The 115343-nt window shown below is 50.5% G+C and carries 114 protein-coding genes and 1 tRNA gene (2 of these 115 cut by a window edge); 66 read left to right on the top strand and 49 right to left on the bottom strand.

What is annotated here, in order from left to right; all coding sequences use genetic code 11:
- From GWC94_RS02340 to GWC94_RS02415, 16 genes are all read left to right on the top strand, one after another.
- Positions 1 to 115: the 3' portion of an ABC transporter ATP-binding protein gene (locus tag GWC94_RS02340; protein WP_161833385.1), read on the top strand. The gene continues 1700 nt to the left of window position 1, outside the view; only the last 115 of its 1815 coding nucleotides appear in the window; the start codon falls outside the window, past its left edge; the stop codon is at positions 113 to 115.
- Positions 116 to 117: 2 nt separating this feature from the next.
- Positions 118 to 312 (top strand): hypothetical protein, encoded by a 195-nt coding sequence (locus tag GWC94_RS02345; RefSeq protein ID WP_161833386.1) that lies wholly within the window; start codon positions 118 to 120, stop codon positions 310 to 312.
- 569 nt (positions 313 to 881) lie between these two features.
- Entirely contained in the window at positions 882 to 2021 is a 1140-nt protein-coding gene (gene atpB / locus GWC94_RS02350; protein WP_161833387.1) for a F0F1 ATP synthase subunit A, read from the top strand.
- A gap of 33 nt (positions 2022 to 2054) precedes the next feature.
- The gene (gene atpE / locus GWC94_RS02355) at positions 2055 to 2267 is read left to right on the top strand and encodes an ATP synthase F0 subunit C (protein WP_026768996.1); all 213 of its coding nucleotides are present in this window, start codon (positions 2055 to 2057) and stop codon (positions 2265 to 2267) included.
- A 109-nt stretch (positions 2268 to 2376) separates the two neighbouring features.
- Positions 2377 to 2886, top strand: coding sequence for a F0F1 ATP synthase subunit B (gene atpF, locus GWC94_RS02360; RefSeq protein WP_161833388.1), 510 nt, complete (start codon positions 2377 to 2379; stop codon positions 2884 to 2886).
- 93 nt (positions 2887 to 2979) lie between these two features.
- The gene (atpH, locus tag GWC94_RS02365) at positions 2980 to 3543 is read left to right on the top strand and encodes an ATP synthase F1 subunit delta (RefSeq protein ID WP_161833389.1); all 564 of its coding nucleotides are present in this window, start codon (positions 2980 to 2982) and stop codon (positions 3541 to 3543) included.
- A 36-nt stretch (positions 3544 to 3579) separates the two neighbouring features.
- Positions 3580 to 5157, top strand: a complete 1578-nt coding sequence (gene atpA, locus GWC94_RS02370; protein WP_161833390.1) for a F0F1 ATP synthase subunit alpha — start codon at positions 3580 to 3582, stop codon at positions 5155 to 5157.
- A gap of 165 nt (positions 5158 to 5322) precedes the next feature.
- Positions 5323 to 7554 (top strand): TonB-dependent receptor, encoded by a 2232-nt coding sequence (locus GWC94_RS02375; RefSeq protein ID WP_235918427.1) that lies wholly within the window; start codon positions 5323 to 5325, stop codon positions 7552 to 7554.
- 223 nt (positions 7555 to 7777) lie between these two features.
- On the top strand, positions 7778 to 8077 hold the full coding sequence (locus tag GWC94_RS02380) for a 2TM domain-containing protein (protein WP_202628607.1): 300 nt from the start codon (positions 7778 to 7780) through the stop codon (positions 8075 to 8077).
- 68 nt (positions 8078 to 8145) lie between these two features.
- Entirely contained in the window at positions 8146 to 8775 is a 630-nt protein-coding gene (locus GWC94_RS02385) for a tetratricopeptide repeat protein (RefSeq protein WP_161833391.1), read from the top strand.
- A gap of 67 nt (positions 8776 to 8842) precedes the next feature.
- On the top strand, positions 8843 to 9448 hold the full coding sequence (locus GWC94_RS02390) for a hypothetical protein (protein WP_161833392.1): 606 nt from the start codon (positions 8843 to 8845) through the stop codon (positions 9446 to 9448).
- The gene (locus GWC94_RS02395) at positions 9441 to 10118 is read left to right on the top strand and encodes a hypothetical protein (protein WP_161833393.1); all 678 of its coding nucleotides are present in this window, start codon (positions 9441 to 9443) and stop codon (positions 10116 to 10118) included. Before GWC94_RS02390 ends, GWC94_RS02395 begins: the two co-directional genes overlap by 8 nt.
- Positions 10118 to 10417, top strand: a complete 300-nt coding sequence (locus GWC94_RS02400) for a winged helix-turn-helix domain-containing protein (protein ID WP_161833394.1) — start codon at positions 10118 to 10120, stop codon at positions 10415 to 10417. The genes GWC94_RS02395 and GWC94_RS02400 overlap by 1 nt, the downstream gene beginning before the upstream one ends.
- Positions 10418 to 10505: 88 nt before the next feature.
- Positions 10506 to 11435 (top strand): ABC transporter ATP-binding protein, encoded by a 930-nt coding sequence (locus tag GWC94_RS02405; protein WP_161833395.1) that lies wholly within the window; start codon positions 10506 to 10508, stop codon positions 11433 to 11435.
- On the top strand, positions 11413 to 12291 hold the full coding sequence (locus GWC94_RS02410) for an ABC transporter permease (protein ID WP_161833396.1): 879 nt from the start codon (positions 11413 to 11415) through the stop codon (positions 12289 to 12291). Before GWC94_RS02405 ends, GWC94_RS02410 begins: the two co-directional genes overlap by 23 nt.
- Positions 12292 to 12305: 14 nt before the next feature.
- Positions 12306 to 12992: a LolA family protein gene (locus GWC94_RS02415; RefSeq protein ID WP_161833397.1), complete on the top strand. Its 687-nt coding sequence runs from the start codon at positions 12306 to 12308 to the stop codon at positions 12990 to 12992.
- 80 nt (positions 12993 to 13072) lie between these two features.
- On the opposite strand, the gene pdxA is transcribed toward GWC94_RS02415, so the two are convergent.
- Positions 13073 to 14167 (bottom strand): 4-hydroxythreonine-4-phosphate dehydrogenase PdxA, encoded by a 1095-nt coding sequence (pdxA, locus tag GWC94_RS02420; RefSeq protein WP_161833398.1) that lies wholly within the window; start codon positions 14165 to 14167, stop codon positions 13073 to 13075.
- 144 nt (positions 14168 to 14311) lie between these two features.
- Between pdxA and rsmA the strand changes: the two genes are divergently transcribed.
- From rsmA to GWC94_RS02440, 4 genes are all read left to right on the top strand, one after another.
- Positions 14312 to 15067, top strand: a complete 756-nt coding sequence (gene rsmA / locus GWC94_RS02425; RefSeq protein WP_161833399.1) for a 16S rRNA (adenine(1518)-N(6)/adenine(1519)-N(6))-dimethyltransferase RsmA — start codon at positions 14312 to 14314, stop codon at positions 15065 to 15067.
- A 4-nt stretch (positions 15068 to 15071) separates the two neighbouring features.
- Entirely contained in the window at positions 15072 to 15998 is a 927-nt protein-coding gene (locus GWC94_RS02430; RefSeq protein ID WP_161833400.1) for an NAD(P)-dependent oxidoreductase, read from the top strand.
- A gap of 247 nt (positions 15999 to 16245) precedes the next feature.
- Complete coding sequence (greA, locus tag GWC94_RS02435) at positions 16246 to 16722, top strand: transcription elongation factor GreA (RefSeq protein ID WP_202628609.1); 477 nt, start codon at positions 16246 to 16248, stop codon at positions 16720 to 16722.
- Positions 16723 to 16749: 27 nt separating this feature from the next.
- Positions 16750 to 17154 carry an HIT family protein gene (locus GWC94_RS02440; protein ID WP_161833401.1) on the top strand — a complete coding sequence of 135 codons (405 nt, stop codon included), beginning with the start codon at positions 16750 to 16752 and terminating at the stop codon, positions 17152 to 17154.
- Positions 17155 to 17279: 125 nt separating this feature from the next.
- On the opposite strand, the gene ruvC is transcribed toward GWC94_RS02440, so the two are convergent.
- Positions 17280 to 17840: a crossover junction endodeoxyribonuclease RuvC gene (gene ruvC, locus GWC94_RS02445; protein WP_161833402.1), complete on the bottom strand. Its 561-nt coding sequence runs from the start codon at positions 17838 to 17840 to the stop codon at positions 17280 to 17282.
- A 160-nt stretch (positions 17841 to 18000) separates the two neighbouring features.
- On the opposite strand from ruvC, the gene GWC94_RS02450 reads away from it, so the two are divergent.
- Complete coding sequence (locus GWC94_RS02450) at positions 18001 to 19011, top strand: lysylphosphatidylglycerol synthase domain-containing protein (protein ID WP_161833403.1); 1011 nt, start codon at positions 18001 to 18003, stop codon at positions 19009 to 19011.
- Complete coding sequence (locus tag GWC94_RS02455) at positions 19008 to 19814, top strand: DUF3108 domain-containing protein (RefSeq protein WP_317163412.1); 807 nt, start codon at positions 19008 to 19010, stop codon at positions 19812 to 19814. The genes GWC94_RS02450 and GWC94_RS02455 overlap by 4 nt, the downstream gene beginning before the upstream one ends.
- Before the next feature lie 13 nt (positions 19815 to 19827).
- On the opposite strand, the gene GWC94_RS02460 is transcribed toward GWC94_RS02455, so the two are convergent.
- The 6 genes from GWC94_RS02460 to GWC94_RS02485 all read right to left on the bottom strand — a co-directional run bounded on the left by GWC94_RS02460 (position 19828) and on the right by GWC94_RS02485 (position 24989).
- Entirely contained in the window at positions 19828 to 20256 is a 429-nt protein-coding gene (locus GWC94_RS02460; protein ID WP_161833404.1) for a hypothetical protein, read from the bottom strand.
- A 147-nt stretch (positions 20257 to 20403) separates the two neighbouring features.
- A complete protein-coding gene (locus GWC94_RS02465; RefSeq protein WP_161833405.1) occupies positions 20404 to 21267 on the bottom strand; it encodes an MBL fold metallo-hydrolase in 864 nt (287 codons plus the stop codon).
- Between the two features lie 34 nt (positions 21268 to 21301).
- Positions 21302 to 22627 carry an MFS transporter gene (locus GWC94_RS02470; protein ID WP_161833406.1) on the bottom strand — a complete coding sequence of 442 codons (1326 nt, stop codon included), beginning with the start codon at positions 22625 to 22627 and terminating at the stop codon, positions 21302 to 21304.
- 173 nt (positions 22628 to 22800) lie between these two features.
- Positions 22801 to 23598 (bottom strand): undecaprenyl-diphosphate phosphatase, encoded by a 798-nt coding sequence (locus GWC94_RS02475; protein ID WP_161833407.1) that lies wholly within the window; start codon positions 23596 to 23598, stop codon positions 22801 to 22803.
- A 143-nt stretch (positions 23599 to 23741) separates the two neighbouring features.
- A complete protein-coding gene (locus GWC94_RS02480; protein ID WP_161833408.1) occupies positions 23742 to 23990 on the bottom strand; it encodes a DUF3098 domain-containing protein in 249 nt (82 codons plus the stop codon).
- A gap of 123 nt (positions 23991 to 24113) precedes the next feature.
- A complete protein-coding gene (locus tag GWC94_RS02485; protein WP_161833409.1) occupies positions 24114 to 24989 on the bottom strand; it encodes a cell division protein FtsX in 876 nt (291 codons plus the stop codon).
- Between the two features lie 349 nt (positions 24990 to 25338).
- On the opposite strand from GWC94_RS02485, the gene leuS reads away from it, so the two are divergent.
- The 6 genes from leuS (at position 25339) to GWC94_RS02510 (ending at position 33222) form a co-directional block, all read left to right on the top strand.
- Positions 25339 to 28152 (top strand): leucine--tRNA ligase, encoded by a 2814-nt coding sequence (leuS, locus tag GWC94_RS02490; RefSeq protein WP_161833410.1) that lies wholly within the window; start codon positions 25339 to 25341, stop codon positions 28150 to 28152.
- Between the two features lie 144 nt (positions 28153 to 28296).
- Complete coding sequence (locus tag GWC94_RS02495; RefSeq protein WP_161833411.1) at positions 28297 to 28578, top strand: hypothetical protein; 282 nt, start codon at positions 28297 to 28299, stop codon at positions 28576 to 28578.
- 173 nt (positions 28579 to 28751) lie between these two features.
- A complete protein-coding gene (locus GWC94_RS16650) occupies positions 28752 to 29150 on the top strand; it encodes a PD40 domain-containing protein (protein WP_202628626.1) in 399 nt (132 codons plus the stop codon).
- 105 nt (positions 29151 to 29255) lie between these two features.
- Positions 29256 to 31925: a S41 family peptidase gene (locus GWC94_RS16985; protein WP_202628610.1), complete on the top strand. Its 2670-nt coding sequence runs from the start codon at positions 29256 to 29258 to the stop codon at positions 31923 to 31925.
- Positions 31926 to 32047: 122 nt separating this feature from the next.
- Positions 32048 to 32530, top strand: a complete 483-nt coding sequence (locus tag GWC94_RS02505) for a hypothetical protein (RefSeq protein WP_161833412.1) — start codon at positions 32048 to 32050, stop codon at positions 32528 to 32530.
- Entirely contained in the window at positions 32527 to 33222 is a 696-nt protein-coding gene (locus GWC94_RS02510; RefSeq protein ID WP_161833413.1) for a peptidoglycan DD-metalloendopeptidase family protein, read from the top strand. The genes GWC94_RS02505 and GWC94_RS02510 overlap by 4 nt, the downstream gene beginning before the upstream one ends.
- Positions 33223 to 33271: 49 nt before the next feature.
- On the opposite strand, the gene GWC94_RS02515 is transcribed toward GWC94_RS02510, so the two are convergent.
- The 3 genes from GWC94_RS02515 to GWC94_RS02525 form a co-directional block, all read right to left on the bottom strand.
- Complete coding sequence (locus tag GWC94_RS02515; RefSeq protein WP_161833414.1) at positions 33272 to 33553, bottom strand: hypothetical protein; 282 nt, start codon at positions 33551 to 33553, stop codon at positions 33272 to 33274.
- Positions 33554 to 33622: 69 nt separating this feature from the next.
- Positions 33623 to 34360 (bottom strand): SDR family oxidoreductase, encoded by a 738-nt coding sequence (locus tag GWC94_RS02520; RefSeq protein ID WP_161833415.1) that lies wholly within the window; start codon positions 34358 to 34360, stop codon positions 33623 to 33625.
- 55 nt (positions 34361 to 34415) lie between these two features.
- The gene (locus tag GWC94_RS02525; protein ID WP_161833416.1) at positions 34416 to 34838 is read right to left on the bottom strand and encodes a MarR family winged helix-turn-helix transcriptional regulator; all 423 of its coding nucleotides are present in this window, start codon (positions 34836 to 34838) and stop codon (positions 34416 to 34418) included.
- Between the two features lie 181 nt (positions 34839 to 35019).
- Here GWC94_RS02525 and ruvB point away from each other — a divergent pair, with 181 nt between their 5' ends.
- A complete protein-coding gene (ruvB, locus tag GWC94_RS02530) occupies positions 35020 to 36051 on the top strand; it encodes a Holliday junction branch migration DNA helicase RuvB (protein WP_161833417.1) in 1032 nt (343 codons plus the stop codon).
- Positions 36052 to 36166: 115 nt separating this feature from the next.
- Here ruvB and GWC94_RS02535 read toward each other — a convergent pair whose 3' ends face one another.
- The 4 genes from GWC94_RS02535 to GWC94_RS02550 form a co-directional block, all read right to left on the bottom strand.
- Positions 36167 to 36862, bottom strand: coding sequence for a response regulator transcription factor (locus GWC94_RS02535; protein WP_161833418.1), 696 nt, complete (start codon positions 36860 to 36862; stop codon positions 36167 to 36169).
- Between the two features lie 373 nt (positions 36863 to 37235).
- Positions 37236 to 39134, bottom strand: a complete 1899-nt coding sequence (locus GWC94_RS02540; protein ID WP_161833419.1) for a RecQ family ATP-dependent DNA helicase — start codon at positions 39132 to 39134, stop codon at positions 37236 to 37238.
- 21 nt (positions 39135 to 39155) lie between these two features.
- Positions 39156 to 39512, bottom strand: coding sequence for a four helix bundle protein (locus GWC94_RS02545; RefSeq protein WP_161833420.1), 357 nt, complete (start codon positions 39510 to 39512; stop codon positions 39156 to 39158).
- 82 nt (positions 39513 to 39594) lie between these two features.
- Positions 39595 to 41799, bottom strand: coding sequence for a heavy metal translocating P-type ATPase (locus GWC94_RS02550; protein ID WP_161833421.1), 2205 nt, complete (start codon positions 41797 to 41799; stop codon positions 39595 to 39597).
- Positions 41800 to 41969: 170 nt separating this feature from the next.
- On the opposite strand from GWC94_RS02550, the gene tsaE reads away from it, so the two are divergent.
- Positions 41970 to 42395, top strand: a complete 426-nt coding sequence (gene tsaE / locus GWC94_RS02555) for a tRNA (adenosine(37)-N6)-threonylcarbamoyltransferase complex ATPase subunit type 1 TsaE (RefSeq protein ID WP_161833422.1) — start codon at positions 41970 to 41972, stop codon at positions 42393 to 42395.
- Positions 42396 to 42468: 73 nt separating this feature from the next.
- Entirely contained in the window at positions 42469 to 43680 is a 1212-nt protein-coding gene (locus GWC94_RS02560) for an alanine dehydrogenase (RefSeq protein ID WP_161833423.1), read from the top strand.
- A 146-nt stretch (positions 43681 to 43826) separates the two neighbouring features.
- Here the strand turns inward: GWC94_RS02560 and GWC94_RS02565 are convergent, their stop codons facing one another.
- The 11 genes from GWC94_RS02565 to GWC94_RS02615 form a co-directional block, all read right to left on the bottom strand.
- Complete coding sequence (locus tag GWC94_RS02565; RefSeq protein ID WP_161833424.1) at positions 43827 to 44324, bottom strand: DinB family protein; 498 nt, start codon at positions 44322 to 44324, stop codon at positions 43827 to 43829.
- Positions 44325 to 44552: 228 nt separating this feature from the next.
- On the bottom strand, positions 44553 to 45500 hold the full coding sequence (locus tag GWC94_RS02570) for a helix-turn-helix transcriptional regulator (protein ID WP_161833425.1): 948 nt from the start codon (positions 45498 to 45500) through the stop codon (positions 44553 to 44555).
- On the bottom strand, positions 45497 to 45835 hold the full coding sequence (locus tag GWC94_RS02575; protein ID WP_161833426.1) for an MmcQ/YjbR family DNA-binding protein: 339 nt from the start codon (positions 45833 to 45835) through the stop codon (positions 45497 to 45499). The genes GWC94_RS02570 and GWC94_RS02575 overlap by 4 nt, the downstream gene beginning before the upstream one ends.
- Entirely contained in the window at positions 45822 to 46229 is a 408-nt protein-coding gene (locus tag GWC94_RS02580; RefSeq protein WP_161833427.1) for a ribosomal maturation YjgA family protein, read from the bottom strand. Before GWC94_RS02580 ends, GWC94_RS02575 begins: the two co-directional genes overlap by 14 nt.
- A 13-nt stretch (positions 46230 to 46242) precedes the next feature.
- Entirely contained in the window at positions 46243 to 46587 is a 345-nt protein-coding gene (locus GWC94_RS02585; RefSeq protein ID WP_161833428.1) for a TfoX/Sxy family protein, read from the bottom strand.
- A complete protein-coding gene (locus tag GWC94_RS02590) occupies positions 46584 to 47594 on the bottom strand; it encodes a 2-hydroxyacid dehydrogenase (RefSeq protein ID WP_161833429.1) in 1011 nt (336 codons plus the stop codon). The genes GWC94_RS02585 and GWC94_RS02590 overlap by 4 nt, the downstream gene beginning before the upstream one ends.
- A gap of 95 nt (positions 47595 to 47689) precedes the next feature.
- Complete coding sequence (locus tag GWC94_RS02595) at positions 47690 to 48370, bottom strand: ABC transporter ATP-binding protein (RefSeq protein WP_235918428.1); 681 nt, start codon at positions 48368 to 48370, stop codon at positions 47690 to 47692.
- Positions 48371 to 48388: 18 nt separating this feature from the next.
- Positions 48389 to 49186: an acyl-ACP--UDP-N-acetylglucosamine O-acyltransferase gene (gene lpxA / locus GWC94_RS02600; RefSeq protein WP_161833430.1), complete on the bottom strand. Its 798-nt coding sequence runs from the start codon at positions 49184 to 49186 to the stop codon at positions 48389 to 48391.
- 40 nt (positions 49187 to 49226) lie between these two features.
- Positions 49227 to 50642 carry a bifunctional UDP-3-O-[3-hydroxymyristoyl] N-acetylglucosamine deacetylase/3-hydroxyacyl-ACP dehydratase gene (locus tag GWC94_RS02605; RefSeq protein WP_161833431.1) on the bottom strand — a complete coding sequence of 472 codons (1416 nt, stop codon included), beginning with the start codon at positions 50640 to 50642 and terminating at the stop codon, positions 49227 to 49229.
- Positions 50643 to 50805: 163 nt separating this feature from the next.
- Positions 50806 to 51858: a UDP-3-O-(3-hydroxymyristoyl)glucosamine N-acyltransferase gene (lpxD, locus tag GWC94_RS02610; RefSeq protein ID WP_161833432.1), complete on the bottom strand. Its 1053-nt coding sequence runs from the start codon at positions 51856 to 51858 to the stop codon at positions 50806 to 50808.
- Between the two features lie 55 nt (positions 51859 to 51913).
- A complete protein-coding gene (locus tag GWC94_RS02615; RefSeq protein ID WP_161833433.1) occupies positions 51914 to 53128 on the bottom strand; it encodes an HD domain-containing protein in 1215 nt (404 codons plus the stop codon).
- A 231-nt stretch (positions 53129 to 53359) separates the two neighbouring features.
- Between GWC94_RS02615 and porX the strand changes: the two genes are divergently transcribed.
- The 6 genes from porX to GWC94_RS02645 all read left to right on the top strand — a co-directional run bounded on the left by porX (position 53360) and on the right by GWC94_RS02645 (position 60437).
- Positions 53360 to 54919 carry a T9SS response regulator signal transducer PorX gene (gene porX / locus GWC94_RS02620; RefSeq protein ID WP_161833434.1) on the top strand — a complete coding sequence of 520 codons (1560 nt, stop codon included), beginning with the start codon at positions 53360 to 53362 and terminating at the stop codon, positions 54917 to 54919.
- A gap of 179 nt (positions 54920 to 55098) precedes the next feature.
- Positions 55099 to 55371, top strand: coding sequence for a hypothetical protein (locus tag GWC94_RS02625; RefSeq protein WP_161833435.1), 273 nt, complete (start codon positions 55099 to 55101; stop codon positions 55369 to 55371).
- Positions 55372 to 55426: 55 nt separating this feature from the next.
- Complete coding sequence (locus tag GWC94_RS02630) at positions 55427 to 56203, top strand: MBL fold metallo-hydrolase (protein WP_317163415.1); 777 nt, start codon at positions 55427 to 55429, stop codon at positions 56201 to 56203.
- A 33-nt stretch (positions 56204 to 56236) separates the two neighbouring features.
- Positions 56237 to 57127 carry a ComEA family DNA-binding protein gene (locus tag GWC94_RS02635; protein WP_161833436.1) on the top strand — a complete coding sequence of 297 codons (891 nt, stop codon included), beginning with the start codon at positions 56237 to 56239 and terminating at the stop codon, positions 57125 to 57127.
- A 143-nt stretch (positions 57128 to 57270) separates the two neighbouring features.
- On the top strand, positions 57271 to 58413 hold the full coding sequence (locus tag GWC94_RS02640; protein ID WP_161833437.1) for an acyl-CoA dehydrogenase family protein: 1143 nt from the start codon (positions 57271 to 57273) through the stop codon (positions 58411 to 58413).
- 101 nt (positions 58414 to 58514) lie between these two features.
- Positions 58515 to 60437 (top strand): tetratricopeptide repeat-containing sensor histidine kinase, encoded by a 1923-nt coding sequence (locus GWC94_RS02645; RefSeq protein WP_161833438.1) that lies wholly within the window; start codon positions 58515 to 58517, stop codon positions 60435 to 60437.
- 26 nt (positions 60438 to 60463) lie between these two features.
- On the opposite strand, the gene GWC94_RS02650 is transcribed toward GWC94_RS02645, so the two are convergent.
- From GWC94_RS02650 to GWC94_RS02660, 3 genes are all read right to left on the bottom strand, one after another.
- A complete protein-coding gene (locus tag GWC94_RS02650; protein WP_202628611.1) occupies positions 60464 to 61660 on the bottom strand; it encodes a sugar transferase in 1197 nt (398 codons plus the stop codon).
- Positions 61657 to 62064 carry a response regulator gene (locus GWC94_RS02655; RefSeq protein WP_202628612.1) on the bottom strand — a complete coding sequence of 136 codons (408 nt, stop codon included), beginning with the start codon at positions 62062 to 62064 and terminating at the stop codon, positions 61657 to 61659. Before GWC94_RS02655 ends, GWC94_RS02650 begins: the two co-directional genes overlap by 4 nt.
- Before the next feature lie 80 nt (positions 62065 to 62144).
- A complete protein-coding gene (locus GWC94_RS02660) occupies positions 62145 to 62945 on the bottom strand; it encodes a glycosyltransferase family 2 protein (RefSeq protein ID WP_161833439.1) in 801 nt (266 codons plus the stop codon).
- Positions 62946 to 63037: 92 nt separating this feature from the next.
- Here GWC94_RS02660 and GWC94_RS02665 point away from each other — a divergent pair.
- Positions 63038 to 63119 (top strand) — tRNA-Leu (locus GWC94_RS02665).
- Between the two features lie 69 nt (positions 63120 to 63188).
- Here GWC94_RS02665 and GWC94_RS02670 read toward each other — a convergent pair.
- From GWC94_RS02670 to GWC94_RS16655, 3 genes are all read right to left on the bottom strand, one after another.
- Complete coding sequence (locus tag GWC94_RS02670; RefSeq protein ID WP_161833440.1) at positions 63189 to 63542, bottom strand: 4-fold beta flower protein; 354 nt, start codon at positions 63540 to 63542, stop codon at positions 63189 to 63191.
- 76 nt (positions 63543 to 63618) lie between these two features.
- Positions 63619 to 64101, bottom strand: a complete 483-nt coding sequence (locus GWC94_RS02675) for a hypothetical protein (protein ID WP_161833441.1) — start codon at positions 64099 to 64101, stop codon at positions 63619 to 63621.
- Between the two features lie 23 nt (positions 64102 to 64124).
- Positions 64125 to 64304 carry a hypothetical protein gene (locus tag GWC94_RS16655; protein ID WP_202628613.1) on the bottom strand — a complete coding sequence of 60 codons (180 nt, stop codon included), beginning with the start codon at positions 64302 to 64304 and terminating at the stop codon, positions 64125 to 64127.
- 255 nt (positions 64305 to 64559) lie between these two features.
- On the opposite strand from GWC94_RS16655, the gene GWC94_RS02680 reads away from it, so the two are divergent.
- The 7 genes from GWC94_RS02680 to GWC94_RS02710 all read left to right on the top strand — a co-directional run bounded on the left by GWC94_RS02680 (position 64560) and on the right by GWC94_RS02710 (position 71035).
- Entirely contained in the window at positions 64560 to 64928 is a 369-nt protein-coding gene (locus GWC94_RS02680; RefSeq protein WP_161833442.1) for a response regulator, read from the top strand.
- A gap of 136 nt (positions 64929 to 65064) precedes the next feature.
- On the top strand, positions 65065 to 66273 hold the full coding sequence (locus GWC94_RS02685; protein ID WP_161833443.1) for a sensor histidine kinase: 1209 nt from the start codon (positions 65065 to 65067) through the stop codon (positions 66271 to 66273).
- 130 nt (positions 66274 to 66403) lie between these two features.
- Entirely contained in the window at positions 66404 to 67768 is a 1365-nt protein-coding gene (gene tig / locus GWC94_RS02690; protein WP_161833444.1) for a trigger factor, read from the top strand.
- 252 nt (positions 67769 to 68020) lie between these two features.
- Positions 68021 to 68710, top strand: a complete 690-nt coding sequence (locus tag GWC94_RS02695; RefSeq protein ID WP_161833445.1) for a ClpP family protease — start codon at positions 68021 to 68023, stop codon at positions 68708 to 68710.
- 55 nt (positions 68711 to 68765) lie between these two features.
- Positions 68766 to 69404: a ClpP family protease gene (locus tag GWC94_RS02700; protein ID WP_161833446.1), complete on the top strand. Its 639-nt coding sequence runs from the start codon at positions 68766 to 68768 to the stop codon at positions 69402 to 69404.
- A 126-nt stretch (positions 69405 to 69530) separates the two neighbouring features.
- Positions 69531 to 70775 carry an ATP-dependent Clp protease ATP-binding subunit ClpX gene (clpX, locus tag GWC94_RS02705; RefSeq protein WP_161833447.1) on the top strand — a complete coding sequence of 415 codons (1245 nt, stop codon included), beginning with the start codon at positions 69531 to 69533 and terminating at the stop codon, positions 70773 to 70775.
- A gap of 101 nt (positions 70776 to 70876) precedes the next feature.
- The gene (locus GWC94_RS02710) at positions 70877 to 71035 is read left to right on the top strand and encodes an HU family DNA-binding protein (protein ID WP_161833448.1); all 159 of its coding nucleotides are present in this window, start codon (positions 70877 to 70879) and stop codon (positions 71033 to 71035) included.
- A 52-nt stretch (positions 71036 to 71087) separates the two neighbouring features.
- Here the strand turns inward: GWC94_RS02710 and GWC94_RS02715 are convergent, their stop codons facing one another.
- Complete coding sequence (locus GWC94_RS02715; RefSeq protein WP_161833449.1) at positions 71088 to 71702, bottom strand: acyltransferase; 615 nt, start codon at positions 71700 to 71702, stop codon at positions 71088 to 71090.
- A gap of 179 nt (positions 71703 to 71881) precedes the next feature.
- Between GWC94_RS02715 and GWC94_RS02720 the strand changes: the two genes are divergently transcribed.
- The 7 genes from GWC94_RS02720 to GWC94_RS02745 are packed head-to-tail and all read left to right on the top strand — an operon-like array spanning position 71882 to position 79520.
- Positions 71882 to 72574, top strand: a complete 693-nt coding sequence (locus tag GWC94_RS02720; RefSeq protein WP_161833450.1) for a TolC family protein — start codon at positions 71882 to 71884, stop codon at positions 72572 to 72574.
- On the top strand, positions 72571 to 74742 hold the full coding sequence (locus GWC94_RS02725; RefSeq protein WP_161833451.1) for a GumC family protein: 2172 nt from the start codon (positions 72571 to 72573) through the stop codon (positions 74740 to 74742). Before GWC94_RS02720 ends, GWC94_RS02725 begins: the two co-directional genes overlap by 4 nt.
- 15 nt (positions 74743 to 74757) lie before the next feature.
- Positions 74758 to 75948 carry a glycosyltransferase gene (locus tag GWC94_RS02730; RefSeq protein ID WP_161833452.1) on the top strand — a complete coding sequence of 397 codons (1191 nt, stop codon included), beginning with the start codon at positions 74758 to 74760 and terminating at the stop codon, positions 75946 to 75948.
- Positions 75949 to 75959: 11 nt separating this feature from the next.
- Positions 75960 to 76694: an FkbM family methyltransferase gene (locus GWC94_RS02735; protein ID WP_161833453.1), complete on the top strand. Its 735-nt coding sequence runs from the start codon at positions 75960 to 75962 to the stop codon at positions 76692 to 76694.
- The gene (locus tag GWC94_RS16920; protein ID WP_262886239.1) at positions 76691 to 76816 is read left to right on the top strand and encodes a hypothetical protein; all 126 of its coding nucleotides are present in this window, start codon (positions 76691 to 76693) and stop codon (positions 76814 to 76816) included. The genes GWC94_RS02735 and GWC94_RS16920 overlap by 4 nt, the downstream gene beginning before the upstream one ends.
- Complete coding sequence (locus tag GWC94_RS02740; RefSeq protein ID WP_202628614.1) at positions 76816 to 78315, top strand: O-antigen ligase family protein; 1500 nt, start codon at positions 76816 to 76818, stop codon at positions 78313 to 78315. Before GWC94_RS16920 ends, GWC94_RS02740 begins: the two co-directional genes overlap by 1 nt.
- The gene (locus GWC94_RS02745; protein ID WP_161833454.1) at positions 78312 to 79520 is read left to right on the top strand and encodes a glycosyltransferase; all 1209 of its coding nucleotides are present in this window, start codon (positions 78312 to 78314) and stop codon (positions 79518 to 79520) included. Before GWC94_RS02740 ends, GWC94_RS02745 begins: the two co-directional genes overlap by 4 nt.
- Here GWC94_RS02745 and GWC94_RS02750 read toward each other — a convergent pair.
- The gene (locus tag GWC94_RS02750) at positions 79489 to 80268 is read right to left on the bottom strand and encodes a glycosyltransferase (protein ID WP_161833455.1); all 780 of its coding nucleotides are present in this window, start codon (positions 80266 to 80268) and stop codon (positions 79489 to 79491) included. The two genes, GWC94_RS02745 and GWC94_RS02750, sit on opposite strands and share 32 nt — an antisense overlap.
- Positions 80265 to 81059 (bottom strand): glycosyltransferase, encoded by a 795-nt coding sequence (locus tag GWC94_RS02755; protein WP_161833456.1) that lies wholly within the window; start codon positions 81057 to 81059, stop codon positions 80265 to 80267. Before GWC94_RS02755 ends, GWC94_RS02750 begins: the two co-directional genes overlap by 4 nt.
- A 75-nt stretch (positions 81060 to 81134) precedes the next feature.
- Between GWC94_RS02755 and GWC94_RS02760 the strand changes: the two genes are divergently transcribed.
- A complete protein-coding gene (locus GWC94_RS02760; RefSeq protein ID WP_161833457.1) occupies positions 81135 to 82478 on the top strand; it encodes a lipopolysaccharide biosynthesis protein in 1344 nt (447 codons plus the stop codon).
- Here the strand turns inward: GWC94_RS02760 and GWC94_RS02765 are convergent.
- Positions 82472 to 82972: a hypothetical protein gene (locus GWC94_RS02765; protein ID WP_161833458.1), complete on the bottom strand. Its 501-nt coding sequence runs from the start codon at positions 82970 to 82972 to the stop codon at positions 82472 to 82474. The two genes, GWC94_RS02760 and GWC94_RS02765, sit on opposite strands and share 7 nt — an antisense overlap.
- A 39-nt stretch (positions 82973 to 83011) precedes the next feature.
- On the opposite strand from GWC94_RS02765, the gene GWC94_RS02770 reads away from it, so the two are divergent.
- Positions 83012 to 83938 carry a glycosyltransferase family 2 protein gene (locus tag GWC94_RS02770; protein ID WP_161833459.1) on the top strand — a complete coding sequence of 309 codons (927 nt, stop codon included), beginning with the start codon at positions 83012 to 83014 and terminating at the stop codon, positions 83936 to 83938.
- Positions 83939 to 83948: 10 nt separating this feature from the next.
- A complete protein-coding gene (locus GWC94_RS02775; RefSeq protein WP_161833460.1) occupies positions 83949 to 85109 on the top strand; it encodes a glycosyltransferase family 2 protein in 1161 nt (386 codons plus the stop codon).
- A gap of 84 nt (positions 85110 to 85193) precedes the next feature.
- On the opposite strand, the gene GWC94_RS02780 is transcribed toward GWC94_RS02775, so the two are convergent.
- From GWC94_RS02780 to arfB, 7 genes are all read right to left on the bottom strand, one after another.
- Complete coding sequence (locus GWC94_RS02780; RefSeq protein ID WP_161833461.1) at positions 85194 to 86414, bottom strand: serine hydrolase domain-containing protein; 1221 nt, start codon at positions 86412 to 86414, stop codon at positions 85194 to 85196.
- A gap of 99 nt (positions 86415 to 86513) precedes the next feature.
- Positions 86514 to 87764 (bottom strand): DEAD/DEAH box helicase, encoded by a 1251-nt coding sequence (locus GWC94_RS02785; RefSeq protein WP_235918429.1) that lies wholly within the window; start codon positions 87762 to 87764, stop codon positions 86514 to 86516.
- A gap of 266 nt (positions 87765 to 88030) precedes the next feature.
- Positions 88031 to 88504, bottom strand: coding sequence for a GAF domain-containing protein (locus GWC94_RS02790; protein WP_161833463.1), 474 nt, complete (start codon positions 88502 to 88504; stop codon positions 88031 to 88033).
- A gap of 20 nt (positions 88505 to 88524) precedes the next feature.
- Positions 88525 to 90021 carry an oligosaccharide flippase family protein gene (locus GWC94_RS02795; RefSeq protein ID WP_161833464.1) on the bottom strand — a complete coding sequence of 499 codons (1497 nt, stop codon included), beginning with the start codon at positions 90019 to 90021 and terminating at the stop codon, positions 88525 to 88527.
- A gap of 117 nt (positions 90022 to 90138) precedes the next feature.
- Entirely contained in the window at positions 90139 to 91209 is a 1071-nt protein-coding gene (locus GWC94_RS02800) for a cytochrome-c peroxidase (RefSeq protein ID WP_161833465.1), read from the bottom strand.
- Entirely contained in the window at positions 91206 to 91928 is a 723-nt protein-coding gene (locus GWC94_RS02805; RefSeq protein WP_161833466.1) for an MbnP family protein, read from the bottom strand. The genes GWC94_RS02800 and GWC94_RS02805 overlap by 4 nt, the downstream gene beginning before the upstream one ends.
- Positions 91928 to 92335: an alternative ribosome rescue aminoacyl-tRNA hydrolase ArfB gene (arfB, locus tag GWC94_RS02810; RefSeq protein ID WP_161833467.1), complete on the bottom strand. Its 408-nt coding sequence runs from the start codon at positions 92333 to 92335 to the stop codon at positions 91928 to 91930. Before arfB ends, GWC94_RS02805 begins: the two co-directional genes overlap by 1 nt.
- Before the next feature lie 34 nt (positions 92336 to 92369).
- Between arfB and dtd the strand changes: the two genes are divergently transcribed.
- The 4 genes from dtd to GWC94_RS02830 are packed head-to-tail and all read left to right on the top strand — an operon-like array spanning position 92370 to position 94595.
- On the top strand, positions 92370 to 92822 hold the full coding sequence (gene dtd, locus GWC94_RS02815; protein WP_161833468.1) for a D-aminoacyl-tRNA deacylase: 453 nt from the start codon (positions 92370 to 92372) through the stop codon (positions 92820 to 92822).
- Entirely contained in the window at positions 92819 to 93226 is a 408-nt protein-coding gene (locus tag GWC94_RS02820) for a group III truncated hemoglobin (protein WP_161833469.1), read from the top strand. Before dtd ends, GWC94_RS02820 begins: the two co-directional genes overlap by 4 nt.
- Before the next feature lie 31 nt (positions 93227 to 93257).
- Positions 93258 to 93584 carry a nucleotide pyrophosphohydrolase gene (locus GWC94_RS02825; protein WP_161833470.1) on the top strand — a complete coding sequence of 109 codons (327 nt, stop codon included), beginning with the start codon at positions 93258 to 93260 and terminating at the stop codon, positions 93582 to 93584.
- A gap of 24 nt (positions 93585 to 93608) precedes the next feature.
- Entirely contained in the window at positions 93609 to 94595 is a 987-nt protein-coding gene (locus GWC94_RS02830) for a YihY/virulence factor BrkB family protein (RefSeq protein WP_161833471.1), read from the top strand.
- Between the two features lie 59 nt (positions 94596 to 94654).
- Here GWC94_RS02830 and GWC94_RS02835 read toward each other — a convergent pair whose 3' ends face one another.
- Positions 94655 to 96040 carry an aminopeptidase P family protein gene (locus GWC94_RS02835; protein WP_161833472.1) on the bottom strand — a complete coding sequence of 462 codons (1386 nt, stop codon included), beginning with the start codon at positions 96038 to 96040 and terminating at the stop codon, positions 94655 to 94657.
- 136 nt (positions 96041 to 96176) lie between these two features.
- Here GWC94_RS02835 and GWC94_RS02840 point away from each other — a divergent pair, with 136 nt between their 5' ends.
- Entirely contained in the window at positions 96177 to 97622 is a 1446-nt protein-coding gene (locus tag GWC94_RS02840) for a glycine--tRNA ligase (RefSeq protein ID WP_161833473.1), read from the top strand.
- A gap of 14 nt (positions 97623 to 97636) precedes the next feature.
- Entirely contained in the window at positions 97637 to 98293 is a 657-nt protein-coding gene (locus tag GWC94_RS02845; protein ID WP_161833474.1) for a class I SAM-dependent methyltransferase, read from the top strand.
- A gap of 19 nt (positions 98294 to 98312) precedes the next feature.
- On the opposite strand, the gene GWC94_RS02850 is transcribed toward GWC94_RS02845, so the two are convergent.
- A complete protein-coding gene (locus GWC94_RS02850) occupies positions 98313 to 99041 on the bottom strand; it encodes a ferredoxin--NADP reductase (RefSeq protein ID WP_161833475.1) in 729 nt (242 codons plus the stop codon).
- A 100-nt stretch (positions 99042 to 99141) separates the two neighbouring features.
- Complete coding sequence (locus GWC94_RS02855) at positions 99142 to 102987, bottom strand: S8 family serine peptidase (RefSeq protein ID WP_161833476.1); 3846 nt, start codon at positions 102985 to 102987, stop codon at positions 99142 to 99144.
- 90 nt (positions 102988 to 103077) lie between these two features.
- On the opposite strand from GWC94_RS02855, the gene GWC94_RS02860 reads away from it, so the two are divergent.
- Together GWC94_RS02860 and mfd are read left to right on the top strand one after the other, a co-directional pair.
- Complete coding sequence (locus GWC94_RS02860; protein WP_161833477.1) at positions 103078 to 103542, top strand: hypothetical protein; 465 nt, start codon at positions 103078 to 103080, stop codon at positions 103540 to 103542.
- A 54-nt stretch (positions 103543 to 103596) separates the two neighbouring features.
- Positions 103597 to 106995, top strand: a complete 3399-nt coding sequence (mfd, locus tag GWC94_RS02865; protein ID WP_161833478.1) for a transcription-repair coupling factor — start codon at positions 103597 to 103599, stop codon at positions 106993 to 106995.
- Between the two features lie 124 nt (positions 106996 to 107119).
- Here the strand turns inward: mfd and GWC94_RS02870 are convergent, their stop codons facing one another.
- From GWC94_RS02870 to GWC94_RS02880, 3 genes are all read right to left on the bottom strand, one after another.
- Positions 107120 to 107326: a hypothetical protein gene (locus GWC94_RS02870; RefSeq protein WP_161833479.1), complete on the bottom strand. Its 207-nt coding sequence runs from the start codon at positions 107324 to 107326 to the stop codon at positions 107120 to 107122.
- Between the two features lie 215 nt (positions 107327 to 107541).
- Positions 107542 to 109506, bottom strand: a complete 1965-nt coding sequence (gyrB, locus tag GWC94_RS02875; RefSeq protein ID WP_235918430.1) for a DNA topoisomerase (ATP-hydrolyzing) subunit B — start codon at positions 109504 to 109506, stop codon at positions 107542 to 107544.
- A gap of 171 nt (positions 109507 to 109677) precedes the next feature.
- Positions 109678 to 110412 carry an MORN repeat-containing protein gene (locus GWC94_RS02880; RefSeq protein ID WP_161833481.1) on the bottom strand — a complete coding sequence of 245 codons (735 nt, stop codon included), beginning with the start codon at positions 110410 to 110412 and terminating at the stop codon, positions 109678 to 109680.
- Between the two features lie 152 nt (positions 110413 to 110564).
- Here GWC94_RS02880 and GWC94_RS02885 point away from each other — a divergent pair, with 152 nt between their 5' ends.
- The 3 genes from GWC94_RS02885 to GWC94_RS02895 form a co-directional block, all read left to right on the top strand.
- A complete protein-coding gene (locus GWC94_RS02885) occupies positions 110565 to 111488 on the top strand; it encodes a helix-turn-helix domain-containing protein (protein WP_161833482.1) in 924 nt (307 codons plus the stop codon).
- A 107-nt stretch (positions 111489 to 111595) separates the two neighbouring features.
- Positions 111596 to 113221: an amidohydrolase gene (locus GWC94_RS02890; RefSeq protein WP_161833483.1), complete on the top strand. Its 1626-nt coding sequence runs from the start codon at positions 111596 to 111598 to the stop codon at positions 113219 to 113221.
- Between the two features lie 66 nt (positions 113222 to 113287).
- Positions 113288 to 115343, top strand: the 5' portion of a protein-coding gene (locus tag GWC94_RS02895; protein WP_235918431.1) for a DUF1553 domain-containing protein. 704 nt of this gene lie beyond the right edge of the window; the window shows 2056 of its 2760 coding nt (coding positions 1–2056); it begins with the start codon at positions 113288 to 113290; its stop codon lies beyond the right edge, outside the window.

The following is a 115343-nucleotide window of genomic DNA, read 5'->3' on the forward strand; positions in this document are numbered from 1 at the left end:
GGATAAGGGCGAGATCAGGGAAATGGGCAGCCACCAGGAGCTGTTGGAACTCGGCGGATTTTACAGTAAATTACATGAGATGCAGTTTGCGCAGAAGAAGACTGCGATCGTATAAAAATGAATTCTCCAAAACAAAAAGACATATCGGTTGTAGAGGAGCCCGGCATCGCTTACGGGTTTGCGCATCTTTCGGAAGAAGAAAAACTGAAAAAGGATATTTTTCGCTCCGACATGGAAAAATTCCAGCTGTTTATGCAAATGCTTCGCAGGAATGCCTTGTTGAAAAAGGCAGTTATCAGCCACAATAAATAAGTATTGATACGCAGGATGAGGAATTATTGCGTTTCTGGCGTGTATTGAACAAACATGGTGTACGATATATGATGGTGGGAGGGTTCGCTACCCGGTTTCATGGATATAATCGGGCTACGGATGACCTTGACCTATGGCTGGAAGATACATTGACTAACCGACAGCTCCTTAGAAAGGCGTTTTCCGACCTGGGTTATGGCGATTTTGCATCAATCGAAACCATGCAATTTGTTCCGGGTGGGACCTCATTTTATGCCGGAGGGATTGAGTTGGGTATCATGACCGAAATGAAGGGTTGGATGACTCTTTCGATGAATGTTATGAAATGGCCCCTGTCTTAAGCCTTCAGGATGTGCGTATTCCGTTTTTGCATATTAATCACCTGATAGCCAATAAGAAAGCGGTCAATCGAATCAAGGACCGGCTGGATGCAGTCATGCCGGAAAAGATCCGGGAGATAAAGGAAACGGACAGGGATGCGGGGCGCTGATTTTTTCTGCCGAATTCCAGTTTACAAATAGGCTATTCACCCCCATACCCCTATCTTTGCGCCAAATTTCGGAACAGGTATGACCCGTATGAGCGTGAAATCTTTGCTGGCAGCGACTTTCAGCCTTTGCATACTATTTTTTTCTAATGCGCTACATGCGCAGCATGATACCACTGTACATGATACAGCGGCTGCTCAGGAAGCGCCTGCCCATGCCAGGGCAGAGGGCGGTTTTAATGTTACCGAAACCATCCTGGAGCATATCAAAGACGATCATAGCTGGCACCTGTGGGGGCACACTTCCCTGCCTTTGCCGGTAATATTGTATACCGATAAAGGACTGGAACTGTTCTCTTCAGCCAAGCTGGTCGATGAACACCATGAGCCGGTTGTTTATGCGGGCAACTACACGTACAAAACCGTGGAAGGCAAGGTTCGTGTGGTGAATGCAGATGGAACCGTGAACGAGGAAGCCTCGAAGAAAGTATGGGATTTCTCCATCACCAAGAATGTGACCTCGCTGTTCATCACCGTGGCGCTGCTGCTGATCGTATTCCTGAGCGTTGCAAAAGCATACCGGAAAACCGGTGTGAAATCGGCGCCCAAAGGTCTGCAGTCACTGATGGAGCCCATCATCCTGTTCATAAGGGATGAGGTGGCCAAACCCAATATCGGTCACAGGTATGCCAGGTATACACCGTTCCTGCTCACCATTTTCTTCCTGATACTGGTGAACAATTTCCTTGGCCTGATCCCCTTTTTCCCGGGCGGCGCCAATGTGAGCGGTAATATCGCCTTTACCATGACGCTGGCGGTTTGCGTATTCATACTGGTGAACCTGAACGGCAACAAGAGTTACTGGGAACATATTTTCTGGATGCCGGGCATGCACTGGAGCATGAAGCTGTTCCTGGCGCCTATTGAACTGATCGGTGTATTCACCAAGCCCATATCACTGATGATCCGGTTGTTCGCAAACATCACTGCCGGGCATATCCTGGTATTGAGCCTGATCTGCCTGATCTTTATTTTCAAAACGGTAGTTGCATCGGCCATCGCGGTTCCGTTCGCAGTGTTCATCAGCCTGATTGAACTGCTGGTGGCGTTTCTGCAGGCATACATCTTTACCATGCTGAGTGCCATGTATATCGGTATGGCAACGGAAGAGCACCATCACCATGGTGATCATGAACCGCATTACCACGAAACAGAAGACTAATTTTTTTTCAATAACAATTAAAAACTAAACAAAATGGTAGTAGGAAGTGTTGCTGCAATCGGTGCAGGCTTAGCTGCAATCGGAGCAGGTATCGGTATCGGCCAGATCGGTAAAGGTGCTGTAGAAGGTATTGCCCGTCAGCCGGAAGCTGCTAACGACATTCGTGCAAACATGATCGTAGCTGCGGCCTTCGTGGAAGCGGTTGCCCTGTTTGCGGTGGTGGTTGCCCTGTTGGGTAATGGTTAATTCATCAACCACACCAACCTTATTATACAGACCTGATGCACAGGGCGGAGGGTCTGTATGATTTTCAACATTGGTTTTTAAACACCAGATCGTATATAAACATAGTCGTATGTTATTAGAAATAAATCCGCTTGTATTGCCTGATATCGGGCTTGTATTCTGGGCAACTGTTGCCTTTCTGATCCTGTTGATCGTTCTTGGAAAATTTGCCTGGAAGCCGATCATGAATGCGATCAGGGAAAGAGAGCAGGGCATTGAAGATGCGCTGGCCCGGGCCGATAAAATGAAAGCCGAAATGGCCGCCATGCAGAACGAGAACGAGCAGCTGATGGCACAGGCACGCGAAGAACGCGCCACCATGATCAAGGAAGCCAAAGAACAGACTTTAAAAATGATCAGCGACGCAAAAGACAAAGCCAAGGCTGAATACGACCGCATTGTTACAGAAGCTCAGGCTACCATTGCGCAGCAAACCAACGCAGCCCTTACCGAGGTGAAGAACCAGGTGGGTGGTCTGGTGATCGAGGTAAGCGAAAAAATCCTCCGCCGCGAACTCGCCAATAAGGCCGAGCAGGAGAAATACATTAATGAATTAGCCGAAGGCGTGAAGCTTAATTAATTTGAAAAATGGAAGATTTGAAAATGTGTGAGTGCATTTTCCGATCTTCTTCCATTTTCAAATTGTCAAATCACCACATTTTCAAATTAAACTATGCCCAATCCACGTTTAGCCAACCGCTACGCAAAGAGCCTGATCGACATTGCTGTTGAGAGAGCACAGCTTGAAGCGGCGTACGCTGATATGAAATACCTGGAAAATGTGTGCAGGGCCAGCCGCGATTTCAGGAACCTGCTGAAAAGCCCTGTGATCAAGGCCGATCAGAAAGGCAAGATCATCGACGCTGTTATCAATGGCAATGTGAGCGCGCTCACAACGGCATTTATTTCGCTGCTGGTGAAAAAAGGCCGCGAATCAGAACTCCTGGAAATAGCCAATGCTTTTGTTGACCAGTACAATGTGCTGAAAGGCATTCATAAAGTAAAGCTGACCACCGCCGCGCCCATGAGCGAGGAGCTGAAAAAGAATATTGAAACCAAGATCCGTTCTGAACGCGGTCTGGATAAGATTGAACTGGAAACTGCGGTTGATGAAAAACTCATCGGAGGTTTTGTTCTTGAATTTGATGATAACCTGGTTGATGCAAGCATCCAGCGCGATCTCAAAGACATCAGGAAGCAGTTCTCACAAAACCTGTATGTGCACAGCATACATTAATCAAATACGTTAACAACAATTAAAAGCATATAGATCATGGCAGACATTAAACCCGATGAAATATCAGCGATACTGAGGCAGCAACTCAGCAACTTCAATGTATCGGCCGATTTGGAAGAAGTGGGCACAGTACTGCAGGTGGGTGATGGCATCGCCCGCGTGTACGGTCTGAACGGTGTATTGAGCGGTGAGCTGGTAGAATTTGCAAACGGCGTAAAAGCGATCGCGTTGAACCTGGAAGAAGACAACGTGGGTGTGGTACTGATGGGTGAGAGCGAGGAGATCAAAGAAGGTGATAGAGTAAAAAGGACCGGCCAGATCGCTTCCATCAAAGTGGGCGAAGGTGTTGTGGGCCGTGTGATCAATACACTGGGTCATCCTATCGACGGCAAAGGTCCGTTGACCGGCGAGCTGTATGAAATGCCGCTGGAGCGTAAAGCGCCCGGTGTTATCTACCGCGAACCCGTAAAAGAACCGCTGCAAACCGGTATTAAGGCCATCGATGCCATGATCCCTATCGGCCGCGGCCAGCGTGAGCTGGTGATCGGTGACCGCCAGACCGGTAAAACCGCTATCTGTATCGACACCATCATCAACCAGAAAGAATTTTACGATGCAGGCAAGCCGGTGTATTGTATCTATGTTGCCGTAGGTCAGAAAGCATCCACAGTTGCCGGTGTGATGAAGACGCTGGCAGATAACGGCGCCATGGCTTATACCACCATCGTAAGCGCATCTGCTTCTGATCCTGCTCCGCTTCAGTTCTACGCGCCTTTTGCGGGTGCTGCCATCGGTGAATATTTCCGCGATACCGGACGCCCTGCACTGATCATCTACGATGACCTGTCAAAACAGGCGGTGGCCTACCGTGAGGTTTCCCTGCTGCTGAGAAGACCTCCCGGTCGTGAAGCGTATCCCGGCGACGTATTCTACCTGCACAGCCGTTTGCTCGAAAGGGCGGCGAAAGTCATCAGCAACGATGAGGTGGCTAAAAACATGAACGATCTTCCCGCTTCCATCAAACACCTGGTAAAAGGCGGTGGTTCGCTGACGGCGCTGCCGATCATCGAAACTCAGGCGGGTGATGTTTCGGCCTATATCCCTACCAACGTGATCTCGATCACCGATGGACAGATCTTCCTCGAAGGTAACCTGTTCAACGCCGGTATCCGTCCTGCGATCAACGTGGGTATCTCGGTAAGCCGTGTGGGTGGTAACGCACAGATCAAGTCGATGAAGAAAGTGGCCGGTACGCTGAAACTCGACCAGGCGCTTTACCGCGAGCTGGAAGCGTTCTCTAAATTCGGTGGCGACCTCGATGCCGCAACGAAGAACGTGATCGATAAAGGCGCGCGTAACGTGGAGATCCTGAAACAACCCCAGTTCTCACCATTCTCTGTGGAAAAACAGGTGGCGATCATCTACCTCGGTACACAGGGTCTGCTGAAAGAAGTGGCTGTGAAAAAAGTGAAGGAATTTGAAGGCCATTTCTTAACCGAGATGGAGAACAAACTGCCCGATGTACTCGCCGAGTTCAAAAAAGGCCAGTTAAACGACGAAAGCCTGAACAAGATGGTAACCCTGGCAAAAAGTCTGGTGCCACAGTACAAATAAGTCGACCGCAACCAATGATAGAACCCCCGGGAATCCCCCGGGGTTTTTTAGTGCCCATATCATCCGGTAGTTTATAAAATATTGATAATTAGTAACTTGAGGGGTGTGATGTAATACCCGAAAAATGTTTTAAATAATAATTTGATTTATAAAATAAACTATTCTATGTTTGTTCTGTCAATCAAAACAACCATGAAAGAGTTCACCATCCTGCTGCTCGCCGTTTTATCAACCATACTGGGAAATGCCCAGGTGCGTATTACCGGAACGGTAAAAGACACCAGGGGACATATCATCATTGGCGCAAGTGTTTCCGTAAAAGATTCCTACGATGGCGGTGTATCGGATTCCACCGGGCGGTTCTCTTTTAAGACCACCGAAAAAGGACAACAGGTAATCGTTGCAGCCAATGTGGGGTATAAAACCGTGGAAATACCCGTAACCATCGGTGCCGATTCGGTTTCTGTGGCTTTTTCCCTCAAAGAAGAGATCAGCGAGCTGAAAGCGGTTACCGTTACCGCGGGCAGTTTTGAAGCGGGCGATCGTAAAAAAGCGGCCACCGTTCTCTCTTCGCTTGATGTGTATACCACGGGCGGGGCTAACGCCGATATCACGGCCGTTGTAAAAACATTGCCCGGCGCACAGCAGGTAGGTGAGCAGGAAGGACTGTTTGTTCGCGGCGGCGCGGGGTATGAAGCCAAGCAGTTCATAGACGGCACACTGGTAAACAACCCGTTCTCTGCCAGCGTTCCGGATATCGCTTCGCGCGGAAGGTTTGCGCCTTCGCTTTTCAAAGGAACCATTTTCAGCACGGGCGGTTACTCTGCCCTGTATGGCCAGGCGCTTTCTTCCGCCCTGATTATGGAAAGCATCGACCTGCCTGAGCGGTCGGAAATCACTGCATCCATTTCTTCGGTGTTCCTGGGCCTGGGTATGCAACAGCTGTCAAAAGATAAAAAAGCTTCCTGGGGAGGCAACTACGGATATACCAACCTGCTGCCTTATTTCTCTATCGTAAAACAGAAACCCGATTATTTCGCCATGCCGCAGTTCCACAGCGCCGACGCGAATTTCAGGATCAAAACAAAAAGCGGTATCGTGAAATATTATACCACTTTCTCCAATATGGATCTGGGCCTGCGCAGACCGAATATCGATGACCCCACCCTGAAAAACGCATTCGGCCTGAACAACAGCAACTGGTATAACAACCTCAGCTGGCGCGAGAGCCTTGGCAGGGGATGGAAAATGAATATGGGTATCGGTTTCAGCACCGACCGCAACGGCATTACGCAGCAGATACAGGATGCTTCCGACAAAACCGTGGTTACGGGACTGAACTGGATCGACAGCGCCAATTTCAGACTGTATACCCAATCCGATCTTTCACAGGTGAAACTGGTGCTCGACAAACGCATCAGCGGTATCAGCGTAATTCGTTTTGGCGGCGAGTACCAGTATTTCTACAGCAAAAGCCGCTACAACGGTTACCAGACGCTGCTGGTGGATCATTTCAAATCATTGTTTGCCGAGGCCGATCTGTATATCACCAATGACCTGGCAGCCAAGGCCGGTGTGCGTTTCGAGCACTCCTCGCTGATCAATAAAATGAATATGGCACCGAGGATTTCGCTGGCCTATAAGACGGGCAACGGCGGACAGATGAGCATCGCTTACGGCGGGTTTTACCAGAAACCCGAGAACAGTTACCTCTACGCAACCAGGAATTTTGGGTATACAAAAGCGACCCATTATATCGTTAACTATATTAAGAATACAGCGCTGCAGACTTTCCGGGCAGAAGTGTTCTATAAAAAATACAACAACCTGGTAAAGACCTATCCTGCGTACAACAACGATGGCAGCGGCGATGCAAAAGGATTCGAACTTTTCTGGAGAGACAAGAAGACCATCAAAGGACTTGATTACTGGCTAAGCTATTCCTGGCTCGATACCAGACGAAATTTCCTTAACTACCCGCAGTCATTGCAGCCGACTTTTGCCGCCAACCATACGGCATCGCTGGTAGTGAAAAAGTTTTACCCTAAGATCAATACCGGTTTCAATTTCACCTATTCTTTTGCAACCGGCAGACCTTACTACAACATGCGTCTGAACGCGGGTAAATACGAGATCGCAGACCAGGGAAAGACCATCAATTACAATAACCTCGGATTCAGCTTTAACTATCTCACCTCGCTTGGTAAAGCCTATGCGGTGCTGGTGGGATCGGTAACCAATGTGTTTAACAGCAAACAGGTTTTCGGGTATAACTATTCGCACGACGGCACCCGCAAAGACGCCATCACACCACCTGCGCCGCAGTTCTTCTTTCTCGGCGTATTCCTCAGCTGGGGCGTAGACAGAAGACAGGACGCGATTAATAACAATCTGTAGAACAGAAGAACAAGGAACGGAAGAACAAGGAGCAAGGAACAGGGGAACAAGGAACAGGGGAGCAAGGAATAAAGAACAGAGGAACAAGGAACAGACGAATAACGAATGAGGGAGAAGAGGCAGGGGCGGATATAGGGGGAAGGATGCGGGTAAATAGTCATCCGCAAATCCATAATCCACAAATCCGGAATCCACACATTCATAACCAACCAAACATCCTTTTATGAACAACAACCAACACCGCGACGAAGAACTCTGGCAGATGGCCAGGGCGCGCGTCGGATTCAGATGGAGTCTTGCCTGTTATGTGATCGTTAACGCCATGCTGGTGGTCATCTGGTTTTTCAGTTCGGGCGCCGGAAGCTATTTCTGGCCTGTGTGGCCGATGATGGGCTGGGGCCTGGGACTGGCCTTCCAGTATTTTCATGCCTACCATGGAACCAAATTCAGCAGCGCGGTAAGCGAGTACGAAAAACTCAGGGAGCGGGAATACAGAAAGAACCCCGAGCAGACAAACAAATAAATAATAGCGGATCGCCGATCCTGGTTTACGAACCTCCGCAAGCAATTAAACCAACAAACGCATAAAACATGAAACACTTATTCGTTATCCTCAGCATCCTGTTTACCGGTATGGCTGCAGCACAGTCGAAATATGAAGCCGGTATACAGAAAGGATTTGAACAAATGAAAACGGCAAAGACCGCCGAAGACATGACCGCTGCATCTGCCCTGTTTGAAAGAATCGGCGACGCGGAAAAAGACAAATGGCTTCCTTACTATTATGCCTCTTATGCCAATTATATTTCGGGTTGGATGAATCCCAAGGCAGACAAAGACAAGGTTGCCGAAAAAAGCAAGGACCTGCTCGGTAAGGCCGAAGCCCTCGAAACCAATAATTCGGAATTGCATTGCCTGCGGCAGATGATCGCCATACAGCAGCTGACGGTGGATCCAATGAGCAGGTACCAGACCTATGGTGCGGAAGCGGAAAAAGCATTACAGAACGCCGCCAAGGCCGATCCGAACAATCCCAGGATCTATTACCTGCGCGGCCAGACCCTGATGAATACGCCTGAGGCGTTCGGGGGAGGCAAAGCCGCTGCCAAAAAACAGTTCGAGAAGTCGCTGGAACTGTTTAAAACTTTTCAGCCTGCATCGGCACTGCATCCCAACTGGGGTAAGGAAGATGCCGAGAAATCGCTGACTGCCTGTCAGTAATATGTGCATCCAACAGAGCAGTGGTTACCCGGCCACTGCTATTTTTGTTTTACTTAACTTTCCTCTCATGCACACAGAAGAAAAGGAGTTCTCGCCTCAGCAGAGCCTCGATCTGATCAGGTCGATGATCTCCCATACCAGGGGGGCGGTGGTGAACAACAGTTTCTATTTCCTGTTATGGGGCTGGCTGGTATTCGGATGTTCGGTGGGGCAGTACCTGCTGAAGACCTATACGGCGTATCCGTTCCATTATATGGTATGGTGGCTGATGCCTGTTGGCGGCCTGATCTCGGCGGTTTACGGATCACGGCAATCCAAAAAAACAAGGGTCCGTTCCTTTGTAGGCGATGCGATCTCCTATCTCTGGATAGCGATCGCATTGGCATTTATTGTGTTGCTGCTGGTAAACATCATGCGCGAAAAAGGCTGGCAGGTGGCTTTCACCTACTATATCCTGATGTATGCGATCGGCACATTTGTTACGGGCAAACTGATCGAATTCAAACCGCTGGTGATCGGCGGACTCATCAATTTTGTACTTGCGGTGGTTTCCGTGAAATTTGCCTACGACGAACAGCTGCTGATAGGCGCCGTTGCCATACTGGTCAGCTATATCATTCCCGGCTACCTGCTGCGCAGCAAAGCCAGGAGACAAAACCAAACGCATGGCTGAAGAAAAACAAATGACCGAGCAGGAAAGCCTGCAACTGATCACGGAAATGATCAATAAAGCCAAGGGGCATTACCAGGAAAGCGGTACCGGGCCTATTTTATGGGGAACGGTAGTGGGTATTGCCGGGCTGGTGAGCTTTGCCGAGCATTACTGGCATTTCAGTATCGGGTTTGATATCTGGTGGATCGTATTCCTTGCGTTTATTCCGCAGATCGTTATCTCGGTGCGCGAGGGCAAACAGAAAAAAACAGTGGCTTACCAGGAGGCCTACCTGAATACCATCTGGCTTGTTTTTGGTATCAGCATCTTCATGCTTACTTTTTACTTCAACGTTATTCCCGGCGCCAGCGAAAGACTGATGGCAGGCGATAACCAGCAGGTATGGATCAAAAACACGGCAACAGGCGAGCTAAAACAATCCAGACCTTTTATACTTAGCGCACAGTCCCTGCTGCTGTTGCTGTACGCCATGCCCACACTGGCCACCGGTATTGCACAACGCTTCAAACCCATGGTCATCGCGGGTATTGTATGCTACGGCATGTTCATCCTCTCCTGTTTCCTGAGTTCCACCTGGGACCTGCTGTTAAACGGTGTTGCCGGCATCCTTAACTGGCTGATACCGGGATTGATCCTTCGTGCCCGGTATTTAAAAGGAAAGAGCTGCTGATGTTCACAGAACTGGATCCCATATTGCATTCACAGCTGCGCCTTGCGGTGATGAGCCTGCTGATCTCTGTGAAAGAGGCGGAGTTCACCTTTATCAAAGAAAAGACCAATGCAACCGCGGGCAACCTCAGCGTGCAGGTACAAAAGCTCCGGGAAGCGGGTTATATAGAAGTGACCAAACAATTCAAAGACAACTATCCCCAGACCACCTGTAAGGTAACCCCCAAAGGCGTGGAAGCGTTTGAAAACTATGTCAGGGCACTGCAGCAGTACCTGCAGGTGGGCGGAAACGGTAAATAAAAAGCGGCACAGCGGCTTTTAGCGTTTGTGTAACGATGTTTTTCAGACCCGCAGCCGGCAGCCCGATCCCAGGAGCTATCTTTGCAGCGTGATCGTCAAAGTATCCCATCTCAGTAAACAATTCAACGAATTCAGGGCTGTCCGGGACCTTTCTTTTTCAGTGGAGGAAGGCGATGTATACGGGTTCCTCGGACAGAACGGCGCCGGTAAAAGCACCACGATCCGGATGCTGACCACATTGATCACTCCCACAGACGGTGAGATTGAAATATTCGGCCTGAGCCTGGCTTCGCACCGCAATGAAATACTCCGGCAGGTGGGCAGTGTGATAGAGAAACCCGATGTTTATAAATACCTTTCTGCTTACGAGAACCTTGCCCTGTTTGCCAGGCTGAGCGGTTCCGGAAGAACACGCGCATTGCTGATGGAACAGCTTGAGATGGTAGGACTGGCAGAAAGGGCAAACGATAAGGTAAAAACGTTTTCGCAGGGTATGAAACAGCGCCTGGGCATAGCGATCGCGCTGGTACACGATCCTCGCCTGATCATACTCGACGAACCAACCAACGGTCTCGATCCCCAGGGGATTGCCGATGTCCGTAACCTGATTTTACACCTCAGCCGCGAGCGGAAGAAAACAGTGATCGTTTCCTCGCACCTGCTGGGCGAGATAGAGCAGGTTGCCACACGTGTATTGATCATCGATAAGGGCAGCAAGGTTACGGAAGGAACGGCTTCGGCCCTGTTCGATCCCGCGCAAACCATCGTGGCATTGCAGACATTCGATAACGACTATGCCTGGCGGCAACTGCAGCTAAGCGTTTGGTCGGGCCATCTGCAGCAGCAGAGAGGTGATGCGATCCTGCTGAAAATGGACAGGAACGCCATCGCACAGTTCAACCGCGACCTGGTGGACCTGGATATCCAGTTATTGTCGTTACAGCCCCGTCATTCGCTCGAAGATTATTTTTTACAGGTAACATCCGGTAACCAGCATGTGGACACTTATACAAATTGAACTGTTTAAAATATTCCGCAGGCCGCGCACCTATATTGCTTTTGCGGCCGTTGCGGCATTGATCGGCGTGATCCAGTTCGGTCTGAAACTGGATGGTGACGCGTATATCGCTTTTATGATGCGCGATATCAATTCTTCTATCTCTGTCGAGGGAAAAATACTCAACGGCTACCAGGTATGCTATATCGTACTCCAGGCCCTGCTGGTGCATGTGCCCCTGCTGATCTCGCTGGTAGCGGCAGATATGGTATCGGGCGAAGCGAATATGGGTACGCTGCGGCTGATGCTGACCAGACCGGTTGGCCGCACTAAGTTCCTGCTGGCCAAGTTTATCGCGGCAACCGTTTACACGGTGCTGCTGCTGGTGTGGCTGGCGATACTGGCGCTGTTCCTGAACATGCTGATATTCGGCGTGGACGATCTTTTTCTGCTGAAATCGCAATACGTGGTGCTGCTGCGCAAGGATGATATCTTCTGGCGCTATATAGGCGCTTTCGGGTTTGCGGCACTGGCCATGACCACGGTGGCGGCGCTGGGCTTTTTGCTTTCGCTGTTTGCAGAGAATTCCATCGGTCCCATTATCGCTACCATGAGTGTGATCGTATTCCTGACCATACTCAGCACACTCAGCAGCATACCGCTGTTCAATACCATCAAGCCCTATCTTTTTACAACGCATATGATCAGCTGGAAAGAGTTTTTTGATATCAAAGTCAATGATGCCAACGAAGCCATTATCGGCAGTATCCAGAACCCGGGCCGCATCATCCGCTCCTCACTTATACTGCTGGCGCATATTGCCGGGTTCCTGGGAATCGGGATATGGGTGTTCAGAAAAAAAGATATCCTGAGTTAGACAAAAATCAGCGTATGAAACAAAGCATTGTTTTTTTACTGGTGGCACTGCTTGGCGGCAACCTGTACAGCCAGGATATGACGCCGCTTGTGCGGAAACTCAAAGCCAAACTGGACCAGGTCAACGATTACGAGGCCGAGGGAAAGATGAAAACCGATGTGGCCTTCATCAAAGCGCCGATTGGCAGGGTGAAAGTGTTTTACAAGAAACCCAATAAATTCCGCCTGAAAAAAGACGGCGGTATCTCGCTGCTGCCAAAGGGCGGGGTTTCGGTGAATATGAACTCTATATTCACGATCTCTGATTTTGCCGCGATCGATGCCGGCGAAGCCCTGGTGAATGGCACCCATACCAGGATCGTAAAAATATTGCCCAGCGATGAGAACAGCGATATCGTGCTTACCACCATGTACATTGACGAAGCCAGTCTGCTGGTGCGAAAATCCACAGTTACCACCAGGGAAAACGGCACCTATACCATTGAAATGAACTATGGAAAATTTGCGCAATACGGTCTGCCGGACAAAGTGATCTTCAGCTTCAATACCAAAAATTATTCGCTTCCCAAGGGCATCACGCTTGAGTTCGACGACGACAAACCGGCGGAAACTGAAAAACTGAAAAACCGCAAAGGCAGGGTAGAGATCACTTATTCAAACTATACCATCAACAAGGGCATCGGCGACGAGGTGTTCAGGTAGGGGAAAATAAAAGGTGAAAACAGAACAGAACAGTTCATGCTCAATCCGTTTTCACCCTCGCTTTTTTAGTAAGTATTATTTTATCCCTCCGCTTCCTCAATCCTTTCGTCTACGGCATTGGCGATCATGCGGGCGCTCATTTTCTTGAGGGGATTCTGGCGCATTTCGGCATAACCAAAACGCTTGCGGATGATCTCGATGCACTCGAATGTGGCGGAAAGGAACGAGCTGTGATCAGCCCTGCCTTTGCCCGCGATATCGAATGCAGTGCCATGATCGGGGCTGGTGCGGATCACAGGAAGTCCTGCTGAATAATTTACGCCTTCACCGATCGCCAGCGATTTAAAGGGTATCAGGCCCTGGTCGTGGTACATGGCCAGCACGGCATCGAATCTTTCAAAATGGCCATGCGCAAAAAATGCATCGGCGCTGTACGGGCCGAATACCATCATCGAATGCTTGGCATCCTTGATGGCGGGTTTGATGATGGTTTCTTCTTCGTTGCCGATCAGACCTTCGTCGCCCGCATGCGGGTTCAACCCCAGCACGGCAATACGCGGCTTATCGATGCCGAAATCTTTTTGCAGCGAACTGTGTATCACTTTCAGCTTGCTGGTGATGTTTTCCCGGGTAATGTATTTGGTAACATCCTGCAGGGGCACATGTTCCGTAACAACCCCCACGCGCAGGTTTTCTGCAACCATCAGCATCACTACTTCGGGAACATTGAAATAGGCCTTGAAATAAGGCGTATGTCCGCTGTACTGGAAATCGGCAGACTGGATATTCTTTTTATGGATAGGTGCCGTTACCAGTCCCTGTATCTGTCCTTCTTTTAAGGCCAGCGTAGCCTGCTGCAGGGAGATCAGGGCATATTTGCCGCCGGCTTCAGTAAGCTGCCCCGGCGTGATCGCCACTTCCTCTTCCCAGCAGTTTACCACATTCACCTGTTTGGGGTTGAGGCGGGTAAGATCCTTGGTGTTGTTATAATTGAAATTTGCATCGGGCAGGCTTTTGCGGTAAAAGTTCAGGCATTTGTTGTTGGCAAATACAACAGGTATGCAAACATCCAGCAAACGGTGGTCGGTCAGCGTTTTTAATATCAGTTCCAGGCCGATGCCGTTCAGATCGCCGGAGGTAAACCCGATAACCGGTTTGCCATGCTCATTGCTCATGATAACGATTTAGCTGTAAAAATACGGAAATAGTAGTTAGCCGGTGAGCCATTACCGTTGGGAGGATAAGTCCGATAGTGGTACATGGCCTATCGACCCATGGACTATGGGTCTTAGCCATCGACTAATCCTTACTTTTGCAGAATGCAGTACACGCTGAAGAAATCACTGGGGCAGCATTTTCTGAAAGATGAGGCAATCTGCCGTAACATCGTGGCCGCATTGCAGGAAGACCCGTTCACCCAACTGCTCGAAGTGGGGCCTGGCGGCGGCGCGCTTACCAAGTACCTGCTGCAGCTGGATGGCGTGGATTTCAAAGCCGTGGAACTTGATGAGGAAAAAGTGACCTATCTGCAGCATACCTACCCCGCCATAAAGGGAAAGATCATTCACCGGAGTATACTGGATATGAATGCGCCGTTTGAAGGGCTGTTTACCCTGGTAGGTAATTTTCCCTACAACATTTCTTCGCAGATTTTGTTTAAGGTGCTGGACTGGAAGCAGCAGGTGCCTGTGATGGTGGGTATGTTTCAGAAAGAAGTGGCGCAGCGCGTGGTATCGCAGCCGGGCAACAAAGTGTACGGCATACTAAGCGTATTGGTGCAGGCATTCTACGACGTGGAATACCTGTTTGATGTGGCACCCGCAAGTTTTGACCCGCCGCCCAAGGTAGTGAGCGGCGTGATCAGGCTGAAAAGAAAAGACAATCCCGTCACCGTCAAATCCGAGAGGGCTTTTTTTACGTTGGTAAAGGCAGCTTTTAACCAAAGACGAAAAATGCTGCGTAACCCGTTGAAAGGTTTCTTCGAAGAATCCATTTTGCAGGACGAATTATTTACCAAAAGGGCAGAACAGTTAACCATAGAGCAGTTTGCCCGGCTTACCTTTCAAATGAAATGATGCCGTGAAACCCAAAGTGATCATAACATCCAAAGTACATCCTCTTCTCCTGCAGACACTCGACGAAAAAGGATATGAAGTGCTGCATATGCCCAGCATCGGCTATGACCAGTTGTCTGCGCTGATCGGTGATGTCACCGGGTTGTTTGTGACAACACGGTTACCGATCGACAGGGCCATACTGGTGAGGGCCGGAAAACTGCAGTGGATCGGCCGCCTTGGCAGCGGCATGGAACTGATCGATGTTGCCTATGCAGAATCGAAGGGAATACGTTGCGTGAGCAGTCCCGAAGGCAACCGCAACGCTGTTGCGGAACATGAGCTGGCACTGCTGTTAAACCTTATGAACAGGATCAGCAGCAGCCAGCAGGAAGTGCGGAACGGACAATGGATACGGGATGCCAACCGCGGCATCGAACTTACGGGTAAAACAGTGGGCATTATCGGCTTTGGTAACACCGGCAGCTCGTTTGCCAAGCTGCTGGCGTCTTTCGAGGTAACCGTTCTGGCAAACGATATTGAAAAATCCGGTTTTGCAAACGGGTATATACGTGAAGCCGCGGTTGACCAGATTGCGCGCTATGCCGATGTTATCAGTCTGCATCTGCCGCTTACCGCCGATACCCGGCATTTTGCCAATGACGCTTTTTTCCGGTCGCTGCAAAAGCAACCGTTTTTCCTCAATACCTCACGCGGCAAAATAACAGATACCAAAGCGCTGATACGCGCCCTGGAAAACGGAAAGATCAGGGCTGCCGGTATCGATGTGCTGGAGAACGAAAAACTGGACAGCTATACACCCGCGGAGCAACATGAGCTCGACTGGTTGTTGGCCCAACCCAATGTGATCGTAACGCCCCATATAGCGGGCTACAGTGAAGAGGCGTTTTACAAAATGTCGAAAGTGCTGGTAGAGAAATTGAAACTGTAAGAGGTTTCTGAAGCAATTGGTTAATGGCCCCTAAAAATATATAGTTAGCTGATTGATAATTAGTTATACAACTATCTGGCGAAATTTTTTTATGCCGAATTAGCACGACAGCGATGCCCCCGATGGCAAAACTAAATAGGGGGCAAATATTTCCGAATGATCGTAAGTTTTCTTATTTTTGGAATCATGCAACGCTGCAATCACATGCGGCGTTGTATTTTTTTTGACTCTACTAAAAGGAAAGATCATGAGCGAGGCTACAATGTATGTTACAAAGGAGACATTTGAAAAGATGCGCGAAGAACTCCAGCGCATGAAAGGTGTGGACCGTCCCGCTGCTTCCAAAGCCATTGCGGAAGCGCGTGAGAAAGGCGACCTGAAGGAAAACGCGGAATACGATGCGGCCAAAGAGGCGCAGGGCATGCTGGAAGCCAAGATCAAACAGCTGGAAGGAGCCATTGCGAATGCCAAGATCGTTGACACCAGCGCTATCGATACAAGTAAAGTAACCATTCTTACAAAGGTTACCATTACCAATGTGGCCACCAAGAAAACGGTTACCTACCAGATCGTTGGCGAAAAAGAAGCCGATCTGAAACTGAATAAGATATCGGCCGGTTCTCCTATCGGCAAAGGCCTGATGGGTAAAGCCAAGGGCGAGGTGGCCGAAGTGCAGGCGCCGAACGGTATCCTGAAATTCAGGATAGAGGATATTACGGTATAATTACCCGGCACCGATAAACGTTCACCCATGAGCATATTTTCAAGGATCATAGCGGGGGAGATACCTTCTTTCAGGATAGCAGAGAACGATAAATTCTTTGCTTTCCTGGATATTTTTCCCCTGGTGAAAGGACATGTGCTGGTGGTACCCAAACCCGAAATTGATAAACTCTTTGACCTGCCCGATGATTATTTATCGGAGCTGCTGCTTTTTGCCCGGCCCATAGCACAGGCCATCGAGAAAAGTTTTGACTGCGACCGCTGCGGCATATCCGTGGTGGGTCTTGAAGTGCCGCATGCCCATCTTCACCTGATACCCATCAACAGCGCCGATGACCTCAACTTTACCCGCGGCAAACTGCAGCTCTCACACGAAGAGTTGAAAGAAGTGCAGGAGGTGATATTGAACGCTATGGGTAATTTGACAATTTGATGATTTGAAAATTTGAAAATGAATTGTTTCATGGTTACATTGTTTTAAAACAATAAACTAACCCGCTTCCATTTTCAAATTTTCAAATCATCAAATTTTCAAATAAAAACCACCTCATCCTCAGATCACTTCGTCCTCACCCTTCCCGGGTTCTTTGCAATAAAATCTTCCCATCCTTTGGCTGATTTGCCGGTTTTTACCAGCGGCGAAGAGGTTTGGTAATGATGGCAGAGCGCCACTGCCAGTGCATCGGTGGCATCGAAGTACCGGGGTTTTTCTTCGATCGACAGAATACGCTGCAGCATTTTCCAGACCTGGTCCTTATCAGCATTGCCATTGCCCGTGATAGACTGTTTTACTTTTTTAGGGGAGTATTCGGTCACCGTCATCCTGGCCTGCATGGCCGCAGCAATGGCCACTCCCTGGGCCCTGCCCAGTTTGAGCATGCTCTGCACATTCTTCCCGAAAAAAGGCGCCTCGATTGCAAAGGTTGAGGGACGGTACAGTTTGATCAGCTCGCATACCTTGGAATGGATCAGGTCAAGCCTGGCGTAGATGTCTTTCTCCTTTGTCAGTTTCAACACATCCATCAATAACACCTGCGGCTGCTGTTTCTCTATGCGCAGCAAGGCAAAACCCATCAGCTGTGTGCCCGGGTCGATCCCCAGTATGATCTCTCCTTTCATTCGGCAGTGAAAATACGCCCTCTTATGGATTTGACGGCGGGAAGTTAGCGGGTTGCGCAACGGTACTGGAACGATTTTTTTACCCGTCTGGCTTTGTTATAAGCCTATGCAGTACTTTTCTATTTCGGCGCGAACACCGTTCTTTGTATCGGCCAAATCCATGCTTCTGAGTAAACGGTTCAAAATATTTCTCAACTATGTTCTTGGTCCGGCCATTTTTATATGGCTATCCTGGTCAATCTACCACCAGATACAGAAGCAGGCCAATGTGCACCAGTCCTGGTACATCATCAAAAGCGCATTAACGGGGCCGCAGTCCTGGAAGCTGGGTCTGGTGATAGCACTCATGATCGTTCAGTGGGGTTTTGAGGCACGCAAATGGCAGATACTGATCGGGCATATCCAGAAAGTGTCGTCGAAAGCGGCTTTTCGCGCCATCCTTTCGGGGCAGGCGCTCGGATTCAGCACCCCCAACCGGGTTGGCGAATTGCTGGGGCGGGCAGTATTCCTTGACGAGGGTAACCGCCTGCGCGGTATCGTGCTGTCGCTGGTGGGCGGGCTCAGCCAGACCATCGTTACGCTGCTGGGCGGACTGCTTGCGCTGGTTTGGCTGCGCACCGATATTCTTCCGGCAACAAACAGGGTAGCGGGCGTATCCATTGTATGGTACGCGGGATTTGTGATTGCCACGGCCATCGGCGTGTTGGCATTTGTATTGCTGTTCTTTCGCATCGCCTGGGTGATCAGGATGCTTGAGCGGATACGTTTTGTTAACAGGTACCGTTTCCTGATAGAGGAACTGGAGAACCTGAGAAGGAAAGAATTAACAAGAATTTTGTTGCTTTCTTTATGCCGGTACGCCGTGTTTATCGTCCAGTATATATTACTATTGCAGGTGTTCGCCGTAGAGGTTACGCTGGTAAACGCGGTTTGTATGGTGAGCGTGATGTTGCTGATTCTTACGATCGTACCCACCATTGCGCTTGCGGAACTGGGGTTCAGGGGCCAGGTGAGCCTGCAATTGTTCGGGTTGTTAAGCAGTAATACCATCGGCATTATTGCTACAACGGCGGGAATATGGATCATCAACCTGATCATACCTGCCGCAGCCGGCAGCCTGTTTCTTATCGGTATCAGGATATTCAGGAACAAAAAGGAAAAAGCAACGTGAAAAAATTACTGGCCATTTTGTTGATCATGATGGGACTCAGCTGGCAGCCCGCACCGGTAACCGCACCTGCAGGGGAGTTTTGCGGTATCCGCAACCTCTCTTTCGAGCAGGGAGAAAATCTCACTTTCAACGTGTTCTATTCGGTGGTCGGACTGTATGTAAATGCCGGCACCGCCAATTTTACGGTTACGCTGGACCAGGTGAACAACCGGCCCACGTACCATGTGGTGGGGCATGGTACATCTAACAGCAGTTACGACTGGATATTCAAGGTAAGAGACCGTTACGAGTCCTTTATCGATACCGCCAGCATGCAGCCGCTGAAATTTATCCGGGATATCAACGAAGGCGGTTTTAAGAAATACGAGAATGTAACTTTCATCAGCCATAACAACAGCGCCATCACCGCCAACGGCGTGTTCAAGGTGCCCAATTGCGTACAGGATGTACTGAGCGCGATTTACTATGCGCGTAACATTGATTTCAACAAATACAAACCCGAAGACAAGATACCGTTTACCATGTTTCTCGATAACGAGGTATACAACCTGTACATCAAATACATGGGTAAGGAAACCGTAAAGACCAAGTATGGTAAGTTCCGCGCCATTAAATTCAAACCCCTGCTGGTGAAAGGAACGATGTTCGAAGGCGGTGAGAAAATGACGGTATGGGTAAGCGACGACATGAACCACCTGCCGCTCCGCGTGGAAAGCCCTATTGTAGTGGGCAGTATCAAAGTGGATATGATGCAGTACCGCAACCTGCGTTACCCGTTGAGTTCCATGATCAGTTTCCGGTGAAGAAGCGGCAGCGCTAATTGGCGGTGGCCGTGCCGGTAGACGCGATCCAGTCGAGGGATTCTTTCACCAGTGAGCTTTCTTTTTTCCGCGGTGCCTCGCTCCATAAACGGTATTCCGTATGCAGCCGGCTGAGTTTGGAATGCGTATACACATACCAGCAGATAAAGACGATGATCAGTGTGGCAATGGCCGTACCCACCAGCATACCGCCGATCAGCGACTGGTAATCCCTGTAACCAAGGTAGGAGCAAACAACGATGGAAGCCGCGGAGAGACAGCCTGAAACGCCGGCAATAACCGCATTGGCGTTCCTGTTGGCAATTTCCATACGGGTCTTGCATTTATCACAATGCGTAGCGGAAAGGTTGTTGAGCACCACAAATTTCCTGAAGGATATCGGCTCGGTGCATTCCGGGCAGCAGGCGTTTTGGGGTTTAAGCATAGGATATTGGATATTAACGGATACCAAGATAAGCTGGTAAAAAACATATTCCTATATCCTAAAATGTGAGTTTTTTGTAGTGATTATACGAAAATGAGTAGAAATTATGCCAGTGGCAGGGGATTTGACACCTGCCGGCAGCCGGCCTCAGAGATCAGAAAGGGCGAACCTGTCTTTCTCCCGGACCCCTTTTTCGGTCTGCTGCAGACTGCAGCATTCGTGGGCGGGATCGTGTTCGAAATACAGGATATAATCGTTGGCTGCCGCTTCCTGCAGGAAATTCGTTTTTTCCCTGAGCGAAGTGAGCGGGAACATATCGTAGGCCATAATATACGGCAGGGGCAGATGAGCTATCGATGGCAGCAGGTCGGCCATGTAAACAATCGTTCTGCCTTTGTAGGCGATCTGTGGCAGCATCATTTTATCAGTATGCCCGTTCACAAAACGGATGCTGATGTTTTCCGTAAAAGAAACCGAAGACAGCTGTCCTTCAGGAGTGCCGGAGGGAACTTCCACGAACTTCAAACGCCCGCTTTCCTGCATCGGCAGGATGTTCTCCTTTAAAAACGAGGCTTTCTCCCTTGCATTCGGAACGGTGGCCCATTGCCAGTGGTCGGCATTGCTCCAGTAAACGGCGTTCGGGAATGCCGGCACCAGTTGGTCCCCCTGTCTTTCAATGCATCCCCCGCAATGGTCAAAATGCAGATGCGTCAGGAACACATCGGTGATATCCTTTCGGCTGAAACCGCAGTTGTCCAGCGATTTGTCCAGCGTATCATCGCCGTGCAGGTAATAATGACCAAAGAACCTGGCGTCCTGTTTGTTGCCCATGCCGGTATCTACCAGTATCAGCCGTTCGCCTTCCTGTATCAGCAAACAACGCAGTGCCCAGGAGCACATATTGTTGTCGTCGGCCGGGTTGAGTTTGTTCCAGATACTTTTCGGCACCACGCCGAACATGGCGCCGCCATCGAGTTTGAAATAACCGGTGTTGATGGTGAATAGATTCATAGATAGGGTGAATTCAACATTCAAAAAGCAAAATTCAAAAAAAAGAACCGGTTTTCAATTTTGAATATTGTGTTCGCATCGCATAAGCGAGCAATAACAGGCCGATCGCAAAAAACACCACCAGCGTCAGCACCGAATTCCGCTGCGAGCCGCTGAGCTCATTGATAAAACCAAAACTGGACATACCGATTACGATCGCGATCTTTTCCGTGACATCGTAGAAACTGAAAAAAGAAGTGGTATCCCGTGTTTCGGGCATCAGTTTCGCATAGGTGCTGCGGCTCAGGGACTGGATGCCGCCCATAACAAAACCCACCAGCGTGGCAAGGGCATAGAATTCATAGATACCGTCTCTCGGCAAAAGATAACCGATCACGCAAAGCACGATCCATAAAGCCACCACGATCATCAGCGCCCTGAAATTGCCCAGTTTGGATGACAGCCTGGCGATGGCATAGGCGCCGGGTATGGCCACCAGCTGTATGATCAGTATGGATATGATCAGGTTTTCCGTGGGTATATTCAGCTCGCTTTTGCCATACAGTGTTGCTGCCAGCATAACAGTTTGCACCCCCATATTGTAAAAGAAAAAAGCACCCAGGTATCTTTTCAGTACAGGCATCTGTTTTACCTGCAGCCATACCTTATTCAGTTCTTTGTACCCATGGGTCAGCAGGCTGCCGCGGTCGCCGCTTTTTTCGATCGGGGTATTTTTGGGCAGGCGGCTGAGCGAGAACTGGCCGAAGCCCCACCACCAGATACCCACCAGCAGGAACGAGAGCTGCGAAGCTTTTCCTTCATTAATGCCAAACAGATCGGGTTTAAGCACAAAAACAAAACAGATGATCTGCAGGATCACACTGCCGATATACCCCATGGCAAACCCTTTTGCGCTTACCCTGTCCTGGTCCTGCGGCGCAGCAATCTCGGGAAGAAAGGAATTGTAGAACACAAGACTGGCCCAGTAGCCGATACAGGCAATCACCAGGCAGGCAATGCCATACCCCAGGTTGTTGCTGTCGTAAAAATAAAGCGCACTGCAGGCCAGGCTGCCGATGGTGCAGAAAAAGAACAGGAATTTTTTCTTATTGCCTTTGTAATCGGCGATCGATGACAGGATAGGCGAGATGATGGCAACAATAAGAAAGGCAAAACTCAGCGCGTACGTGTACAGCGAGGTATTGACAAACTCCCTTCCAAAAAACCGCACCGTGTCAACCGGGGTATTGGGGTCATGATCACCCGTTACCGCTTCAAAATACGCGGGAAAAATAGTGGAGGTGATCACCAGGTTGTACACACTGTTGGCCCAGTCATACATTGCCCAGCCATTGATGACTTTCTTGGAAGCGGTTTGCATGCGGTTGGTTTTGGTTGCTTAAATATATTATGGATTGGTGGATTAGTGGATTAGCGGATTCTGGATTTTTTTGGCTGTATCGTCCCGCGAAATACTTCCTGCCTTTCCCAGGCACCACCATTCACTAATCCATAATCCGCGAATCCGGAATCCACTAATCCGCTAATCGATAGTTATTTGATATAGCCCGAGAGCACCAGCGCCAGCAACACCACGCCGCCGATTACCCGGTACCAGCCAAACAGTTTAAAACCGGCACGCTGCAGGTACTGGATAAAGAACCTGATGGCCAGCATGGCCACCACAAAAGCCACCAGGTTGCCTACGGCAAGCGCCACCAGGTTATCGGTGTTCCTGAGCATCCCGGGATTGTCTTTGAATGCTTTCAGTAATTTATAGCCTGTGGCCGCCGCCATGGTTGGCACGGCAAGAAAAAAAGAAAACTCTGCCGCCAGGCTCCTGGTCAGTTTCTGCTGCATACCGCCGATGATGCTGGCGGCGCTGCGGCTGGTTCCGGGGATCATGGCAAGACATTGCCAGATACCGATGATGAATGCCTCGCCGAAACTGATCTTTTCATCGGTTTCGATAGTTGGATTTTTGAAGAGCGCATCGATAAACAACAATACGATACCGCCTGCCAGCATGGTAACTGCCACGGTAAGCGGACTTTCAAGCAGTGCATCGATCTTGTCTGAAAAGATCGCCCCCAGCGCCAGCGCGGGTATTACCGCAACGATCAGTTTGGCGTAGAATGTCCAGGGGTTGCGGACAAAGAATTTCTTCCAGTACAACACCACCACCGATAATATTGCGCCCAGCTGTATGGCCACTTCGAACAGCTTGGTAAAATCGTCTTTGCCAATACCCAGCAGGGAACTGGTGATGATCATATGTCCTGTGGACGAAATCGGCAGAAACTCAGTAACGCCTTCAACAATGGCAATGATGACAGCTTCAAAAAGAGACATGGGTTGGGAATTAAGAAGTAAAAATTAATAATTAAAAATGAATAATGGGAGCACGGCCGGTATGTAGCCTTCGGTTCGCTTGCACAATATACCGGGTATAAAAAAAGCGGCTGAAGCCGCTGTGATTTTTTTGATCGAATACCTTATGCTGTTTTCGGTTTTTTGAAGATGGCAAAGATCTCTATACCCAGTCCCAGCAGGATCAGTATCGGTGCCACGGTGAGTCTTACAGTACTGTATACCTCGTTTGTATCGAACACATTCGGGTCTGCACTTTTACCGCCCGACAGCAGGAACATACCCAGGGCCACTACAGCGGCTCCGATCAGCATCCATAAATAATTGTCCTTTGTAAACAGGGTGGTGTTCAATGTTGGTTTCTGGTCTGCCATGGTAGCACGTTTAACGGATGCAATATAGGTAAGGTTGGGCATTTTGGAATTGGGGATGGGGAAATTTTGAAACGGGGCCTGGCCTGAAAATCCCAGGATTTGGCCGTCCTCCATTCCAATAGGTCAATACAGGTCGTCGAGTTTCATTTTCAGGTATTTGAGTACACTGCGGTGGGTGCTGTATACGGAAATGCCCACGCCCAGTATCACCAGGCCGAAGAAAAGGATCAGCGTCAGTTTGGTATCGCGTATCACCCTTAACTGCGGAAACTGGCTTTCGGCCCAGCCGATCAGCGTGAACAGCAGTAAAATGGCGATCGCGGAGCTGATCAGTCCGTTTACCAGCGCACGTACATTCAGTGGTTTGGCAATAAAGCCCCGGGTTGCGCCCACCATCTGCATGGTCTTGATCAGGAAGCGGTTGCTGAACATGGCCAGCCGTATGGTATTGTCAATACTCACGATAACGATCACGCACAATACCACCGCTATCACCAGGAATATCAGCCCGATCTTGGAGGCGCGTTCGTTCAGGTTGGTCACCAGGCTCTGCGGGTATTGCAGGTCGGTGATCTGGTTACCGTAGGCGCCCATCAGTTCGTCCGAGATCTTTTTAAGGCTGTCTGCATTCACATAACTCGCCTTTGCATAAAAATCGATGCTTTCCGGAAGCGGGTTTACATCCAATATCTTGGCCCAGTCCTCGTTGTTTTCCCTGTTCCAGATCTGCTTGGCGGTATTCTTGTCTACATAGGTTACGTTCTTGGCGTAAGGCCTCCCGGCAATGAACTGTTGTATCTGCCCGATCGTATCCTTGTTGAGGGTGCGCAGATAGGCGCTCAGACGGATATCTTCCTTGAACGCATTACCCACCGATTTGATGTTCAGGAAAAACCAGCCCATGATACCCAGTATCAGCAATACCAGGGCTACGCCCACGATGCTGTAGATATAATTGGGCTTGCTGCGTTTAAGAGACGCTTTCGCGCTGTTTGCCATGCTCTTGGTTTTAATTCCGGTTAGGATTCAGGTCTTACAAATGTACGGTTTTGATGCCTAAACCCTACATTTGCAGCACTCTGACGATGGGTTTTGCTATTGGAAAATAGCGTATTCCCGGCCGGGGGCGGGTTAAAGAACTGTTAGTATTCTGTAGCCGGCACCGGGTCCTTTGTTCGGCTTCGTTGCGTTCGCCTGCGCGAAGCTTTGGCGAAGCAAGGTAGCACACCTGTACTCCGGCATGCAAAGGGTCTGTCGTCCACAAGCTTCCAGCAAACCCCGTACCCGATAAACCGATACGCAAACAAACCGGCAGATCAATAAACGAACAGACCAACAGACAATCATCATGGAATACAATTTCAGGGGTATCGAAAAGAAATGGCAGGAGCAGTGGAAGGCGTCCGGCGCCTATCAGGTGGGCAACGAAAGCAGTAAACCGAAGTTTTATGTACTCGATATGTTCCCTTATCCAAGTGGGGCCGGTCTGCATGTGGGCCATCCGCTGGGATATATCGCATCCGATATCTACAGCCGTTTTAAAAGACTGAAAGGTTTCAATGTGCTTCACCCGATGGGATACGATGCCTTTGGCCTGCCCGCCGAACAGTATGCACTGGAACACGGCATACACCCCGCAACCAGCACCGAGCAGAATATCCGGAATTTCCGCGAGCAGCTCGATAATATCGGCTTCTGCTTCGACTGGAGCAGGGAGGTGCGTACTTCGGATCCGAAATTTTACAAATGGACGCAGTGGATATTCCTGCAGCTGTTCGATAGTTTTTATAACCGCACCACGCGTAAGGCAGAACGTATACAAACACTGGTTACTGTCTTCGAAAAAAACGGTAACCGTGAACACGAGTGTCCCGGCGATGCGTCCATCCGTTTCAGCGCGCAGCAATGGAATGCGTACACCGAAAAAGAAAAGCAGGACATTCTGATGCATTACCGCATTTCCTACTGCGGCTACGGCGAAGTGAACTGGTGCGAGGCATTGGGCACCGTACTGGCCAATGACGAAGTGGTGAACGGCGTCAGCGAACGCGGCGGCTATCCTGTTGTCAAAAAGAAACTCCGCCAGTGGTATCTGCGCATCACCGAATACGCCGACCGTCTTCTCGAAGGACTGCAGACCATCGAATTCAGTGAGGCCATGACCGAAATGCAGACAAACTGGATCGGCAAATCCTTCGGCGCCGAGATAAGTTTTGAGATACCGGGCCCCGAAACCTCAGACGATGCACGGAAAAACACTTCCCCCGCTACTCACGATTCACGACTCACGGTTTACACCACCCGTCCAGATACCATTTTCGGCGTTGATTTTATGGTGGTGGCGCCCGAGCACGAACTGATCGCCCATATCACCACCGATGAGCAGCGGCAGGTGGTTGAAGCGTATATCGCTTATGTAAAAAGCCGCAGCGACCGTGAGCGGCAGGCCGAGAAAAAGATCAGCGGCTGTTTTACCGGTGCTTATGCGGTGAACCCTTTTAACGGAAAGCGTATACCCATCTGGATATCGGAGTATGTGCTTGCCGGGTACGGTACCGGCGCCATCATGGCCGTACCCTGCGGTGATGAGCGTGATTTTAAATTTGCCAGTCATTTCGGCATACCAATCACCAATATCATCGGCGAACACTATACCGGCGAAGAAGCCAATCCCACCAAAGATGCGGTACTTGGCAACAGCGATTTTCTGGATGGTATGGTGATGCGCGATGCCATCGGTGTGGTTATCACCCGGCTCGAAGAGAGGGGCATTGGCAAACGCAAGGTCAATTATAAAATGCGCGATGCCGCTTTCAGCCGCCAGCGCTACTGGGGCGAACCGTTTCCTGTGCAGTGGAAGAACGGTGTAGCCGTTGCACTGCCCGAAACCGAACTGCCCTTGCTGTTGCCGGAAGTGGACAGCTACAGCTCAGGGCCGGAAGGCGAGGGGCCGCTGGCCAATATCCCCGAATGGGTGGCAAAGGAACTGGAAACGAATACCATGCCCGGTTATGCCGGCAGCAGCTGGTATTTTCTCCGGTATATGGACCCGCACAACGATGCGGCATTCTGCGACCGCAAAGCCAGCGATTACTGGAACCAGGTAGACCTCTATATCGGCGGAACCGAACATGCGGTGGGCCATTTGCTGTACAGCCGTATGTGGACAAAAGTGCTGTTCGATCTCGGCTATATCGGTTTTGACGAACCTTACCGGAAACTGCTGAACCAGGGCATGATACAGGGCAGCAGCCGCTTTGTATACCGCGTTCGCGGCACGGGCAAATTTGTTTCGCATAGCCTTATCGATGGCGAAGCATTCAAAATGGAAGCGCTTGATCCGATACGGGTGGATGTGAATTTTGTAGACGGTGTTGAACTGGATATCGATGCATTCAAACTCTGGCGCAACGGGGAATATGCAGATGCGGAAATGATACTGGATGAAGAAAAATACATCTGCGGTTCGGAAGTGGAGAAGATGTCGAAATCGAAATTCAATACGGTAAACCCGAACGAACTGGTACAGAAATTCGGCGCCGACACCTTCCGCATGTACGAAATGTTCCTCGGTCCTGTTGAACAAAGCAAACCATGGGATACCAAAGGCATCGAAGGCGTACACCGTTTTCTTAAAAAATTATGGAGGCTGTTCTTTGATGAACAGAAAGGAAAGATCTGGAATGCCGATGCACCCGCTGCAGAAGAATGGAAAGTGTTGCACCGCACGATCAGAAAAATAGAAGACGATACGGAACGCTACAGTTTTAACACAGCCGTGAGCACGTTCATGATCTGCATTAACGAACTCAGCGACCTGAAGTGTCATAAAAAAACCATACTGGAACAGGTATTGATCCTGCTCACGCCCTATGCGCCGCATATTGCTGAAGAACTATGGCAGGCATTGGGCAATACCGATTCCATCCTTAACGCGCCGTTCCCGGTTTTTGAAGAGAAATATGTTGTTGAATCATCGAAAGAATACCCGGTAAGTATTAATGGTAAAGTCAGGACCACCATCAATATTTCGCTGGCGGCCGGACAGAACGAAGTAGAGAAAATCGTATTGGACAGTGAGATCATCCGGAAATGGCTGGAAGGTAAACAACCCAAGAAAATCATCTTTGTAAAAGGAAAAATGATCAATATTGTGATCTGATTTTCGGTTCGGGCACAAATAACTATCTGTGCTAATCTGTCTGTCGACAGACAGGTCTGTGAAATCAGCGGCAATATCTGCCGGTGATTAACAAAAATTTCACCTCTCTCAAACTACCTTCGCAGTATCAAAAAATGCCAAGTTATGAAGAGAGGTTTACGCATGATGACACTTGCAGCCGGTATTTTGTTTGCCACCGGCAGTTTTGCCAACGAGCCCGACACCATCCAGGCTTTGAAAGAAAGAATGGCAAAAATGGAGAAGCAGGTACAGCAGTTACAGGCCGAGTTAAAAATGCTGAAGTCGAGCGACAGCAGTCTTGCAGCCGAACTGAAAGAAGTTAAAAAAACAACCCCGGCCATTGCCGACAAATCACGCAAGCTGGTGATCGACAGAAGAGGAAGCAAGCAGGCGTATCTGCAGTAAAGCAGCAAGAAGATAACAGACTGAAACGTTGATAGGTTGGGGTACGCTGTTGTAGCGGCCCCCACTTATCAGCGTTTTTTCTTTTCAGCCTTCCGGCAAATAACCCTTCAGCCATTTTCTTCTTCTATAATCCGCAGAATTTCTATCTTACCCGTTCAATCAAACTATCTGCAATGAGGAAGTTATTCTCCATTTTTGTGATGGGCATGGGCGCCTTTGCGGCAAATGCGCAGGCGTCCGACGCATTCTTTCTGTCCCATCCCACCTTATCACCCGACGGGCAGACGGTTGTTTTCAGTTTTGAAGGCGACCTGTGGAAAGCGAATGTAAAAGACGGCCAGGCATCGCGTATCACCGCCATGCAGGGATATGAGACCAATGCCAGGATCTCGCCCGATGGTAAATGGATCGCGTTTACCGGCAGGCAATATGGCAACGCCGATGTATTCGTCATCCCCTTCAGCGGCGGAGAAGTGAAACAGCTTACCTACCACAGCGGCACCGACGAAGTGAACAGCTGGAGCTGGGACAGCAAAACCATTTATTTCACATCTAACCGGATGGGGCAATAGTCGGGCTTTACGGTAGGCATTGCCGGTGGTACGCCACAGCGGCTGTTCGGGGATCATTTTTTTCTTTTTGATCATAACCTGTTTGAACATCCTGTAACAGGAGAAGTGTTTTTTAACGACACATGGGAAAGCAGCAACCAGGCAGCGCGTAAACGTTATAAAGGGCCTTTTAATCCGGATATACAGTCGTACAATATCAAAACAAAACAGTATAAAAAATATACCACCTGGGAAGGAAAGGATTTCGGCGCCACCATTGACAGGAGTGGTAATGTGTATTTTATTTCGGACGAAGCTAACGGTGAATATAACCTGTATGCACTGGATAAGTCGGACAAGAAGACCGGGCTTACCAGGTTCACCACATCCATCAAAACACCTTCTGTAAATGCCAATGGCGGAAAGATCGTATTTGAGAGGGATTACCAGTTGTGGTTGTATGACGTGGCCTCAGGCAAAACCGGGAAACTTGAGCTGACCCTGCTGCGAAACAGTGTACTTCCGGCGGTAAAGGATTACGAGGTCCGTAATAACATCACCAACTTCGATGTATCGCCCGATGGTAAGAAGATCGCTTTCACCTCGCGCGGAGAATTGTTTGTAAGTGATGCGGAAGGAAAATTCATACAGCGTATCAACAAGGGAAACACCGAAAGGGCGAGGGAAGTAAAATGGATGAGCGACAGCAAAACGCTGCTGTTCAACGAAACCCGGAACGGGTACCTCAACCTGTATACGGCGGCAGCCGATGGCAACGGTACCGTAAAACAGCTGACCGGCGATCTGAAGGATAACCGTGCCATCGCCCTCAATAAAGCTCGCACCAAAGCTGTTTACCTCAGCGGAAGGGATGAGGTAAAGCTGCTTGACCTGAAAACATGGGAGAACAAAACCATCGTGAAGGACGAGATCTGGGCTTTCCAGAATTCGGATCCCGGGTTCTCGCCCAATGATGAATACGTGATCTTTACCGCGGTGCGAAATTTTGAACAGGATATTTTTATCCATCATCTTCGCGATAATAAGACTACCAATCTTACGAATACCGGCATTACCGAGTCATCGCCTGTTTGGGGGCCGGATGGAAAATATATCTATTTTATTTCCTCCCGTACCAGGCCTTCTTATCCTTTCGGTATGCAGAATCCCCGCCTTTATCGCCTGCCCCTTGAAAAGATCGACGAGCCTTATCGCAGTGATAAATACAATGATCTTTTTAAGACCGAAAAAAAGGAGGAGCCTAAGAAGGATTCGGCAGCCGCAAAAAAAGATTCAACAAAAAAAGAATCCACTCCTTCGCATATTGCTGTAAATGCGGAGAGCATGATGGATCGCATCGAGCAGGTTGGTCCTTCCTTTGGTTCGCAATACCTGCTGACAGTATCGCAGAAAGGCGAGAAGACATTTGTATTGTATGTGAGCGATCATGCGGAAGGCCGTCCTGCCTTATGGAAGACCACACTGGAACCGTTTGAGAACCCCAAAACAGAAAGGATAACCGGTGCAGACGCAGGAAGCATTGATTATGCAGAGGGGGGAGATAAGACCATGATCGTTATGAACGGCAATCTCTTCAGGCTGAATATGGATGGCAATCGTGTCGATCCGGTGTTGATCAGCCAGACCTTCCGCAGGAACCTGGCCGCGGAATTCGCACAGATATTCGAAGAAGCATGGGCGCAGGTGGAGGAAAATTATTATGATGAAAATTTCCACGGGCTCGACTGGCAGGCTACCAAGAAAAGATATGCGGCCTTTATACCACATCTCAATAACCGTAACGACCTGCGGATATTATTGGGCGATATGCTGGGTGAGCTCAATTCCTCACACCAGGGGTTCAGCACTTCCGGCGATGATGAGAGCGTGCAGCTGACAAACCGAACGATGGAAACAGGTATCATGTTTGACAACACGGATCCGTACACGGTTACATATCTTATAAAGAACAGTAATGCCGACAAACATTCGATCGATATCCGTCCGGGTGATGTATTGGTGAAAGTAAATGATGAAACGGTTGACAAAAATGCGGACCGTAATTTCTATTTCAGCCGTCCGTCTATCGACAGGGAGATGAAACTGGATTTTCTGCGTAACGGATTGCCGGTGCAGGTAAAGATTCACCCGCAGACTGGTATCGGTAATAATCTGTATGATGAATGGATCGACAATAACCAGCAGCGCGTTGACCGGAAAAGCAATAACCGCATCGCCTACCATTGTATGAAGAATATGGGCGGACCGGAACTGGAGAAATTCCTGATCGATATGACACAGGATTTTTATAAAAAAGATGCCCTGATACTCGATCTGCGTTACAATACCGGCGGCAATGTACACGATGAAGTATTGAAATTCCTGAGCCAGCGTGCCTACCTGTCATGGAAGTACCGTGAGGGAAAGCTGTCGCCGCAGTCCAATTTTGCACCGGCCGATAAACCCATTGTACTGCTTACCAACGAGCAGTCGCTGAGCGATGCGGAAATGACCTCGCAGGGTTTCAAAGCGCTGAGGTTGGGTAAGATCATCGGAACGGGCACCTATCGCTGGATCATTTTTACGAGTGGCGCCGGTCTGGTGGACGGCTCTTTTGTTAGACTTCCGGGCTGGGGCTGTTATTCGCTCGAAGGAAAAGACCTTGAGAAGACAGGCGTGGAGCCGGATATTTACGTGCCGATGGGCTTTGAAGACCGTATCAATAAACGTGATCCGCAGCTGGACAGGGCCATCGAAGAGATCAGGAAGCAGCTGAAACAGGGTGACAGCAAATAAATAAACCAATCAAAAGAGGGGATAGACGGATCTATCCCCCTCTTTTTGGCCCGGAAAATCCCGGCGGCCCTGCATAAGCAGGCGTTTTTTTGTATTAATTTCAGAGCGGGAAATATGTCATAATGAAAATGAAGACCGTGTTTATCGTCGCTCTGTCTGCGTTCCTGGCTGCGTCGGCCGCTGCGCAACCCGTGTCGGTAAAGGAACTGAAGCCGGCCGAAGGAAACTGGAAAGGCACTTATTCCTTCGAAATGGAAGGGGGCAAAAAAACCGTCAAACCTGTGTCGGTGCGGATCAGCAGTATGGGGCGCAACCGCATCCTGGTCAGTTACCTGTTTAGCGATCCGGCGCAACCCGCTTATACAGATACCCTGCTGATCACCCATAACGGTTATGTATTTGCAGAACGAACCATTACACAGAAATCCGTAACGGAAGACGGGGCGTTGCTGCTGGTGACCGAGAGCCAAGCGCATACAGGCAACCAACCCCTGTGGGTAAGGCATAGCTACCTGTTTGGTAAAAACCGGGTGCAACTGGCAAGGCATACAGGCGATGGTAACGGAGCATGGCATGTAGTGAACGAATACCTGCTTTCGAGATGAAAAAGCCATACTGGCTCGAACGATTGCCTTCGCTAAGCGCCGCTGTGGTCGATTTCGACCGCAACAGGGATACGCTGCTGGCAATGGATTTTACCGATGCCAACCAGGATCTGACAGACAGTGTCGTTACCGATACCGACGCATTTTCCGAATACATAACGAACCAACTGCAGGCAGCGAATGCACGCTATGGCATTGGCGGTTACGACGAACTGAGAACGGTGTACAGCCGCAGTTCTGTTTTTGACGGTGGTGCGTCTGCCGGGGAACCAAGAAGACTTCATCTGGGCATCGATATATGGGGCGCGGCGGGATCGCCTGTTTACGCTCCGCTGGCCGGGACGATACACAGTTTTGCCTTCAACGATCATTACGGCGATTATGGCGCAACCATCATTCTTGCGCACCGGGTTGACGAGCAGGTGTTCCATAGCCTGTACGGCCATCTTTCCCTGTCGGACCTGGATGAATTATACGAGGGAAAACAGGTGGAACAGGGAAGCCGGATCGCTGGTTTTGGGCAGCCATCGGAGAACGGGCACTGGCCGCCACACCTGCATTTTCAGCTGATCATCGATATGGAGGGAAAAAAAGGAGATTACCCCGGTGTATGTAAATTAAGCGAACGCGACCTGTACCTGGCCAACTGCCCCAACCCTGATGGAATATTACAGCTGATGCAATATGCATAAACACCTGCCGGATACTTTTCAAGAAACGGTGCCGAAAAGCGCAGCGCAGTTACGGCAGCGCTTTTACGATCTCCTGCCATTCTTCTTGCAGCGAAAGATCGGGAAAGGGTTTTGCGGCACGATGGTACCAGTACCGCGCATTTCCGGTATCGCCTTCCTTCCTGTGAAGATAGGCGTGTACCCATGCTGCCGTTCCGCCGTTGAGATCATTGATCAGGTCATGGGCTTTTTCCCAGTCGCCCTTCCCGTCATACCATAAAGCCGTCAGGTAAACGGAAAAACGGGGCGGATCGTTTGCAGTAAGGGTTTGTTCGAATGCTTCAAAAGACATACGGCAAGGTACAAAACAAACAAACCGCCGAAGCGGTCTGTCTGTTTTATAGAACCGGCCTGTCTTCGATTACCAGGGAAGTTCTTCGCCGAGATGAATGAATTTGCCGTTGGGGCCGTTTTCATCAAGCAGTGCCAGTGCAACGGATGTTTTGGCGCCATCGTTGATGTTCATGGGCGCAGCTTCCGTACCCATATCTGTTTTTACCCAACCCGGGTGCGCGGAGTTCACTTTCACCGTTGTATTCGCCAGCGACTGTGCCAGGTGAACGGTGTACGAGTTCAATGCCGTTTTGGAGGTATCGTATGCAAACAGTTTCGACTGGTAGATCGGCGAGTCCTGGCTGGCATGCAGTCCGAGTGAACCAAGTATGCTGCTAAGGTTCACAATCCTGCCTGCCGCACTTTTTTTGATCAGGGGTAACAGCGTGTTGGTGAGTTTTACCAGGTTGAAAAAATTGGTATCGAGGGTAGAGCGCAGCACGGTATCGTCGATAGATTCGGTGGTGTTGGTTGTCCATTCCCTGCTTTCTATCTGTACACCCGCGTTGTTGATCAGTATATCCAGTTTGCCGTACCGGTTCAGAATATAATCGTGTGTATTCCTGATGTCCTGGTTATTGTCTACATCCAGTTGCAGAAATTCAACGTCCAGCCCCTGGGCCTGCAATGCTTCCACGGATTTCAGTCCTTTCTCGGGGTTGCGCGAGCCGGCTATCACTTTGATGCCTTCTTTTGCCAGTTGTTTTACGGTTTCGAGTCCCAAGCCTTTATTAGCGCCCGTTACCAGTGCGATTTTTTTTGACATAATAGTTGTTTTTGACGGTTAATATTTGTATATACAAATGTTTTTTGAAAAAAAATCAGATCCTGTCTGCGATCCTTGTCATGTACTGGATAAACTGTTTGCTGTCGCTCTTGCCCAGCAGTTCCGTATATTTTTCATGAAAGTCTTCCGAACATTTTTTCAGCAGCGGTTTCATTTCCCTGGCTTTCTGTGTGGGGAAGACATTGGTCTGTTTGCCTTCCGAAACGCGTGTCACCAGTTTTCTTTCCTCCAGTTTTTCCACCAGCCGGGTAATGGTGCTGGGGGTTAACTGTAAATGCTGCGCGATGATCCCCGCCTGTATACCCGGCTCCTCGAGGGTAAGCAGCAGAAGATAGGCATGGCTTGGCGCCAGACCGGTTTCCTTCCAGCTTTCGGCGGCCATTTTCTCGATTTTACGGGCCACCGTACCGGCGAGAAAATTAGGACAGGTACAATATCTGCACTCGGAAGTTTTCATTGGTCTGACAAAGATAAATAAGATATTTGTATGTACAAATATTAATTTCAGCCACTTTACACCGTTCTGTGTATTCTGTGTTGATTTTTTCCGAAACGCAGGAATCGCAGTTCAACACAGAATACGGTTAGCTTTTTAACCTCTTTAACCTCACCAATCGTCCGATTTTGTAATTTCGTTTATGCCCAATGATAACCTGAACAGTGATGCCTCGAGGCTGAATCCGGCCGACAGGGAATTTGAGAACACCATCCGTCCGCAGGAGATCGATGATTTTTCGGGGCAGCCGCAGCTGATAGAGAACCTCCGCATTTTTATCAAGGCGGCGAAGATCAGGGGAGAGGCGCTGGACCATATTCTTTTTCATGGCCCCCCGGGTCTGGGCAAGACCACACTGAGCCGGATAGTGGCCAATGAACTTGGCGTGAGCATCAGGGAAACTTCAGGACCTGTGATCGAAAAACCGGGAGACCTGGCCGGCCTGTTAACAGGTCTGCAGCCCAACGATGTGCTGTTTATTGACGAGATACACCGTTTGAGCACGGTGGTGGAAGAATACCTGTATGCCGCCATGGAAGATTTCCGTATCGATATTCTGATCGACAGCGGACCGAGTGCGCGCAGCGTGCAGATCAACCTCAATCCTTTTACGCTGGTGGGCGCCACCACCCGCAGCGGTTTGCTGACGGCGCCGTTGCTGTCGCGTTTCGGCATCAAATCAAGACTGGAATATTACCATGCCGAAACACTTAAAAAGATCATTGAGCGAAGCGCTGCCATTCTCGATGTGCGTATCAGTTCGGATGCAGCGACGGAGATAGCCGGCCGTAGCCGTGGTACGCCGCGTATCGCCAACGGACTGCTTCGCAGGGTACGCGATTTTGCGCAGGTGCTCAACGATGGCATAGTGGATATCGGCATCACCCAGCATGCCCTGCGTTCGCTGAATGTGGATGCACACGGGCTGGATGAGATGGATAACCGCATTCTCCTGACCATCATTGATAAATTCAAGGGCGGCCCGGTTGGCATCACCACCATTGCCACCGCCGTTGGGGAAGAACCCGGCACACTCGAGGAAGTGTATGAGCCGTTCCTGATACAGGAAGGATTTCTTCAGCGCACACCCCGTGGCCGCGAGGTTACCGCCAAAGCCTATGAACATACCGGCCGCAATCCCCGCTCCGGCAACCACCCCGATCTGTTCTCCTGACTCTCCGCGAACCTCCGGTCCCTGTGTTGATTTTCTAAAAATTCAGAACGTTACCCAAAAAGAAAAATGCCCCGAAACAACTCCGGGGCATTTTTGATTCTTTATTTTTTAGCTTCTAAGGCGCTACCAGCCTGAATCCGTTTCCATGGATGTTAACGATCTCGATATTGGAATCGTCTTTCAGGTATTTGCGCAGTTTGGCGATGTATACGTCCATGCTTCGGCCGTTGAAATAGGTATCGCTGCCCCAGATCTTTTTCAGGGCCCTTTCGCGCGGCAGCAGGTCGTTCTTGTGCTCCGCCAGCATTTTCAGCAGTTCATTTTCTTTTGGAGAAAGTGTTTGGGTAATATCATCGTGTTTCAGTTCCCGCAGTTTGGGGTTGAAATGGTACCTGCCCAGGTCAAACTCCACATTGTCGTTTACCTTGTTTTCTTCCTCGTTGCGTTTAAGGATGGCGCGGATCTTCAGCAGCAGCACTTCGCTGTCGAAGGGTTTGGTAATATAATCATCGGCACCCAGTTTATAGCCCTGGATGATATCATCCTTCATGGTCTTGGCGCTGAGAAAGAACAGGGGTATATCCGGGTCTACATCGCGGATCTCCTCTGCAAGGGTAAAACCGTCCATATTGGGCATCATTACATCCAGAAGACAGATATCAAATTTCTCGCGCTGGAATGCGGCAAGGCCCAGGCGGCCATCCCTTTCCAGGGTAACATCAAAATCGTTCAGCTCCAGATAGTTCTTCAGTACCATGCCAAGATTGGTATCATCTTCACATAAAAGGATCTTACTTTTTTTGTCTTCCATGATTATTTGTTTAACGTGAAATAAAGATAAAACGAAGCCAATTCACGGATCGTTACAGCAATCTTTTGTTAAAGATGACCTTATTATTAACCGGTTGAAAAGTTGATAAGCGGTGGTGTGCCATGCGACCCGGCAACCTTTCCACTATCCTTCATTCCATCTAAATTAATCAATTCTTTCCTCCCCTGAATCCGGGTACCGAATTTTTCTCCTCCAATACGAGGGCAAAATTATCATGCCAGCTATCGTTGAAACAAGCCTTGTTGCATGAGTAAAATTGGGTTGCTTCAACATTTTCCCCGGCTGTATCGGCCTGTCAAATTTTGTTTCGGCTCTTTTCTTATCAACTGATCGGTACCGAACATGAAACCGATTATTTTCTTATAACCCCCTGATCATCAATATGGATCAGTTTTTCATCCTGCAGGTGCCCGATAACGGTCCAGATTTTTTCGCGACTGTATTGCCTGAGCTGCGGTAAGAGTGTGTCGATGCTGCTGCTGGTTCCCGCCGATGCTTCTATGATCTTCCTGATGGCATCGAATTCTTCTTTGCCGATCTCCTTTCTTTTGGCGGCAAGACAATGATCGCAGATACCACAGTCTTTTGTTCCGGTATCGCCGAAATAGTCAGCAATGAAGCGGCTCCTGCATCCTTCCGTACTGTCGATATACCGGACCACCTTTTCAAGTCTTGCTGCATACATTTTTTTGCGCTGCAGGTATTTGTCCTGGTCGATATGCAGGTATTGTGCCGGCGCACGGTTCAGCAGGTAGTGCACCTGGGGTGTATTTTTTTGCGGCAGGTATTGAATGATGCCATACGCCTGCAGCTGCTGCAGCCCCTTTGTTACCTCTTCAACAGACAACCTGCATAGTTTCGCCATCTGTCTTTCAAACACCGATAGGCGGTTGTCAAGAATGCCTTCATAGGTCCGCAGCAGGCATTTTATTAATGGTTCGAGTGCCTGATGAACTGTTTGAAAAGTATCCATGGTTTCCCGGTCGGCCGTAAATACCACCTGTGAAGGAAGGAAGATATTTTCCGAAAAGCCGATATGCCCTTCCTGCTCCAGCACCTTCAGTGTATTGACGACCTGCAAGGTATCGAGCTGAAAATTTTTTACAAAGACCGGGAGATCGAAATCATAATACAATCCCTCGCCGTTGCCCACCGGTATATGCAGGTAATCGGCCAAAGCCTGGTAAACCTTTCTGATCACCGCAATGGGCGGAAACTTTTTATCCGGCAGCGCCAGCAGGGTCTGGCTGTCTTCGGGGCCGTAAAGCAGTGCGGCAAACGATTTCTTACCGTCTCTGCCTGCCCTGCCTGCTTCCTGGTAATAGTTTTCCAGGCAATCGGGTACATCGTAATGGATCACGCTTCGTACATCGGGTTTGTCGATGCCCATGCCAAAGGCGTTGGTGCATACCATTACCCTGATATGCCCGCTGATCCATGCCTGCTGTTTTGCCGTGCGTTCCTCTGCGGTTAACCCGGCATGGTAGTCGTCTGCCGCAATTTTGTGCAGGTTCAGTGTGCGCGCCAGCTGTTTTGTCTGGCGCCTGCTGCCGCAGTAAACAATGCTGCTGCCCGGTACATTGCTGAGCACATCGATCGTTTTATGGATCTTGCTGTCAACCCGCAGCACGCTGTAAGAGAGATTGGGCCGCTCAAAGGATTGCCGGAATATACTCGCCTCTTTTAGCCGCAGCTGTTGTACAATATCGTCCTGTACCTGCGGTGTGGCCGATGCGGTAAGGGCGATGATGCCCGCATCCGGCAGTTCTGCCCGTAAAGAAAGTATGCGCAGGTAGGCGGGACGAAAATCGTAACCCCACTGCGAAATGCAATGCGCTTCATCCACCGCTATCAACCCGATATCCATGGCCGGAAGCCATTCCCTGAACACCGTCGATTCGATACGTTCAGGAGACACATACAGGAATTTGTAAACACCGCCGGCCGTTTCGGCGAGGGTGTTCTTAACTTCCCATACCGTCATGCCGCTGTGCAGTGCCGCAGCGCTGATGTTTCTTTTTTTCAGATTCTCCACCTGGTCCTGCATCAGTGCAATCAGCGGACTGATCACCAGGCAAACACCGTCCATCAGCAGCGCCGGCACCTGGAAGCAGATTGATTTACCCCCGCCCGTCGGCAGCAAAGCCAATGTATCCCTTCCCGCCAATACAGACCCGATGATCTCCTCCTGCATCGGCCGGAAGGCCTTGTGCTGCCAGTGGGTTTGGAGGATGTATAGAGGAGAGGGCATGAGTTGGCGTGAGTTGATGGGTTATGTTTGGGTGATCATTCGGGTGAGCATGAGAAAGCAGCGTGAGATATATTCTCCGGTTTTTTCGTTTGATAAGGGTTCGTAATAGCCCAGTTCCGCAGCAATATCCAAGGCTGTATCGACTTCGATAAGAGAGCTTCTCGCAATTTCAAAAAAGCATCTTCTGTCATTGGGATAACTTCTTGAGCAATCTTCTGCAATATTAAGATGAATTGACAATGCGGCCCGGCGAATTTGCTGAACCAGGTTATACCGCTCTTCCGGAGGAGAATTTCTGCTTACTCTGTAAATAGTCAGCAATAATTGTTTCGACAATTGATAAACATCCAGTTTGGTATGTGCTAAAGTGAGGTGCATGCTGCCATTCTAAATTACCACCCCCCATAAAACCCCAATAGCGTATTTATACCTAATCAACCCATTCCACATCACCCCCTGCTCACGCCAACTCACGCCTCAGGTCTGACGTCTCACGCCCCCTCACCACTTTCTTAAAATTCAGCCTCACCGAATTCACCGCCAGCACTACATCGCTCAGTCCCATTACCAGTGCGCCGAACGTGGGACTGAGGAATCCGAGGGCGGCTACGGGTATGGCGACGATATTGTAGGCAAAGGCCCAGAACAGGTTTTGGCGAATGGTGATATAGGTGTGCTTGCCGAGGCCGAGAGACAGGGGCAGGTTCTTCAGTCCATGGTTCATCAATACCACCTGTGCGCTTTGCATGGCAATATGCGAGGCATCGCTTAATGATACGCCCACGGTTGCCCGGGCCAGTGCGGGTGCATCGTTGATGCCGTCGCCTACCATGGCAACGGGTGCGTTTTTATTGAGTGCGGCAATCTTTTCCAGCTTCTGCTGCGGTGTTTGTTCCGCAATCACCTCTTCTATGCCGAGCGCGGCGGCTACCTGTTCGCATTTCTGTTTCTGGTCACCGCTGAGCAGGATGGTTTTGATACCTGCTGATTTCAGCATGGCGATTACCTGTTTTGCCTCCGGTCTTATTTCATCGGCCACATCCACCCATCCGAGCAGCCGGTTATTTTTGAGGATATAAACATTGTGCGAGCGGTCATCCGTCAAACGCGCCGCCGCGGCATAAGAGGTGGCAAGGTATTCGTTGCCTTCTTTATCGAGGGCTTTCATACCCAGTCCCTTTACTTCTTCGATCTTCGCCCAGCGGATATCATCCTTTGTCTTCCAGCTCCGGGCGATGGCTTTGCCGATAGGATGGCTGGAATATTTTTCGAGGGAAAAAACGATGCGTTGGAATGCATAGGCAGTTACTCCGGTAACATTGGTGCCGTATGCATGCGGATCATTCCCCTGCCACAGACCAAAATCGGTGATCGTGAACAGGCCGGTGGTCAGCGTACCGGTCTTGTCGAACACCACCTGCCTGATATTGCGGAATACTTCCAGGCTCCTGGCGTTTTTAAAAAGAACGCCATTTCTGGCGGCGCGCCCAAGACCCACCGCAATGGCTGCGGGTGTTGCCAGTCCCATGGCGCAGGGACAGGCGATCACCAGCACCGCAATGCTTCTCAGCAGGCTTTCGGTAAAATTATGTCCGGCTGCAAAATAATTGAGGAGCAGGGTAAGCAGCGCGATACTGATGACAACAGGAACGAAAACGGCGCTGATCTTATCCGCGAGCTGCTGTATGGGCGGTTTTTCTGCCTGTGCATCGCTCACCATTTTCAGGATATTGGCCAGCACGGTATCTTCTCCTACGGCGGTAACATATGTTTTTATGGTACCCTCCACCACGGTGCTGCCGCCGATCAGCCTGTCGTGCATCTTTCTTTCCACCGGAATACTTTCGCCGCTTACGATCGCCTCGCTTACGCTGGCCTGTCCCCAGAGTATCTTACAATCCATCGGTACCACTTCTCCTGTTTTGATCAACAGCAGATCGCCCACTTTCAGGCTGCTGCTTTCAACAGGAAAAATATGCTCCTGGTGCTGTTCGTCGTACGCGATCATATTGGCCATTACCTTCTGGCTTACGGCCAGTTTGCGCAAGGCGGACTGGGTGGTTTCGACAGACTTATCCTCCAGCCAGTTACCGAGGAACACCAGGGTGAGGATGGTGGCGGTGGTTTCATAGAACATGAACTGTTCGGCCTGGCCAGTGAGTGTGCCGTATAAACTGTACCCGAAAGCGGCAACGGCGCCGAGCGCAATGAGTACGTTCATGTTGGGAATTCCTTTTGTCAGGCTCTTCCATGCGCTGCGGCCGAAAAAATCCATACCCACGATAAACACCGGCACGGTAAGCGCCAGCTGTACATAGGGGTTCATCAACAGGTGGCTATGCAGGCCGGGTACCATATGCAGCATCAGCGGCAGGGTAAAAACGGCGCAGAAAAGAAAACGCTGGAAATGGTTTTTGAAAAGTTTTTGTCCAGAACCGTGCTCATGTCCATGCCCGTGCGAATGCCCCACCACCTGATAGCCCAGGCTTTCAATTCCCTCGGCAATTTCATGCGCGGCATGATCCGCGGGCAGGTCAAAACTTACATTGCCGCCGATAAAATTCACTTTTACATCCTGCATACCTTTTTGCTGCAGGTATTTGTCTATCGTAAGTGCACAATTGGTGCAGCTCATTCCCTGTATTTTCCAATTCACTTTTTCCATGGTGGGTTCGTTGGGCGGTGTGCCGGTTCAGGCGCCGTCATTTGTTATACCGGTTCCGGTTAACCAGCGGACAAAATTACCCCGATTCCCCGGCCTGTACTTTTCGAATTGCGGTTAATAAATACAGCATGGTTTCAAAAGGGTTGGATCGGGCCGGTTATCTTTGCCACATGGATGCAATCTTTGGACTGGAACAGATCCGGTACGTGGTAAAAGCCCTGTGGAAGGAGGGAAAGAAACACAGGATATGGGCTTTTCATGCCGGTATGGGAACGGGGAAAACAACATTTATCCATGCGCTGTGCCAGGAACTTGGCGTAACCACCGCCATCAGCAGTCCTACATTTGCCATCATCAACGAATACAGCAGCGCCGAAGCGGGTACGATTTTTCATATGGACTGGTATCGGCTGAAAGACGAAGAAGAAGCGGTTAATGCAGGCGTGGAGGACTGCCTGCTGAGTGGCAACCGCTGCCTGGTTGAATGGCCCGATAAAGCGGCGGCACTTTTGCCCGACGATACCTTCCATATCCGCATGGAATCGCTGGATGAGCATACGAGAAGGATTGTGACAGGGGAGGAGGAAGCGGAGTGAAATGCAAATATGGGATATGAAGCCGTAGACGATAACGCATCAACCTATCAACTATTCAATTAATTTTACCCTCATGGCTGCAAAACCGTCCATAAGTCCCTCGATCACCTACGAAACCCTGGAAGAAACCCTGGATGTAAAACCGCAGGGAACTAAACTGCATATCGGTATTCCCAAGGAGATCGCGTTCCAGGAGAACAGGATAGCGCTTACGCCGGATGCGGTGGGGGTGCTGGTGGCCAATGGCAACAGGGTAACGGTGGAGCACCATGCGGGGGATGCCAGTCATTTTTCCGATAAGGACTACGCAGAAGCCGGGGCTTCCATTGTTTACGACCGCGCCGAAATATTCAAATGCCCGATACTGGTTAAAAGTGCGCCACCGGTTGAAGAAGACATGCCTTTACTGCAGCTGAACCAGACCATCATTTCGCCCATTCATCTTTCCGCGCTGAAAAAAGAGTACATAGAGCGGATGATGGAAAAAAGGATCACCGCGTTGAGCTTTGAGAATTTCAAAGACGACAGCGGCAGCTATCCCATCGTGCGCAGCATGAGCGAGATAGCGGGCAGCGCGGTGATGCTGATAGCCGGTCAGTACCTGAGCAGTTTTAACAAGGGCAAAGGCGTACTGCTGGGGGGTATCAGCGGAATACCTCCCACAAAAGTCGTTATCATCGGCGCGGGTATTGTTGGCGAATTCGCCACAAGAAACGCGCTTGCACTGGGTGCATCGGTAAAGGTTTTTGATAACAATGTGTACCGGCTGAAACAGTTGCAGAATAACCTTGGCCAGCGTATCTGGACAAGCGTTCTCGAGCCCCGTATACTGGCCAAGCAGTTAAAGACCTGCGAAGTGGCGGTGGGTGCATTGAGCAACGAATATGGCCGCGCGCCCGTAGTGGTTACGGAAGAGATGGTGGCGGCCATGCGCCCCGGAAGCATCATCATCGATGTCGCCATCGACCGCGGCGGATGTTTTGAAACCAGCGAACTCACCAGTCACGAAGATCCCACTTTTCTCAAACACGAAGTGATCCATTACTGCGTACCCAATATACCCAGCGGTTTTGCACGTACCGCAAGCCAGTCCATCAGCAATGTACTGATGCCGCTGCTCCTCGAGATCAGCGATGAGGGCGGTCTCGAAGAAATGGTCTGGCACAATGTAAACCTGCGCGAAGGCGTATACATGTTCAGGGGCGCGCTGACCGATTTTTACATCAGCCAGCGCTTCGACCTGAAATACACCGATCTGAATCTGTTGATTGCGAGCAGGAGGTAGGTTAATTTGAAAATTTGAGGATTTGACAATTTGAAAATGGAAGAGCCATTGTTGTATGGCTTACTGGCGTTATTGTTTACAGCAATGTAACAATGCAGCCATACAGCCATTTATTTTCAAATTGTCAAATTCCCGAATTTTCAAATTTAGAAACTCATCTCATCCGCACTCGGCCCATAGCTTCCGGGTATGGGAACGTCCAGGAGGCGGAGAAAAACACCTAACTGGGCCCGGTGGTGGGTGATCTGGTTAAGGGTCATTCTGATCACATCGGATTTGGGTTCTTTGCTGTATACCTCATCTCCATTGCGCAGGGTCCATAGTTCGGCCAGGCTGGCCTCACTGCCGTTCTGCAGCGCTTCGCGGCCTGTCTGCAGACTTTTTTCAAAATAGGCCACCAGTTCTTTGGTATTGTTTACCGGGGCCGGGGTGTAGGGATTGGCCGCAAAATCCAGCTCGCCGGTGGTCAGTACCATATCGATCCACAACGGAAGTTCAGCGATATGCACCGCCAGCCGGCGGATTGTCATACTTTTTGGGTGCGGCTGCCAGTCGAACTTGTCATTGGGCACGATCGACAGCATTTTACGGCTGACGGCAGACTCTTTTTCGAGCTCTTTCAGGAATTGTTTCATCTGTGACATAACGGTATTTTTTTGGTTTAGAACCCAAAGAAACCACCGGGTAGTGACAGCGTTATGTCAGCAGGGGGAAAAAAATTTTTTCGTGAGTTATCGTGAGACGTCAGACGTGAGTCGCAGGGTTTTGAGTGTGTTGGGGGAGTTGGCTGTAAACCAGCGATTGCCCCACAAAAAAAACAACTCACGCCAACTCGCGATAACGCACGTATGACCTCTGCCGTCTCACGGCCATCACTTCAGCCTCCCCGCAAGGTTTTCGATGTTTTTCCTGACCAGGTTGTTCAGTTCATAGGGTTCGATGATCTCGGCCATTTCGCCGTAGAGCATGAACCAGCGGGCGAAGCCGGAAAGGGAGGCGGAGAGAAACCTGAGCTCCACCTGCTTGCCCCTGTCTTTCTGGGACAGAAACCCGTGGTAGAATTTTTGTTCGCCGAGCCATTTCATGACCTCTTTTTCCACGAGGATGGTGATGGCATGCAGTTCCTGTTCCTCGCAGACTTTTTTCAGGAAGGACTGTAATGCCGGGTGCGGGGTATCATAAGGGATGCTGGTAACAGAGAGGTAACGGATATTGTCGATCTTGAAGGTGCGGTAGTCTTTCCGCAGGTGGCAGTAGGCAATCAGGTACCAGTACCGCCCCATCAGGTAAATGCCAACGGGTTCTGCGTTGCGGTTGGTGATTTCCTGGTTATGCTCTGCAAAATAATCGATGTTGAGCACCAGTTTTCCTGCAATCGCTTTGAGGATTTGCTGTATGTAGGCATTCTCTGTTTTTGTTTTGGAATAAGCGGGAACTTCCACCACTTCAATATGCCGGTCCATGTTTTCGAGGTGGTCTTTTTCCGTCATACGCAGCACCGATTTGATCTTGAACATGGCAGCCTGGTATACTTCCCGCGTTGCGGTGTCTGTAAGCTTACCCACCAGTTTTTCCGCTGTCAGCAGCGCCGTTGCTTCTTCTTTGGTAAACATAACGGGCGGAAGCCGGTATCCTTCCATGATGGAATAACCTGTTCCCGCTTCGCCGATAATGGGTACGCCCGATTCATCAAGCGCCCTGATATCGCGGTAAACGGTTCGCAGGCTCACCGAAAACCTGTCGGCGATTTCCTGTGCCTTTACCACGCGTTTGGATTGCAATTGTATCAGTATGGCCGCCATCCTGTCGATACGGTTCATGGTCTTTTCTTTTTAGGTGGGTATTTGGCCGCCGTATGTGCATAGGCCGCTGCCAGCGCCTCGGCGGCAACTGCTGCCGGCACTTTCTTCAGGTTTACGAAAGTGCTGCCTTTTTTACCCCAGGTACCGGGCACGGGATAAAATATACCGGGTGCAAAATCGCAGTAAACAGATTGCTCCGCGGGGGATAACAATAACATGGCAATATGGTCTGCGCTGCTGATTGTGGCAAATATTCTTTGCCTCACCCTGAATGCCTGTCGCTGAAAATGCGGGTGCTCGTCCGTGTCGGGGAAGGCCAGTGCCATTTTCCGGAAGCGGTCAATCGATACCATATGGATTGTTTTTAACGTAGCGGTCTTTTTTTCTTACTATTCTTTCCGTTACCAGCACAAGGATGGTTCCGGCCATATAGGCGGCCATATCCATCCATGCAAACGAGTTGCCGATAACGATGTTCGCTATCCTTGAACCGGCGAGTCCCAGCCGCTCTACGATCCGCAGGTACTGCAGTGTTTCGATCAGGAAGGCAAACAGTAAACTGCCTGTTGCCGTAGCAACAATGCCAAAACTGGTAAAACAGCGCACAAAACAATAGATCAGTATCACCACCAGCACGTCTCCTACGTAAGGACGGATAATGGCATCGTGTATGTATGTCGCTATCAGCACTTCCACAACGAACAATACCAATGCCAGGAGGCCATATGTTTTATGAAAACGAAGCATGATGGCAGGGTGGTTATTTGTGTTTCTTTGAAGCTTTGGCAAACCGGTTATAGGCCAGCGCAAGGGCTATCCAGTAAGCCAGTTGTTTAGCGGTGTTCAGTACACGGGCATCTACGAAGGCATACCCTTTCATGGTTCTGCCGCCCAAATCCATTTCGGTCACGCCTTCTTTTTCGAGCAGTTCATCATGTAAAACGGGGTCGAAGCGTACCATCAGTCTTTCCGGTCTTACGCCCACGCACATTTTATCGTTCACCATAAAGCAGATGCCGCCAAACATTTTTTTCTCTTCCACATTTTTATGTGTCTGGGAGATGAGTTCTCTTACCCTGTCGGCAAGTTGCGGGTGGTTGGTCATAGGGAAGGGTTTGGCTGATAAGGCACTTCGTTGCCGCAGTCGGCTCCTTTTTCCACGGTGCTTATGTTCTGCAAGGTAATGGTTGCGATCTGTTCAAAAGCTTCGTTGGTAAAGAATCCCTGGTGGGCAGTAACGAGTACATTCGGAAAACTCATCAGCCGGGCGATGATGTCGTCTTCGATAATGCTTTCCGAAAGGTCCCGGAAAAAAAGATTTTCTTCCTGTTCATATACATCCATCCCCAGGTAACCCAGCTGTCCTGTTTTCAATGCGTCTATGGCATCTTTGGTATCGATTACCGCGCCGCGGCTGGTATTGATCAGCATCACGCCTTTTTTCATCCGCGAAAACGATTCTTTGTTGATCAGGTGCCTGGTGTCGGGTGTCAGCGGGCAGTGCAGTGATAGGATATCCGATCTTTGGAAGAGCGTATCGAGTGACGTGTATTCAACGCCCCTGTCGGCCAGTTTCGGCGATGGAAAGCTGTCGTACGCAATTACCCTGCAGCCGAACCCGAGCATGATGGCGCAGAATGCAGCGCCGATCTGTCCCGTGCCGATTACACCCACGGTTTTCTGCCAGAGGTCAAAGCCGATCAGTTTCTCGAGCGAGAAATTGTTTTCACGCACCCGGTTATAGGCCTTATGGGTTTTCCGGTTCAGGGTAAGGGCCAGGGCTACGGCATGCTCGGCTATGGCATGTGGCGAATAGGCCGGAACACGCACCACTCGTATGCCTGTTTCCCGCGCGGCAGCCAGGTCAATATTGTTGAATCCCGCGCAACGCAGGGCAACGAGCCGTACGCCTTTCCGGGAGAGAATGGAAAGCGTTGCCCTGGTCAGCTGGTCGTTCACGAACACACAAACCGCATCGAAACCCTCGGCAAGCGGCGCCGTATCGGGGTTCAGCTGTGCTTCGTAAAAACAGAGTGTATGGTTGAACGAAGCGTTGTAACGTTCAAAAAAATATCTGTCGTAGCTCTTGGTGCTGAAAAATGCAATTTTCATGGTATAGTGGTTGCCTCACTAAAAATACACATAATGGCAGTGGATGGGAAAGGGCAGGGACGGCCGGCAACCCGAACCGGTGAATATAGCCGGTGTTATTTGTAATCGAGGATCGATATCCGCTGTTCGCAGAATTCCATTTCCGCGGTATCGTTGCTGCTGACCACGATCAGTTTGTGCCGGCAATAGGTTTTTATCAGCCTGTGGTAAAGCGCGTAGCCTGCGGCGTCGAGGTTGGTACAGGGCTCGTCGAGCAGCAATACGGGTGTATCCGAGAAAACGGCCTGCGCCAGTTTTACCCGCTGTTTCATGCCGCTGCTGTAATAGCGTATCTGTTTGTCGGCGGCTTTGCCCAGTTCAACCAGATCGAGCATTTCATCAACCGATAAGGAAGCCACCAGCGGCTTGAAATGATGGTGGAAGCGGAGCAGTTCTCTTGCCGTCATTTCTTCAATCAGTTCCAGGTAAGGTGCCGCAAGTGCCATGCTGAGGTATACCTGCTCGCTGTCTATGCCGGTTGAAACACCGCGCTGCTGCTGTGCATAGCTGATGCTTCCTTCGTTCAGCAGCAGGCTGCCTGCAATGGCCTGCAGCAGGGTGCTTTTGCCGCTTCCGTTCGGACCGGTGATGGCGTAGGAGGTACCGGGTATAAAACGGTAATCCACCCGGCGGAATATCCAGTCGCGGTTGAACCGCTTGCCGGCATCTGCCAGGGTAATCGTCAGTTCTTTTTCGTTTGTCGGGGCAGGAATGGTATGAAGATCGGGTGCGCTCATGAAGGTCTTGGCTGGTGATTAATCCTCTTCCATGGCGCCTTTTACGTATTTTTTGATGATGCCCCTGCCGCTTTCGCGTATAAAGGTCACGATCTCATCACGTTCGTCGCTTGCGGTCACTTCTTCTTCAATAAATTCAAGTGCCTGCGTTGTATTCAGTCCTTTGTTAAAGATCACTCGGTAGATATCGAGGATATGGTTGATCTTTTCGAGTTCAAATCCCCTTCTTTTCAGACCGATGCTGTTAACACCGCCATAGCTGAGCGGGTTGCGGACCGCTTTGATAAAAGGCGGTACATCCTTACTCACCAGGCTGCCTCCGGCAATATAGGCATGCTGGCCTATGTTCACGAACTGGTGCACGGCGCTTACGCCGGCTATCCAGGCCCAGTCGCCCATGGTTACATGACCGGCCAGCTGTACGCTGTTGCTCAGTACGCAGTTGTCGCCGATGATACAGTCGTGAGCGATATGGCTGTAGGCCATGATCATGCAGTTGCTGCCCACTTTTGTTTTGAGCCTGTCGCTGGTGCCGCGGTTGATGGTCACGAACTCGCGGATGGTGGTGTTGTCGCCGATCTCCACCGTTGTTTTTTCCCCATTGAATTTCAGGTCCTGCGGAATGGCGCCAAGCACGGCTCCGGGAAACACGCGGCTGTTCTTGCCAATGCGTGTGCCGTCCATGATCGTTACATTGCTGCTGATCCAGGTTCCTTCGCCTATCTGAACATCGCCGTGTATCACGGTAAACGGATCGATCTTGACATTGGGTGCAATGCGCGCATTGGGATCGATATAGGTGTATGGATGGGTCATGAAAATCGAAAATTAGTTATCAAAGGTCAATGGATCGTTGTTATTTGGCGGTCTGTCTTTTCACTATCTGCGCCACCAGGTCGGCTTCGGTGGCCACTTTACCGCCTACATATACCGTGCCCCTCATTTCGCAGATGCCGCGGCGGATCGGCCCGGTAAACTCCATTTTCAGCACCATGGTATCGCCGGGCTTTACCATCTGTTTGAATTTACAGTTGTCGATCTTGAGAAAATAGGTGTCGTACTGTCCTTCGGGCATCGAATTGATGCAGAGAATGCCGCCGGTCTGCGCCAGCGCTTCTATCTGCAATACACCGGGCATTACCGGATTGCCGGGAAAATGCCCGGGGAAGAACCATTCATTATAGGTTACGTTCTTGATGCCCACGATATAGGAATCCGTGAGTTCAATGATCTTGTCAACCAGCAGAAAAGGATGGCGGTGCGGTAATGTTTTCTCTATTTTCTCGAGCGAGTATACCGGCGGCATGGAAGGATCATAAATGGGCACATCCTTTACATGGCGGTTTTTTTTGATATACTGTTTGATTTTTTTCGCAAATTCCACATTGGTGCTGTGACCCGGGCGGTTGGCAATGATGCGTGCTTTGATGGGATACCCGATCAGCGCCAGGTCGCCAACCACATCCAGCAGTTTGTGGCGGGCGGGCTCATTGGGGAAACGGAGCTCCAGGTTGTTGAGGTACCCCTCGCTTTTGACTTCGATCCTGTCGCGTTTGAATACTTTGGCAAGACGCGACATTTCCGAATCGGTGACCGCTTTGTCAACCACCACGATCGCGTTGTTGATATCACCGCCTTTGATCAGGTCGTTGTCGAGCAGCATCTCCAGCTCATGCAGAAAACAGAAGGTGCGGCAGGGCGCGATCTCTGTTTTAAAATCCTTGATGGTTTTCAGACCGGCATGCTGGGTTCCCAGTACCGGGCTGTTGAAATCGATAAGGGTGGTGATCTGGTAGTCGATAGAAGGCAGCGCCACCATTTCCACCCGTTTCACTTCATCGTAATGATAGATGTTCTCATCAATGCTGTACCAGGCTTTTGCCGCATCCTGTTCCACTACGCCGGATTCTTCTATCAGGCTGATAAAAGGTGCGGAGCTGCCGTCCATGATGGGTATTTCCGGGCCGTTCAGTTCTATCAGCACATTGTCTACGCCCATTCCCACCAGTGCCGCCAGCACATGTTCCACCGTGCTTACCTTGGCATCGCCCAGCTGCAGCGTGGTACCGCGGCTGGTATCGGTTACCAGGTCGCAATCGGCCTTGATAACGGGCTGATTGGGCAGATCCACGCGCTGGAACTGGATGCCAAACCCCGGATTGGCCGGGCGAAGGGTCATATCAACCAGTATACCTGTGTGTAAACCTGTACCGCTGATGCTGATGGGACTGTTAAGCGTATGTTGTTTGTCGGGATTGAAATTCGTGTCCATTCTCTGAATTTAATGAGCATGCCTGCTGTCGTCCGGCGATTCTATCCGGCAAAAATAAGATTTCGTGCAGTTATATAGCGTTTTATTGCCATTGAAACGGCCGTATGCAGCCATTACTGCCTTACCGGCTGCCGCCGGTAACTAAAATACAGTCGATTGGTTATCAGGATGATAACCGGCTATTGAGTAATTCTGCCAGTTGTTTTTCCAGTTCCTGCACCCTTTTTTCCAGTTCGGGAAGATTGCGGGCAATGGCCTGTGTACGCAGGGAAACAGTGGCTTCCTGCGCGGGAGAACCGGCAAAGGATTTATGGGTTTCGCGGATGGTTTTGGATATCCCGCTTTTTGCGGCAACCCGGGTACCGTCGGCAATATGAATATGACCTACAATGCCTACCTGTCCGCCCACCATCACCTGTTTCCCGATCTTGGTGCTGCCGCTGATGCCGGTCTGGGCAGCGATCACGGTATCGCAACCGATCTCCACGTTATGGGCGATCTGGATCAGGTTATCCAGTTTTACACCGGCGCGTATCACCGTTGAGCCCATCGTGGCCCGGTCAATGGTGGTATTGGCCCCTATCTCCACGCCGTCTTCTATCACCACATTGCCTATCTGCGGTACTTTCTGGTAACTGCCGTCGGCTTTTGGTGCAAAGCCAAAACCGTCACTGCCAATTACTGCGCCGGCATGTATGGTCACCTGTTTGCCGATCACACAGTCCTGGTACACTTTTACCCCGGCATGCAACAGGGTATTGTCGGCAACGGTTACATTATTGCCGATGACAACGCCGGGAAAAATCTTTACATTATTGCCGATCCGCGTCTGTTCGCCCACATAGGCAAATGCGCCGATAAACACATTCTCCCCGATGGTGGCGGTGGAAGCGACATAACTCGGCTGCTGTATGCCGCTCAGCTGCTGGGTCTGCAGCTCCTGGTACCGGGTTAACAGGGTGGCAAAGGCAGTATAGGCATCCGCCACGCGGATAAGGGTTGCTTTGACAGCCTGCTTCAAAACCAGGTTTTCGTTGATGATGATAACCGATGCGCCGCTTGTATACAGGTATTCTTCGTATTTGGGATTGGCCAGAAAGGAGATCTGCCCCGGTTGCGCCTCTTCTATCTTGCCAAAACTGGCAACTGCGCCGGTTGGGTCGCCTTCGATCTTCCCGTTGATCATCATCGCTATTTGTGCGGCGGTAAACTGCATTGGCTGGATGGTTTGTATTTGGGAATCTGTTTGTGTTTGCCCGTACCGGGCCAGGTCATGTCAGCAGACAAATGTAGAATTTTTTAACCTGTGCCGAAAGATTTTGATCGATGAGCGCGTTCTCGATACCGGCTATGTCTTTTACGCTGCCGTCGCGGAACAGTATGTTTATGCTTTCGTCCTTTGTTTTATAAAGTGTATTGGTGGCCTCACCGGTAAAACAGAAATAATGCACCTCTTTTGCGCTGACGCCGAATTTTTCCATCGCTTCTTTTCTATACTTCTCCAAAGCGGCATCGGGAAAGGGTTCCGACTGCAGCCTTGCTTTATACAGGCGCCGCTGCAGAAAACGGTTGCATAGCAGCGACAATATCTTGTCCGGGTGCCGGGTCCAGTGCTTTACGGCGTGCATCACATCATGATCGTCTATCGAACAGAATTTCTCCAGTACCGCTTCGTTCATATGGCCGTCAAAATCGCCGAGGAAAAAATCGAGCCCGGTAAGGGTAACCAGGTGTTTATCCTGTGCGCTGTGGATTTCACGCACCCTTTCGAGTATTTTCACCAGCATGCGTTCGGCAGCGAGCACGGTTTTGTGGAGGTACACCTGCCAGTACATCTGTCTTCGCGCCACAAGGAATTTCTCAACGCTGTAAATGCCTTTTTCTTCCACCATCAGCTCGCCGTTGTGCACCACCAGCATTTTCAGGATACGGTCGTAACCGATTACCCCTTCCGATACGCCGGAAAAAAAACTGTCGCGGCTCAGGTAGTCCATCCTGTCCACATCCAGCTGCCCGCTGATCAGCTGGTGAAGAAAGGGTTTGTGGTACTCGTTGGTGAAGATCCGTATGGCCAGGTCGAGCTGGCCGTTGAGGTCGTTGTTCAGTTTACGCATCAGCTGCAGCGATAACTGCTCGTGGTGAACGCCTTCCACCAATACTTCTTCCAGCGCATGCGAAAAAGGACCGTGGCCGATATCGTGCAGCAGTATGCCGGCTTTTACGGCGGTTTCTTCCTCCTGGGTGATCTCAACACCTTTTCCCCTCAGTTCAGCGATCGCGCAGCCCATCAGGTGGTAGGCACCCAGCGAATGCAGCAGCCTGGTATGAACGGCGCCGGGATACACCAGCTGCGCCATCGCCATCTGCTGGATGCGGCGCAGCCGCTGGTAATACGGGTGTTCGATGATGGAAAAAATGACCGGGTGGCTGACGGTGATAAAACCGTGTACCGGGTCGTTGATGATTTTTCTTTTATTCGGTGCCATGCTGTTGTTGAGATGTTAAATTGATCCTGTACGGCAAGCGGTTGGCTTTTGGCCATTAGCTTTGGTATCCTGCAGGGTCTGGTATGTGCGGCAAAAATAGAAAACAAACCAACCAGGATTTATCTTCGTAACCCAAAAGCCGGCAACGGCTGTTAAATTACCGCCTATCGCAGCCAAAGCTACACAGTTCATCTTATTGAATGCCGAACCGGAAAAACTAAACCAGCACCAATGGCCGTAGCTAAGATTTTATGGGTTGACGATGAAATTGAAAGCCTGCAATCGCAGAAGCTGTTTCTCGAACACAAGGGTTATGCAGTGGAAACGCTTACCAATGGCTTTGATGCCATCGAGTATGTAAAGGATAACCTGGTTGACGTGATGCTGATCGATGAAAGCATGCCGGGAATTACCGGGCTGGAAACGCTGGCGCGCATCAAGGAACAGTACAGCCAGCTGCCGGTGATCCTGGTTACCAAGAACGAAACGGAAAACCTGATGGATGAAGCCATCGGCAGCCAGATAGCCGATTACCTGATCAAGCCGGTAAACCCCAACCAGGTACTGCTGAGCCTGAAAAAGATCATCGATAACAAGCGCCTGGTGGCGGAAAAAACCACATCGGCCTACCAGCAGCAGTTCCGGGAACTGTTTATGGCGCTGAACAGCAATCCCGATCACAACGAATGGATGGAGCTGTACAAAAAACTCGTGTACTGGGAACTGGAGATGGAGAAAAGCGACAGCCCCGAAATGCGGGAGGTTTTCCAGACGCAGAAGCAGGAGGCCAACACCGAATTCTGCAAATATATTTCCAGAAACTATGCTTCCTGGGTCGATCCCAAGGCCGCAGATGCACCCATCATGAGTCACCAGCTGTTCCGCTTCAAGGTATTGCCGCATGTGGAAAAAGGCATACCTGTTTTCTTTCTGCTGATCGATAACCTGCGCTACGACCAGTGGAAGGCGATACAACCCATTTTTGCCGAAAGCTTCCGCATACAGGAGGAGGAGACGTTTTATTCCATCCTTCCCACCGCCACCCAGTACTGCCGCAATGCCATTTTTGCGGGATTGATGCCGGTTGACATCGAAAAACAGTTTCCGCAGCAGTGGAAGAACGACGACGAGGAGGGAGGCAAGAACCTGTACGAAGAAGATTTTTTCCGCGCACAGCTGAAACGGTTGCGTAAGGAAGACACCCGTTTCAGTTACAACAAGATCCTCCATCACAACGACGGGCAGCAGCTGGTTGCCAACGTACACAATCTTTTGCAGAACGATCTTAACATCATTGTATACAATTTTGTGGATATGCTCAGTCATGCCCGCACCGAGATGGAAGTGCTGAAAGAGCTGGCCAGCGACGAAACCAGCTACCGCTCGCTTACCAAAAGCTGGTTTGAGCACAGTCCCCTGCACCAGGCACTGAAAAAGATCGCCGAGAAAAAAGTGAAAGTGATACTGGCCACCGACCATGGCAGTGTCAGGGTAAATACGCCGCGTAAGGTAATCGGCGACAAACAAACCACCACCAATCTTCGATACAAGCACGGCCGGAACCTCAATTTCGATCCGAAAGAGGTGCTGGCGTTCAAGGACCCCAAGGAGGCCGGGCTGCCCGTACCCAATGTGAACTCCTCGTTTATTTTTGCCAAAGACGATGACTTTCTCTGCTACCCGAACAACTATAACCACTATGTTAACTACTACCGCAACACCTTCCAGCACGGAGGCATCAGCCTGGAGGAAATGATTGTGCCGATCATTAAGATGGTATCGAAGGGGTAGGGTTGGTTGAAAACTTGCGTTATATGGCTGTATGGTTGAACCGCCCGATTGTGCGCCGCTAACCGTATAGCCATATAACAATGCAGCCATTTCCCCAACTTCTCCCCCTGTGGATAACTGCCCGTCCCCATCCACCCGGGCGGCTTTATTTTTGTAAGGATTAATGTCAATTGTGCGTTATGAAGTATACACAGACTACACTCGATAAGTTGGGCAATATCCTGGGCGAATCCGATTACACCGTACGGTATGAAAGAGGCACTTTCCAGAGCGGCTGGTGCCTGCTGGAAGCAAGACGTGTGGTGGTGCTGAATAAATTTCTCAGTGTGGAAGGACGGATCAATACGCTGCTGGAAATTATTCCGCAGCTCAGCATCGATTTCGACCGGCTTACGCTGGAATCGCAGAAGCTGTACGAGGAGGTGATCAAAAAAACGGCTACCGAGGCCTGATACACTTGCGGCAAATACCTGTTCCGCGGTTACGGAATTGATTTAGATTTGAATCGTGAGCGCACCACCCCTTACCATAACTTTTTTAGGCACCGGAACCAGCACGGGAATACCCATGATCGCCTGTCCCTGCCCGGTATGCGCATCTGCCGATACCCACGACAAAAGGCTGCGCAGCAGCATCCTGGTCAGTTCCGCGCATACCACGCTTGTGGTGGATACCACACCCGATTTCCGCTACCAGATGCTGCGAACAGATACCCGCAAACTGGATGGCGTAGTGTACACACACCATCATAAAGACCATATTGCGGGGATGGACGATGTGCGGGCATTCAATTTCATCAACGACCAGGTAATGCGTATTTATGCCAATGCACTTACCGAAGAAGCGCTGCGAAGGGATTTTTACTACGCTTTTATGGAGAACAAATATCCCGGCGTGCCCGAACTGAAAATGATCATGATCGATGACACGCCTTTTATGGTGGGCGATATACCGGTGCAGCCCATACAGGTATTACACCATAAACTGCCCGTAATGGGTTTCCGGTTTGGCGATTTTGTGTATATCACCGATGCCAACAGGATCGAAGACACAGAGAAAGAAAAGATACGCGGCGCAAAAATACTGGTGCTGAACGCGCTCCGCCGCGAAGCGCATATCTCTCATTTTACCCTTGACGAAGCAATCGAACTGGCAAACGAGCTCGCCGTTCCCGAAGTGTATTTTACCCATATCAGCCACCAGCTGGGCAAACATACCGATATCAACCGCGAATTACCCGCGCATATCCGGCTTGCCTGGGATGGACTGACCCTTCGTTTGTAACTCCTGTTGAAACGGTACCCTGAAAAGTACTGTATGAGAAAAATATGGAAAGAATATTTCAACTTCAGTAAGAAGGAGCGGACGGCTATATTGCTGCTGCTGCTGATTATGGCGGGTTTTATTGCCGCGCCCTACTGCTACCGGCCGGCCCCGGCCATTCCTGAGCCGGAGAGCATGGTGTTCCCCGACCCGGGCAGCAGCGAATACGATACCGTAAAAACTGCGGACAGTTACGGGGAAGCGGTTGCAGAAAACGATCGTAAACCCGAAACCTTCTATTTCGATCCGAATACGCTGGAAGAACAGGGCTGGCGTAAACTGGGTATCCCCGCCAGAACCGTTCAAATCCTGCTTCGTTACCGCGAAAAAGGCGGGCGGTTCCGCCAGCCGGAAGACCTGCAGAAAATATGGGGCATGCGCAGGCAGGATGCGGAGCGGTTACAACCCTATGTGCGCATAGCCGATCGCCCGCAGCAGCAGGCAGATAAGCGTCCCGCAGCGACACCGGCAGCACCCGCGGCAAAACTTTCACCCATCGATATCAATACGGCAACAGAAGCGGCCTGGAAGGTGTTACCCGGGATAGGGGATGTGCTTGCTTCGCGCATCACCCGCTTCCGCGAGCGCATAGGCGGTTTTTCATCGGTGGAGCAGGTGCGGAAAACCTACGGCATTAGCGATTCGCTTTTTACGCTGATCAGTCCTCACCTGTTATTCAACCCTTCAAGCATGCCGGCGGTCAATATCAACACGGCATCCGCCTATGAGCTCCGAATCAAATTCGGTCTGCCATATGCTATCGCCAATGCATTGGTCCGCTATCGCGAAGCGCATGGCATTTTTCAATCGCTCAATGAGATACCCGGGCTGGTGCCGATGCCCGACAGCATTGCGCAAAAGTTAATTTTGCGCGGCCGGCTCTGATCATGTCAAAATTGATTTGGCCGGGATGGTAAAAGACCTATTTTTGTGCAATACACTAACAAACGGTTGTTTGTTTTATAAGGAGGTTGCCTTGCAATGGATTGCCTGTTGTTTGGCAGCCTCCGTCTATTTAATTTAACGCTATGGATTTTCGTCCGGATGAAATAACCCAGCAGGTAGCCCAGACCGCCCGCGATTTTGCGCGGCAGCATATTCTTCCACATGTAATGGAATGGGACGAGCGCCAGGAGTTTCCACGCGGGCTGTTCCGCGAGATGGGTAAGCTGGGTTTGATGGGCGTGCTGGTGCCCGAAGCCTATGGCGGGGCCGGACTGGGGTATTTTGAATACAATGCCATCATCCAGGAAATAGCCAGGGTATGCGGGTCGATAGGACTGAGTCTGGCGGCGCACAATTCGCTTTGCACCAACCATATCCTGATGTTCGGCAGCGAAGCGCAGAAACAGCAGTGGCTGCCGGCGCTTGCCGGGGGCGAATGGCTGGGCGCCTGGGGTTTAACGGAACCGGGTACCGGCAGCGATGCGGGCAATATGAAAACCACCGCGGTAAAAGACGGTTCGGACTGGATTTTAAACGGCACCAAAAACTGGATCACCCATGGCAAAAGCGGCGATCTGGCGGTGGTCATCTGCCGCACCGGCGAACCCCGTACAAGCGGTAATGCCACTGCCTTTGTGGTGGAAAGAGGAACGGCGGGTTTTTCGGGTGGCAAAAAAGAAAACAAACTGGGTATGCGGGCCAGCGAAACGGCCGAAATGATCTTTGATAACTGCCGGATACCGGACAGCAACCGTTTGGGAGAAACAGGGGATGGTTTTCGGCAGGCCATGGCCGTATTGGACGGCGGCAGAATATCCATTGCAGCGCTGGCCATCGGCATTGCCAAGGGCGCTTACGAAGCGGCCCTGCAGTATGCGCAGGAGCGCCAGCAGTTTGGTCAGGCGATCGCAACCTTCCAGGGTATCAGCTTCAAGCTGGCCGATATGGCCACCGAGATAGCCGCTTCTGACCTGCTGGTATGGCAGTGTTGCGACCGCAAGCAGCGCCATGAAAAAGTAACCAAAGAGGGGGCCATGGCCAAGTATTATGCCAGCGAGACAGCGGTAAAAGTGGCCACGGAAGCGGTACAGGTATTCGGCGGGTACGGCTATACAAAAGATTTTCCGGTAGAAAAATACTATCGTGATGCAAAATTGTGTACTATTGGAGAAGGAACTTCCGAGATCCAGAAAATCGTGATCGCCCGGGAGGTACTCAAACACTGATCTTCTCGATTGCTTGTTTATAGTCAAAAGCCCTCGCAAGAGGGCTTTTCGTTATCCGTACCGTATTATTGATTATCTTCCTTCGCCATTTGTAAACGACAGTGACCAGACCTAACCGCTTATACCCGGCGTTCCTGCTGATCTTCCACACCGTACTTGCTTTTTCTCCGCTGATGGCAGCTGATAAACCCGCTTCTGCAGATACCAGAACCGTAGACTCGCTCAATGAACTTGCTTTCAAACAAAAAAGATTCGATGTACCCAGGGCATTGAGCAATTTATCGATGGCCCAGAATATCGCCGGCAGCGTAAATTACCTGAAGGGGCTGGGCATCAGCTATATGTACGAGGCCGGTATCTTTTACCAGAACGGGTACGACAAAAAAGCGCTTTCCACCTATTACAAATCCCTGCAACTGTTCCAGAACCTTGCCGATACGTTTCATATCGCTTTTGTAAGCCAGCAGATAGCAGGGTCGCTCCAGGCCAACAAACGCTATGCGGAAGCCATGCGGCTATACCAGGAAGCCCTGGCCGTATTTACCAAAATGAACAAGCGGGAAGATATTGTGAACGCAAAGAACAGCATGGGCCTGCTGAACCTGGCGCTGAATAAACTACCGGAAGCCGAAAAATATTTTACAGAAGCGCTGGCAATGGCCCGGGCGATCGGGTATGCCTACGGCGAAAAAAAAGCCCTTCACAACAGGGGGGTGCTCGAAAAACAGCGTGGTAACCTCGCCGACGCGGAAAATTATTTCCGTATGGCGCTGCAGTGCGATGAAAAAGCGCACGACCTGTATGGTGCTGCGCTGAACCAGCTGGAACTGTCGCATCTTTTTTCAAAACAGCTTTCCCACGATTCGGCCATCGGCATGGCCATGGAAGCGTACCGCAACGCCTACCGGATCTCCGCCTATAATTTGCTGAAAGATGCGGCCACGCAGCTCATTCAGACTTACCGCGCCCTGGGTATTGCAGCCAAAACGGCGCAGTGGCAGGACTCGCTGCTCAATATCTTCCGCATACAGATAGAGAACGAACGGATGTATGCGCTGAATTTCATTGATGTGATCAAGAGCCAGGACCTGCAGAAAGTAAATGCAGAGAAAGAAGCCAATACCGCCCGCAGGGTTCAGCAGGAACAGCTGCTGGTGATTACGGTGGGTACCTTTATCCTTATCATCGTTGCGGTACTGGCCGTACTGGCGCTGGTGAACTACCAGCGGCAACGGTTCTTTGGTAAGGAGTTAAAACAGAAGAACGAGATCATCGAAAAGAATTCCGCATCGCTGGATCAGCTGAACAAGGAAATATCACACCAGAACGCCTTGCTGGAGGAAGACAATAAGACCAAGAACAAACTGCTTTCCATCATCTCGCACGACCTGCGTACGCCGCTTGTGAACACCAAGGGCATTCTTAACCTCGTAAACCAGGGCATGGTGCCCAAAGACGAGGCAGAACGCCTGCTGCAGCAGCTGGAGACCCAGTATATAGGCACCACTTCGCTGCTGGACAACCTGCTGTTCTGGATCAAGGGACAGATGAACGGCCAGCAGAATGAAAAAGTGAAACTGAACCTTTTTCTCCTGATCAAAACACTGGAAGACGAGCAAAGACTGCCGCTGGAAAAAAAGGAGATCGTTTTACGCAACGAGGTTGACCGCGACATCAGTATCGTTGCCGAAAAGGAACTGATCCGGATCTGTTGCCGTAACCTGATCAGCAATGCCATTAAGTTCACCAATCCCGGCGGTTTTATCGAGATACGGTCGAGGATTGAGGGGAAAAATCTTTGCATCGTGATAGCCGATTCGGGGATCGGAATGACGCGCGAAGCGATCGAAAAAGTGAATGCCAAAGTATACTATAACACCAAGGGTACTTCATTCGAAAAAGGCAGCGGTTTCGGGCTGATGCTTTGCCGCGACCTGATTGCAAAACAGGGCGGCGAACTGCTGGTGAAGAGCGAGCCGGGCAAAGGCAGCGAGTTTACCATCGTGCTTCCGCATAACGGATAACCGGGATACCACGGGCAGTCCGTTCCTCAAACGCTTTCCTTCTGAAACAGAGCGGGGATGGTTCTGAGTATGAGTTGTATGTCTTTCCAGAACCCATGGTTGCGTGCATAGGCATTGTCGAGCATCAGTCTTTCTTCCTCGCTCATCTCACCCTTGCCGCGTTTTTCCACCTGCCACAGACCCGTGATACCCGCCGGCGCCATAAACCGCAGCGAATATTTATCGGTGGTCAGTTTTTCGGCTTCGTACAGGGGCAGCGGCCGGTTACCCACGATGCTCATATCCCCGATGATCACATTCCATAACTGCGGCAGTTCGTCAATACTGGTATTGCGGATAAAACCGCCCACTTTCGTGATGCGCGGATCGTCTTTTAGTTTGAAGAAAGCCGATCCTTCCCTGGCCTTCCGGGACCCGGTATATTGTTTCTCGCACCAGCGAACCCGGTCTGCATAGATGGTGAACTGGCAGGTATTGCCGGTTTTCTTACATTCCTCGCACAGGAATTCGGTGTTAAGCGTTTCCTGCGGCGTTTCTTCCGCGCCGGTGTACTGGTTCAGGTGTTTGAATTCCTTCAAACGCCGGTCTGCATTAACGTACATAGACCGGAACTTGTAAAAACGGAAAATACGGTAGCCTGTTCCCACCCGCAGGGAATAGTAAAAAACCGGTCCCCTCGACTCGAGCCTGATCAATACATACACCAGCAGAAAAACCGGTGACAGCAGCAGCAGGGCCAGTCCTGCAAAGAAAATATCGAAAATCCTTTTGGCAAGCGGCACTTTATACAACAGGGAGGTATCTTCCTTATACGGTCTTATGATTTTATCGTGGTTGGCAACCAGGAAATTGATCCTTGTTTCCAGTTTTCTTTTCCGAAGCGGAAACCTGAATGCATCGCTCACACCTGCCGACAGGGCCAGGTCGCGCGTTTCGTTGGTCCATTGGTGGCAGAGCAGGATATACTGCGCGGGTGGCAGCCCTTTTTTCTGCAGCATTTTGAGCAGCGGTATACCCATGGGGGCAACGATCTCGCTCTGGATGATCACTACGCCTATATGCAGGTTACCGGCGCTCCATTCATTGGCGAGATCCATACCGGTTGAAAAAAATACCAGACCGGTGTTATGCAGGTTGCACTGTTTGAAAAGCTCTGTCGTTTTTTCATCCAGGCCAACCAGGGCGATCAGCGGTTCGGGGGGTGTGATTGGTTCGCTCATCATTCATCATCGTTTCCTTTTCCAACACGGCGCAACACCACGGCAAGTCTTGCCGCCAGTTCGCGCGGATTAAAGGGTTTGACAACATAATCGTCAGCGCCCGCTTCCAGGCATTTGATACGCATCTCCGAACGCTCGTCGGCGGACAGTACGATAACGGGTATCGAATTAAAAAAATCGCTGGCCTTTATCTGCGTAAGCAGTTCCAGTCCGCCCATAGGCGGTGTATTGAGATCAGATATAATGGCGTCGGGAATATTACCGTCCTGCAGGTAAGACATGGCTTCCAGTCCGTGGCTGCATACATGCACCTGGTAAAATTTCCCCAGGAATCGACGCAAAATGGTCTGCATCGATACCTCGTCGTCCATTACCAGTATCCGCCATTTTTTTTCCTGATCTTCCAAACTGATGGGTTTTATAATGATAAAATTAGGCCCTTTCACAGTGTCTCAAACCCGCACAAAAGATACGCAGCAGTTTTGATCTAACGACTAAAAAAACGCTTTATTCTTTTGGTCACGGCCTTACAGATACCGCCGTCTATTTGCAGGCGCCGGTCGGTTGTCCAGACAAGCGCCGCTCTTGCGTAAAACAGTTTTCCAAAGCCCCTGTTGCGCAGTTTCAGCGCCAGCCAGCCATCTTCATTGGTGCCGGGCGGGTGGTGGAAACCGTCTACCGCCAAACCCTGTTCTCTTCTGAAACCCGAGTTGAACCCGTATACATTCACCGCTTCTTCCCTGATATGCCGGTGCACCGTTCTTACCATATCGGTGATGTATTCATAAAAGAAATAGGTGTTTCTGCCGGTGCTGCCTACGGGGATAAAAGAAAACCTGCCATAGGTAAGTGCCAGGTCCGGGTTGCCGGCCAGCGGGGCCGTCATGGCTTCGATCCAGTGCGATGGGTATAAGGTGTCTGCATCCGCATTTAAAATGTATTTGCCCTTTGCCTCGCGCAACCCCCTGTTGCGTGCCGGTGTAATGCCCTGCTCCGTTTCAAGCACATAACCCACGCCGCAGGTCCGAATCAGTTCGGCCGTACGGTCTTTGGAATTGTTGTCCACCACAATGATCTCCACGCTGCGCCCGGTGGTATTGGAGGCAAGCGAAAGAAGGGTTTTGACAATATTCGATTCTTCATTGTAGGCGGGAATAACAACGGATACTTCCGGTTCTCCCTTATTCAGCCGCTGGTATTGTGTTTTTGTTTCAAGACACGCATCGGCATCTGTGGAAGAAAGCAGCCAGTACCGGTTGATATCGGGAGGAATACGGATCGGTCGCATTTATTGCTAAAATAGGTATTTTATCTGCCGGTTGCGTGTCTGAAAACCTTTTGCCTGAAGCGCTAAATCCGCTACATTTGCGCTCCTTTCGCGCGGATGTGGCGAAACTGGCAGACGCACCAGACTTAGGATCTGGCGGGGTGACCCATGTAGGTTCGATTCCTATCATCCGCACAAAATACCCGGTCAGCGACCGGGTATTTTTTACCTGATTTTTCAATTTGTTAATTGCCTGTTCTGCTGTTAATCCGCATACAGCAGTTCGCCCAGCGATGAATGCGACCAGTTATTTTTGGCCGTCACCCAGGGACAGGAATGATCCCTGATCTTAACCAGTATCTGCCATGCTTCCATGATACTGCCGGTGGTGTCGAAAGACTGCGGCAGGGGAAGGGAGGCTTCGTCTTTACTGGCCAGCACTTCGCCCGATAGGTTGTAAACTTTTTGCTGGAACAGTTTGCCCAGCATATTGGCCTGGTTACTGAACACACAGTTGCCCAGTATCAATCCCAGTACCTTCAGGTTATCCGGATGCACCAGCATATGCTGGTATTGATAGGCAACAACTTCGCCCGCGTGGTTATATAGCGCCTGCATGACTTAAAATTATTAACAGATTGCCTGACGGCAATGCCGCTGCAGATAGTTAACAGTAAGGTAATAAACGGTTTTTTCAGGAAGGCAAAGCAGGACGTTCTCCGCTGCGACGCCAGTGTATGGCGCCGGAAGCCAGCACGGAAAAAAACGAACCCAGGCTGAAATTGACCAGACCCGCATTCAGAAAGACCATGAACCATAAGCCGTTAAGTCTTCCCCCGCTGGCTGCCGGCGCATGGGCAAGCGCGTGGGGATGCAGGATCAGTAACGTAATAGCGGATAACACGCAGGCGAACACAATACCGGTGAGGGTTGTCAGATGCGCTACGCCCAGTATGGTCATGGCGCTGAAATGCAGGTGGGGCCTGCGCGCCAGCTTTACCACGTGGAGGGCGATAAATAACAGGAAGAAAAAATTACCCATATACAACCACCAGGCATACCTGAAATCATCCTTCAGTACAAACACGAGTTCGGCGGCCAGGTACCCCGCTGCTGCCATCGTTCCATACCGCAGATAATCGCGTACATGGCTTTTTCTGAACAGCGGTGTCTGCATTTGCTGTGGATTTTTTTACGCAGTCACCGATGTGTACCCGGTTTTTTGGAATGATGTTCCTTGTGCGTATGCGTAACATCATTTCCTTTTGTCTGCCACTCCTCGTTTTTCCGGCTGTCGATATCGTCTTTGTTTTCGGGTTTTGCTTTTTTCTGGTTGATCACCTGCATCCGCTCCCTTGGCTGTTGGTTATTTTTAGTCATAACTGATCATTTCCCAATCATACGACCAAATTCATGCCATCGGATAGCGGGATATTCCCACCGCCGCGTGCGATCGCATGAAAAAAAATTTGCCATCAATTCCATATCACTTAGTTTTGAGTTACGGCCGTTTACCGCGGCAGGTCCAATACATCTCTACCGTAAACACTCGTTTACAGATTTTCACTGTTTAACACTGCCTTTTTTTTACACCTTACTCCATTGGGGAAAGCTGTGTTCATATTAATAATACCTATGGAAAAACATATACTGCTGATTGATGATGACCTGGATGAGCCCGAAATGTTCATGAATGCCCTGTTCGATGCCGATATTATCTGCAAATGCACATGGGCCAATGGTGCGGAAGAAGCGTTTCGTCATCTGGAGCACATCCGTCCCGATTTTATTGTGCTCGATTTCAACATGCCCAAAATGAATGGGCTGGATACTTTGCGCGCGCTCAAAGCGCATGAGGAATGGCAGGCCATACCCGTTGTGATGTATTCCACCACCATGGACAGCACGCTTTCTGCCAAAGCCCTGCAGCAGGGGGCGGTCCAATGCATCCGCAAACCCTATAACATGAAGGAATTGCCAACGCTGCTGCAGGCGTTTTTATAAGATTACGTTTTTTACATCCAGTTCGTTATCTTTGTTTCCTACCGCTTTTAGCCGGAATCAATACATACTTCTGCATACTCTGGCTTTGCCTTAACACGGGCAATCTCTTTGTTTTTTTGTTGAGAATTGTGGCCTGATGCAGGTATGTATTCCCTGCGATGCGGGTGATAACTGTATGGAGAAAAACAGCTCGTTCGGCATTACGCATGCCAGTCACCCTGTATTGTTACAGGCCGTTTTGGACACCTTCCACAGTGGCATACATATATTTAATGCCATCCGTAATCAATCCGGTGAGATCATAGATTTCCAGTTTGTACTGCTGGGAAAGAAAAGTGTTGCCTTCCCCGATCGCCAGGACCTGGCCGGAAGAAAGCTGCTGGCAGAATATCCCGAATACCAGGCGCAGCTGCAGCAGATGGCGCAGGTGGTCAACAGCGGCAGCAGCCGGTCGCACGAAGTGCACCTGACCGCAAACGGAAACAACAGCTGGTACCTGGTAACCGACTCGCCCTTTGGCGAAGGCCTGGTGAATGTATGGGAAGATATCACCGAGCAGAAACAGGCGGAAGAAAAGATCCACGAACTCAACCGCACCCTGCTGATCAATAACCGCGAGCTGGCTTCCCTGAACTCCGAGCTGAAAACATTCAACTCCATCGCCGCAACCGACTACACCGATACGCTGCGGAAACTGTATACCAACCTGGAGTTCATTATCAGCCATGATGCCAGGAACCTCACCGATGAGGGCAAGGCCAACGTACGCAGGGCCCAGTCGGCCATCCAGAAAATGAAACTGCTTACGGAAGACATTGTTTCCTATTCACGTATCCATACCCACGATACCGACCTGCAGGCGGTGGATCTTATTGCGATGCTGCAGGGCATACAGGACGATATGCGCCGCGGCTGGCCCGATATCGAGATCAATATCGCCTGCCAGGAAAATATGCCCGAGATACAGGGCTATCCTTTCCTGCTCAACCTGCTCTTCCATCACCTGATCGATAACGCCATCAAGTTCCGCAAGGAAAATACACACCCGATTGTGGAGGTTGGCTGCAGGGATTATGATGCGGCTTCCATTAACCACCCGGCGGCACTGCCCGGCACCCGCTACAACCGGTATACCTTTACCGACCAGGGCATCGGTTTTGCACAGGAGGCCGCAGAAGACATTTTTGTGATTTTCCACCGCCTGCACCAGAAAGGCATGTACAAGGGCTCGGGCATAGGCCTGGCCATCTGCCGTAAGATCATGGACATACACGGCGGGTTCATCACCGCCGAAGGCACAATGGGCACTGGCGCCCATTTTCACTGCTATTTTCCTATTCCTTAGGCAGTTAACAGGCCGGCCCGGTTTGCCCAAACCGACCGGCGGCGGGTTTGGGCGAAAAGCAGTTGGCCCGGAGCCGTGTCCCAAAGCGTAAAACCCTTACCTTTGCAGCCCGAATTTTAAAACAACAATTATGGCTTCTGTTACCAGAGAAAACATCAGCCTGCTGAATGACAAGCTGACCGTTACCTTATCAAAAGACGATTATTACCAGGGTTTTGAGCAAAGCCTGAAAAAATATGCGAAATCAGCCAATATCCCCGGCTTCCGCAAAGGCATGGTGCCGGCCGGCCTGGTGAAGAAAATGTACGGACAGGGCGTATTTACCGACGAAGTGCTGCGCAAGGTGGAAACCGAACTGAACGCTTACCTGAACAACGAGCAACTCGAAATATTTGCACAGCCGCTGCCGCTCGACAGCGATGCGCGCGCGCTGGATATGAACAATCCTGCCGACTACCAGTTTGCTTTCGAGATCGGTCTGAAACCCGCTTTCGATATCGATGCCAAAAAGATCCATGTTACCCGTTATAAAGTGGATGTTACCGATGCCATGGTGCAGGAAGAAGTGGAGCGTTTGCAGACACGCAATGGCAAGATGACGGAACCCGAAGCGGTAGCCGGCGAGGAAAATGTGCTGAATGTAAAATTTATTGAAGCAGATGCGGCCGGTAACGAACTGGAAGGCGGCGTAACCAAAGACAATTCACTGCTGGTTAAATATTTTTCCGCCGATTTCCGCAAGAACCTGGTCGGGAAGAAAAACAACGATACCGTGTCGCTGCAGCTGGATAAGGCTTTTGACGAAAAAGAGCGCGAAGCCATCCTCCAGGACCTGGGTCTGCAAAAAGAAGACAGCGCCAGGCATTTTAACCTGCTGATCACCAAAGTGGGACTGATCGAAAAAGCGGAGCTTAACGAAGAGCTGTTCAAAGCGGTTTATCCCAATAACGAAGACATTGCAACGGAAGCCGATTTCAGGAATGCGATCAAGGCCGATATCGAAGCCCATTTTGCACAGCAGGCGCGCAACCAGGTGCACGACCAGATCTATCATTACCTGGTGGATCATACCACCATGGAATTTCCGGAAAGCTTCCTGAAACGCTGGTTGCAGACCGGCGGCGAGCAGCCCAAAACTGCCGAAGAGGCAGAAAACGATTACCCGACTTTTGTGAACCAGCTGAAATGGACACTGGTAAGCAGTAAGCTGATACAGGATAACAAGATCGAGGTGCTGCCCGATGATATCCGCGACTTTGCCAAGCAGCAGCTGTTCAGCTATATGGGCGGCCAGCTGGGTGCACTGGGCGATAACCAGCAGTGGGTGGACGATTATGCCAACCGCATGATGCAGGACAGGAAATTTGTGGAAGACAGCTACCACAGGATCAGCACCGACAAGCTTTTCAGCCAGCTGGAAAGCCAGGTGGAGGCAAAAGAAGAAGCGATCAGCTCGGAAGCTTTTGCCGAAAAACTGCATCACCACCACCATTGATAAACAGCGCGCGGTAGTTGCGTATCTGGCAATAACACCGCGCACGCTAACCATACCCGACCGGGCCAGCCAATGGCCCGGTTTTTTTGTACCGGTACCGAGGTATTTTCTGCTGCCTGCTTTTGAAATGGCGATTTTCGGCCGCTTCGCCCTGACTAACTGTCGTAAAAACAGCTTTGCACAGTATTTGTTTTGTAAACATTCCCAAAGGGGCAAATCACTTATCTTCAAAGCGAAAAATTGATAGCATATATGAATCCGGGAAAAGAATTTGAACAATATGCCGTAAAGCACCGTGGTATTTCAAGTGCCACGCTGCATAATTTCAGGCAGAATGGATTTACCAGCCTTACCCCCTATATCATAGAAGAAAGACCGCTGAACGTGGCCAGTATGGATGTGTTCAGCCGACTGATGATGGACCGCATCATCTTTCTTGGCGAGGGCATCAACGATTATGTGGCCAATATCGTAACCGCACAGCTGCTGTTCCTGGAGAGCACCGACAGGAGCCGCGATATACAGATGTATATCAACAGCCCCGGCGGCGGCGTGTATGCAGGACTGGGCATTTACGATACCATGCAGTTTATCAACCCCGATGTGGCCACGATCTGTACGGGTATGGCGGCCAGCATGGCGCAGATACTGCTTTGCGCGGGCGTTCCGGGCAAAAGAACGGCACTGCGTCACAGCCGGGTAATGATTCACCAGCCCAGCGGCGCCATCGGCGGCCAGGCCAGCGATATCGAGATCACTGCCAAAGAGATCAGGAAACTCAAGCAGGAGCTCTATAATATCACGGCGCACCATACCGGTAAGGATGCAGAAACCATTGTTCGCGACAGCGACCGCGATTTCTGGATGACGGCCCAGGAAGCAAAGGAATACGGTCTGATAGACGAGGTACTGCTGACAAATCCGAGAAAGGAAAAAAAATAAGCGGCTGACAGAGATGTACGCCTTACCATTTACGACGCCAATAAACACGAAGAACATGATCCAATCAACCTATACAGGTCCCCGTTTTAACGACGACGAGGAAAACGATCCCAAAAATGAGCCGGTGCAGGAGCATCCGGTGAACGATTTTATGACCAAGAAACTGGAGAAAATGTTCTTCGAAAGAAGGGCGGTATATCTCTGGGGAGTGGTTGACGATAAGTCTGCACGCGAAGTGGTATCGCGGCTGCTGCTGCTGGATGCCGATAAAAGCGGCGAAGAGATCAAATTTTACATCAACAGCCCGGGTGGTGTGGTTACCAGCGGTATGGTGATCTACGATACGATGAAACTTATCAAAAGCCCGGTGAGCACCATCTGTATGGGACTGGCTGCCAGTATGGGATCTATCCTGCTGAGCGCGGGCGCAAAAGGCAGGCGCTTTATTTTCCCGCACGGCGAGGTGATGATCCACCAGCCAAGCCTGGGCGGGTATTTCCAGGCCAACAGCGCCGATATAGAAATACAGGCCAACCAGATCCGCAAAACCAAGGAACTGGGCGCCAAAATCCTCGCAACCAATTGCGGCAAAACACCCGAACAAATACTGAAGGATTTTGACCGGGATTACTGGATGGACGCACAAGAGGCTGTAAATTATGGCATTGTGGACGCTGTGATGACAGAAATCTAGCTTGGGCACGGCATTTTTATAGATCATTTATCCCAAATTCAGGCAGAAACGGCTGAACTGTAATAGCTTTGCAACGATTTGCTGCAGGAGCTGTCTTCCGGTTGTTGCTGCAAGAAATATCCAACTATGGCAAAATCTTCTCAATTGCATTGTTCATTTTGTGGCCGCAGCCGCGATGAGGTCAAGATCCTTATTGCCGGCCAGGACGGTCATATCTGTGAGAACTGCGTGGAACATGCACAGGAGATCATCGCACAGGAACTCACCGCCAAGCACCAGGATACCCCCGGCGGCGGCAGTAATTTTAAACTGAATGTGCGCCGTCCCGCCGAGATCAAAAAATTCCTCGACGAATATGTGATCGGTCAGGACGAGGCAAAAAAAGTGCTGGCCGTGGCCGTCTACAACCACTATAAGCGGGTAAACCTGAAACAGCAGGCCGATGAAGTGGAGATTGAAAAAAGCAATATCGTAATGGTGGGCGAGACCGGCACCGGCAAGACCCTGCTGGCCAAAACCATTGCCCGTTTGCTGAATGTACCTTTTGCCATCGTGGATGCCACCGTGTTCACCGAAGCCGGTTATGTGGGAGAAGACGTGGAAAGCATGCTCACCCGCCTGCTGCAGAACTGTAATTACGATGTAAACGCCGCCGAGCGCGGTATCGTTTACGTGGATGAAATAGACAAGATAGCCCGCAAAGGCGATAACCCCTCCATTACCCGCGATGTGAGCGGCGAAGGCGTACAGCAGGGGCTGCTGAAAATGCTCGAAGGCACCGAAGTGCTGGTGCCGCCACAGGGAGGCCGCAAACATCCCGAGCAGAAAATGATCAAGGTAGACACCCGCAATATCCTGTTTATCTGTGGCGGTGCTTTTGACGGCATCGACAAAGTGATAGCCAGGAGGGTGAACACCAACGCGATCGGTTTTAACGTGAACAAAGATGTGCAGGAACACCACCGGAAGAACATGCTGGAGTTCATCAATGCACAGGACCTGAAAAGTTTTGGATTGATACCCGAACTGCTGGGCCGTTTGCCCGTTATCACCCACCTGAATCCGCTGGATGCCGAAACGCTGAAAAGCATTCTTACCGAACCAAAGAACTCGCTTATCAAGCAGTTCTCGCGTTTGTTTGAACTGGAAGGCATCAAACTTACCATCGAAGACGCGGTGCTGGAATTCATGGTGAACAAAGCGCTCGAATACAAACTGGGCGCAAGGGGTTTACGCAGTATCTGCGAAAGCATCCTCACTGATGCCATGTTCGAATTACCGGGCACCGGCGAGCAGAAGTTGCATATTACACTGGACTATGCAGAGAGAATGTTCGGTAAGAGCAAACTCAGCACATTGAAAGTGGCGTAAAGAATACATTCTGCCAGAACGCCGCTGCGGGCACCGTGTGAATACACGGGCTTATTCTTGTTCATCTTTTCATCCTATCTTGCACACACAACGAATCTCCCATGAACGAACTCATCAATCGCCTTGTACAGGAAGCAGGTCTTACACCCGATCAGGCTCGGAAAGCCGTGGAGACCATCGCCGGATTTGTGAAAGAGAAATTCCCTATGCTGGGCGGCGCCGTTGACCAGATCTTTTCCGCGGGAGGCAATGAAGAGTAAGACCGTTATTTTCCGGCATTGCATAAGTCAGCGGGTTGGCTTTTTTCTGTAGTTATACCCTTACCCATTCTTTTTTTTCCGCATCATACTGTTTGATCAGCCGGGCCGGGTTTCCGGCTGCAATACTGAAAGGGGGTACGTTTTTGGTAACCACCGAACCCGCTGCCACCACCGAATGCCGGCCAATGGTTACGCCCGCGGTGATCACTACATTGGCCGCGATCCAGCAATCGTCTTCCACCACAACCGGCGCAGTCCTTACATGCTGGTCAGCGATGGGGCGCAATGCATCTTCGTATATATGGTTAAGACCGCTTATCACCACATGCTGTGCAAGGATGATGTTATTGCCCAGCGTTACCGGCCCGATGATCACATTGCTCATACCAACCAGGGTATGATGCCCGATGATCACATCGCCCGATCCGTTGTTGACCGTGCTGAAATCCTCGATGATCGAACGCTCTCCCAGTTCAAAGCGGTTGAAAGGCAGCACATCGGTGCGCGTGCGCCGGCGTATGACGGCACCCGGGCCTTTTTTATGGACAAAGGGATTCACGAACCATTTTACCCAGGTACGCGGACGTGCTTCATGGGTGCGTACCAGCGCGCCGTGCACCCATTTCTTCAGACGCGGATTTTGGTTGATCTTTTCTTTCAGCGACATGGATAAAAATATACTTCAAGTTATATTTTTTCAACAGATAACACAACAAAGATCCAGCTAATCCGTTCCTTTCCGGGTATAGGGTTCAAACCTTAGTTTTACTAACTTTAACCCAAAGCAGCTGTATGACCAACCCTCCTCAGGCTGTCGCCTTTGGGTCAACTGTAAAGAAGCAATCTATGGGCAGATCCTTTTGCAGGAATTTTTTTGCAGGAGCGGCATTGGCACTGGCGCTGCAAACAGGGTTGCAGGCGCAGGAATCGGTTAATGTCAACGACGAAGTATCCTATCCCTTTCTTGGCAAACTCATCGATACGGCCAGGAAATACTACCCCAAGATGCGCTCGTTTGACCACCGCATCAATATCGCCAATTCAAATATTACCAAAGCCAGGCTGTCCTGGTTCGATATTTTCACGTTTTCCTATCTCTACAGTCCAAACAATTCCACCACGCTGGTAAACCCGAGTCTGTTCAACGGTTACCAGCTGGGTATGTTTGTGAACATCGGTTCGCTGATCACCAAGCCGCACAATATCCGGCAGGCCAGGGAGCAACTGGCCATCAGCAAACTGGACAAGGAAGAATACAACCTGAACATAGAAGCGGAGGTGAAGATGCGCTATTTCCGTTATGTAAAAGAACTCACCATGCTCAAGGCAATGAGCCAGGGTCTGGTGGATGCGGAGAATGCGATGAAACAGTTGCGTTACAAATTCGAAAAATCAGAGACAACCTTTGAGGAATACAGCAGGTCGTTGCTGGTATATGCAGACCGCAGGCAGTCTGTGATCGAATCACAGGGTGCATTGCTGGTGGCCAAGAGCAGCCTGGAAGAACTGGTCGTTAAAAAACTGGAAGACATCAAATGATCGACTTAGGCAAATTCATGAAAATGCTGAGCCGGTATGCGTTCATCCTGATCGCCATACCGGTGGTTACCGTGGCCATCACCTATTTTCTGGTGCGCCAGCTGCCCAACGAATATGTGTCCAAGGCCCGTATTGCCACAGGGCTGGTGGAACAGTCGGAGCAGATACTCGATAACCTTTCCTTTCTGCAGGAATCAAGGATTGACCAGGAGTTCAGCAATATCATGCAGGTTATGCAACTGAAAAGGATCTATGACCAGGTCTCGTACCAGCTGATCCTGCACGATATCACCAAACCTGATTCCGCTTTCCGCAGGAAAAGCGATCTGATGAACGACCTGAACAAGGACGCCATCAGGCATGCGATACAGGTGTACTCAGAAAAATACGCAAAAGCGGAACCGCTTGTTTTGTGGGACAGGGACCAGGCCGGACTGAAACTGGTGCTGGTATCGATGGGTTACGACGAGGAGTCGCTGAAAAGCAAGATTGCGATCTACCGGGTAAACAGGAGCGACTACATCGATGTGGAATTCCGCTCGGATAATCCATTGCTGTCGGCATTCGTGGTGAACCAGCTTACGGCGGAATTCATCAGGTATTATGCATCGGCCACCAAAACCAACCAGGTACGTTCGATGGTATTCCTTGACAGCCTGCGGAAGAACAAACAGGCCGTGATGGACCTGACGATGGAGCAGCTGAAATCGTACAAGATCCAGAACCGGATACTGAACCTGGACGAACAGGCCAGGGTACTCTACGGACAGATCGCCGACATCGAAACAAAACTGGAGGTGGCGCGCAAGGATGTGGAGGGATATAACGGTGTACTCAGGAATATCGACAGCAAGTTTGATCCGAACGATAAAAAATTCATCGAGAGCACCACCCGCCGTGTAAACCAGGATATCGTAAACAACACCAACCAGCTGAAAGCACTGACGGAAGCTTATATACGCAGTAACTACGACCCGGTGTTAAAGATCCGGATAGACTCGCTGCGTAATGTGATATCGGGCCAGATCACGGAATCGGCAGACAGGTACACCATGAGCCCGCTTACCACCAAGGAGAACCTGCTTGTGCAAAAGATCAACGCGGAAGTGGGACTGGATATGGCAAGACACAGTATTCAGTCGCTGCAGCAGGAAGTGGTCCGGCTGAACAAAGTGGTAAGCAACCTGGTTCCGCACGAAGCCAATGTGCAGGCTTACGAAGAAAAGATCGATGTGGCCAGCAAGGAATACCTGGATGCGTTGAACAAATTCAACCAGGCAAGCCTCAGTTCCAGTCTGGCAACACGTATCAGACAGATAGAATACGGTATGCCGGGATCTGCCGCCCCGTCGAAGAAAATGTTGCTGGTGATCCTCAGCGGCGTAATCAGTTTTGCGTTCTGCGTATTTGTGCTGTTCATCCTGTTCTATATAGACAGCAATATCAAAACGGAATACGAGCTGGCCAGCGAAACAGGGCATCCCGTTCTGGGCACGCTTCCCTTCATGGGCAACGACGAAATAGACCTCAAGAAATTATGGAACGGCGATTACGATATCACGCGTACGGAGGAGTATAAAAACATGATCCGGTCCATTCGGTTCGAGATCAGCGAGCAGATGGGTACCGACAAACTGCTGGCGATCACGAGTATCAAACCGGAAGAAGGAAAAACATTTGTGGCACTGAATATTGCTTATGCCTACTCACGCGCAGGTAAAAAAGTGTTGGTGATAGACGGCCATTTTGATAAACCCGATATAAGCCAGACCATACCCAGCCCCCTGCTGCTCGAAGACTATTTAACCAGTAAGATACCGCTGGAGCAACTGGGCAACGACAAACACCTGGCGGTACTTGCCAGCAGACCAAAGGATATTTCTTTATTCGAAATCGTAGACCAGGATATTGCCAGGCAAAAGCTGCAGGCGCTGGCAACCAGGTTCGATATGGTTATCATCGATACGCCCTCGCTGCGCGAACTCAGCAAATCGAAAGAGTGGATCGTTGTTGCAGACAAAACCCTCGCGGTGTATGAAGCGGGGTACAGCGTTACTCCGGCGCAGAAACAGCAGCATATCAAATACCTCAATTCCATCAATGGCAGGTTCATCGGCTGGCTGATGAACAAGGTGGTGGCCGGCAAAGCCAGGCGAAAAAACAAATAACCCAAAAAAAGCGCCATGTGGTCGTTTATACTGTTTGGATGGACTGTGCTGCAGGTGCTGGCGGGCTATAACCTGGTGTTGCCGCTGGTGCTGTTTGTGCTGTATAAATGCATACCGCGCAAACCCCTTTCGCTGCAGCCGGGTTCGGATCCGGATTATGCCATCATTGTTACCGCATACGAGCAAACCGATTCGATCCCTTCTGTGGTGGCATCTATATTGCAGTCGTCGTATACCCGTTACCTGGTGTATGTCGTTGCCGACAAGTGCGATACCAGCGGGCTTTCTTTTTCCGATGAAAGGGTGGTATTGCTTCGGCCCGAAAAAACACTGGCATCGAATACACGCTCGCATTTTTATGCGATACGGCATTTCAGAAGACTGCACACGCACCTGACGATCATCGACAGCGACAACATCGTTACACCCGATTATCTTTCTGAGCTGAACCGTTATTTCAAAGCCGGTTTTTCTGCGGTGCAGGGCGAGCGTAAAGCCAAGAACCTCGATACCACGTATGCCTGCCTCGATGCGGCACGCGATATCTATTATCATTTTTACGACGGCAAACTGCTGTTTGGCATCGGCTCTTCGGCAACACTGGCCGGATCAGGCATGGCGTTTACGGTGGCATTGTACCGCGAATGCCTGGAGGCGCTCGACGTCAGCGGCGCCGGGTTCGATAAAGTGCTGCAGAAGGAGATCATATCACGCGGGTACCGCATTGCTTTTAACGAACTGGCCATTGTGTATGATGAAAAAACATCCCGCGCCGATCAGCTGGTCAAACAGCGGGCCAGGTGGATCAATACCTGGTTCCGTTATTTTTCATTCGGATTCGGGTTGCTCTCCAGATCGCTCACTAAGGCTAACTGGAACCAGTTTGCTTTTTCTGTTATACTGCTCCGGCCACCGCTGTTTCTTTTCCTGTTGGCTTCCATCGCCTGCTTTACGGTAAACCTGTTATTGGGAGATGTGGCGGCGGTAATGCTTTGGATGGCGGCCTTCCTTTGTTTTATTCTTGCCTTTGCCATCGCCCTGGTACAATCCGGAACGGACCGGAGGATATACCGGTCGCTGTGGAATATTCCTGTTTTTGTATTTTACCAGGTATTGTCGCTGGCGAAAGTGCGGCAGGCCAACCGGTATTCCGTTGCCACACAGCATTACCACAAAGACCAGGGAGAAGCTTCCGGGCCAAAATAAAACGCATTGTTATGAAGAACCTGCTACGTTCGTTCTGCCAGAAGCTATTGGGGTACCGCAACTATCTCTATGTGTTTGCCCTTTTCAGCATTAAAAGAATGCAGTGGGGCGGCGGGCATGAGAAGGAGTTCCTGTATTTCCTGGACATGATCCCTGATAACAGAAGCACCGTGCTTGATATCGGCGCCAATATCGGCGTGATGGCGGCGAGCATCGCTACAAAACATACACAGGCCGAGGTATTTGCTTTTGAGCCGATACCCGACAACCAGCGTACCATCGAGAGAGTGGTGAAACACCATGGACTGAAAAATATCCGTCTTTTCAAAACAGCGCTGGGCGATGCTGCCGGAGAAATAAAAATGGTGGTGCCGGTGGTGGGCAGTTCCAATATGCAAGGATTAAGTCATGTGGTGGAAGCAGGCAGGAAAAATGACGGAGCGTTCTTTACGGTACCGGTGCAGCGGCTCGACCAGATACCCGAACTTATTGCCGCAGAAAAAATATCGGCCATCAAGATAGACGTGGAGAACTTCGAATACTATGTGCTCAAGGGCGCCCAGGGATTGCTCGAGAAACACAAACCGGTTATCTATTGCGAGTTGTGGGAGAACGAAAGAAGAAGCCTTTGCCTGGACTATATACGGAGTATGGGCTACGCGGTAAAAATATTCCAGGACAATGCACTGGCAGATTTTAACGGACAGGAAGGGATCAATTTTTTCTTTGTACCTAAAGTGTCATGACTATGCGGATCATTCCCCATACAAAAGAAGAAGCCGGCCGGTTTCCGCCACAGCGGAAGCTGGCACTGGCGGTGGCTTTTCTGAGCGTATTCGGTTTCTTTATTAAAATATTGTTCTTCTGATGAACAATAGCCGAGATACCATATTGATACCTGCTTCACACAAAAAAAGAGACATCAGGACCTGGCTTTACCGGAAGCTCATGGAAGAAAAAATGAATAACTGGCTCGGAGTGGCACTCTTTCTTGTCGCTGCAGCTGGGATTGCCTGTATCACGGCTTTTGGCGGGTTGCAGTCGGGTGTGCTGCTGCTCGTGGGCATATTCGCCATTCCTTTGGTATACGCGGTGGTGGCTTACCCGCAATTCGGCATCATGGCCATGCTGGTGCTGGCTTATCTGGTATTCGCAATCATCCGCCTGGGCATTGATTTTCCGGCCGGAACACTGATCGATGGTATCGAGGCACTGCTGATACTGGGGTTCTTTATCAAACAGAAAAAATACCGGGACTGGAGCATGGTAAAACACCCGGTGGGTATCATGATACTGGTATGGATCGCCTACAATTTGTTCCAGGCGGGTAATCCCTCGGCAGAATCCAGACTGGCCTGGTTATATACCATCCGCTCGGTGGCTTTTGTGATGCTCACCTATTTCATTTTTGCCCTGCAGATACGAACGATTTATTTTCTTCGGCTGATCATCCGAACATGGATATTGCTTGCCGTACTGGTGGCCCTGTATGCCTTAAAGCAGCAGTTTATCGGTTTTTCGGGATCTGAGCAGGAATGGCTGAACTCGGATCCGATGGTACGCGAGCTGCTGTTCATCGCCGGGCAGTGGCGTAAATTCTCGTTTCTCTCCGATCCGGTTGTGTTTTCGTATACCATGGTGATCAGCAGTATCCTCTGCGCCTGCATCGCCGTAAATACCCAAGCCACCTGGAAGAAAGTGCTGCTGGTCGTATTTACCTTGCTGTTCCTGTATTCCATGCTGTTCTCCGGTACAAGGGGCGCTTATGTGATGGTGCCGGCGGCCATGGTTTTTTATGCAGTGATCAACCTGAGCAGAAAAGTCTTGCTGGTAATGGCCGCACTGGGGGTAATGATTGCCGGACTGATCTTTGTGCCCATTGGCAATCCTACGATACAGCGTTTTCAATCGGCATTCAAACCTTCTGCCGATGCTTCTTTCAACACGCGTAAAACAAACCAGGAACGCATAAAACCGTTCATACTCTCGCACCCGCTTGGGGGCGGACTGGGTGCCACGGGGGTTTGGGGACAGCGTTTTGCGCCGTATTCCTTCCTGGCCAATTTTCCTCCCGACAGCGGCTATGTACGGGTGGCGGTGGAACTTGGCTGGCTGGGACTGCTGTTATTCTGCGTGCTGATGTTCGTGATACTGAAAACGGGTATCGACAATTACTACCGCATACGCGATCCGGAGCTGAAAACGTATTGCCTGGCTATGGTGCTGATCGTATTTGCCCTCAACATCGGCAACTACCCGCAGGAAGCATTGGTGCAGTTCCCCACAAACATTTATTTTTATCTGGTGGTGGCCATCATCGTTGTCACAAACCGGCTGGATAGACAAATGCAGAAACCATTACCATGATAGAAAACAGGGATATTGTTGTGGTGGGACTTCAACCCTGGGATACCGAGATCGGCAGTAACTGCCGTGACGTGGCGATTGAATTCAGCAGGAAGAACCGCGTGCTGTATGTGAATTACCCGCTTGACCGCGCCACTTACTGGAAGAACAAACAGGATCCCAAGGTGGTGAGGCGCATGAATGTGATCAGGGGTAAGGAAGACGGGCTGGTGCAGATCGGCGAGAAATTCTGGAACCTGTTCCCCGATGTGATGGCCGAATCCATTAACTGGATCAGGAACGATGCGCTGTTTACCTGGCTTAACAAACGCAACGGAAAATCATATGCCGGCGCTATCCGGAAAGCCCTTGCGCGGCTTGGGTTCAGAAATGTGATACTGTTCAACGACAACGATATACTCCGCAGTTTTTACCTGAAAGAACACCTGCAACCCAAGACCAGCATTTACTATTACCGCGATTTTATACTGGGCGTGGATTACTGGAAGGTGCACGGCGAAAAACTGGAACCGCTGCTGATCGCCAAAAGCGACATCTGCTGCACCAACTCGTATCATTTCCGCGATCATTGCCGTAAGTTCAACCTGCGTTCCTATTATGTAGGCCAGGGCTGCGATCTTGCCCTGTTTACCGATAAGGGCGGTATACCCGTTGCCCCGGAAATGCGTTCGTTCAGAAAACCGGTGATCGGCTATGTGGGCGCTTTGCAAAGCCTGCGGCTTGACCTGGCCATCCTTGAACATATTGCCACCACGCGACCCGAATGGAATGTGGTGCTGGTTGGCCCGGAAGACGATGTGTTTAAGGCAAGCAGGCTGCACCTGCATCCCAATATTCATTTTTTAGGCAGCAAACCTCCCGATACACTGCCGCAGTTTATCAAAGTGTTTGATGTTTGCCTCAATCCCCAGCTGATCAACGAAGTGACGATCGGTAACTATCCGCGTAAAATAGACGAGTACCTGGCAATGGGTAAACCGGTGGTGGCCACCAAAACAGAATTCATGAAAGCGATCTTTGAAGGGTATACCTACCTCGGCACCACGCCCGAAGACTATGTACGGTTGATAGAACAGGCACTGCACGAAGACTCACCGCAGAAACAGGGAGAGAGAAAACAATGCGCCGCGCAGCATTCATGGGAAGCGCATGTGAACGAGATCTACCGGCATATCAGCGATTTCGAAAAAGGTAATCCCTGTTGAACTTCAGGTGGCGGTATATTTCGCGCGCAAGATGGATAAAGATATTGTTGCTCTCGCGCAGCATATTCCTTTTCATGGTACTGGGCTCCGCCGCTGAATTCTTCTGAAAGAAAAGCTCCCTGTACTTGTCGTAATAGATGGCTTTTCCTTTTTTCCGGAGAAAGGAAAGCATCATACGATACTCCGTTACATCGCCCTTTACGCCTTCTGCATACCTGCCGAATTTTTCCAGGAAATTGCTTCTTCGCAGGTGCGGGTGATCGCTGTAGTAGAAGAATTTTTTATAACCCGGCAGCGTAATACGGAAGATCATTTCGGAAAAACCATTGCGGAGGGGTTTGAGATAAGGGTATTTGAAATAGGCGTAAAACCTGGCCATATCCATCTCAGGCCGCTCCTGCATAATGCTCATGGCATTGGCAAAATGAACGGCAAAATCCTGCGCCGGTTCAAAGTCTTCCTGCACATACAAAGTATAGGCTGTTGTTACCGCGTCCTGGCCTTTGTTGATATTATTCCCCAGACCCCTGTTCACAGGCGTGGTTACCAACCGGAAATCCAGTTCGGCCTCGAGTTCCTTCAACCGGTGCAGGTGTTCGCTGCTACTGCCATCGTCAGACACTACGATATCTCCGAAACTGCAATGAATGGCGGCAAAGGAGCGCAGTAACCGTTCCAGCGAGCTGCTGCGGTTGTAATGCGTTACGAGTAAGGTAACCTCTGGGAAACGGGCTGCTGTTGCTGTCATGGCTTTTTGGATAACAGGTCAAAGCTCCAGCGGAGAAATTTTATTTTGAGGTAGAAGTGCCGCAGCGTAAGCACCAGTGGATTTTTGCTTTGACGCCAGTCAGATCTTCCCATGGTGCTTGGCTCGTCCGGTGAATTTTTCTGGTGGAACAGCGTTGTGAATGCATCATAGCTGATCCCTCTTGCTTTGTGCCTGATAAAGGAAAGACTCATCAGGTATTCGGTACGGTCGCCCGAAACGCCCTCTGCATAGCGCCCGAACCTCGAGAAAAAATCGCTTCGGCGAAGATGGGGATGGTCGCTGTAAAAATAAAATTTCAGGTGATTGGTATACCAGGGTTCTCCGTGAAACACCATTTCGGAAAAACCCTGTCCGTAAGGTTTTGTATAGGGATAAGAAAAATAGGCGTAGAAACGTGCGATCTCCAGTCCCCTGTCTTTTTCCATCATCGCCAGCGCATCTGCAAAATGCTCCGGAAAAACCGGTGACGGCTCGAAGTCTTCCTGTACATACAATGTATAGGGCAGCGTTGCCCCATCCTGTCCCTTGTTGATGTTATTGCCAAGTCCTCTGTTAACGGGTGCCGTCACCAGCTTGAAAAAAAAACGCTGCTGAATTTCCCTGAGCACCGAAACATGTTCTTCCCTGCTGCCGTCGTCCGAAACGATCACTTCGCCAAAAGAGCAGGAGAGATCCCGGAAAGCGTTCAGCAACCGCTCCAGTGAACGGCTGCGGTTATAGTGTGTTACCAGCAGGCTTACATTTTTAAACTGGCGGGCTGAATTTTCCATCGTTAAAAACGTACATTTATTCCGGGTAAGATTGATCCGAAGTTATGAATTTAATTGTGCGTATTTTCATTCCGCATGCTGCAAAAGATCCTGACCTATACCCGTAATAAATATTTCCTGTCGCTTGCGGGTAATGCTACCATGTCGGTGTTCGGGCTGGTGATAGCGGCGGTGCTGTACCGCGCCCTGCCACGGGCTGAACTGGGCGTATGGGTGTTTTTTCAATCCACGCTGTTGCTGATCGATACTTTCCGGGCAGGGTTTATCACCACCGCTTTTATCAAATTCCATGCGGGTGCAGAACCCCGCCGGGCCGATGAAATACTGGGCGCTACCTGGTATATCGCGCTTTGCATTACCGGCGGTTTTATTCTCCTGAACATACCCGCGTTTTTTTTCACCGGTCTGATCACGAACCAGGGCCTGCTTTTTTTTCTCAAATGGTTTGGCATCACCTATCTCTGTACACTGCCTTCGTTTATCGCTTCCTGCGTGGTGCAGTCGCAGCAGCGGTTCGACAGGCTGCTGTATATCCGTTTTGTGAGCCAGGCCCTGTTTATACTGGGTATTATCGGGTTGATCGCCACCGGGCACAGCAATCTTCAGAATATCATTTATGCCAACCTTGTTGCCGCCATCATCACCAGCGTGTTTACGATGGCGAGGGGATGGGCCGGATTGAAAACGCTTGCCAGACGCAGCAGGCAGGGTATTTCCGATATGTTCCATTTCGGCAAGTTCAGTGTGGGCACCACTTTCGGCGCCAATCTTTTCAGGAGCTCCGATACGTTTATCATCAATTTTATGCTGGGCCCCGAAGCGCTGGCCATCTATAACCTGGGTCAGCGGCTGATGGAAGTGGTGGAAATTCCCCTGCGCAGTTTTGCCGCCACGGCCATGCCCTCGCTGTCGGAAGCGTTTAACCGGCAGCAGCGCGAGCGCGTGATACTTATCACGGGGCGGTATATTGGCATGATCACGGTGGCATTGATACCCGTGGCGGTAATCGCCGTAGTACTGGCCGATGTGGCCGTGGCGGTTATTGGCGGCGGCAAATACATCCATACCGAAGCGGCCAATGTGCTGCGGCTGTTTATGACTTTTGCCCTGCTGTACCCGGCCGACAGGTTCCTGGCCCTGACGCTTGACGTGATACACCAGCCCAGGATCAATTTTATCAAAGTGTTCGTGATGCTGTTCTTTAATATACTCGGCGATGTGGTGGGTATTTCCGTGCTCGGAAATATTTATGGTGTTGCCGTTACCACCTTTATCCCAACGCTTATCGGTGTACTGGTGGGGTATTATGCATTGCGCAGGTACCGGCATTTTTCGCTCTGGGAATTGTATTCCGGCGGTTACCGGGAACTGAGATTACTGGTATTGGATAAATACCGAAAGAAGCGATCGGATCAATAGTTTTTCTGTTGCCGGTATACCGCGGTTACCAGTGCATAGATGCCCGCAAAAACGATCACCAGCGAGATCAGGTCCATCAGCGTAAAGCCATCGTTGTCGTTGAACAGGAACAGGGTATAGATCTCAAAACTGGGCGGCGTGGGTAAGATGATCATGGCAAAGCCCAGCATGATGATCAGCAACGACACGATCACACGAAAAGTGTTGGAAATATTCCTTCGCTCCGCTTCTTTTTTCTGCAACCTGATCTTTTCATTGTGACGGCAAACCAGCAGCAGTGAATCCTCACTGAAAACCGGTCTGGCCTGGGCGGCGGAGCCTGTTTCCCGGTAAGCGGGTAACTGGCTGATGGCTTCCTCAAAACGCTGCTGCAGTTGAGCGATCTCTTCCGCGCTGATCTCTTCTTCGCGCAGCGAATCGATCAGTGCATCCATTTTTTTACCGGCACCGCCGGAAGCGGTTAAAGGAGACGATATATGTGGCTTTATGGTCAAGTTTGAATATTTTTACCAGGCTGCTCCGCCTGTATCACCATGAACGAAACTAAAAAAAATATATCCATCGTCACGGTAAATTTCAACCAACCTGGTGTCACAAAAGAACTACTGGATTCGATAGCCAGCCACAAAACGCAGCGGGAGCTGGAACTGATCCTGGTAGACAATGGCAGTACAACAAGCCCTTTGCCGGAAAGCTGGGAGGCGGAATTCCCAGCCGTAACCCTTATACGCAGCAAAAAAAACACGGGTTTTGCCGGGGGAAACAATATCGGTATCCGGCAGGCGCGGGGGCAGTATCTTTTTCTTGTCAATAACGATACCGAATTCACACCCCAACTGGTTGATATATTGGCTGATACACTGGATGCCCACCCCCAGGTAGGGATGGTCTCGCCCAAGATCCGCTACCACCGGCAGCCCGATACGCTGCAGTACGCGGGCTATTCGCCGATGAACTACTATACTGCCAGGAACCATTGCATCGGCCAGTTTGAGAAAGACAGGGGCCAGTACGATTCGCTGGTTGGTGCCACGGCATTTGCACACGGCGCTGCCATGATGGTACGCAGGGAAGCGATGGAGAAAGCAGGGCTGATGAAAGAAAATTATTTCCTGTATTATGAAGAGCTCGACTGGTGCGAAAGCATCAGGCGTGCGGGTTATGAGATATGGGTGAACATGCAGGCGCTGATCTATCACAAGGAATCGGTTTCCGTAGGAAAAAAAAGCGCGCTTAAAGAATATTTCATGAACCGCAACCGTATTCTTTTCATCAGACGCAATGCGGCATGGCACCAGCGCTGTGTTTTTTACCTCTATTTTTCAGTTGTTGTGGCGCCCAGGAATATCCTGTCTTATATCAGGGAAAAACAGCGCGGTTTTACGCGCCAGCTGCTGCGCGCTATTGCCTGGAACCTTACACACAATGTAAACAGTGCCGATACCGGTTGGAAACCTTAATTGAACCAATATGGCCATTCTTTTCTGGTTATCGTTATTCATTGTGTTTTATACCTATATCGGGTACGGGATCGTGCTGTTTGTCGCGGTTAAGTTCCTTGCAAAAAAAAGGATATTGCCTTCCACTCCCTATACACCGTCGCTGACCGTCGTTATTGCAGCATACAACGAAGAGAACATCATCAGGGCCAAAATAGAAAATACCTTATCGCTCGATTACCCGGCGGATAAGATAACCTACATCGTGGTAACCGATGGTTCCACTGATGCAACACCTGCCGCAGTGGCTGCTTTTCCGCAGGTAAAACTGATGCACAAGGAGGAGCGCAGCGGCAAGATTGCCGCGGTACACCGTGTAATGAAGGAAGTGGATACGGATATCGTTGTGTATACCGATGCCAATACTTTTCTCAACAGGGAAGCACTGCGTTTGATGATGCGGCACTATGCCGATCCGGAAACCGGTGCGGTATCGGGCGAGAAAAGAGTGCAGGTAGATGCAAGATCCGATGCAACCGCGGGAGAGGGTTTTTACTGGCGCTATGAGTCGAAGCTTAAAAAATGGGATTCGGAACTCTACACTGTGGTGGGTGCAGCCGGGGAACTGTTCAGCATCCGCACCAGTTTATACCAGCCCGTACCGCAGAATGCATTGCTGGATGATTTCATGATCTCGATGATGATCGTGCTAAAAGGTTATCGCATCATCTATGAACCCGATGCCTATGCCATGGAAAAATCCTCTGCCAACGTGGAGGAAGAGTTAAAACGGAAAATACGCATTGCCTCGGGTGGTATTCAATCCATGGTATGGCTGAAACAGTTGCTGAACCCGTTCCCGCGCCCCCTGCTTTCTTTCCAGTACATCAGTCACCGCGTACTACGCTGGACTGCCGCACCCTTACTGATGCTGCTTGCTTTTGTTTTAAACATACTGATGGTAGCCGATGATGCCGGCTGGCTGTACCGTCTGCTGCTGGTTATGCAGATAGCCTTCTATGCTTCCGCTGTTATGGGCTGGCTGTTCGAGAAAAAATCGATCAGGGTCAAGATCCTTTTTATCCCATACTATTTCTGTGTCATGAACTACGCCGTACTCGCCGGCATGCTCCGTTACCTGCGCCAAAAACCGCAAACAGGTGTCTGGGAAAAGGCAAAGCGAAAGGAGTAACAGTGGCCGGCGACCTCAATTGTTTAACAGTCAATAGGCCTTATTCTCCCCATTTTCAAATTTTCAAATCCACAAATTTTCAAATCACTTCATCGCTTCCAGTATCTTCCCAATCACCCCGTCCTGGCTTTTGCCGTCTATCCACCTGATGACCGCCACTACCTGGTGCTCGGGGTCCACATAGATGATGTTGTTGCCGTTGCCCACATGCATGAACGCCGATTCGGGAGCGGAGGGCAGTAGTTTTTTGCCGGTATTCAGAAACCAGTTCATATAACCATAGTCGGGTTTAACGGGCGTAGGTGTTAAGGATTGCTGCACCCATTGTTCACTGAGCAGTTGTTTGCCGTTCCATTTGCCGCGGTTGAGTGTGAGCCATCCGAACCTGGCCATATCGTATGCGTTGATGAACATACCGCCGCCCCAGTGACCGCCGCCGCTGACAGACTGCACAGGCTGGCCGTCGAGTACAATCCATGCATTGCGGTAACCCGTCCAGCGCCAGGTATTGGATGCGCCGATAGGATCCATGATATACTGCTTCAGCACCTGCGGCAGGGGTCTGCGCCATACACCGGTGGCTGCCAGTGCAAGCAGGTTAACACGTACATCGTTGTATTCATAAACGGTACCCGGCGCATTTCTCTGGCGCCGCCATTTGGAAGCATCGGGATCGGGTCTGTCGGCCCATTCGGGTTTGCCCCATAAAGTGCCTTCCCAGTCGCTCACCTGTCGCAGCAGATGATCCCAGGTGATGGTTCGGTTATGCGCGGTTGCAAAAGGCTGCAGCAACTGCGGCTGCCCGATCAGGTCTGCAGAACGGCCGGCCTGCCCGGGTGTGAACAGTTCCACCGGCGGTACATAATCCGCAACCGTATCGTGCACGTTCCTGATCAGTCCCTGATCAACCGCCAAACCTACGGTTGCCGAAAGAAAACTTTTGGTAACGCTGTGGGTCATGTCGCAGCGCAGCGGCTCGCCCCAGGTTGCCACGATATAGCCTTTGTATATGATGATACCGGTGGCATCGCCACGGTCTGCAAAAGGCCCGATGCCTTCGCCGAAAGGTTCTTTGCCAAAGGTCTGGTAATGGTTGACCTCCATGCTCCTCGGATTCTTTGATTCAGCTGCTTTTGCCAGTGCAATGGCCTCGTTGATCCTGTCGGTATTTAATCCGAGTTCCCTGGGTGTTTTTCGTTCCCAGGAATCAGGGGGCGGAAAATAAGGTTGGACAGTCTGTTTTTTCTGACCGGATACAGCCATGCCGGTCAACAGCAGGCTGAGCAGTAGTGTAGGCTTTAACATGCTTACTAAATTAACCAAATAATCTCACCGGTAACGGCGCTTCTGTAAAGCAAAAAAGCAAGGACATGCCTTGCTTTGGATGATCGGGTATCGACTGATTTATTTTCTGCCGGAATTTCTGTTCGCCGAATAGCGCCTGCTGTCGCCACCCCTGAATGATCTGCGCTGACCATGTGGCTTCTGGGAAGGCGTCTGCGGCAGGGATTTTACGGTGGGGAGGGAGGCGGCCGTCATGGCAAACGGGTGATCGTTCACAACCGGAATAGGCTGGTTGATCAGTTTTTGAATATCGCGGAGATATTCTTTTTCTTCCTGGTCACAGAAAGAAAAAGCAACGCCGTTTGCGCCGGCACGCCCTGTACGGCCAATACGGTGTACATAGGTTTCCGGAACATTGGGCAGCTCGAAATTGATCACGTGCGAAAGCTCGTTTACGTCAATTCCTCTCGCTGCTATATCTGTAGCTACCAGTACGCGGGTTTGAAACGATTTGAAATTAGTCAGCGCACGCTGTCTTGCGTTCTGTGATTTATTGCCATGGATCGCCTCTGCGGTAATACCTGCCCGTACAAGGTCTTTTACCACTTTATCTGCGCCGTGTTTGGTGCGGGTGAATACCAGCGCACTTTTGATGGCGGTATCCTTCAGAAGATGCGCGAGGAGATTTTTCTTGTCTGATTTCTCCACGAAATAAATGGATTGCCGGATCGTTTCCGCGGTGGATGAAACAGGCGTAACTTCTACCCTGGCATGGTTATGCAAAATAGTGCTGACCAGTTTCGTGATCTCCGTTGGCATTGTGGCAGAAAAAAACAAGGTCTGTCTTTTAGCCGGGATAATATTGACGATCTTTTTTACATCGTGTATAAAACCCATATCGAGCATGCGATCAGCCTCGTCCAGTACAAAATATTCCAGTTGCGATAGGTCGATGAAACGCTGCTGAACAAGATCAAGCAGCCGGCCCGGTGTTGCGATCAGGATATCCACTCCACCGCGCAAAGCCTGTGTTTGCGGATGCTGTGATACGCCGCCGAAGATCACCAGTTGTTTCAGGTTAAGATGCCTGCCATAAGCCGCAAAACTTTCTTCGATCTGAATGGCAAGTTCCCTGGTTGGTGTAAGGATAAGCGCTTTGATCGATTTGCCGGCCGGCTTATCTTTTTTTGATGTGTGTAACAATTGCAGTACAGGTATGGCAAAAGCGGCTGTTTTACCTGTGCCGGTTTGTCCGCAACCTAATAAATCGCGCCCCTGTAATATGACCGGGATGGATTGTTCCTGAATGGGTGTGGGGTTTGTGTAGCCTTCTGTTTTGAGCGCCTGTAATATCGGCTCAATCAGATTCAATTCTTTAAATGTCAAAATAAAATGATTTAGGGTGAACACACGGATATCTGCCGTATGCTATATAACCTGCCCGTATTTGATCTGATGAAACTTTGTCACGGAAGAGTGATCAGTCTGTAGAGAGAGTATATGATAATGCAAAGATACAAAAAAAATGGCAATCCGGCGTTTGGGATGTCCGTAGCGGGTTAAAATGAGTCTTTACGCTATTGAAATTCACAAATAATTAGATGATTTCCTCATTTTTAAATGGCTTCGGGAGGATTTCAGAAAGATAGTAAAGCAACGATCTTTTCAAGCCATTGTTTATCGGTATCATCAAACTGGTCAGGCAGCTCGCTGTCCACATCCAATACGCCAAGTACGGCATTATCGCGTAAGACCGGCACTACGATCTCCGATTTGGATAAACTGCTGCAGGCAATATGGCCGGGAAATTTTTCAACATCCGGTACGATCAGCGTGCTGGCTTTTTCCCAGCTGGTACCGCAAACACCGCGTCCTTTGCGGATGCGCGTGCAGGCCACAGGCCCCTGGAAAGGACCCAGCACCAGTTCCTGGTCTTTTACCAGATAGAACCCCACCCAGAACCAGCCGAACTGTTCTTTCAGTGCCGCGGCAATATTGCCCAGGTTGGCCACCAGGTCGGTCTCGCCCTCCAGTAAACCCCTGATCTGCGGAAACAGCGATTCGTATTGCTCCTGTTTTGTGCCTTTGTTGATGGTGAGATCTTCTGCCATACGATAAACGATTAACGGGGTCACAGATACCTGCCGACCACCGGAAGTTTTTGTAATTCTTTTTTCTCCACCTGCGCTATGAACCAGCAGAAAGCGCCGAACAGCAGGGTGGCTGCCGCCAGTTTAAACCATAGAGCGCCGTAGAGGAGTGCCATGCCTTTATGTACAAAAAACAGCAATACCACAATAACCAGGTAGGCGATGAGTTTTTTGGTGGCATAGGGTATGCGGTATTCCTTCTGTCCCCATACATAACTCAATACCATCATGGTTCCATAGCAGGCAAAAGTTGCCCAGGCGCAGGCCATATAACTGAAATAGGGGATGAACAGCCAGTTGATGGCCAGCGTGATGGCCGCGCCGGCAACGGTTATGTAGGCGCCGGCCATTGTTTTATTGCCCAGTTTGTACCATACGCTCAGGTTATAGTAAATGCCAAGGAACATATTGGCAAACAACAGTATCGGCACCACTTTAAGTCCCACCCACATTTTCGGGTTGCTGATGAAATATTTCCAGATATCGATGTACAGGGCTACGGCAAGGAACATAACGCAAAGCGTGATCACAAAAAACTTCATGACACGCGCATAGGTTTTCGGTGCATTCTCTTCGGCGGACTGTTTGAAAAAGAAAGGCTCAGCGCCCATGCGGAATGCCTGTACGGCAAGCGAGATCAGGATAGACAGTTTATAACAGGCCGAATACACACCCACCTCGGCTTTGGCGGCTTCTTCTGTGGCTACAGGCGCCCACCAGCCCAGCATGATCCGATCGAATGTTTCATTGATCATGCCCGCAAAACCCGCAACGATCAGCGGCATGCCATACCGCATCATCTCTTTCCACAGCGTTTTATCGAACCGTACCCGGAAACCGAGGAACTCTTTTGACAGCAAAAGCAGTATGAGTATGTTCTGCACCAGGTTGGCCACCAGCACATACCCCACCGCCCAGCGGGGATTGAAATACCTGGCGCTCCAGTGCGTGGGATTCAGGGCCACGAACCTGGGTACAACACTCAGCAGGAAGTACACCAGCAGGATGTTCATCACTATCCCGCTTATCTTGGTAATGGCAAATTTAACAGGCCGGTTATCCTGTCTCAGTTTGGCAAAGGGTATGGTGCACAAAGCATCCACGGCAATGATGGCTGCGGAAAGCGAAAGATATTCCGGATGCTCATCGATCTTCAGCAAAACACCCAGCGGATGCTGCAGCAGGATCAGCAACAGTGTGAACAGTACGGTTGAAACCACCAGCGAAATGCTTGTGGTATTGTACACGTTGTTCCTGTCGGCTTTGTTAGCGAAGCGGAAAAAAGCGGTTTCCATTCCGTACGTGAACACCACGTTCATAAAAGGCATAAACGCATATACGATCGACATCTCGCCGTACTGTGCTTCCGTGAACTTGAAGGTCAGGTAGGGCGTCAGCAAATAATTAATGAACCGCGCCGCGATCGAACTCAGGCCGTACCAGATCGTTTGTCCTGCAAGTTTCTTTATTCCACTCATTTGCGGTTAGCTGTTCTTAGGGGTTTGTAGTCTGGGGTTTGTAATCTGTAGTCCGTGGTTTTTTGACTTTTGACTTAACAAAGCCTATGCCATCTGCTAAAATACTAAATGTGCGGCTTACCGGTGAATATCAACAGGCGGTTTACCGTTCCCGTACCCAGGCGGTGCAAAACGGGGGTCGTTCAAAAAGCTGGAATCGGTGAGTGTATAGAGAAATGCGGTCAGTTGTCCTATCTCGTAATTGGAGAGCGGCAGCCCGTTTTTCAGGAGCGGGTCGGTATTGTTATCGGGTACCAGGTTCTTACGGTAATGCTCAAATACACCCAGCAGCGAAAAAAAGCGGCCGTCGTGGCCATAAGGAAAGGTCATGGCTACGTTCCGCAGGCTGGGTACCCTGAACTTCAGCGAGTCCCCGCTGCTGCCGGTGATCTTCATTCTCCCCGCATCGTTCAGCATCCTGTCTGCGGCCATACCCGTATTGCGATAGGAAAAATCGGTGAACAGCGGTTCGGTATGGCAACCCGTGCATTTCTGCCGGAAAATTTCATAGCCCAGTCTTTCGGGTAAAATAAAACTTGCTTCTCCCCGCATCACCCTGTCGTATTTGCTGTTGCTGCTGACCAGCTGCAGCATAAACTGGCTGAGGGCTTTGCCTATCCGCAGGTAACTGATCGTGGCATCGCCAAAAGCGGCTTTGAACAGCGAGGGGTAGGTTTTATCTGCACGCAGTTTGCCGATCACTGCTTCTACACTTTCGCCCATCTCGTTCTCTGCTGTTATGGGCGCCAGGGGCTGCAGGTCAAGGTGGTTGATGCCCCCGTCCCACATAAAGGCTTTTTGCCAGGCAAGGTTAAACAGCCCCGGCGCGTTGCGTGTGGTAAGGGAATTGTTGATGCCATGACTCAGGTTATGATCATAAGTATTGAAAGCCCCGAACTGCTGGTGGCAGGAGCCGCAGGAGAAAGTATTGTCTTTGCTGAACCTGGTGTCGTAAAACAGTTTTTTTCCAAGGGCAATGCCCTCTTCGGTCAGCGGGTTTTTGGAGAAATCGTATACCGGTTGCGGCCATCCTTTGGGTACGGTGAACGCAACGGGTCTGGGTTTGAAATACCGGTTATCGGCCACCATCCACCCGATACCCGTCAGTACAATTGCACCCAATACCGTTATCGTTTTTGGCAGGTTCATGGATTGCTGTCGTTGGAAAACATACCGCTGATATTATCCGCTATCTGCGAAGCCAGTTCACCCGGACTATGGCAAACAGGTGTTTTGGCAATCGACAGTGCTGTTTTGTGTTTGAACCATTGGTTGATATCGACCACTACAGCGAGCTTGTTAGTGTTGCGGTTGCCGGCTGGCAGTGTAACCCAGCGCATGGTGGCATAGGGCGCGCGGTAACCGCCGATATGATAGGTAAAGGACTGCATCGCGATCTTTGAGGAAGGAGAACTCCCTTCCAGTTTGGCCATGATATAGCCGGTGTTCCAGGTCCAGAACATACCCTTCAGCGGATCCAATGCCCCCTCCTGTATTCCCGATACATTCCTGGTGCTGTCCACGCCGATCATAAAACGGATATCCCTGATACGATCAACGGGTACGGATAATTCGATGGTTTTGGAAGCGGCATCGGCTTCATCCACCAGCCGGTATTGCAGTGGCAGCCGAACGGTGTTGCCACTGCTGTCAGTCACCGCGAAATTGGAAAGATAATATTTGAATTTATAAATGGTGATGGTGTCGCCCAGCACATTCCGGTAACTGTTGCCCAATACCAGCGGCTCCCTGCCAACCCGGTGCTGTAATACCAGCCTGATCTTTTGTACGGGTCGCTGCAAAGCTGTTTTCTCCTGTATGCCGGGGTGCACCAGTAACAGCAGAAGGATAAGGATAAGCGTATGCATCAATAATCGTTGCGGTTGATCTTTTTGCGGCCCTGTTTGGTAAACGTATTTCTTTTCTTCGATTCAAGCCGCTTTTCTTTGGAAGCGGCGGTGGGTCTGGTGGCTTTGCGCGGTCTGGGTTTTACCAGCGCCGAATTCACCAGCCGGTTCATTTTTTTGATCACCATTTCCCTGTTGCCCAACTGGGTTCTTTCTTCCTGCGATTTTACCAGCAGGCAGCCTTCTTCGGTGATTTTGTTTTGCAGCTTGGCGCTGATCAGTTGCTTTTGAGTCTCGTCTGCCAATGAAGACTGCGCAACATACCACCGGCCTTCGACCATGGTTTCCACCTTGTTTACGTTCTGACCGCCCTTACCTCCGCTTCGGGCCGTACGGAACTGTATCTCCGGTGTAATGTTTATCTTCATCAGCCAAAATTCGACAAAAAACTGTTAAGGGATTATGAGAATTGTGATACAGCGGGTAACGGAAGCATCGGTACAGGTAGATGGAAACACAACGGGCGAAATAGCGGCCGGTTTACTGGTACTGCTGGGTATTGAGGATGTTGATACCGAAGAGGATATTGCATGGCTCAGCAACAAGATCGTAAACCTGCGCATTTTCAATGACGAGAACGGAGTCATGAACCGCAGCGTGGTGGAGACAGGAGGGGGCATCCTGCTCGTGAGCCAGTTTACCCTGCATGCCAGCACCAAAAAAGGCAACCGCCCTTCTTATATCCGGGCCTCCAAGGCAGAATTTGCCGTGCCGATGTATGAGAAAATGATCGGGCAGCTGGCCAAAGACCTGGGCAGACCTGTACAGACCGGCGTGTTTGGCGCCGATATGAAAGTGCGTCTGCTGAACGATGGTCCCGTTACCATTACCATGGATTCAAAAGCAAAGGAATGAACGATATACAGAACAGGGAGGATATTGAACGGTTGATGCATGCGTTTTATGCAAAAGCGACCAACGATCCGGTGATCGGTTATTTTTTTACCGAGGTAGTGCCGCTTGATATGCAGAAACACATACCGGTGATCACGGATTTCTGGGAAACCATCCTGTTTGGCAAAGTGATGTACAGAGGCAATGTACTGGAAATACACCAGCACATACACCAGCTGTCGGCCTTCCGCAGCGAACATTTTGAGAGATGGGTGTCGCTGTTTACGGCAACCGTAGACGAGCTGTTTGCGGGCGATAAGGCAGTGCTGGCCAAACAGCGCGGCGAATCCATTGCCACGATCATGAAACTGAAAACCATCCATTCCGGATCGCCGATCGGCAAACCGGGTGGTAACCCTGTCTAAACAGGCATTCGTCACCCTTAATTCATACAACATGACAATACAGGAAGCACAGCAACAGGTTGATGGCTGGATAAAAACCACCGGTGTACGTTATTTCAACGAACTGACGAACCTGGGCATACTCATGGAAGAAGTGGGCGAATTAAGCAGGCTGATGGTGCGTGTTTACGGTGAGCAGTCTTTCAAGGAATCGGATAAGGGCAAAGAGATTGCCGATGAGATGGCAGATGTGGTATGGGTGTTGTTATGCCTTGCCAACCAGACAGGCGTTGACCTTACCCAGGCGCTTCAGCGGAATTTTGAAAAGAAACAGATCCGCGACGCCACACGGCACCAGGAAAATAAGAAACTGCGATAGGCATAATTTTTTTACCCCACGGCTATGCGGAAACATGTGGTAAGCACCTGGAAGATCATCCGGAAATCCTACGAGGATTTTGACAGGAACAAGGCTTTGCGTATGAGCGCGGCGCTTTCTTATTACACCATCTTTTCCCTTGCGCCCATGCTGATCGTAGTGATCAGCCTGCTGGATGTATTTTATGGCAGGGATGCGGTGCAGGGAGCTATCTTCGAACATATCCAGGAGTTTATCGGCGCCGACGCGGCATTGCAGATAGAACAGATCATCCGCAATGCCAGTATCTCGAAGGAGTTTTCGTGGGCTTCGGTTATCGGCGTGGCCGCACTGGTATTTGCGGCAACCGGTGTGTTTGCCGAAATACAGGATTCGATCAATTTTATCTGGAAGCTCAAGGCCAAACCCAAAAAAGGCTGGTTAAAACTGATCCTTAACAGGGTGCTCAGTTTTTCCATGGTGGTAACCCTTGGGTTTATATTGCTGGTATCGCTGATCGTCAATTCGGCGCTCGATGTACTGGCAGAGCGGCTGCTGCGTGTTTTTCCCGGTCTGGATGTATACATAGCCTACGGGATTAATTTCCTGCTCACCTTCGCCACCATTTCCATGCTGTTCGCGATCATTTTCAAAGTGCTCCCCGATGCCAGGATACAATGGCGCGATGTGGTCACCGGTGCGGTTACCACCGCCGCCCTGTTTATGCTGGGCAAGTTCGGGATCAGCTATTACCTGGGAAAAATCCATATCAGTTCAACCTACGGCGCCGCCGGCTCCATGGTCATCATTCTTTTATGGGTGTATTATTCGGCAGCCATACTTTATTTCGGCGCATCCTACACACGCGAGAACGCGATCTTCCGCGGAAGAAATATCTACCCCAACGATTACGCGGTATGGATCCAGGAAATCGAACTCGAAAACAAGGCTTCTCTCCAGGCGCAGGACAAGCCCGTGCTTACCAAGGCAGTGGTGAGCGGTGAGAATACCGAAAACGGAGCGGTCAAATAAAAAAGCAGGCGTGAAAAAACAGCTGTCTGCTATCCTTTCACGCCTGCTTTAACTGTTGGTTATTTAAATACACTTTTCTGTTTCGCCATCTTTTCGATATCTGCCACAGTCCTGGGTGCTCCGGCCGAGAGATTGCGGTAGCCATTGGCGGTGATCAGGATATCGTCTTCTATGCGCACGCCGATATTCCACCATTTCGGGTCGCATTTGCTGTTGGGCGGAATATAGATGCCGGGCTCAACGGTAAAACAGGCGCCGGGTTCAAGCGGGCCGCCGCTTCCGAGATCGTGTACATCCAGTCCCAGGTGATGCGAAGTGCCGTGCGGGAAATAGGTTCTTGCCTGGCCTGCTTCGCTGATGATACCCAGTTTCTGCAAACCGCGTGCAATTACCCTGGCCGCGGCACTGTGCACTTCGCGGAAAGGAACACCCGGTTTGCACTGCAGGAAAGCAGAGTCCTGCGCTTCCAGCACCAGTTCATAAATGATCTTTTGTTCTGCAGTGAACTTGCCGTTCACCGGTATGGTACGGGTAACATCGGCGCTGTAACCGTGGTATTCGGCGGCGCAGTCGCTTAACAGCAGATCGCCGTTTTTCATCAGCCGCTGGTTGGTTTCATAATGCAGGATGCAGCTGTTGGCCCCCGAGCCATTGATGCTTGGGTAACCCACAAATTCGGATCCGTTCTTCTTGAACATATATTCCATCACTGCCTGTGCCTGGTATTCGGTCATGCCCGGTTTTACCGATTTCATCACTTCGTTATGACCGGCCACGCTCATATTTACCACCTTTTCCATAATGGCGATCTCCTCCGGTTGTTTGATGCCGCGCAGTTTGGCCATCATGCCTCTGGTGCCGGCAGACACGGGTTTGTTATTGGAAACGATCAGGCTGTCGGTGATCATGGCCATCCTGCTCAGCGGGTCGGGACGTTTGAATTTTGCCAGTATCTCTTCTCCCCTGAAAAGCGTGAACACCGAATCAACCTTGCCGAGGTCAACCGTAGACGCGGTAAACTTATCGTGCGTAAACACGTTCACGAATTTGTAACGGTCTTTCACACCTTCCACACCAAGTATCTTGCCCGTCCACATTTCCTGCTGGGGGTTGCGGGGCTGTACAAAAAGAAATTCCGTGCCCGTGGCGCCCAGTATGGTTACCGGCTCCTTGAACAGCACCAGCAGCGAATTGGGTTCTTCCAGTCCTGTGAAATAATAGAAGTTCTTGCTTTGTGCATACATATAATCCACATCGTTGTTGCGCACACGCACCTGCGAAGCAAAGAAGAAAGCCACCGAGTTTTTGGGCATCAGGGCTTTAAACGCGGCCCTTCTTCCGGCATGGAATTCGGGAGAAAGATAATCGTTGGGATACTCGGTTGTTTGCTGCGCCGTTGAAAACAGCGGGAGCGCAAGCAGGCCAAGCAGTAGTTTTCTGATCATTAGTGGAGTTTTAAAGGGGTTAAAGCTAATTTTTTTACACTTTTGCGGGCATTTTTTTGGATGAATGAAAAAAAATAGGCGGTAAGCGCTGCAGGCAGCGGTTCCTTGCAGGCTAATAACCTATTTTTGCCGCGTTATGAGTATACAGCAGGACAACCGTTTTCAGGCCATTATATCGCATGCAAAAGAGTATGGCTTTGTTTTTCCCAGTAGTGAAATTTACGATGGACTCAGTGCTGTATACGATTACGGTCCCTGGGGCAGCGAACTCAAAAAAAACATACGCGATTACTGGTGGAAAAGCATGACGCAGCTGCACGAGAACATCGTAGGTATCGACGCTGCCATCTTTATGCATCCCACCACCTGGAAGGCCAGCGGACACGTGGATAATTTCAGCGACCCGATGATCGATAACAAAGACAGTAAAAAAAGATACCGGGTAGACCACCTGCTCGAAGCCAGGGCCGATGAACTGAAGGAGAAGGGACAGGAAAAAGAAGCGGAGGCATTGCTGCTGTCGATGGATACCCTGCTGGCCGCGGAAGATTTTGGAGGATTGAAACAACTGATCGCCGACCAGAAGATCATATGCAGCGTAAGCGGCACGGGTAACTGGACGGATATCCGCCAGTTTAACCTGATGTTCTCCACCCAGCTGGGTTCGGTGGCAGAGGATGCAGACACCATTTACCTGCGTCCCGAAACCGCGCAGGGTATTTTCGTCAACTTCCTGAATGTACAGAAGACCGCTCGGATGAAAATTCCGTTCGGCATTGCCCAGACCGGTAAGGCCTTCCGCAACGAGATCGTGGCCCGCCAGTTCATTTTCCGCATGCGCGAATTTGAGCAGATGGAAATGCAGTTCTTCGTACGCCCCGGTTCGGAGGGAGAATGGTATAAATACTGGAAAGAAGCCCGTTTGAAATGGCACCTGAGCCTGGGCATCGACGCTTCGAAATACCGCTACCACGATCATGTGAAACTGGCGCACTATGCCAAAGAGGCCTGCGATATCGAATACGAATTTCCCTTTGGCTTCAAGGAAGTGGAGGGTATTCACTCAAGAAGCGATTTCGATCTCAGCCAGCACCAGCTGTACAGCAAAAAGAAACTGCAGTATTTCGATACGGAGATCAACCAGAACTATGTGCCCTATGTGGTGGAAACATCTATCGGACTGGATCGTATGTTCCTGCTGATACTGTCGAATGCCTACGAAGAGGAGACCATTCAAAAAGAAGACGGTAACACAGATAGCCGCGTGGTAATGCGCATCCCGGTCCGGCTGGCGCCGATCAAACTGGCGGTGCTGCCGCTTACCAAGAAAGACGGTCTGCCCGAGATCGCGCGCGAGCTGATCGATACCTGCAAACCCTATTTTCACTGTTTTTACGAGGAGAAAGACACCATCGGCAAGCGCTACCGCAGACAGGATGCCATCGGCACACCGTTCTGTATCACCGTTGATCACCAGACCAAGGAAGACGGCACGGTTACTGTTCGTTACCGCGATACCATGGTGCAGGAGCGCATACTGATGGAGAAAGTGCGCGAAATGGTGCTGGAACAGATCATGTAACAAGCCGTATTGCTATGGAACAAACCAATGGCTGGAAATGGCAGCTTGCACAGCAGCTCGAGCACCGGTGGTGGCAGCGATACCTGAAGAACAAGGATGTGGAAGGCTACCTGCAATGGAAAGCGGCTTACTGGAAAGACCTGCTGCAAACGGTTGCTGGCTATGTGCCCGCGCAGAGCGCTCTCTCCGTTCTCGACGCCGGCTGCGGGCCCGCCGGCATATTCATGGCGCTGGAAAACAATAAAGTGACGGCACTGGATCCCCTGCTGGATAAATACCGTTCGCTGGCGCATTTCAGACCGGAGAAATATCCCTGGACAAGTTTCACTAACCTGGCGATAGAAAGCTTACAGGAAACGATGCATTATGATACGATCTATTGCATCAACGCGATCAATCATGTAAACGATCTGTCGCGCTGCTACGATAACCTGGTGGATGCACTCAAACCCGGCGGACATCTTATTATTTCCACCGATGCACACAGGTATACGGCGCTGAAAAAAATTTTTCAATGGATACCCGGAGATATGCTGCACCCGGTACAACTGGATATAAAAGAATATGAATCGCTGCTCACGGGGCGTGGTCTGCGCATCGTAAAGACCATCCTGCACAAACGCGAGGCCATCTTTGATTACTATATTACCATTGCGGAAAAAACGGCATAACCGCCTGCGGCTATTTTTTCTAACCGTACAGCTCCAGATGGATGGCTTTTCTGTCGTAACCCATATCGAGTATCCGCTGTTTGGCTTCATCGATCATCACTTTCCACCCGCAGAGAAAAAATTTCGCCGGCTTTTTACCGTTTTCAGTCAGTGTCTCATACACCGGGTGAACATATCCTTTGTGTGCCCTCTCCGGAACGTCCTCCTCCCTCGAATAACAGGGATGAAAATGAAAGCCGGGTTCCTCGCGTTCGAGTGTTCTTAATTCATCAACATAGAGACCGTCTGCCAGGGTTCTGCAGCCAAAAATGAGGTGGATATGCCGGTGCGGCAGCGCATGCGCGTGCAGGAACTGCGCCATGGAACGGAATGGGGCAATACCCGTACCGGTGCAGATCAGGTAAATATCTTCCTGTATCTCATCGGGCAGGGTGAATTTGCCCTGCGGTCCGCGCAGGGTCAGTTCCGACCCAACCGATACTTCGCTGAAAAGGTATTGTGTGCCCAGACCGCCCTCGAGCAATACGATCACCAGCTCAAAAACATTGGTGCCATCGGGTGCCGAGGCGATGGAATAACTTCTCCAGCGTTTGTTGCGCTGTTCGTGGATGGGGAGATCAAGGGTAACGAACTGGCCGGGTTTGAAATCAAAACGTTCCAGCTCGGGTACCTGTATCCAGAAACGACGGGTTTGTGCGGTGGCATTCTCGATACGGGTAACAATACCTTTTCTCCAGGGTTCAAGCATAACAAAAAAATTTACTAAATATAGGCCTTTTGCCAGAGAAATGAAAAAGCCAAAAGCACGGTATGCCTTTGGCTTTTTCAATGCTGCGCGGACGAAATAATTATCGCTGTATGATCAGTTTCTGCACATAGTTTTTCTTGGCATGGTTGATCCTGAGCATGTATACATCCGAGCTTACACCGGTAACGCTGACCTGTTTTGTGTATTTACCCGTAAAGCCCGATCTGAATTCGCTGTACACTTTTTGTCCCGAAGAACTGAGCAGCTCGATCGACAGGTCTGCTTTTGCCGTCACTTCGAACGAAAGATTGAACACGCCGTTATTGGGGTTGGGTGTTACCATCAGGTTGATCTCGCGCGCTGCGGCAACAGGGTCTATAGCGGTCAGTACATAGTTGATCACATTGGATGTTTTCTGGCAGCCAAACTGATCCATCGTTACCACTTTGTACTGCCCGTTGCGTGTGGGTTTGTATTTGGTGCCGGAAGCGCCGCTGATCAGCGTATCGTTCACATACCACTGGTTGCCGGTGGCCACACTGCTTACCAGCGAATCGCCCACAAGTGTAATGGCAGGGGTTGGCACATCTGTGCCAACGATGGCAACCCGATTGCTTGTGCAACCGGAAATCACCCTTGTATCGTAGAAGAAATAATAGTACTGCGATTCCTGTGCGCCGTTTGTATGCGCGCTGTTGCCGGTAAACTGCATTACGCGCTGCAGCGTGGTGGGATAGGTGGTGGTACCCGTGATATTGTTGTTCCTGAAAAGCGTTGCGCCCTGCGTGGCCGTATTGGCAGCACTCATTTCGGTGCCGTCGGGGTTCAGCAGCACGATGTTGATGATATGATCACCCGTTGGTATCACCGGCAGGTTCAGGTAAAAAATATTACCCGTATCGGCGGCAATGTTCCCGCTCACCGGGCCCGGTGCCGGCGTGGGGTTGGTGGCGTAGGCATCCACAATGGTAGAGCTGATGAACTGGTAGCTGTAACTGCCATCAGCATTCTCAATGGTCAGGTTACCTACGTTGAACTTGATTTTTCCCGGGTAGCCCACATACAGTCTTGCGGTCTGTATGATCAGCGGAACCGAGTTATTGAATTTGATATAGTTGCCGCTGAATGCATTGTACCCGCCCTGCGGATACACCAGTTTATTCGCCGGTCCTACGCTGGCCTGCACTTCTTTCGATAGATAATAGGTTTTGTCTCCGGGAATGGTGGTGGTGCTGGTAGTGGCGCCGTTGGCAACAGGTGCGCCGCCCGACGGGGTGGTATACCAGAAATAATTGGAAGCATCCGGGTTGGTTACTTTCAGGTTGGCCGTGTTGCCGCAGATACTGGCGATAGCGGAAGGCGCTGCCGGTGCGGCACTTGTTGCCACCACGCCTGTCAGCTGGTTGTTGCCCGCATACTGATCGCTCGCCAGGCTGGCGGTGGCGGTGATGGTATAGGTGGTTGCCGCCGCCAGTACCACAGGGGCCTGGAAGGTATAGTTCACCGTGCTCAGTGGCTGTATTGTGCCGGGATAGCTGGCCGACAGATTCGTAACCGGTCCGCCCGATGCGCCGATGGCCAGTGTCAGCGGAATATTACTCTGCGCGATGGAGCCGGTATTGGCGATGGCGATGGTTACATACTCCCCCGGACTGGCGCAGTCGCCGCTTTTAGGCGATACGATGGCGCTGAGGGAAAGATCGTTGGTCGGGTTCACCACGCGTACCCGGTAGTCCTGCGTTTCACCCCTGCCATAGCTGCCGCATCCGGCGATATCTGCCGCATTGCTGGTTTCCTGCACGATCACACGCATCAGGTAAGTATATCCAACGGTGATCGTAGAGGGGGTGGAGATGTTTGCAGTAAAAACGGCGTTGCTCGACAGAGTGGCCGAAGAAGCCGCAACCTGTTCGGCTGCGTCGAAGGTTCCGTTGTTGTTATAATCGATAAACACTTTCACCATCTTGGGTACATCCGTTGCATCGGAACTGCCCACTTTTACACTGATGGCCGAGGTCTGCGAAGGCTCGATGGTAGCGGTAAACCGGGTATTGTCGGTATAGCTCGTATTGCCTGCAGGATTGGTTACGTTGATATTCCGGAAAGTAACGTTATCGATGCGCGCGCCGGTATTCGAACCGGGTCCGGATGTGCAACGGCTGATACCGCCCGCGCCGCTTACCAGCAGCGAATAGGCCTGCTGCCCCTTTACCAGCGTGCCTTTGTGCGTAACGGTGATGGTATACACGGTGCCGGGTACCACCGCGGTGTCGATATCGATGCGTTCTACGTTGTCGGTAATATTATCGCCCGGTACCGCGGGGTTGGCCGGGTTGTTTACATCCAGTGTCCAGGGCTGGTAAGTAACCAGGCTGCTGCCGCTTCCTTTTGTAATGCGTATGTCCAGGTCGTTCACCAGTTTTTTTGCGCGGTTGTTGAGTTTGTTGACCAGGTCAACGGATCCTTTTACATCTGTCCAGCAGATCGTGGCCACCAGCGGACCGTTGCCCGAGGCAATCACCGTGGTGGTAAACGTCTGTCCCTGCGCCAGCGTATTTTCATACATCAGGTGCCGGCTGGTTGTCGCATTGTTGCTGGGAACGGCGGCGGTGAGCACGTCGGCGGCTTTTTCCACGTTCAGCAATCCCCAGCCGAACTGGTAATCCGGTCCGGGTGATGCGCCGGCTTCATCGGCGGTATGAATGGCCAGGCCGCGCAGGGTGGCCGAGCGCAGAAAAGCGGTGGCGCTTCCTTTCAGTTTGGAATAATATTCCTGCAGCAGCAGTAAAGACCCGGTGGCATTGGGTGTGGCCATTGATGTGCCGCTGAAAATGGCATAGCTGGTGGTGCTGCTGGCGATGCTCGACAATACATTCACACCATCTGCCACCACATCGGGTTTGATACGGCCGTCATCGGTGGGGCCCCAGCTGCTGAAGCCCGACATGATCACGTCTTCCTTTCGGTTGTACCCGGCTGGTATACCCGATACCGCTCCTACGGTAAGTATGTTCTTGGCGCCGTTATCAGCAGGTATGATATCGTACCCGTCGTTGCTGCTGATGCCGGTTGGCCGGTTACCCGAATTCACCATCGTGCCCTGGGCATTCTTGCGGTAATAGGGTTGTCCTACAGCGGGGCCGTTGGAGCTGCGGTTATTACCCGATGCTTTTACGATCAGGTAATAGGGTGCATTGTAAGCGATGGAATCAATATTCTGCGATTCGGAATTGTAATAGCCGAATTTAAAATCCTCGTTCTCGCCGGGATCCCCGTAAAACTCCCAGCGGCTCTGGTCCGAATTGTAATTCCATCCGCAGATAAGTCCGTAGGAATGGTTCGACAACAGCAGGTTGGGTGCTTCGTTGAACATTTCCGATTCGTCGTTCAGCAGATCATAGGCCACCATGCCTTTTAGACCGTAGGCCATACCCTTGGCGCTGGGATTAACGCCCTGTGCCATCAGGGTACCGGATACATGTGTGGCATGATCGTTATCATCAGAAACCGGGTTATCCTTGATGGTTACGCGGCCGTTCAGTTCTACATGGTTTGTCAATACCGTTCCTGCATCCCATACACCGAGCTTGTTGAGCATATTGGACGAACTTCCCGAAAGACTGAGTCCCGTTCTGCCGCCCGGCCATAACTGGTTGGCCCTGGTAGTGGCGGCTGCGGTGGTATTGTTGAAGCTGATATAGTATTTGGGCTGGTTAAAATCATCGAGTCCCACCAGTATGGCTTTCTGCCCGTTTTTTGTTTTATAGCTGAGCGGCCAGTTCCTTTCCCTGGCCAGCTGCATGGCTTTGGCAAAATTAGCATCGAACCGGAGTTTGAAGTCCACGGCGGCCTGACGCAGCAAACGGCTGTTGGTCACCACCTGCGCGGTAGCGGATTGAAAGAACAGGAAACTGCCTAATAAGATCAGGGCGTTTTTTTTCGTCATAGTTTCGGGTTTGCTTCAACCTGGTCTTCGAGGGATATAGGCAGGCGGAATGTCCACTAAATTAGATACTTTCAACATTCAAAATGAGGTATGAAACCGATTCTTTTTTATGTTTTTGGCTTTATTTTGACAGCTTTTGCGTGTTCATCGTCAAAAAAAGCCGGCTCGTCGGCAATCAGGCAGGGCATTGCCGGCAGGGTTACCCAGGTCAGCGGTAACCGTATGCCGGGTGAGGGCGCCACACCTGCCGCTCCCAACGCCGTCAGGACCAGGGTATTCGTTTACGAACCCACCACCCTGGCACAGGTTGCAAGACCGGGCGATGCACCCATATATACGGCTATTCACACAAAACAGGTTGCTTCTGTTGAAACGGACAGTACCGGCGCGTTTACCGTTGCATTGCCCGTGGGTTCCTATTCCCTTTTTATCGGGTATGGCGAGCAGTGGTATGCCAACCTGTTTGACACGGCCAATACCATCGCCCTTTTCCGTGTGCAAAAGAAAAAACTCACTACGGCCAACCTGGTGATCCGCACCCGAGCAACTTATTAAGCGGACAGATCAGGCTCATGCAGTATCTTTGCGGCTCTTTCGGAAAAGGTCTCTATGAACCTGAATGTGCTGCAGGAAAAGTATTTGCAATCACCCCATGTTTTTCAACTGGCGGACAGGCTTTCTTTTGCCCAGCCACAGCATATCTTCCTCGGCAACCTGCAGGGCAGCAGCGCTGAATTTGTGGTAAGCGCCATATTCAGTCACCCCTCCTGCCAGGAACTGAACCACCTGGTGATACTGAACGATGCCGAAGAAGCGGCCTATTTTCACAATACGCTCGAGAACCTGACGCAGGCGCTGGACCTGTTCTATTTTCCCGCTTCCTTCAAGAACCGAAAAAACTTCCGGCTGCTGAACAGTTCACATGTGATGCTGCGCACCGAGGCGCTGACAAAACTGTCTGCCGGCGGTAACCGCAAGATCATCATTACCTATCCCGAGGCGGTATTTGAAAAAGTGGTGCTGCCAAAAACACTGAGCGGCAATATCATCCAGATCAAAACCAACGACACCATCAACCCCGAAAGCCTGATGGAACTGTTCGTGATGTACGGGTTTGAACGAACGGATTTTGTATACGAGCCCGGCCAGTTTGCCCTGCGTGGCGGTATCCTCGATATCTATTCCTTCGGCAATGAAAAACCCTACCGGATTGAATTGTTCGGCAATGATGTGGACAGCATCCGCATATTCGACCCAGAAACACAGCTGAGCGAGCGGAAACTGCTGCAGGTGACGATCATACCCAATGTATCCACCCAGTTTGCCAGCGGTGAAAAAACATCGCTGCCCGAGTTCCTGCCGGAAAACACCGTGGTATGGCTCAAGGACTGGGATGTGATCAGGGAAAAAATACAGGAACAGGAAGAAGACCTGGAAGGATTTCTCTCGCTGCAGGCAATTGGTTTCGCCAGCCAGCAGCAGGATGAAGATGATGAAACCAGGGTGCTGAAAGAAACCGGCTGGAACGATTTTGTCAGGGCCGATACACTGCATCACCAGTTACTGCCAAGACACCTGGTGGAATTCGGATATAAACCACACCTGGCACAGTCCGAGATAGCATTCAAAACAAGACCGCAGCCATCGTTCAACAGACAGTTTGATCTGCTGATCAAAGACCTGGTGGCACATGAAACGGCGGGCTACGGCATTTTTATTTTTGCCGAACAGGCCAAGCAGCTGGAGCGGCTGCACAGCATTTTTGCGGACCTGAAAACAGAGATCCAGTTCGTTCCTGTTGCAACGGGCATCCACGAGGGATTTATCGACGAAGAACTGAAACTGCTTTGCTATACCGATCACCAGATCTTTCAGCGCTACCACAAGTACAAGGTAAAACAGGCGTATAATAAGAACAAGGCGCTGACGCTGAAAACACTGCGCGATCTGCAGCCCGGCGACTATGTAACGCATATCGATCATGGCGTGGGGGTATACAGCGGTCTGCAGAAAATAGAAGCCAACGGCAGAACGCAGGAGGCCGTGCGCATTATTTACAAAGACAGCGATATCCTGTATGTGAACATCAACTCGCTGCATAAGATATCAAAATACACAGGCAAGGAGGGAACCGTTCCCAAGATCAACAAACTGGGATCGGATGTATGGAACAGGCTGAAGGAAAAAACCAAGACAAAGGTCAAGGAAATTGCATTTGACCTGATCAAACTATATGCAAAACGCAAGGCACAACATGGGTTTGCGCATACCCCCGACAACTACCTGCAGACCGAACTGGAAGCATCTTTTATCTATGAAGACACACCCGACCAGAGCAAGGCCACGGCCGATGTAAAAAAAGACATGGAGAACCCGGCGCCCATGGACCGGCTTGTCTGCGGTGATGTGGGTTTTGGAAAAACCGAAGTGGCCGTACGTGCCGCGTTCAAATCGGTGGTAGACGGTAAGCAGGCCGCGGTGCTGGTGCCCACCACCATTCTGGCTTTTCAGCATTACAAAACATTCAGCGATCGCTTAAAGGATTTTCCTGTTACGGTGGACTATGTGAACCGTTTCCGTTCTTCGAAAGAGAAAAAAGAAGTGCTGAAGCGTCTTGAAGAGGGAAAAGTGGACATCGTGATCGGCACCCACGGATTGTTGGGCAAGGAGGTAAAGTTCAAAGACCTGGGTATCATGATCATCGACGAAGAGCAGAAATTCGGTGTGGCGCATAAGGAGAAATTAAAGACCTTAAAAACCAATGTGGATTGCCTGACGCTTACGGCAACGCCCATACCGCGTACGCTCCAGTTCAGCCTTATGGGCGCGCGCGATCTCAGCATCATCAATACACCGCCGCCGAACCGGCAGCCCATACAAACAGAAGTGCGGGTGTTCAACGATGATTTCATCCGTGAAACCGTGTATTATGAAACAGAGCGGGGCGGACAGATTTTCTTTATCCATAACCGTGTGCAGGGACTGGCGGAAATGAGCGCACTGATACAGGGACTTTGCCCCGATCTTTCTGTGGGTTTTGCGCACGGGCAAATGGAAGGACATGAACTGGAAGAAAAAATTCTCGATTTTATCGACCGGAAATACGATGTGCTGGTCTGCACCAATATCGTAGAGAGCGGTGTAGACATACCGAATGTGAATACGATCATCGTGAACAATGCGCATCATTTTGGTCTGAGCGATCTGCACCAGTTACGCGGAAGGGTGGGGAGGAGCAATAAGAAAGCATTCTGTTACCTGCTGGCGCCGCCGATGAGCACATTACCCACGGATTCGCGGAAACGGTTGCAGACGCTTGAACAGTTCAGCGATCTGGGCAGCGGTTTCCAGATAGCGATGCGCGACCTGGACATACGCGGTGCGGGCAATTTGCTGGGTGGCGAACAAACCGGGTTTATGGCCGAGATCGGTTTTGAAATGTACCAGAAGATCCTGGAAGAAGCGATACGCGAACTCAAACGCACTTCGTTCAAAGATCTTTTTAAGGAAGAGATCAGCAAGCAGGACGATTTTGTAAACGATTGCACCATCGATACCGATCTGGAGATCCTGATACCGGACGATTATGTGGAAAGTATCACGGAGCGGTTGTCTTTATATACCCGTCTCGACAATTGTGAAAAAGAAGACGAACTGCATGCCTTTCATCAGGAAATGCACGATCGTTTCGGTCCCGTGCCCCAATCGGTCGAAGACCTGATCACCACCGTGCGCTGCCGCTGGCTGGCGGTTGGCCTGGGTTTTGAAAAGATGTCGCTGAAAGACGATACCCTGCGTTGTTATTTTATCAACCGTCCCGATTCGCCTTATTTCGAGTCGGATCTTTTTAAGCGAATCCTGGCTTACCTGCAAACAGGTACCAATAAAGCCCGGCTGAAACAAACAGGCCGTATGTTCCTGTTGGTGGCGGAGGATATACGCGAGATGGAATCCATGCACCGTTTTCTGCAGCAGATGCACAAAGACGTGGTGCAAAGCAACCGCTAACCAGTCCTGTGCAGCGCCATCGCATCGGTGAATATTTTTTATGTGCCCTTAGCAGAAGACCGACTTTTCGCCAAATAAAAAATCCCGCAGGTTATGCGGGATTTTCCTGACCGTTGGGTAACGGTTAAAAATCTTTTTTGGCAACGCCGTCGGCAATCGCCTGCAGGGCTTTTGCCTCGCTCATAATGGCGGCCATTTTATTTCCTTTACCATCATGACCGGCCGCCATATAGCCACCTTTGGCTGTTCTGGTGATCACCGCGTCCTGCATGGGAACATTTTTCTCTTTTGTTTTCAAACAATATGCTTTGATCATTTTTGAAGTGTCCATGGGTTGTCGTTTTATTAATAGTTAGCAAATCGTTGTGACTGCAAGGTAAGGGATTTTGGGGAAAGGAACGAGGGGCGGGGAATCGTGAAATCTGAATCGTGAAACCCGAATCGTGAGTTATCGTGAGTGATGATTCCGGCGGAATCGTATCCCGCAGTACTCACCTCAACCTAACTCACGTCGACTCACGACTGAAGTCTGCCGTCTCACGTTCCTCACGCATCTATCTTCGCATACTTCGCATGGGTTTCGATGAATTCGCGGCGGGGCGCCACATCATCACCCATCAGCATGCTGAAGATACGGTCTGCTTCCGCGGCGCTTTCAATGGTTACCTGTTTGAGTGTTCTGCGTGCAGGATCCATCGTGGTTTCCCAGAGCTGTTCTTCGTTCATTTCACCCAGACCTTTGTAACGCTGGATGGTTACGCTGTCTTCTTTGCCGTTAGCCAGTTTTTCGATCAATGCTTTGCGCTGTTCTTCGTTATAGGCGTATTCCTGTTCCTTGCCTTTTTTTACGAGGTAAAGCGGTGGCTGTGCTATGTAGATATATCCCTGTTCTATCAGCTCCTTCATGTAGCGGAAGAAGAAAGTCAGGATCAGTGTGGCGATATGCGATCCGTCCACATCGGCATCGGTCATGATAACGATCTTGTGGTAGCGGAGTTTAACGGTGTTCAGCGCTTTGGGATCTTCGGGTGTGCCCACCGTTACACCAAGTGCGGTGTACATATTCCTGATCTCTTCGTTCTCGTAGATCTTATGCTCCATGGCTTTTTCCACGTTCAGGATCTTACCACGCAGCGGCAGTATGGCCTGGTAACTCCTGTCACGGCCCTGTTTGGCGGTTCCGCCGGCCGAATCACCTTCGACAAGATAGAGCTCGCATTTTTCGGGATCGCGTTCACTGCAGTCGGAAAGTTTGCCCGGTAAACCGCCACCGCTCAGTACGGTCTTGCGCTGAACCATATCGCGCGCTTTTTTTGCCGCTATCCTGGCCTGCGCCGCAAGGATGATCTTGGAGATCACATGCTTTGCTTCTTTGGGGTTTTCTTCGAGATAGGCTTCCAGCACCCGCGCCACGGTGGTTTGCACCACACCGCTTACCTCGCTGTTGCCCAGTTTGGTCTTGGTTTGTCCTTCAAACTGCGGTTCCGGCACTTTTACAGAAATGATGGCGCTGAGACCTTCGCGGAAATCATCGCCTTCCACATTCACCTTGGCTCTTTCGAACAAACCTTCCTTATCGCCGTAGGTTTTGAATACCCTTGTCAGCGCGGTCCTGAAGCCCGTAACATGTGTACCGCCCTCGATGGTATTGATGTTGTTTACGTAAGAGAAGATATGTTCCTTGAAATCGTTGTTGTAGGTAAGCGCCACTTCAACGGCTACATTGGTGGCTTCGTCGTGGCCCTCTACATACAGTGGAGAAGTGATCAGGGGAGTACGGTCTGCATTCTTATCGAGCATCTCAACAAATTCGATAATGCCGCCTTCGCTGTAAAATTCTTTGGCGTAAGCGTTGCCGTTCTCGTCTTTTTCACGCAGGTCGGTGATGGTGATGCGTATGCGTTTGTTGAGGTAGGCCAGCTCGCGCAAACGGCCTTCGAGGATCTCTCGCCGGTAAACCGTGTCCTGGAAGATGCTGGTGTCGGGCCAGAAATGTACGCGTGTGCCGGTTTTGTCGCTGGTGCCGATCTCACGCACGGTATATTGCGGGATGCCGATATGGTATTCCTGCTCGAATATTTTTCCTTCGCGGTTTACGGTCACATGCAACCGTGTGCTCAGCGCATTCACGCAGCTTACGCCCACGCCGTGCAGACCGCCGGACACTTTGTAGGTATCCTTGTCGAATTTGCCCCCCGCATGCAGCACGGTCATTACGATCTCAAGCGCGCTTTTCTTCTCTTTCGAATTGATACCGGTGGGGATACCGCGGCCATCATCTTCCACGCTGATGGAATTGTCTTCATGGATGGCCACGAAAATATTCTTGCAATAGCCGGCCAGCGCCTCATCTATCGAATTGTCCACCACTTCGTAAACCAGGTGATGAAGACCTTTGACACCTACATCGCCGATATACATGGCGGGTCTTTTTCGAACCGCTTCCAATCCTTCTAAAACCTGTATGCTGTCGGCCCCGTACGACTTGTTCTGGGACTCCTGTTTATTCATATTTTCCTGACTCATAAATGCCTTTACGTACCTGCTCTTTTAGTGATGTAGCTAAGTGTGCGAAATTACCGAAAATACAGGGTTTTCGGTAAGGAAAAACGGGCTTTTTATCAACAAAAAAACGGCCCTGGAAAACCGGTTTCCGGGCCGTTTTTTTGTTGGGCTGCCGCATCAGTTCAGGATATTGATTTCCACATTGTAATTGCCTTCTTCGAGGAACTCGATGTCTACGGTATGGCGGTCGTCGATACGGAAAGTTGCCTTGAAAGGGAAATCCACGGTTTTAACAACCGTTCTGGTAGACCGTGCAGAGTTATCGATTTGCACCAGCCGTATAAAATTGCCTTTCTGCATGTCCACGCTGGTCAGTTTCAGCTTTGGCTGGTCGGCTGCGGTGGCTTCCGCGTCGGAAGCTTTCTGGCTGGGATTGGCGGTGCCGCCGGAGGTGCTGGTGATGGTTACCGAAATATCGTTCTCCTTGGCGCCTACATTCTTGCTCAGCTTTACCGTACCCACCCGCGAGCTCTGGTTAAGCAGAATGAACGGCTTCTCGAATTTGCCGAAATACTGGTCTTTTTTCCAGAAACCGGTTACCAGGCTGTCGCCCCCCGCGGCCGTTCTGTAGTGCATGGAACCCTGCCCCTCCCTTTGTCCTTTTTTCCAGTTGCCCTCGAACCAGTCGCCGGTTTTCCAGGTGTATTTTCCCTGTCCGTCGGGGTAACCGGCTTTAAACTGACCCTCATAGGTATCCAGGCCAGCCGCTTTGCCTTTGCCATCGGCTTTATCGCCCCGGCATTCGCCCTCGTAGGAAAGCGACAGGTTTTCAACAAATACCTTGCATTTTTGTGCCTGTGCAGTTACCGCGCATAGGCAGGCCAGCAGACAGGACAGGAATAAGTTTCTCATGTACTTTGTTTTGGATTGTTCCAAAATAGGAAAAAAATACGAGCCAAACCGCCTGATTCTCAGGCCGGCAACCCGGAAAAATGACAGTAGCCTGACAAGCAGGGCGCCCCCGGGTTTTGAAAATAGATGTTCCTACATTAATTTTGCCGTTCATGGTACAGGTAATGGATATACTCAGGCAGGCCCAGCGCGAGGTGTTTGAACCCTCGATGGATCTTGTTTATGAGAAGCAGCAGCATATCCCCGGCTCTATCCAGTACAGTGTTCGCAGACATTATGCGCACCCCACCTGGGTATCGGAAGATTTGGGTATGCTGGTGTACCATTACGATGCCCGCAAACCGGGTGAAAATTACCTCGAACTGCGGTATTGTATTACCGGTAACAGGTATTGCCCCGAGAAAAGCTGTTCTAACTGTGCCGAGTTGCCCACCAATAACTGCAGCGGCAAACAGCAGACGGTAGATGTTTTTACCTTTCATTTTACCTCTACCTTCCTCAACCAGTTTGTGCATAATGTGAAACTGAGCAACCGGAAAGACGAGGTGCTGGCTTTCAAACATCCGCATGCGTTCACCAAAACATTCCCGGTTTGCGCCAGAAAGCGGAATGCGCTGGATTCCATGCTCAACCACACTTATTCAGGGGCGCTCGAAAATATTTTCCTGAATGCCAAGATGCACGAGATACTGCTGTACAGTCTGGAGTGCCTGGTAGATGAAAAAGAAGAGGGCTTCAGCTGTAAATTCCTGGCGGATGAGGGGGGCAGAATGCGTATTTACCAGGCAAGAGATATCCTGCTGCAGCATATCGGTGATCCCATCACCATCAAGGAACTGAGCCGTAAAGTTGCCATGAACGAATGCTACCTCAAAAAAGGGTTTAAAGAAGTGTTCGGCACCACCATATTCGATTTTTACCAGCAGCAACGTATGGAGCATGCAAAATACCTTTTGTATGAAAAAGGGCTGAGCGTAACCGATGTGTCCGCATTGCTGGGCTATTCTTCCATTTCACATTTCTCCGCGGCGTTTAAAAAACATACCGGACTGAAGCCCTGTGAGCTGCTGAACTGATCGCAGCGATTTCAGTAATGAACGGGTTGTCATCCGCGCCTGTCAGTTGTTAACTCTTCCGTTACAATTCTTCCTCAGGCCTTACCTTTAAGTCTTAAATCATTCGTATGCGAAAACTGCTGCCATTGTTCTGCATGGTTTCCTTTACCGCCTGCAACGGCCCGGAGAAAGTGGAAACCATCGTTCATAATGCCGTTATTTATACTGTTGACAGTTCTTTCAGCACGGCACAGGCCATGGCCATCAGCAATGGCAGGATCGTTGCCACCGGTACCAACGAAGAGATCAATAAAAAATACCGGGGCGCAGCATCCATCGATGCAAAGGGCGCGGCCGTATATCCCGGCTTTATCGATGCGCATGCACATTTTGTCGGCTATGGCCGCTCGTTGTTCCAGGTGGATCTTTTTGGTACGGATACCTGGGAAGAAACCGTGGCGCGTATCAAAGCTTTTGCAGACGGGCATCCCGATCTTGTATGGATACTGGGAAGGGGATGGGACCAGAACCGTTGGCCGGGTAAATCCTTCCCGACAAATGAAAAACTCAATGAATTGTTTCCCGATAAGCCGGTTGTGATCACGCGGATAGACGGTCATGCCTCGATCGCCAACCAGAAAGCACTTGACCTGGCGGGGATCAAAGCCGGACAAACCGTTGTAGGTGGGTTCATCGAAACCATGCAGGGCAAACTTACCGGTGTGCTGATCGACAACGCGGACAACAAAGTGTACAGCCAGGTGCCTGCGGCGACAAAAGAAACCTATACACAGTGGCTGCAGGCCGCGCAAAAGAATTGTTTTGAACAGGGACTGACCACCATTACAGACTGCGGCCTGGATGCGCAGGATGTGGAGGCGATAGACCAGCTGCAGCAAAGCGGCAAACTGGATATGCGTTTATATGTGATGCTGAGCGATAACGACGCAAACATCACGAAATATCTTGCGTCTGGCCCATACAAGACAGACAGGCTGTTTGTAAAAGGATTTAAAGTGTATGCCGACGGCGCACTGGGCAGCCGCGGCGCCTGTCTGCTGCAGCCTTACAGCGATAAACCGGGATGGCAGGGTTTTCTTCTCCGCAACAAATCCCATTACGATTCGCTGGCAAATGTTTTGTCGAAAACCGGTTTCCAGATGTGTACGCATGCAATAGGCGATAGCGCCAACAGGGAGATGCTGCATATCTACAACAAATACCTTGGCGGCAAAAACGATAAACGCTGGCGTATAGAACATGCGCAGATCGTTAACCAGAACGATTTTGCGCTGTTTGGTAAAGCCAATATTGTGCCCTCTGTACAACCCACTCATGCCACCAGCGATATGTACTGGGGAGAAGAAAGACTCGGTAAAGAAAGACTGAAAGGCGGCTATGCGTATAAACAGCTGCTGCAGCAAAACGGCTGGATACCGCTTGGCACGGATTTTCCGGTTGAGGACATTTCTCCTTTTAAAACCTTCCTGGCAGCCGTTGTAAGAAAAGACGCCAAGGGATATCCGCAGGACGGCTTTCAGCCCGAGAATGCACTGACCCGAGAAGAAACCATACGCGGCATGACCATCTGGGCAGCCAGGGCCGGTTTTCTCGAGACGGAACTGGGCAGTCTGGAAGCGGGTAAAAAAGCCGATTTCATTCTCCTTGACAAAGACCTGATGAAAGTGAATGAATCCGAGATACTGAACGTGAAAGTTACGGCCACCTATATCGGCGGAAAGAAAGTGAAGTAGGTTGCCAGGTCCGGTTATTTACCTGTTAAGCAGTCAGCCAAATTCCCTAACTTAGGAGCTACTTCGATGAGAACGATGCTCTATAGGAAAAACACATGGGTGGTTGCTGCCTTATCCGCAGGCGCATTGTTCTCCATGTGTATGCGCAACGACGCCGGTATTGATTTCAACACCGATATCAAACCCCTGCTGAACAAAAAATGCATTACCTGTCATGGCGGTGTTAAACGGCAGGGTGGTTTCAGCCTGCTTTTCCGTTCCGACGCGCTGGCAGTGAATAAATCGGGCAAACCTGCCATTGTTCCCGGCGATCCCTCACACAGCGAAATGATCAGGCGTTTACGGCTGGACGACGCAGAAGACAGGATGCCCTATCACAGTGAACCGCTTTCCGCAAAAGAAATAGACCTGCTCAGCAAATGGATCAAACAGGGCGCAAAATGGGGCGATCACTGGGCCTATGTACCGGTGGCACCCACCGCATTGCCTGAAACAGATCATTGGTTCTTTGGCATAAAAGGCGGAAAGAAATGGATAAAAAATGATATCGACGCTTTTACCTATGCAAAAATGAAGGAACAGGGCCTGTCGCCTTCCGCCGAAGCGGGTAAACCTGCTTTGTTGCGACGCATAAGTCTTGATATTACGGGCTTACCGCCTTCCGCTGAACTGGCCCGTCAATTTTTAAACGATACCCGGGAAGACGCTTACGAAAAACTGGTGGATACCCTTCTTGCCTCGCGTCACTATGGCGAGAAATGGGCTGCCATGTGGATGGATCTTGCCCGTTATGCGGATACAAAGGGATATGAGCGTGACGACTGGCGTTCCATCTGGCGCTACCGCGACTGGCTGATCAGGGCTTTCAATACCAATAAACCTTATGACCGGTTTCTTACAGAGCAGCTTGCGGGCGACCTGTTGCCGGATGCCACAGACGAAGATTTTATCGCCACGGCCTTCAATCGAAACACCATGACCAACGATGAGGGCGGCACCGATAACGAAGAGTTTCGCACGGCCGCAGTTATGGATCGGGTAAACACCACCTGGGAAGCCATGATGGGCACCACTTTTGCCTGTGTGCAATGCCATAGCCATCCATACGATCCGTTCCGCCACGAAGAGTATTATAAGTTCATGGCATTCTTCAACAATACACGCGATGAAGACACCTATAACGATTACCCCCTGCTGCGTGAGTACCACCATGCAGACAGCGCAAAATATAACGTGCTGCGCAGCTGGCTTCGGACCAACGCTGCCGAAAGGGAAAAAGAGATCACAGGGTTTGTGAAAACGCAGGAGCCCGCCATTAACTCACTCGTGGCGGATCAACTTACCAACAGCGCGATCGCCGATACCAAATGGCTGGTACTGCGCAACAACGGAATTGCCCGCATAGCCGATGTAACACTTACCAACCGGTCGCAGATCATGTACCGCTATGTATCCGGCAAACCGGGTGGCAAATGGACGATCCGTCTTGACGCACCCGATGGACCCCTGCTGCAGACGGTGAGTGTGCAGCCATCCAAAAACGGCTGGGCGATCGCCTCAATGCCGGTGCCTGCCACGCAGGGTAAACACCATCTTTATTTCAGCTACCACAATCCCAATCTCAAAACCGCAGAAGAAACAGGTATTCAGTTCGACTGGTTCTTCCTGACCAATCCGTTTCCCGGAAAAGGAAAGCCGGGTTATGACAGTGCGTATAAATATTTCTACGACCTGCTCTATGCAAAGGATGTTACCATCACACCGGTGATGATGGAGAATCCCGATGATATGATTCGTGAAACCCATGTATTTGAAAGAGGCAACTGGCTGGTGAAGGGCGCAGGCGTTTCTGCCGATGTGCCAAGATCGCTGGGTGCGCTGCCTGCAAAAGCGCCGCGCAACCGCCTCGGTCTTGCCATGTGGATCACCGACAGGAAAAACCCGCTCACCGCAAGAACGATCGTGAACAGGATATGGGAGCAGTTCTTCGGACAGGGTATTGCGGAAACACTGGAGGACCTGGGTACACAGGGCATGCAGCCAACGCATCGCGAGCTGCTCGATCATCTTTCCTGGCAGCTGATGCGCGATTACCAGTGGGATCTGAAAAAACTGATCAGGC

Origin of the sequence: Sediminibacterium soli, from assembly GCF_009939225.1 — a bacterium.
Taxonomy (GTDB): Bacteria; Bacteroidota; Bacteroidia; order Chitinophagales; family Chitinophagaceae; genus Sediminibacterium; species Sediminibacterium soli.

What these genes read in the sequence shown, in the direction of transcription:
- GWC94_RS02345 (WP_161833386.1), top strand. Translation starts at nt 118, where the DNA reads ATGAATTCTCCAAAACAAAAAGACATATCGGTTGTAGAGGAGCCCGGC.
- atpB (WP_161833387.1), top strand. Translation starts at nt 882, where the DNA reads ATGACCCGTATGAGCGTGAAATCTTTGCTGGCAGCGACTTTCAGCCTT.
- atpE (WP_026768996.1), top strand. Translation starts at nt 2,055, where the DNA reads ATGGTAGTAGGAAGTGTTGCTGCAATCGGTGCAGGCTTAGCTGCAATC.
- atpF (WP_161833388.1), top strand. Translation starts at nt 2,377, where the DNA reads ATGTTATTAGAAATAAATCCGCTTGTATTGCCTGATATCGGGCTTGTA.
- atpH (WP_161833389.1), top strand. Translation starts at nt 2,980, where the DNA reads ATGCCCAATCCACGTTTAGCCAACCGCTACGCAAAGAGCCTGATCGAC.
- atpA (WP_161833390.1), top strand. Translation starts at nt 3,580, where the DNA reads ATGGCAGACATTAAACCCGATGAAATATCAGCGATACTGAGGCAGCAA.
- GWC94_RS02375 (WP_235918427.1), top strand. Translation starts at nt 5,323, where the DNA reads ATGTTTGTTCTGTCAATCAAAACAACCATGAAAGAGTTCACCATCCTG.
- GWC94_RS02380 (WP_202628607.1), top strand. Translation starts at nt 7,778, where the DNA reads ATGAACAACAACCAACACCGCGACGAAGAACTCTGGCAGATGGCCAGG.
- GWC94_RS02385 (WP_161833391.1), top strand. Translation starts at nt 8,146, where the DNA reads ATGAAACACTTATTCGTTATCCTCAGCATCCTGTTTACCGGTATGGCT.
- GWC94_RS02390 (WP_161833392.1), top strand. Translation starts at nt 8,843, where the DNA reads ATGCACACAGAAGAAAAGGAGTTCTCGCCTCAGCAGAGCCTCGATCTG.
- GWC94_RS02395 (WP_161833393.1), top strand. Translation starts at nt 9,441, where the DNA reads ATGGCTGAAGAAAAACAAATGACCGAGCAGGAAAGCCTGCAACTGATC.
- GWC94_RS02400 (WP_161833394.1), top strand. Translation starts at nt 10,118, where the DNA reads ATGTTCACAGAACTGGATCCCATATTGCATTCACAGCTGCGCCTTGCG.
- GWC94_RS02410 (WP_161833396.1), top strand. Translation starts at nt 11,413, where the DNA reads ATGTGGACACTTATACAAATTGAACTGTTTAAAATATTCCGCAGGCCG.
- GWC94_RS02415 (WP_161833397.1), top strand. Translation starts at nt 12,306, where the DNA reads ATGAAACAAAGCATTGTTTTTTTACTGGTGGCACTGCTTGGCGGCAAC.
- pdxA (WP_161833398.1), bottom strand. Translation starts at nt 14,167, where the DNA reads ATGAGCAATGAGCATGGCAAACCGGTTATCGGGTTTACCTCCGGCGAT.
- rsmA (WP_161833399.1), top strand. Translation starts at nt 14,312, where the DNA reads ATGCAGTACACGCTGAAGAAATCACTGGGGCAGCATTTTCTGAAAGAT.
- greA (WP_202628609.1), top strand. Translation starts at nt 16,246, where the DNA reads ATGAGCGAGGCTACAATGTATGTTACAAAGGAGACATTTGAAAAGATG.
- GWC94_RS02440 (WP_161833401.1), top strand. Translation starts at nt 16,750, where the DNA reads ATGAGCATATTTTCAAGGATCATAGCGGGGGAGATACCTTCTTTCAGG.
- ruvC (WP_161833402.1), bottom strand. Translation starts at nt 17,840, where the DNA reads ATGAAAGGAGAGATCATACTGGGGATCGACCCGGGCACACAGCTGATG.
- GWC94_RS02450 (WP_161833403.1), top strand. Translation starts at nt 18,001, where the DNA reads ATGCTTCTGAGTAAACGGTTCAAAATATTTCTCAACTATGTTCTTGGT.
- GWC94_RS02460 (WP_161833404.1), bottom strand. Translation starts at nt 20,256, where the DNA reads ATGCTTAAACCCCAAAACGCCTGCTGCCCGGAATGCACCGAGCCGATA.
- GWC94_RS02465 (WP_161833405.1), bottom strand. Translation starts at nt 21,267, where the DNA reads ATGAATCTATTCACCATCAACACCGGTTATTTCAAACTCGATGGCGGC.
- GWC94_RS02470 (WP_161833406.1), bottom strand. Translation starts at nt 22,627, where the DNA reads ATGCAAACCGCTTCCAAGAAAGTCATCAATGGCTGGGCAATGTATGAC.
- GWC94_RS02475 (WP_161833407.1), bottom strand. Translation starts at nt 23,598, where the DNA reads ATGTCTCTTTTTGAAGCTGTCATCATTGCCATTGTTGAAGGCGTTACT.
- GWC94_RS02480 (WP_161833408.1), bottom strand. Translation starts at nt 23,990, where the DNA reads ATGGCAGACCAGAAACCAACATTGAACACCACCCTGTTTACAAAGGAC.
- GWC94_RS02485 (WP_161833409.1), bottom strand. Translation starts at nt 24,989, where the DNA reads ATGGCAAACAGCGCGAAAGCGTCTCTTAAACGCAGCAAGCCCAATTAT.
- leuS (WP_161833410.1), top strand. Translation starts at nt 25,339, where the DNA reads ATGGAATACAATTTCAGGGGTATCGAAAAGAAATGGCAGGAGCAGTGG.
- GWC94_RS02495 (WP_161833411.1), top strand. Translation starts at nt 28,297, where the DNA reads ATGAAGAGAGGTTTACGCATGATGACACTTGCAGCCGGTATTTTGTTT.
- GWC94_RS16650 (WP_202628626.1), top strand. Translation starts at nt 28,752, where the DNA reads ATGAGGAAGTTATTCTCCATTTTTGTGATGGGCATGGGCGCCTTTGCG.
- GWC94_RS02505 (WP_161833412.1), top strand. Translation starts at nt 32,048, where the DNA reads ATGAAAATGAAGACCGTGTTTATCGTCGCTCTGTCTGCGTTCCTGGCT.
- GWC94_RS02510 (WP_161833413.1), top strand. Translation starts at nt 32,527, where the DNA reads ATGAAAAAGCCATACTGGCTCGAACGATTGCCTTCGCTAAGCGCCGCT.
- GWC94_RS02515 (WP_161833414.1), bottom strand. Translation starts at nt 33,553, where the DNA reads ATGTCTTTTGAAGCATTCGAACAAACCCTTACTGCAAACGATCCGCCC.
- GWC94_RS02520 (WP_161833415.1), bottom strand. Translation starts at nt 34,360, where the DNA reads ATGTCAAAAAAAATCGCACTGGTAACGGGCGCTAATAAAGGCTTGGGA.
- GWC94_RS02525 (WP_161833416.1), bottom strand. Translation starts at nt 34,838, where the DNA reads ATGAAAACTTCCGAGTGCAGATATTGTACCTGTCCTAATTTTCTCGCC.
- ruvB (WP_161833417.1), top strand. Translation starts at nt 35,020, where the DNA reads ATGCCCAATGATAACCTGAACAGTGATGCCTCGAGGCTGAATCCGGCC.
- GWC94_RS02535 (WP_161833418.1), bottom strand. Translation starts at nt 36,862, where the DNA reads ATGGAAGACAAAAAAAGTAAGATCCTTTTATGTGAAGATGATACCAAT.
- GWC94_RS02540 (WP_161833419.1), bottom strand. Translation starts at nt 39,134, where the DNA reads ATGCCCTCTCCTCTATACATCCTCCAAACCCACTGGCAGCACAAGGCC.
- GWC94_RS02545 (WP_161833420.1), bottom strand. Translation starts at nt 39,512, where the DNA reads ATGCACCTCACTTTAGCACATACCAAACTGGATGTTTATCAATTGTCG.
- GWC94_RS02550 (WP_161833421.1), bottom strand. Translation starts at nt 41,799, where the DNA reads ATGGAAAAAGTGAATTGGAAAATACAGGGAATGAGCTGCACCAATTGT.
- tsaE (WP_161833422.1), top strand. Translation starts at nt 41,970, where the DNA reads ATGGATGCAATCTTTGGACTGGAACAGATCCGGTACGTGGTAAAAGCC.
- GWC94_RS02560 (WP_161833423.1), top strand. Translation starts at nt 42,469, where the DNA reads ATGGCTGCAAAACCGTCCATAAGTCCCTCGATCACCTACGAAACCCTG.
- GWC94_RS02565 (WP_161833424.1), bottom strand. Translation starts at nt 44,324, where the DNA reads ATGTCACAGATGAAACAATTCCTGAAAGAGCTCGAAAAAGAGTCTGCC.
- GWC94_RS02570 (WP_161833425.1), bottom strand. Translation starts at nt 45,500, where the DNA reads ATGAACCGTATCGACAGGATGGCGGCCATACTGATACAATTGCAATCC.
- GWC94_RS02575 (WP_161833426.1), bottom strand. Translation starts at nt 45,835, where the DNA reads ATGGTATCGATTGACCGCTTCCGGAAAATGGCACTGGCCTTCCCCGAC.
- GWC94_RS02580 (WP_161833427.1), bottom strand. Translation starts at nt 46,229, where the DNA reads ATGCTTCGTTTTCATAAAACATATGGCCTCCTGGCATTGGTATTGTTC.
- GWC94_RS02585 (WP_161833428.1), bottom strand. Translation starts at nt 46,587, where the DNA reads ATGACCAACCACCCGCAACTTGCCGACAGGGTAAGAGAACTCATCTCC.
- GWC94_RS02590 (WP_161833429.1), bottom strand. Translation starts at nt 47,594, where the DNA reads ATGAAAATTGCATTTTTCAGCACCAAGAGCTACGACAGATATTTTTTT.
- GWC94_RS02595 (WP_235918428.1), bottom strand. Translation starts at nt 48,370, where the DNA reads ATGAGCGCACCCGATCTTCATACCATTCCTGCCCCGACAAACGAAAAA.
- lpxA (WP_161833430.1), bottom strand. Translation starts at nt 49,186, where the DNA reads ATGACCCATCCATACACCTATATCGATCCCAATGCGCGCATTGCACCC.
- GWC94_RS02605 (WP_161833431.1), bottom strand. Translation starts at nt 50,642, where the DNA reads ATGGACACGAATTTCAATCCCGACAAACAACATACGCTTAACAGTCCC.
- lpxD (WP_161833432.1), bottom strand. Translation starts at nt 51,858, where the DNA reads ATGCAGTTTACCGCCGCACAAATAGCGATGATGATCAACGGGAAGATC.
- GWC94_RS02615 (WP_161833433.1), bottom strand. Translation starts at nt 53,128, where the DNA reads ATGGCACCGAATAAAAGAAAAATCATCAACGACCCGGTACACGGTTTT.
- porX (WP_161833434.1), top strand. Translation starts at nt 53,360, where the DNA reads ATGGCCGTAGCTAAGATTTTATGGGTTGACGATGAAATTGAAAGCCTG.
- GWC94_RS02625 (WP_161833435.1), top strand. Translation starts at nt 55,099, where the DNA reads ATGAAGTATACACAGACTACACTCGATAAGTTGGGCAATATCCTGGGC.
- GWC94_RS02635 (WP_161833436.1), top strand. Translation starts at nt 56,237, where the DNA reads ATGAGAAAAATATGGAAAGAATATTTCAACTTCAGTAAGAAGGAGCGG.
- GWC94_RS02640 (WP_161833437.1), top strand. Translation starts at nt 57,271, where the DNA reads ATGGATTTTCGTCCGGATGAAATAACCCAGCAGGTAGCCCAGACCGCC.
- GWC94_RS02650 (WP_202628611.1), bottom strand. Translation starts at nt 61,660, where the DNA reads ATGATGAGCGAACCAATCACACCCCCCGAACCGCTGATCGCCCTGGTT.
- GWC94_RS02660 (WP_161833439.1), bottom strand. Translation starts at nt 62,945, where the DNA reads ATGCGACCGATCCGTATTCCTCCCGATATCAACCGGTACTGGCTGCTT.
- GWC94_RS02670 (WP_161833440.1), bottom strand. Translation starts at nt 63,542, where the DNA reads ATGCAGGCGCTATATAACCACGCGGGCGAAGTTGTTGCCTATCAATAC.
- GWC94_RS02675 (WP_161833441.1), bottom strand. Translation starts at nt 64,101, where the DNA reads ATGCAGACACCGCTGTTCAGAAAAAGCCATGTACGCGATTATCTGCGG.
- GWC94_RS16655 (WP_202628613.1), bottom strand. Translation starts at nt 64,304, where the DNA reads ATGACTAAAAATAACCAACAGCCAAGGGAGCGGATGCAGGTGATCAAC.
- GWC94_RS02680 (WP_161833442.1), top strand. Translation starts at nt 64,560, where the DNA reads ATGGAAAAACATATACTGCTGATTGATGATGACCTGGATGAGCCCGAA.
- GWC94_RS02685 (WP_161833443.1), top strand. Translation starts at nt 65,065, where the DNA reads ATGCAGGTATGTATTCCCTGCGATGCGGGTGATAACTGTATGGAGAAA.
- tig (WP_161833444.1), top strand. Translation starts at nt 66,404, where the DNA reads ATGGCTTCTGTTACCAGAGAAAACATCAGCCTGCTGAATGACAAGCTG.
- GWC94_RS02695 (WP_161833445.1), top strand. Translation starts at nt 68,021, where the DNA reads ATGAATCCGGGAAAAGAATTTGAACAATATGCCGTAAAGCACCGTGGT.
- GWC94_RS02700 (WP_161833446.1), top strand. Translation starts at nt 68,766, where the DNA reads ATGATCCAATCAACCTATACAGGTCCCCGTTTTAACGACGACGAGGAA.
- clpX (WP_161833447.1), top strand. Translation starts at nt 69,531, where the DNA reads ATGGCAAAATCTTCTCAATTGCATTGTTCATTTTGTGGCCGCAGCCGC.
- GWC94_RS02710 (WP_161833448.1), top strand. Translation starts at nt 70,877, where the DNA reads ATGAACGAACTCATCAATCGCCTTGTACAGGAAGCAGGTCTTACACCC.
- GWC94_RS02715 (WP_161833449.1), bottom strand. Translation starts at nt 71,702, where the DNA reads ATGTCGCTGAAAGAAAAGATCAACCAAAATCCGCGTCTGAAGAAATGG.
- GWC94_RS02720 (WP_161833450.1), top strand. Translation starts at nt 71,882, where the DNA reads ATGGGCAGATCCTTTTGCAGGAATTTTTTTGCAGGAGCGGCATTGGCA.
- GWC94_RS02725 (WP_161833451.1), top strand. Translation starts at nt 72,571, where the DNA reads ATGATCGACTTAGGCAAATTCATGAAAATGCTGAGCCGGTATGCGTTC.
- GWC94_RS02730 (WP_161833452.1), top strand. Translation starts at nt 74,758, where the DNA reads ATGTGGTCGTTTATACTGTTTGGATGGACTGTGCTGCAGGTGCTGGCG.
- GWC94_RS02735 (WP_161833453.1), top strand. Translation starts at nt 75,960, where the DNA reads ATGAAGAACCTGCTACGTTCGTTCTGCCAGAAGCTATTGGGGTACCGC.
- GWC94_RS16920 (WP_262886239.1), top strand. Translation starts at nt 76,691, where the DNA reads ATGACTATGCGGATCATTCCCCATACAAAAGAAGAAGCCGGCCGGTTT.
- GWC94_RS02740 (WP_202628614.1), top strand. Translation starts at nt 76,816, where the DNA reads ATGAACAATAGCCGAGATACCATATTGATACCTGCTTCACACAAAAAA.
- GWC94_RS02745 (WP_161833454.1), top strand. Translation starts at nt 78,312, where the DNA reads ATGATAGAAAACAGGGATATTGTTGTGGTGGGACTTCAACCCTGGGAT.
- GWC94_RS02750 (WP_161833455.1), bottom strand. Translation starts at nt 80,268, where the DNA reads ATGACAGCAACAGCAGCCCGTTTCCCAGAGGTTACCTTACTCGTAACG.
- GWC94_RS02755 (WP_161833456.1), bottom strand. Translation starts at nt 81,059, where the DNA reads ATGGAAAATTCAGCCCGCCAGTTTAAAAATGTAAGCCTGCTGGTAACA.
- GWC94_RS02760 (WP_161833457.1), top strand. Translation starts at nt 81,135, where the DNA reads ATGCTGCAAAAGATCCTGACCTATACCCGTAATAAATATTTCCTGTCG.
- GWC94_RS02770 (WP_161833459.1), top strand. Translation starts at nt 83,012, where the DNA reads ATGAACGAAACTAAAAAAAATATATCCATCGTCACGGTAAATTTCAAC.
- GWC94_RS02775 (WP_161833460.1), top strand. Translation starts at nt 83,949, where the DNA reads ATGGCCATTCTTTTCTGGTTATCGTTATTCATTGTGTTTTATACCTAT.
- GWC94_RS02780 (WP_161833461.1), bottom strand. Translation starts at nt 86,414, where the DNA reads ATGTTAAAGCCTACACTACTGCTCAGCCTGCTGTTGACCGGCATGGCT.
- GWC94_RS02790 (WP_161833463.1), bottom strand. Translation starts at nt 88,504, where the DNA reads ATGGCAGAAGATCTCACCATCAACAAAGGCACAAAACAGGAGCAATAC.
- GWC94_RS02795 (WP_161833464.1), bottom strand. Translation starts at nt 90,021, where the DNA reads ATGAGTGGAATAAAGAAACTTGCAGGACAAACGATCTGGTACGGCCTG.
- GWC94_RS02800 (WP_161833465.1), bottom strand. Translation starts at nt 91,209, where the DNA reads ATGAACCTGCCAAAAACGATAACGGTATTGGGTGCAATTGTACTGACG.
- GWC94_RS02805 (WP_161833466.1), bottom strand. Translation starts at nt 91,928, where the DNA reads ATGCATACGCTTATCCTTATCCTTCTGCTGTTACTGGTGCACCCCGGC.
- arfB (WP_161833467.1), bottom strand. Translation starts at nt 92,335, where the DNA reads ATGAAGATAAACATTACACCGGAGATACAGTTCCGTACGGCCCGAAGC.
- dtd (WP_161833468.1), top strand. Translation starts at nt 92,370, where the DNA reads ATGAGAATTGTGATACAGCGGGTAACGGAAGCATCGGTACAGGTAGAT.
- GWC94_RS02820 (WP_161833469.1), top strand. Translation starts at nt 92,819, where the DNA reads ATGAACGATATACAGAACAGGGAGGATATTGAACGGTTGATGCATGCG.
- GWC94_RS02825 (WP_161833470.1), top strand. Translation starts at nt 93,258, where the DNA reads ATGACAATACAGGAAGCACAGCAACAGGTTGATGGCTGGATAAAAACC.
- GWC94_RS02830 (WP_161833471.1), top strand. Translation starts at nt 93,609, where the DNA reads ATGCGGAAACATGTGGTAAGCACCTGGAAGATCATCCGGAAATCCTAC.
- GWC94_RS02835 (WP_161833472.1), bottom strand. Translation starts at nt 96,040, where the DNA reads ATGATCAGAAAACTACTGCTTGGCCTGCTTGCGCTCCCGCTGTTTTCA.
- GWC94_RS02840 (WP_161833473.1), top strand. Translation starts at nt 96,177, where the DNA reads ATGAGTATACAGCAGGACAACCGTTTTCAGGCCATTATATCGCATGCA.
- GWC94_RS02845 (WP_161833474.1), top strand. Translation starts at nt 97,637, where the DNA reads ATGGAACAAACCAATGGCTGGAAATGGCAGCTTGCACAGCAGCTCGAG.
- GWC94_RS02850 (WP_161833475.1), bottom strand. Translation starts at nt 99,041, where the DNA reads ATGCTTGAACCCTGGAGAAAAGGTATTGTTACCCGTATCGAGAATGCC.
- GWC94_RS02855 (WP_161833476.1), bottom strand. Translation starts at nt 102,987, where the DNA reads ATGACGAAAAAAAACGCCCTGATCTTATTAGGCAGTTTCCTGTTCTTT.
- GWC94_RS02860 (WP_161833477.1), top strand. Translation starts at nt 103,078, where the DNA reads ATGAAACCGATTCTTTTTTATGTTTTTGGCTTTATTTTGACAGCTTTT.
- mfd (WP_161833478.1), top strand. Translation starts at nt 103,597, where the DNA reads ATGAACCTGAATGTGCTGCAGGAAAAGTATTTGCAATCACCCCATGTT.
- GWC94_RS02870 (WP_161833479.1), bottom strand. Translation starts at nt 107,326, where the DNA reads ATGGACACTTCAAAAATGATCAAAGCATATTGTTTGAAAACAAAAGAG.
- gyrB (WP_235918430.1), bottom strand. Translation starts at nt 109,506, where the DNA reads ATGAATAAACAGGAGTCCCAGAACAAGTCGTACGGGGCCGACAGCATA.
- GWC94_RS02880 (WP_161833481.1), bottom strand. Translation starts at nt 110,412, where the DNA reads ATGAGAAACTTATTCCTGTCCTGTCTGCTGGCCTGCCTATGCGCGGTA.
- GWC94_RS02885 (WP_161833482.1), top strand. Translation starts at nt 110,565, where the DNA reads ATGGTACAGGTAATGGATATACTCAGGCAGGCCCAGCGCGAGGTGTTT.
- GWC94_RS02890 (WP_161833483.1), top strand. Translation starts at nt 111,596, where the DNA reads ATGCGAAAACTGCTGCCATTGTTCTGCATGGTTTCCTTTACCGCCTGC.